Below are 115,343 nucleotides of genomic sequence, written 5' to 3' on the forward strand. Positions count from 1 at the left end.
AGCGATTCGCTGGTGCAGACACTGATGAGTTTTTTCAACATCACCAAATATCCGCCGTCGCTGCTGTTCATCGCGCTGACTGTGAGCGTGGGGCTGTTGCTGTTGCTCGCCTTTGAGCGCGTGCAGAGTCGCCGCTGGATTGGCTGGCTGACGGTGTTCGGCTCGGCACCGATGTTTTTCTATCTGCTGCACTTGTATGTGTTGAAGGTGTTGTACCTGATCGGTGTGGCGCTGTTCGGCCTGAATCAGGGCAGCTATTTCGGCTTTTCGACGGTGACGGCGGTGTGGCTGGCGGCGGTGGTTCTTGCCGTGGTGCTGTTCCCGGCGGTGCGCTGGTTCTCTGCATTGAAAGCGCGGCGCCGCGACATCAGCTGGCTGAAATATCTGTAAATTGCGTGGACTTGTGGGAGTGAGCTTGCTCACGAAAGCGGTGAATCAGTCGGTATAAATGCTGGCTGATGCACCGCCATCGCTGGCAAGCCAGCTCCCACAGGGTTCTATGGTGTTTGCTGTATCAGTTTCCACCGCAGTATTTGTGGGAGCTGGCTTGCCAGCGATGGCTCCGGTGGATTCGGCATCTTCATCGCTTGATACACCGCTTTCGCGAGCAGGCTCGCTCCCACAGGTTTTACAGCACCCGGCTTATTTACGATCCAGCCATACGGTCTGCGCATTGCAGAATTCCCGTACGCCAAAGTGCGACAGCTCACGACCGAAGCCGCTTTTTTTCACGCCGCCGAAGGTCACACGCGGATCGCTCGCCGAGTAGCCGTTGATGAACACGCCGCCGGTTTCCAGTTCGCTGGTCAGTTGCTCGGCCAGCGCGACGTTGGCGGTGTAGATCGTGGCAGTCAGGCCGAAATCGCTGTCGTTGGCCAAGGCCACGGCGTGTGCGCAATCGCGGGCGGTGATGATCGAAGCGACCGGGCCAAACAGCTCTTGCTTGAACGAAGTCATGCGGTCGGTCACATCGGCTAGTACGGTCGGTTCGTAGAAGTTGCCGGCGCCCTCGGCTTTTCTGCCGCCGAGCAGCAGCTTCGCGCCTTCCTCCAACGTGTCACGCACTTGCTGATCCAGTTCATCACGCAGATCGAAGCGCGCCATCGGCCCGATATAGGTGTCCGCATTCAGCGGATCGCCCACCTTCAACTGGCGTGTCGCTTCAACGAACTTGCGGGTGAACTCTTCGACAACACCTTCCTCGATGATCAGACGTTTGGCAGCCGCGCAAACCTGGCCGGAGTTCTGATAACGACCGACCACCGCCGCGTGCACCGCCTCATCCAGATCAGCATCGTTGAGCACGATGAACGGATCGGAGCCGCCGAGTTCCAGCACGCATTTCTTCAATGCCGCACCGGCCTGAGCACCGATGGCCATGCCGGCGCGGACGCTGCCAGTCAGGGTCACGGCGGCGATGCGCGAATCGGCAATGGCGCTGGAAACGCCTTCCGGGGTGACGTTGATCACTTCAAACACGCCCTCGGGGAAACCGGCGCGGACGAACGCATCGCGCAGCAGGTAAGCGCTGCCCATCACGTTCGGCGCATGCTTGAGCACGTAAGTGTTGCCAGCGATCAACGTCGGCACCGCGCCGCGCAGCACTTGCCAGATCGGGAAATTCCACGGCATCACCGCCAGAATCGGCCCCAGCGGACGATACTCGATACGCGCTTTGCCGCCTTCAACCTGGGTCGCCTCAGCGTCGAGCATGGCCGGGCCGTGTTCCGCGTACCACTCGCAGAGCTTGGCGCATTTCTCGATTTCGCCACGGGCCTGGGCGATCGGCTTGCCCATTTCCTGGGTGATCATGGTTGCCATCGCTTCTGAGGTTTCACGCAGCGCGCCGGCGAGGGCGGTCAAAAGGCGCGAACGATCCTGCAGCGGCTTGCGCTTCCACTTGCCAAAAGCGAAGGCAGCGCGAGTCAGTGCCGCATCAAGGGCAGCGGCGGATTCGAACGCGTATTGCCCGATCTGCTCGCCGGTGGCGGGGTTGATCGAGATGGCGTGGGTCTGGCTGGAAATCTGGCTCATTGACGTTGTCCTGTAGGTTCGTCGGATGGGCCTAGAGTAGGGTGGCGTTAGTTTTCTGGAAACTGAATAATAGAGATCGTTTCTTTCACGATCGGAGAATGACTGTGGATCTGGTGCAACTGGAAATCTTCAAAGCCGTGGCCGAGCACGGCAGCATCAGCGCCGCCGCCACGCAGATTCATCGCGTGCCGTCGAACCTGACCACGCGGATCAAACAGCTGGAGCAGGACCTCGGCGTTGATCTGTTTATCCGCGAGAAAAGCCGTCTACGCCTGTCGCCAGCCGGGTGGAGTTTTCTCGAATACACGCGGCGTATTCTCGATCTGGTGCAGGAAGCCCGCGCTACGGTCGCGGGGGAGGAACCCCAGGGCGCGTTCCCGTTGGGCTCGCTGGAAAGTACCGCAGCGGTACGTATTCCCGAACTGTTGGCGGCGTACAACCAGCAGCACCCGAAGGTCGACCTTGACCTGTCCACCGGGCCATCGGGGACGATGATCGACGGCGTGCTGTCCGGGCGTCTGGCTGCCGCATTTGTCGACGGCCCGGTGCTGCATCCGGCCCTGGAAGGGGTGCCGGCGTTCGAGGAGGAAATGGTCGTCATCGCGCCGCTCAATCATTCACCGGTCGAACGTGCGGCGGACGTTAACGGCGAGAATATCTACGCCTTCCGCTCCAACTGTTCCTACCGGCATCATTTCGAAAAATGGTTCAGCACTGACGCTGCCGTACCCGGCAAGATCTTCGAAATGGAGTCCTACCACGGCATGCTCGCCTGCGTCAGCGCCGGTGCCGGCCTGGCGCTGATGCCGCGCAAAATGCTGCAGAGCATGCCCGGCAGCGCGACGGTCAGCGTCTGGCCGCTGACGGCGGACTTCCGCTATCTGACCACCTGGCTGGTGTGGCGACGGGGCACCGTGTCGCGCAGTCTGAGCATGTTCGTGCGCTTGCTTGAAGAGCGTGGCGTGGTGCGTGAGCAAGCCTGATCGAGCGTGTCTTTATGGCGTGCCGTTGCGCCCGTACAAACGATAACCGTCGCGCTGATTCAGGCGATCGTAATAGGCGCGCACCGCAGCCAGATTCCCGTGATCGAGCGGCGTTTCGAACCAGCGATTCACTGACAGCCCGATCGGAATGTCCGCCAGGGAAAACTGCTCGCCACTGACGTAAGCGCCAGTCTTCTCCAGTTGGCGATCGAGGATTTGCATGTTGCGCGTCCAGTCCCGGCAGCCGGCGGCCAGGGCATTTCGATCCTGATAGTCCGGCGACTTGCGCACCAGCGCCATCAGCGGATACGACCACGAGCGATTCAGCTCCGAGGCCTGCCAGTCGGTCCACTGATCGACCCGCGCCCGGGCAACAGGCTCAGCGGGATACAAATGCGCGCCGCCGTAACGCGTCGCCAGATAACGAATGATCGTGTTTGATTCCCACAAGGTGAAATCGCCGTCCTGGATCACCGGCACCATGGCGCAGGGATTCAGCGCGAGAAACTCCGGCGTGTTTGGCGACTTGAAACCCGAACCCCAGTCTTCGCGCTCGAACGGGATGTCCAGTTCGGCACCGGTCCACAGCACTTTGCGCACGTTGATCGATGAGGCTTTGCCGAGTAGTCGCAGCATGGGATTTCCTTCTCCGGGTAGTGGACGCAGAAAAATACCATAGCGCAAAACACAAGGCCCGCATTGCGCGGGCCTTGGTTCATCAGCATCTGACTACGGCTTTTGCCGGGCGGGATTACCGGTTGAGGAACGCCAGCAGATCCTCATTCAACGCCTGCGCATGGGTTACGGCGAACCCGTGCGGCGCGCCGGCGTAAACCTTCAACTCAGCGCCTTTGATTTGCGCAGCGGCCTGCTTGCCGGTGGTTTCGAACGGCACGATCTGGTCGCCGTCACCATGGATCACAAGGGTCGGCACGTCGATCTTGGCCATGTCCGGGCGGAAGTCGGTTTCCGAGAACGCGGTCACGCAATCGACGGTGCCCTTGAGCGAGGCCATCAGCGCGATGTTCAGGGTTTGCGTGAGCACGCCGTCAGAGACTTTCTGGCCCTGATTGGTGCCGTAGAACGGCGCGTTGAAATCAGCGATGAATTGCGCACGATCCTTCAGCAGGCCGGCCTTGATGCCGTCGAACACCGATTTGTCGACGCCGTCGGCGAAGTCGGCTTTCTTGCCGAACAGCGGCGTGACCGCGCCGAGCAATACCAGGCCGGCAACACGCTCGCTGCCGTGGCGGGCGATGTAGCGGCTGACGTCGCCGCCACCCATGGAGAAGCCGACCAGGGTTACGTCGCGCAAGTCCAGATGGTTGATCAAACCGGCGATGTCATCGGCGAATGTGTCGTAGTCGTAGCCGGTCCAAGGTTGATCGGAGCGACCGAAACCACGGCGGTCGAAGGCGATCGTGCGATAGCCGCGACTGCTCAGGTATTCCATCTGGTATTCCCACATGTCGGCATCCAGCGGCCAGCCGTGGCTGAACAGCACGGGCTTGCCGCTGCCCCAGTCCTTGTAATAGATCTCGGTACCGTCTTGGGTCTTGAAGGTGCTCATGCAAACTCCTTGTGATCGTGTGTGGCAAGAATAGATGCCGAATGGGCAACGGCCACTATCCGCGCAAAACGCGCCGGCCACTTGTACGCAGGTGCTGGTTTCACCCGTATGAAGGTGCGGCAAACGCCGATGAACGGTGTAAACATAAGTTTGACGTCAAAATGATGGCCCTCTAATATCGCGCCACTATTTTGATGTCACTTTTTATGTCGAGGGATCGAACATGTTTTCACCCGCCTTCACGGCGCGGTTGTGCCTGGCGCTGCTTTGCCTTTCTCCGCTTGAATCTGCCTGGGCCGCGCCCACTCCTGGTGAAACCGACCTGATCCGCGAACGTCAGAGCCGCTTGCTCGAAGAGCAGCAGCGGCGCCTCGAAGAACTCAAGGATCTGCCCGGCAAAGACGCCAAACCGGCGCAACCGACAACCCCCGTAGATACGCGCTGCTTCACCATCAAGGACATCGAGCTCAAGGGCGCCGACAGCCTCTCGGAGCGTGAGAAGACGCGGCTGCTCAAGCCTTATATCGGCGAATGCCTCGGCGTGCCGCAGCTCAACGAGCTGCTCAAAGTCATCACCGATCACTACATCGAGAAAGGTCTGGTCACCAGCCGCGCTTATCTGCCGCAACAGGATCTGTCCGCCGGGCACCTGAAAGTGCTCGTGGTCGAAGGAAAACTCGAAGGCATGAAAGGCGCGGAAAACAGCCGGCTCTCGGATCGCGAACTGGCCATGGCCTTTCCCGGCAAAAGCGGTGAACTGGTCAACCTGCGCGAGATCGAGCAGATGGTCGACCAGCTCAATCGCCTGCCGTCCAACCAGGCCAAAATGGAACTGGCGCCGGGGCAGAATGTCGGCGGCAGCGAGGTGCGCGTGACCAACACGCCGCAGAAGCCATGGCGCGCCGGCCTGTCGCGCAGCAACGATGGCCAGCGCAGCACCGGCGAGCAGCAGTGGGGCACGTCGTTCGATTGGGACAGCCCGCTGGGTCTGGCTGACCAATTGAGCCTGCGCGGCGGTCACGATGCGATGACCGATCATCAGCACACCTCCAACAACGCCATGCTCAATTACAGTCTGCCGTGGGGCTGGTGGACGTTCAGTTACACCTACAGCCAGAGCGAGTACCGCTCGCAGATCGCCGCCAACGGCTACAACTTCAAGCAGACCGGCGACAGCGAAAACCATCAACTGCGCGCCGAGCGCGTGATCCATCGCGACGCCGTCAGCAAGACCTCCCTCAGTGCGGGACTTTCGTACCTGCGCAGCAATAACTTCATCGAAGACAGCAAACTCAAACTGAGCAGCAATCGCATCAGCGAAGCGCAATTCGGCTTCAACCACGGCCGTCGTGTCGGCAGCGCTTTCGTCAACTTCGACGCTGGCATGCATGAGGGCATCGGCGCTTTCGATGCGCAGGGCAGTCACGATCCCGGCCCCGGCGAACCGGACGCACGCTATCGCAAATACACCGCAACCCTGAGCTATTTGCAGCCGTTCAAATTGCTCGGTGAATCCTTCAGCTTCAGCAGCCTGATGACCGGCCAGCGCAGCGAAGATGTGCTGTTCAGCCCACAACGCACCAGCCTCGGCGGCTCGGCGTCGATCCGTGGCTACAAGGATCAATCGCTGTCTGGCGACAGCGGTGGTTACTGGCGCAACGACCTGCGCTGGAGCCGCCCGGTGACTGCCGAATGGCTGCAACCGGTGTTCGCCGAGTACGGCACCAGCCTCGGTTACGACCAAGGCGTAATTCGCGGCGATCGCTACAACGGCGATCAGCACGGACGCATGTCGAGCAACTCGCTGGAGCTGTTCGCACGTGGTCAGCATGTGGCCGCCAGCGTGACTTTCGCGCATTCCCTGGAACGACCGGACGCGCTGACCGAGCGTGAAGCGCCGATCTATTTCCGCCTGGATTTCTTCATTTAATTTTTGCCCGCTTCGAGATTCTGATATGGACATTCGCCACCTGGCCTTCCTGGCTAGCCAACCTTCTGCGGCCGTAAAAAAGCGCGAGCAATTCTGCGGCATGCCCAAGCGTGGTCTGGCCTTTTTGCTGGCGAACGTCATGTTCTGGCAACCGGTGTGGGCGCAGGCGGACGGCATCGTTGTCAGTGCACCCGGCACCAGTCTGGATCGCGCCGGCAATGGCGTGCCAATCGTCAACATCGCAGCGCCCAATGGCAGTGGCCTGTCGCATAACCAGTTCCACGACTACAACGTCGGTGCGCAAGGCGTCATCCTCAACAACGCCACCGACCGCATGCAACAGACGCAACTGGGCGGGATCATTCTCGGCAACCCGAACCTGCGTGGCGCAGCGGCACAAACCATCCTCAACGAAGTCAATGGCGGCAGCCCGAGCCAGTTGCGCGGCTACACCGAAGTCGCAGGGCAATCGGCACGGGTGATCGTTTCCAATCCTTACGGCATCAGTTGCAACGGTTGCGGTTTCATCAACACGCCACGTGTCACGCTGACCACCGGTAAGCCGGTGCTCGACAATGGTCGCCTGGAGCGCTTTCAGGTTGATCAGGGAAGCGTGTCGATTGACGGCGTCGGTCTTGATGCGAGCAACGTCGACAGTTTCGAAATCATTACTCGCAGTGCGCAGATCAATGCACAGATCCACGCAAAAAACCTGAACATCACCACCGGCCGCAACGACGTCAACGCCGACACGCTCAGTGCCACCGCCCGTGCCGATGACGGCAGCGCCAGACCACAACTGGCCATCGACTCCTCGGCGCTCGGCGGCATGTATGCCGGTGCAATCAAACTGGTCGGCACCGAGCAGGGCGTTGGTGTGAAGCTGGCGGGGGATCTTGCCGCCAGCGCCGGTGACATCCGGATCGACGCCAATGGCCAGCTGACCCTGGCTAAAGTCACGGCGGGTAATGCCGTCGATGTAAAGGCCAAAAGTCTCGATGCCCAGGGCGCGGTTTATGCCGGTACGCAGGTCACCGTACAAACCGCCGAAGACCTGATCAATCGCCAAAGCCTCGCTGCCCGTGACAGCGTCAGCCTGAGCAGCGGCGGCAGGCTGACCAACGCTGGTGTGATTGAAGCCGGGGTGAACGCAGACAACAGCCGCAACGCCAAGGGTGATCTGTCGATCAACAGTGCTTCGGTGAGCAACAGTGGCAGCGTGTTGGCCAGCCGCACCCTGGCCGCCAGCGCAGCCGCAACGTTCGAGAACCAGAACGGTACCGTGCAGGCTCAAGACCTCACTCTGAACGCGGCGCGCCTGGTCAACCAAGGTGTGAATGCGCGTGTTTATGGTGAAACCCGTCTGGTCGTGAGCGCGCCGGCCATCGTCAACCTCAGCGGCCTGATTCGCTTCGCCGATGGGCAAGCGGCAACACTGGTGGTCGACAGTATCGACAACCGTCAGGGCCGTATCGAAATCGCCGGCGGCAGCCTCAAGCTCCATGCTCAGGAGGTAAAAAACACCGGCGGCAAAGTGATCGCCGGTCGCCTCGACGTGGACGCCCGTCAACTGGACAACGGTGGCGGCCTGATCGGCGCCAGCGACGGTGAGGCCAAGGTTGTCGCCCGCGAACGTCTGAATAACGGCGCGGGCAAGATCCAGGCGAAAACCACACTGGCACTGTCGGGAGGGGAGTTGCTCAATCAGGGTGGGACGCTGGCTGCCGACGACATTCACGTCACGGCCACTCGCCTTGATAACAGCGCCAAGGGTGTGATCAGCGCGGAAAACGGTGCTGCTGATCTGACGCTGACTCAGGATTTCGACAACCACGACGGCAAGGTGCAAGCCTCGGATCGCTTGACCGTCACTGCGCAGAGCATCAACAACCGCAACGCAAGTCTGACGGGCAAAACCCTCGAGGTGGCCAGTCGCGGCACGCTGGATAATACGCAAGGCACGATTTCGTCCGATGACAGCGTGGTTTCCAGTGCAGACCTGGATAACAGCCTTGGCCTGATCCAGGGAACCGATCGCCTGAGCCTGACCGCGCAGGATCTGCAAAACGCCAGCGGCCAACTTTTGGGCGGCATCGTCGACGCAAACCTGCGCAATCTGATCGGCAACAACGACGGCACGCTCAGCGCCGAAACCGGGCAACTGACGCTCCTCGTCCAGCAGCACTTGAACAACGCATTGGGCCGTCTGCAATCCATCAAAGGCGATGTGGAACTGCGTGCCAGCTCTATCGATAACCGTGGCGGTGTAGTCGCCGCCCGGCAATTGCTGGTGGTGGCCAAGGACGGATACGTCGACAACCGTGGCGGGCGGATGATCGCCGACGACCTGGAGTTGCACGCGGCCAGCCTTGATAACCGTGCCAACGGGTTGTTGGCCGCAGGTGCCGATGGCGCGCGGTTGATCCTCAAGCAAACTGCACCAAGCCAGTCGCAACTGCTGAATCAACAGGGCCGGATTCAGAGCGAAGGTCAGTTGCACATCGACGGTGACGAGATCGACAACAGCGCCGGTGTCCTGCTCGGCAACGCTATCGACATCAATGCCAAACAACTTGGCAACAACGACAAGGGCGGCATCGTCGGTAATGGCGGCGATGTCGTCCTCAACATTGCCGGAGTCTTCAGCAACGTCACCGGTCTGGTCGATGCTGGCGCACAGCGCTTGCTCCTTGATCAACTGACCTCGCTGGATAACCGGGGCGGCACCCTGCAGGGCAAGCGCCTGGACATCAATAGCGTCTGGATCAACAACAACGCTGCCGGGCAGATCATCGCTGGCAGCGACGGCCTGAAGATTACTGGCAAAACACTGCTCAACCAGCAAGGTGTGATTCTGGCCAACGGCAGCCATGCCGAACTGGCGCTGAACAACGGCAATTTGCAAAACCAGGGCGGCACGCTGCAAGCCGACTCGGTGAGCATCACCAGTGCCGACCTCGACAACAGTGCAGCCAGCGGCAAGGCCGGGCTGATTTCCAGCCTGATCGATGACCTGACGTTGACGGTAACGCGCCTGACCAACCGCGCCGGCAAAATGTTCGGCAAGGATCAGGTGATCTTTACTGGTACCAGCCTGGACAACACCAGCGGCGAGATCAGCGGTAATCAGCTGGGGCTCGAAGCCGTCGGGCAGGTCCTCAATCAGGGCGGCCTGATCGAATCGGCGAACAGCCTCAAGCTGACTGCCAGCGGCTTGGATAACAGCGCCGGCGGCCAGCTCCGCGCCCTCGGTGGCGCTGCGAGTCAGATCAAGCTGACCGGCAATCTGAACAACCAGAGCGGCGTGATCGAAATCGGCAGTCAGGACCTGCTGCTGTCGGGTGCCGAAATCAATAACTTCAGCGGCAATGTGCGCCACGCGGCGCAGGGCCTTTTCGACCTGGATGTGAGCCAACTGGCCAACAACCAGGGCAGTCTCACCGGGGTGGGCAATGGTGTATGGGATGTCGGCTCGGTCAACGGTGTTGGTACCTGGCAACTGAACGGCGGGCTGACCTACACCAGTGCGCAGAACCTGACGCTCAATGCTGGCGAACGGATCGCCAGTGCTTCGGCGCTCAGCCTCAACGTGGCCAACCTGAACAATGCCGGACAATTGCTCAGCGGCGGCGATCTGGCGCTGACCCTCGGCGGCAATCTGCTCAACAGCGGCAAAGTCTCCGCGCAGCAGAAACTCACGATCAGCGCCAACGACGTGATCCAGCAGGACGGGCGACTGGTCAGCGGCGGCGACACCGTGATGACCTTGCGCGGCACACTGGACAATCTCGGTCGCCTGATCGCCAATCAGAACCTCACGGTGACGGCGGCACGGATCAATAACAAAGGTACCCTCGGCGCCCAAGGCGATCTCGAATTCACCGCCGCCAACGGTCTCTACAACGATGCCGACACGCTGCTGTTCAGCGGCGGCACGATGAAGCTGCACGGCAACAGCCTGAATAACTATTACGGCGATATTTACAGCCGCGGCAACATGAGCTTCGACGCTGTCGATGGCGGGCGCGCGGCGTTGTTCAGCAACTTGTCGGGCACCATCGAAGGCGAGGGTGACGTCGACATCAACGCGGTCTCCTTCGAAAACGCCAAAGCCGAGTTCGAGCTGACTTCCGGTCAGTCGTCCGGCAGTTTGAGCTGGGTGTGCGGTCAGCACTGCGATGGTGGTGATGGCTGGAAGCGCGGCACCATCACCATCACTACCCAATTCAACGACGAGGTGCTCAAGGACTCGCGCGCGGCGCGATTCGTGGCAGGCAAGAACTTCACCATCCACGCCAACCAGGTTGAAAACCGTTACAGCCTGCTGGCCGCCAACGGCGACCTGACCGTGACGGCTGACAGCCTGCTGAACCAGGGCGCGGAGTCGCGTTCGGGGACGCGAGTGGTGAAAAGGGGCACCCCTGGGCGTATCGACAACAGCCTCTGGGACAAGATGGAGTTCGTCGATGTTCCGGCGTTCAACGCGGCTACCGCGGCCGGCAACTTCGATCAGGCGCGGTTCGATGAACTGATCAGTCGCTCCAGTGATTCGCGATTCTCTTTGATGAGTGACGTCACCACCTGGAATGCAAACGGCAACGCCGTTTACGCTGCGGTGATGCAGGCCGGCGGCAAGGTCAAGCTCGACGTCACCAACAGCATCCAGAACGGCACGCTATACGACAACACTTATGGTCAACTGACAGGTTCTCTGGCCAGCGACCAGACTGACGCGGTCGGCGGCATCAACATCAACCTGGGCAAACATAGCACCGACGCTGTCGCCCAAACCTCCAGATCCGTTACCCGTATCGAGCATGTCGACGCCGATGGCGTGAAGCAGATCAGCTTCACACCGGTGGACTTCAAAGGTGTGCCGTTCGCCGCAGTCGACCCGACGGCTTCCTCGACCTTCCGGTTGCCGAAAGGCCCGTACGGCATGTTCGTGCAAAGCACGAATCCGCAGAGCCGTTATCTGATCGAAACCAATCCGGAGCTGACCCAGACGACGGCCTTCATGAGCTCCGACTACCTGCTCGGCAAGCTCGACTTCAGCGCCGACGAAGCGGCGCGTCGCCTCGGTGACGGTCGCTATGAATCGCGGCTGATCAGCGACGCCGTCATGGCCCAGACCGGCCAGCGTTTTCTCGCCGGTGGACTGGAGAACGACTACGAGCAATTTCGTTATCTGATGGATAACGCTCTCGCCAGCAAAAACCAACTGAACCTCTCTGTCGGCGTCAGCCTGACCTCGGCGCAGGTCGCTGCGCTGACCCACGACATTGTCTGGATGGAAGAGCGCATCGTCGACGGCCAGAAAGTGCTGGTGCCGGTGTTGTATCTGGCGCAGGCCGAGTCGCGCAACGTGCGCGGTGGCAGCCTGATTCAGGGCCGAGATCTGGAAATGCTGGCCGGTAGCGATCTGGTCAACGTCGGCACATTGAAGGCCAGCAACGACGTGTCCGTCGACGTCAAGGGCAGCCTCTATCAGGGCGGTCTGGTGGAAGCCGATGAGCGCATCAAACTCATGGCCACCGACAGCATTCGCAACGCACTGGCCGGCGAAATCCGTGGCAATCAGGTCGAACTGACGACACTCAAGGGCGATATCGTCAACGATCGCACCGCCATCGCGGTGCGTGATGGCAACGGCATGCGCACCCTCGTCGACGACGGCAGCATCATCAGCGCCCGCGACAGCCTGACCATCAAGTCCGGACAGGATCTGACCAACGCGTCTGCCATCAGCAGCGGCGGTGACGCCAGCCTGAGTGCAGCGCGCGACATCAACCTGTTGGCGACACGCGACGAAGACGAACTCCACGAATCGTTCGATGGCGGCCATCGCTCAGTCATTACCACCACGGTGGAAAACCTCGCGTCGACAGTGAAAACCGGCGGCGACCTGAAGCTCGATGCCGGTCGCGACATCAACGTCGTCGCCAGCACAGCCGAAGCCACCGGCAACCTCACCGCCGAGGCCAAGCGCGACATCAACATGTCCTCGGCCGGTGATGAACACAACGTCGAAACCCATAGCAAGGACGGCAAGAAACGTGTCCATGAACAGGACGACCACACTGTTCAGAAAGCAGCTGAGTTCATCGCCGGCGGCGACGTAAAAACCAGTTCCGGCCGTGACACCACACTGGTCGCGAGCAAAATCAGCGCAGGCAATGAAGCCTACGTCTACGCCGGTAACGACCTCAGTCTTCTGGCCGCGCAGAACAAGGACCACACCCTCTACGACATGAAGGAGAAGGGCGGTTTCGGCAACCTGAAACTCCAGCGCGACGAAGTCACCCAGGTCACCCACGTCGGCAGCGAAATCAAGACCGGCGGCAACCTGTCTCTGGTCAGCCTGGGCGACCAGCATTACCAGGTGGCCAAACTCAACAGCGGCAAGGACATCCTCCTCGACAGCGGCGGCGCCATCACCTTCGAAGGGGTGAAGGATCTGCATGACGAGAGCCATACCAAAACCAACAACAACGCGGCGTGGGTCTCGGCGAAAGGTCGCGGCAACACCGACGAAACCCTGCGCCAGACGCAGATGATCGCCAAGGGCAACATCGTCCTGAAAGCGGTCGATGGGCTGAAGATTGATATCAAGGATGTGAGTCAGGAGTCCGTCAGCCAGACCATTGATGCGATGGTCAAGGCTGATCCGCAACTGGCGTGGTTGAAGGATGCGGAGGCTCGGGGAGATGTTGATTGGCGGCGCGTGAAGGAGATTCACGAGTCGTTTAAATACAGCAACTCGGGGCTTGGCCCGGCTTCGCAGATGATTATTGCGATCGTTATGGCAGCCTTTGTCGGGCCTGCTGCGTTCGCTTCGCTAAGCGCGAGCATGGGTACTGCCTGGGCCGCAGGCCTCGCCGCTGTAGCAACAGGTGCAGCTACAAATGCCACGACCAGTTTTATCAATAACGGCGGAAACCTTGGAGCGGTTTTCGCGGACGTTACTTCATCCGATGCACTGAAGGGCTATGTGATTTCCGGAGTGACAGCCGGATTGATGGCCGAATACCTGAACCAGCTGACGGGTATGAAATACGATCCGAATACCGGAAAGCTGCTCGGCCCGTCGTTAGCCACGTGGGAGGGCGTCGGTAGATTCGCTGGAAGCCAAATCATCCAGGGTGGCACTTCCGCGCTGATCACCAAGGCAGTCGGCGGCGATGCAAGTGCCGGTGACGTTCTGAAGACGGCTCTGTTCAATACCGTCGCAGCGTTCAGCTTCAATATGGTGGGCGATCTCACGCAGGGCGTTCTGGATGATGGCTCAGCGGGCAAAATCATCATTCATGCGGCGGTGGGTGGGCTGTTGTCGGAGATGACCGGCGGGGATTTTGCGACAGGCGCGTTGGCGGCTGGTGCGAATGAAGCGCTTGTTGGTGAGATGAACAAATGGTTCAAGGGCAATCCCGAGTTGTTGCTCATGGGGTCGCAGATTGTGGGGGTGCTCTCCGCAACTGCGCTGGGCAATACTGATCAAGAGTCATTGGAAAACGCTTCTTGGGTTGCCAACAACGCGACACAGTACAACTTCCTGAATCATCAGCAAGTAGACGATCTCGTCACAGAGTTGAAGGGCTGTAGAGCTAGCGAAAATCCAGCAGCCTGTCGAGAGAAAGTGAAGGATACCTATGCGAAACTGAGCGCGAAAACCAGTGGATCCGAACTGTTCAAGTGCGAGGGTTTCGATCAGTGTAATGGTCAGACGAACGCCGCTGAAGGAGGGACCCTGGCGCTTGAAAACTACGATGCAAATGGCGGGTTAAGTGCTGAAGAGCGAGCGATTGTTCAGGACTTCCAAGACTCGAACCACACGGACGAGCTGAACTCTCACCATAAAACGATGCTGGGTGATCATGCGGAAATCGCTGGGACGATTCTGACTGGAGGGATCGGGGCTGGGAGCAAATTGGTTGGAAAGACTGATGAACTGCTTACCTCCACAAAAGGTGCTGATGGTGTAATAACCAAAATTTCGGATGGAATGAGGGCGAATCCTTATCACCCTGACTGGAAGAACTACTCGGGAACTGAAGCCCTCAGCCTGTCATCCGGCGCGAGCGGGGTAAAACCTGTGACCGGTTTAGGGGACGTTGAAGATTTTATGACGTCCCAGTTAACCAATTTGAATAAAAAACTTGGGGAAAAAATCGGACAAGGACGACTTCCTTACGAACGAGGAAGAGCTGGGATCGATCAAGCAAAGCTTGATATCAAAGCTACCCTCGAGAGTGCAACGGACATAAGCAGCTTGATTCCCAGGTCGCAAGTCCGAGGCGACTACGATTTAGTGCATGTGTATAGTAAGGTCACGGATCGAACCGTTAGTTTAAGAGTGCTGCCAGGCGGTAAATATGAGTTTGATACTTTAATTCCAGAAAGGTCCTCAAAATTCTGAGAGGTGGTTATGTATTTAGATGATGAATTTTGTGAGTTTCGCGCGCGCTCCTTTTATATCGAAAGGGAAAAGATTTGTGACGTGTTGGTGTTGTTTTTTAAACTACATCTGCAGGGCTGGGTGTCATTAAGTATTGGAGAAGGGGTCGCAATTTTTTCGCACGGTTTGAGAGAGGCCGAATATCAAATAGTCGAGAGTCTTGATGACGAATTTGCTTATCCCGTGAGGGTGGTGAATTCTTTACGCAAATACTTAGATAAAAAAATATCAGGGATTTATGAGTACCGTATTGAAGGGGTGAAGGAAGGGTGCTTGGGCATTTACTTTGATTGTGGAGATTGTGGGCTTAGTGTGTTGGAATATGATGGCTGCCTAACGTTTACTGATGGTATGTGCGATTTCGGAGACAAAGTCTCTTTGGTAAAGCGGGCTGCGTAATAGCAAGCGCGGGAAGAGGCCACTTTAGCAAGTTGTTCGGAGAAATGGCGGTGGATGGGGGCAGAACGCGTATTTTTTAAAAATAAGAACAGATTGCATTTAATGGAGATAAACGGGGACAGACCACCTTTCAATTCGCGTCGAGCTTATAAAGCGATGGTGACCTGAAGCTCGATGCCGGTCGCGACATCAACGTCGTCGCCAGCACCGCCGAAGCCACCGGCAAACTCACTGCGGAGGCCAAGCGCGACATCAACATGTCCTCGGCCGGTGATGAACACAACGTCGAAACCCATAGCAAGGACGGCAAGAAACGTGTCCATGAACAGGACGACCACACTGTTCAGAAAGCAGCTGAGTTCATCGCCGGCGGCGACGTAAAAACCAGTTCCGGCCGTGACACCACACTGGTCGCGAGCAAAATCAGCGCAGGCAATGAAGCCTACGTCTACGCCGGTAACGACCTCAGTCTTCTGGCCGCGCAGAACAAGGACCACACCCTCTACGACATGAAGGAGAAGGGCGGTTTCGGCAACCTGAAACTCCAGCGCGACGAAGTCACCCAGGTCACCCACGTCGGCAGCGAAATCAAGACCGGCGGCAACCTGTCTCTGGTCAGCCTGGGCGACCAGCATTACCAGGTGGCCAAACTCAACAGCGGCAAGGACATCCTCCTCGACAGCGGCGGCGCCATCACCTTCGAAGGGGTGAAGGATCTGCATGACGAGAGCCATACCAAAACCAACAACAACGCGGCGTGGGTCTCGGCGAAAGGTCGCGGCAACACCGACGAAACCCTGCGCCAGACGCAGATGATCGCCAAGGGCAACATCGTCCTGAAAGCGGTCGATGGGCTGAAGATTGATATCAAGGATGTGAGTCAGGAGTCCGTCAGCCAGACCATTGATGCGATGGTCAAGGCTGATCCGCAACTGGCGTGGTTGAAGGATGCGGAGGCTCGGGGAGATGTTGATTGGCGGCGCGTGAAGGAGATTCACGAGTCGTTTAAATACAGCAACTCGGGGCTTGGCCCGGCTTCGCAGATGATTATTGCGATCGTGATGGCTGCCTTTGTCGGGCCTGCTGCGTTCGCTTCGCTAAGCGCGAGCATGGGCACAGCCTGGGCCGCAGGCCTCGCCGCTGTGGCAACAGGTGCAGCCACAAATGCCACGACCAGTTTTATCAATAACGGCAGAAACCTTGGAGCGGTTTTCGCGGACGTTACTTCATCCGATGCACTGAAGGGCTATGTGATTTCCGGAGTGACAGCCGGATTGATGGCCGAATACCTGAACCAGCTGACGGGTATGAAATACGATCCGAATACCGGAAAGCTGCTCGGCCCGTCGTTAGCCACGTGGGAGGGCGTCGGCAGATTTGCTGGAAGCCAAATCATCCAGGGTGGCACTTCCGCGCTGATCACCAAGGCAGTCGGCGGCGATGCAAGTGCCGGTGACGTTCTGAAGACGGCTCTGTTCAATACCGTCGCAGCGTTCAGCTTCAACATGGTGGGCGATCTCACGCAGGGCGTTCTGGATGATGGCTCAGCGGGCAAAATCATCATTCATGCGGCGGTGGGTGGGCTGTTGTCGGAGATGACCGGCGGGGATTTTGCGACAGGCGCGTTGGCGGCTGGTGCGAATGAAGCGCTTGTTGGTGAGATGAACAAATGGTTCAAGGGCAATCCTGAGTTGTTGCTCATGGGGTCGCAGATTGTGGGGGTGCTCTCCGCAACTGCGCTGGGCAATACTGATCAAGAGTCATTGGAAAATGCTTCTTGGGTTGCCAACAACGCGACACAGTACAACTTCCTGAATCATCAGGATGTAAAAGACCTCGAGAAAGCGCTTAAGGAGTGTAAAGACAACTGTGATGCTGTTCGAGCTGAGTTTGCCAAGCGTGATGCGGATAACACGGCGCGGCTCAATAACTGTTGGGCGACCGGCGATTGCGCGCAGATCAAGGCTGAGATTGATGAAGGCTCTCTTGCATTAAATAAACTTTGGGAAAATGACGATTCGGGGATCACAGATCAATTCCTTCATAGCAATATCGCCGACTCGACCAACGCTAGGACGCGAGCGGTCCTCGACCACCTTCCGAAAGGGGATCCGGCTAATGCGGTGAAATTGTTGGCTGCAGCGGGAATTATTGCTCTTGCGCCGGAAGCGATTGGTTTGCTTGGACAGTTGGCCACGAGAGGTGCAGCTACTTGTGCAGCAAACCCAGTGCTGTGCGCGAACGAAGTCGCGATCTGGACCGCTGAGGCAGGAATGTCGGAGGCACTTCCCGTGGGGTTAGGGGCCACAGCAGGTGGGGCCGCAGCCAAGGAACTGAGTGATCTCCGCGGTTTGATGGAGATCGAAGCGAAAACTGGGGCTAAGCTAACGGCTGAGCAGATTGCGGCAGTCGTTAGGCCGGCAGCGATAGGTTCAGAGGGGGCAGCCACCGTTGGAGGTCAGGCAACCTCTACATTTTTGAAAGATTTTGGCGAGAAAGTTCTTAGTCATAACACCCAGATTGGCGTGCGTAATAGTAAGGCGGGGACGATTTCTGGTGCTCATAACAGCGATGCCTTCTTGGAGTCGGTTGAAAAAACTGGGGCAAAAATCTCCAACAAAACTACGGATGTCCGTTATCCCGGCCTTGTGGAGTATAGTTATCAGTTGCCTAAAACTAACACTCGGGGCGAGTTGGTCGGTGGATACAAGTCCAAATCCACCAAAACAACTTATGATTCGAAAATTCTGTCAGATATCAAGGTGGCTGATATGTCGAGCAGGGCGGCAGTCGAAGCTGGCTCTTTGTTCAGAGCTAATCCAGCCATGAGGGAGGCCAGTATCAAAGTTGATGGTTATTACTTTCAAGTGACGCGTGATAGCAAAACTGGAGATATAACAAACTCATTTATTACTATGCCGCCGAGGACGAAATAATGGCTGATTTGGTTTGGTTAGAGGTTCTCAAGGAATCATTTTCTTCAACTGACGCAGATTATGAGGGTCTTTACGAGTTAGTTGAGGCTTCTATCGTAAGAGGGAGGACTAATTTTCCTGCGTTCATCTACGACGCTTCGCAGGGACATGGGTTCTCAGTGGCTGAAGGTTTTTTTTACTCGCTTGATCAGGATTGGGACGATCCAGAAGAATTCAATGAGGTAAGTTTCTTCTTGGGGGAAGCGTTAACTTCTAGCATACCTGTGGCTGACTACGTTTCTCTGATGAAAATTGCAGCTGATGTTTATTCTGCTTACTTTCCAGATGAACGCGATGGAGTTCAAAGGTCTGCTGAAAGATTAGAAAAGCGTTATTCACAACAAATGGAGGAGATAAACGGGGACAGACCACCTTTCAATTCTCGTCCAGCGTAAAAGCGGTGGCGACCTGAAGCTCAATGCCGGTCGCGACATCAACGTTGTCGCCATCGCCGAAGCTACCGGCAACCTTACCGCCGAGGCCAAGCGCGATATCTCCCTGTCTCGGCCGGTGATGAACACAACGTCGAAATCCACAGCAGGCACGGCAAGAAACGCGTCCATGAAGAGGACGACTACTCTTTTCAGGAAGCTGCTGATTCATCGCCGGCGGCGACGCAAATACCAGCCCGGACCTCGACACCACACTGGTCGCGGGGAAGATCTGCACAGGCAACGAAGCCTACGTCTACGCCGGTAATGATCTGAACCTGCTGGCCGCGCAAAACAAGGGCCGCACCCTCTACGACATGAAGGAGTAAAACGTGTCTGTCCGCCTTTTTCCCAAGTAAGGTGATTGGAACAAACGTCTGATGCGCTCCAATCTCGACAATCAAAATAAATGTTCGGGATGGTGGGATCCAGACTGCGTTCTCGTACTGGTTAGGAATGGTTATGAGCAGTGGCGGCACGATAATAGAACGATTTGTGGCCCAAGAGTTGGACGACAGCGTTCGCTCTATTTTGAAAAACGCCTTTGATGAGCGGGTTTGCTCAGAGAGCATTCTGTTCAGGGCGTTCGAGTTTAATTGCTTTGACGTTTCTTTAGACTTTGAAAAAGGCATCGTCACATTGCAAGATGTACTCTCCGCTAGAGAAAGTAGCGTTCTTGATATACCGATACGTGATTTTATCTCTGCTTGTGGTTTGAATGTCTCTTGTTAATTGTAGAGGCCTAGATGTGATCTGACACCGGCCTAGCACCCAGATAAACGGGGACAGACCACGTTTAAAACGCATTCCAAAACGTGATCTGTCCCCGTTTCCCCGTTGAAGATGCCATCGGGGGGTAAATGGGGACAGACCACGTTTAGAAAGCACTCTGAAAACGTGGTCTGTCCCCGTTACCTCTCTACCGCAGTGGAGTTTGTGCCAAAATGGACGCGAAACAGCTCGGGTCAGATCGATGCTTTTACCTCTCCCGCAGAAGCAATAAAAATGCTTGAAGTCAATGGTTATAGCAGGACATTCTCACAAGACGGAAAAGTTTCAATATTGACCAAGGGAGATAGGACCTATAGGTTCTATCCAGAGTCGACGTCGACTAAAGAACCAACTGCATCGCTGGATATTGCAGGTATCAAAAAAACGATTGTCAAAATCCGATTCAAGGGTAACTAAATGAGCCTCACCAAACTCGAACATCAAGAGCTAAATCAGATAGCCGCGATGTTATCGAATCGTCTTGAACTGAATAAAGATTTGCCCGAAATGGTTTTTCGAGATTCAGAATTAGAGCTTTATTTTTTTGAGAGGCCTCTTTTGAGCAATGTTGATGTACTCGATAGTTTGCTCTGTTCTAGCTTTAAAGTTTTTTCGACGAGTGCGTTTGCCCTGTTCGATGCGCCGCTGGCTAGCACTTGTTATCTTTTTGATGGGGAGAATACTCAAGAAGATGTTGAGGAGTTAAGCGTGGGGTTTCGAGATTTTTTCAAGGGTACAGTAAATTATCCGGTTGTCATGGGTAATGTGAGTTTTGATTGGCTATTGTTTGAAAGTGCTTGCGAAGAGTACGGTGTGCTGGCTTTCGATTCACGGCATGCTTCAAGTGAGTTTTCTGAGTGTTTAAGCTGCAACTTGATCAGCTCTGCAGAGTTTCAGAGTCTTAAAGGTTACGATAAAACCTTGGATAAAATAATTGCAGCTTTTCATGCCTATTTTGAAAAAATATAGATTGTGAATAGTTTTCCTTTCGTGAGGTGGAACAAATAAATCGCTCTTCGCGTTATACATTTCATACGGATCCTCATACTCATACCTACCAGTACGGGCCGGGCAAGGGTGACAATGGACAGCATACGAGGATCAACCATTGAGCAATCTCAAAGCACTGAATGACGGTCTACATGAATACGTTTATGTGGAAAGTCTTCATCTGGATTCCGAAGATGGACTTAGCGGTTACAACCTGTTGATGACGCTGGCGAAGTCTGCGGATCCTGGAGCAGCGACTATCGCGGTCATATTTTTTAACGTGGGCGGTCTGAACGTGCGGGGATTTGGTGGTGGCTTGACTCAGTTCATGGATCTTTGCGTGTCGAGGGTTGAAGGCGGACTGGATCGTATACGGTATGAGCTGGTTGATGAGGTAGAAGAAAAAATAGCCTTTAACTTCCACTCCTTCAAAGTGCTCAGCGAGGATGGCAGCGGCGAATAGGCAGCGAAAGCCAGGTTGCACGAATTGATGCCTTTTTCCAAAAAAAGCCCCGTCCGAAGCGGGGCGTTTTTTTTGGTTTAACCTGCGAAACCTTTAGCGAAACGCCGGCACCACATGCTTGATAAACAACTCCAGCGATTTCTTCTTCTCTTCATGCGGCAAGCTGTTATCACACCAGAAACTAAACTCATCCACCCCCAGTTCCTGGTAGTACTTGATCCGCGGAATGATCTCTTCCGGCGTGCCGATCATCGCGGTCTTGTGCAGGCTCTCCAGTTCAAACTCCGGACGTCCGGCAAACTTCTCTTCCGGACTCGGCGCGAGGAAGCCATTGACCGGGGTTTGCTTGTTGCCGAACCAGGCATCGAACGTGCGGTAGAAACGTGAGATGGCTTTGGCGCCAACTTGCCAGCCGTCCGGGTCGTCGGCGGTGTGCACGTGGGTGTGGCGCAGCACCATCAATTGTGGGCGCGGTACGTCTGGGTTGTTGTCCAGTGCAGTCTGGAATTTGTTCTTCAGGTCGAGGACTTCTTCGTCGCCTTTCATCAATGGCGTGACCATCACGTTGCAGCCGTTGGCGACGGCGAAGTTGTGCGAGTCGGGGTCGCGGGCGGCGATCCACATTGGCGGGTTGGGTTTTTGAATCGGCTTCGGCACGCTGGTCGAGGTGGGGAATTTCCAGATGTCACCGTCGTGGGCGTAGTCGCCTTGCCACAGGGCGCGGACCACCGGGACCATTTCCCGCAATGCCTGGCCGCCGCTGGAGGCGGGCATGCCGCCGGCCATGCGGTCGAATTCAACCTGATAGGCGCCACGGGCGAGACCGACTTCCATGCGGCCGTTGCTGATCACGTCGAGCAGGGCGCATTCGCCGGCGACGCGCAGCGGGTGCCAGAACGGCGCGATGATGGTGCCGGCGCCGAGGTGGATGGTGGTGGTTTTCGCTGCGAGGTAGGCCAGCAGCGGCATCGGGCTTGGGGAGATGGTGTATTCCATGGCGTGGTGTTCGCCGATCCACACGGTGCTGAAACCGCCAGCCTCGGCCATCAGGGTCAGTTCGGTCAGGTCTTCGAACAGTTGGCGGTGGCTGACGCTTTCGTCCCAGCGTTCCATGTGTACGAACAGGGAAAATTTCATGACGCTACCTCGAGTCTTTTGTAATTGGCCGGTCGTGTGCGGGCCTGTCGAACTGACGTGAACGCGTTGCGCTCGCGAGTCTTCTCACCATTCAAGCACGCCTTCGAGGACGGCTGTTCGGTTGATTGATTATTGGTATACCATAATACGGAATATCCGCAAAATATTTCTGACCAACACTTCGAACAAGGAAGGCGCAAGCAATGAACATAAAACAAAAACTGACTCTGGCGTTTGCGGTAATCGCCAGCCTGCCGGTGTTACTGGTGGCAGCGCTGATCATCCTCAATGTCCGCGAGGGCGCGCGCGACACCTTTACCGACAGCACCGGGCGCGAGGTGCGTCAGGTGGAAAACGCGATGCAGCTGTTCTTCGAGGGCATCAGCCAGAACGTTGCTTACCTGGCCGAGCATCCACAACTGCAGAGCATCGATACCAGCCTCAAACGCTACCTGAGCAGCGACGCCGCGCAAGTGCCGATGGGGCCGCAGGATCAAGAGCTGTTCAAGCTGTTCGACGGTCTGGCCAAGGCGCACCCGGCCTATACCTATCTATCTGTCGGCACCGAGCAGGGCGGTTATCTGTTCTGGCCGGGCGATGCGAAGTTGGCGAACTACGATCCCCGCACCCGCCCCTGGTACAAAACCGCGATGGCCAACCCCGGCAAAACCCTGCGCACCGAGGCCTATTACTGGGCGGCGGATGACGTGGTGCTGGTGAGCACCGTGCGCAGCTTCAACAACCAGTTGGGCAGCAATGCCGGCGTGGTCAACATCGATGTGTCGCTCAAGCAATTGACCGACCTGGTCAAGCAGATCCGCCTCGGCGAGAGCGGTTATCTGATGCTGATGGAAGCCAACAACACCGTGCTGGTCGACCCGAGCGACCCGGCGCACAACTTCAAGAAACTCAGCGATCTCGGCAACGGTTATCAGCAACTGGCCGAGGCGGGCAAAGGCCTGGTCGAGGTGCAACTGGCCGGCGAGGATTACATGGCGCTGGTCTGGCCGTCGCAGGCGTTGGGCTGGCGGTTTGTCGGCTTGGTGAAGGCGAGCGAAGTGATGGCGGGGGCGACGCGTTTGACCTGGCTGATCGGCGCTATCGCTGTGGTTTGCGCATTGCTGTTTGCGATGGTCGGTGCGTGGTTTGCCGGGTTGATGGTCAAGCCGATTCGTGGTGTCGCCAGTGGTCTCGAAGGTATCGCTCAAGGCGAGGGCGATCTGACTGCGCGACTGGAAGTACGCGGGCAGGACGAAACCGCGCAACTGGCCGGCTGGTTCAACCAGTTTCTTGAAGCGATTCGCACACTGATTCAACGCATCGGCCAGGCAGCGGGGCAGATTCACAGCAGCTCCGGCAGTGCCACCGAAGTCTCGGCGGAAATGGCCGACGTGGCTTCGCGTCAGCGTGAGGCGGTGGACATGGTGTCGACCGCATTTCACGAGATGGTCGCCACCTCCAACGAGGTCGCGCGTTCGTGCAGCCAAGCGGCCGACTCGGCAGACAACGGTCAGCGTCAGGCACACACGGGGCAGCAGCAGATCGATGCGGCGGTGAGTAACGTCGGGCGCTTGAGCCAGGAGATCGGCCACAGCGCCGAGTCGATGCAGCAACTGGAACAGGACAGCAACGACATCCAGTCCATCCTCGGCACCATCCGCTCGATTGCCGAGCAGACCAATCTGCTCGCGCTCAACGCCGCCATCGAAGCCGCGCGCGCCGGTGAACAGGGCAGGGGCTTTGCCGTGGTCGCCGATGAAGTTCGGGCGCTGGCCAAACGCACCTCGGATTCAACCGGTGAGATTGACGCACTGCTGGGCAATCTGGCGCGGCGCACCCATCAGATGGGCAAGCAGATGCACGCCAGCCTTGAGGTGTCGCAGGAAACCGTGGTGTCGATCAACGAGGCGCGGGCGAGTTTTGAATTGATTCGTGAATCGGTCGACGTGATCCGCGACATGAACACGCAGATCGCCACAGCGGCGGAGGAACAGCATCAAGTGGCGGAAGACATCAATCGGCACATCAGCCAGATTCATGGCGATGCGCAGTTGGTGGCGAGCCTGGCGGATTCAACTCGGCAGGATGCGCAGAACCTGACGGCGTTGTCGCAGACGTTGAATCAGTTGGTGAGCCGGTTTAGGACCTGACACGGTCGTCCAGGCAACACCAAAACCTGTGGGAGCGAGCTTGCTCGCGAAGGCGTCGGGTCAGTCAAAAATGTAACAACTGACCCATCGCATTCGCGAGCAGGCTCGCTCCCACATGGGATATCCGAGATCTGGTGAAATCACGCCACAACCGGCAACGCACCCATCTTGCCGTGGCAATACACCAGCGGTCCGGCGACTTGCTCGGGGACGATCAGGTTCTTCACTGCGCCGACCATGATCGCGTGGTCGCCGCCTTCGTATTCCCGCCACAACTCGCACTCGATCACCGCCGTGGCATTGGCGAGGATCGGGTTGCCCAGTTCGCTCAACGTCCACTCGATGCCCTGCGCCTTGTCCTTGCCTTTGCGCGCGAAGGCATAGGCCTCGCTTTGCTGCACGCTGGACAGCAGGTGAATTGCAAAGCGTTTGTTCTTGATCAGCACGGGATAGGAGTCGGAGCTGTAGTTGGGGCAGAACAGCACCAGTGCCGGGTCCATCGACAGCGAGCTGAACGCGCTGGCGGTCAGGCCGACGATCTGACCGTCGTCGTCCAGCGTGGTGATAACGGTGACGCCGGACGGGAACGAGCCCATGACTTGTTTGTAAATGGCAGCATCGATCATTGGGTGGTCCTCGGGTGGTGTGACGCGGTTTTTATGGTTTGTAGGTCTGATGGTATACCGTAATACATATCTTGCAAGAGCTTTTCTGGTGAACCGATAAACGTGCCACTTTCGTCGGAAAGTCAGTGTTTACGGGGCTTTCAGCTAGCCGGTCAGGGGTGGGATCAGCGAGGATAGCGGATCAGAGAGCGACAGAATCAGCGGATCAGGCTTGTGCAAAGTTTGGAATACCATAATATGGTCTGCATCTGAGGGGCGACCCAAGAGTCCTCCCGGTTTGGCTTCATACAAAGATAAAAACAGACAAACTCGAGTTCATGCATATGTCCCAGATGTCCCGGCAAGATCCGTTGATCGAGAATCATACGGTCGATTACGTCCCACTCGCGGAACGCCACGGGAAGGCCCGCGATCTGTTCACTCTTTGGTTCAGCACCAACATTGCGCCACTGCCCATCGTCACCGGCGCCATGGTGGTCCAGGTGTTCCACCTCAATCTGTTCTGGGGGCTGCTGGCGATTGCGCTGGGGCATATGATCGGCGGCGTGGTGATTGCGCTGGCCTCGGCCCAAGGCCCGCGCATGGGCATTCCGCAAATGGTCCAGAGTCGCGGTCAGTTCGGCCGTTACGGCGCGCTGCTGATCGTGTTCTTCGCGGCGCTCATCTACATCGGTTTCTTCATTTCCAACATCGTGCTTGCCGGTAAATCCATTGTCGGCATTGCCCCGTCAGTGCCAGCGCCGCTGAGCATTCTGATCGGCGCGCTGGCTGCTACGGCGATCGGTGTGATCGGCTACAACTTCATCCACACCCTCAACCGCATCGGCACCTGGGTGATGGGCGGCGCGTTGCTCGCCGGATTCATGTACATCTTCGCCCATGACTTGCCGGCGGACTTCCTGACGCGCGGCAGTTTCAATCTCTCCGGCTGGCTGGCGACGGTGTCGCTGGGGATCATCTGGCAGATCAGCTTCTCGCCGTACGTCTCCGACTATTCGCGTTATCTGCCAGCAGACATCGGCATCGCCAAACCCTTCTGGGCGACGTATCTGGGTGCGACGCTGGGCACGATTCTGTCGTTCAGTTTTGGCGCGGTGGCGGTACTGGCGACGCCGGAAGGCACTGAAGCGATGGCAGCGGTCAAGCAGTCCACCGGCTGGCTGGGGCCGATTCTGATGGTGCTGTTTCTGCTCAACATCATCAGCCACAACGCGCTCAATCTGTATGGCGCGGTGTTGTCGATCATCACCTCGATTCAGACGTTTGCCAGCCAGTGGACGCCGAGCATCAAGGTGCGCGTGGTGCTGTCGAGCGTGATTCTGGCCGGATGCTGCGTGGTCGCCCTCGGCGCTTCGGCAGATTTCATTTCCCAATTCATCGGGCTGATTCTGGCGCTGCTGCTGGTGTTGGTGCCGTGGGCGTCGATCAACCTGATCGATTTCTATCTGATCAAGCGCGGCAACTACGACATCGCCTCGATCTTCCGCGCTGACGGCGGGATTTACGGGCGCTTCAACCTGCACGCGATCATTGCCTATTTCATCGGCATCATCGTGCAGCTGCCGTTTGCCAACACCTCGCTGTACGTGGGGCCGTACGCCAATCTGGTAGAAGGTGCCGACCTGTCCTGGCTGGTCGGCCTGGTGGTAACGGTGCCGCTGTATTACTGCCTCGCAACCCGTGGTCAGGCGCAGCAGAGCAGGGCGGCCAGACTCGGTTATGCCGACTGATCGAAACGGCAACACAGCAATGCCCGGCCCAGCGCCGGGCATTTTTGTTTGCGTATTTCAGCGGTCACGGAAAATGGCCATATCGATCCCCTTTTGGCCTGCCGCCTACTGTCATCGCGCTACGCTGTCAGCAAGAATCGAAACCATAACAACAGGCTCGACCTTTTTTGCCCTTGGCTATCGTTACAGCCACTGCCGTGTACAGAACATAAAAACCATCGATCTCACGTCGCATTCGGGGAAACAACCATGGTCACGATCAAACGCATTCTGGGCGCCACCGTGTGTGGCCTGACGCTGCTGGCCAGCGCCGTCCAGGCCGAGCAGCGCGAACTGCGGGTGTACAACTGGGCGGATTACATCCTGCCGTCAGTGCCCAAGGACTTCGCCGAGCAAAGCAAGATCAAAGTGACCTGGGACACCTTCGACACCAACGAATCCCTGGAAGCCAAACTGCTCACCGGCAACTCCGGTTACGACCTGGTGGTGCCGTCCAATCAGTTCATCGAAACCCAGATCAAGGCCGGTGTGTTCCAGAAACTCGACAAGTCGAAACTGCCGAACTGGCAGCACCAGGATCCGGCCCTGCTCAAATTGCTCGACGCCAACGACCCCGGCAACCAGTACGGCGTGCCATACATGTACGGCACCGTGCTGATCGGCTTCAACCCGGCCAAGGTCAAGGCCGCCCTGGGCGAAAATGCGCCGGTGGACAGTTGGGATCTGGTGTTCAAGCCCGAGAACATGGAAAAGCTCAAGGCCTGTGGCGTGGCGATGCTCGATTCGCCGTCGGAGATCCTGCCGCTGGCCCTGCATTACCTCGGCCTCGACCCGAACAGCCAGAACCCGGCGGACTATGAAAAGGCCAAGGCCTTGATGATGAAGATTCGCCCGTACGTGACCTACTTCAACTCGGCCAAGTACATGACCGACATTGCCAACGGCGACATCTGCGTGGCGATCGGTTATTCCGGCAGCTTCTACCAGTTCGGCAATCGCGCCAAAGAGGCGGGCAATGGCGTGGTGGTCGACTGGCGTTTGCCGAAGGAGGGCGCGCCGATCTGGTTCGACACGTTCGCCATTCCGAAGAGCGCGAAGAACGTCGCCGAGGCCCACGAATTCCTCAACCACTTGCTCGACCCGAAAGTGATCGCACCGATCAGTGATTTCCTCGGTTACCCGAATGCCAACAAGGACTCGATGCCGCTGGTCAACAAGGACATCACCGACAACCCCAACCTGACCCCGACCAGCGAAGCGCTGAAAACCCTGTATGTGGTGCAACCGTTGCCGCAGAAAATGGAACGGGTGCGCACGCGGGTGTGGACCAGTATCAAATCCGATAAATAAGAGCATCGCACTTCAAATGTGGGAGCGAGCCTGCTCGCGAAAGCGGTGTGTCATTCAACTCCTATGTTGAATGAACCGGCGTATTCGCGAGCAGGCTCGCTCCCACAGGTGGGGGTGGGTTGTGTCATTCGGTGCGGCGTTCTGCCTCGCGGCTGGTCACCAGGCTCAACAACACCGACCCCAGAATCACCGATCCGACGATTGCCAGCGACCATTCCACCGGCATGTGGAACCACGGCATCAGCACCATCTTGCCGCCGATGAACACCAGCACGATCGCCAAGCCATACTTGAGCAGGTGAAAACGGTCAGCCATGTCCGCCAGCAGGAAGTACAGCGCGCGCAGGCCCATGATCGCGAAGATGTTCGAGGTGAAAACAATGAACGGGTCGGTGGTGACGGCGAAGATCGCCGGGATGCTGTCGACCGCGAACATCAGGTCGCTGGCCTCGATCAGCACCAGCACCAGGAACATCGGTGTTGCCCAGCGAACGCCGTTCTGCAGGATGAAAAACTTCTCGCCGTGAAAGCCACTGGTGATGCGCATATGCCCGCGAACCCAGCGCAATATCGGATTCTTTTCCAGATCCGGTTGATGATCAGCGAACACCAGCATCTTGATCCCGGTGATGATCAGGAACACACCGAAGGCATACAGCAGCCATTCGAACTGCGACACCAGCCACACACCGGCGAAAATCATTATCGCGCGCATGACAATCGCGCCGAGCACCCCGTACAGCAGCACTCGTCGTTGCAATTCCGGTGGCACGGCGAAGTAGCTGAAGATCATCACGAAGATGAACATGTTGTCGATCGACAGGGACTGCTCGATCAGATAACCGGTGAGAAATTCCAGGGTTTTCTGTCGGGCGATTTCACTGCCGAATTCGCCATGCAGATACCACCAGAGCAACCCGGCGAAGCTCAGCGCCAACAGGCACCAGGCAACCACCCAGGCCGACGCTTCCCGCACCGACACCCGGTGCGCCTTGCGCCCGCCGAAGACAAACAGGTCCAGGGCCAGCATGGCCAGAACGAAGACGATGAAGGCGCCCCACATCCAGGGTTCGCCGATGTTGATGTTCGTGGCAGGCATGGCACGCTCCCCTGTCTTTTTATTTGCAGCAAGCACATCCCCTGTGGGTGCGAGCCTGCTCGCGAATACGATGGAACAGTGAAGTTGAGGTTGCTGACCCACCGCGTTCGCGAGCAGGCTCGCTCCCACAGGGATCATCTTCTCTTCTCGATCAAAGTCAGACGGGGCCATGCTAGCGACGGATCTGGAGCAAAGAAAAATCGTTTATTTCTGACTGACAGTTCGGCAAAAACGAAGTGTCAGCGGAAAAACTCCCCCGGCGTCTCGCCAAACTGCTGACGAAATGCGGCGATAAACGCCGAGGTCGAGTCGTATCCACAAGCCAGCGCAACATCGGTCACACGCTCGCCTTTTTCCAGCGGGGTCAGGGCGCCAAGCAAGCGCAGGCGCTGGCGCCAGGCGCGGAAGGTCAGGCCGGTGTCGCGCAAAAACAGCCGTGTCAGAGTCTTTTCGGTGACACCGAATTTTTCGCTCCAGTGGCTCAGCGTGGTCTGCTGCTCCGGGTGTTGCTCCAGGCTCTGATAGATCTGCTTCAGGCGCGGGTCTTGCGGCAGCGGCAGCATCAGGTCGATGGTCGGTGCGTCGGCGAGTTGATCGAGGATCACCTCGGCCAAGCGTCCGTCAGGGCCACTCTCGTCGTATTCCACCGGGACCTGACTGAAGGCGCGAATCAATTCCCTGAGCAGCGCGCTGACGCCGAGCACATGGCAATGCTCAGCCGCCCAACCGGTGACGCTGCTATCGATGTACAGGCTGCGCATTTCCGTATGCGGTGCGCTGAACACCCGGTGCGGCTCGCCGGCCGGAATCCACACCGCACGTTCCGGCGGCGCGACAAAACGGCCGGCGCTGGTCTGCACTTCGAGCACGCCCTGAATCGCATAGGACAACTGCACCCACGGATGACTGTGGCGGCGGGTGAGGGCGCGATTGGGCAGCGATTCGGTGCGTCCGTACACCGGGCGCGGCAGGCTGGGCAACCCGGGAACACTGCGGCGGACGCTTTTGCTATGTCCTTTAGGCGGCATCTTGCGGCTCTTCGGCGTTAGTCGGTAATTGCCAGTCACGTTAGAGTCGTCGGTACGCACTGGCAACCCCCGGATGAATCTCATGACGCGCCCACGTTTTCTGCCCGATAACTTCACGCTGACCTTGATCGGCGTTGTGCTGCTGGCGAGCTTCCTGCCGGCCAGCGGCCAGGTCGCGGTCGGCTTCGGCTGGCTGACCAACATCGCCATCGCCCTGCTGTTTTTCCTGCACGGCGCCAAGCTGTCGCGCGAATCGATCATCGCCGGCGCTGGCCACTGGCGTCTGCATCTGCTGGTGTTCGGCCTGACCTTCGTGCTCTTCCCGATTCTCGGTCTGGCGCTGAAACCGCTGTTGTCACCGCTGATCGGTGATCAGCTGTACATGGGCATGCTCTACCTCTGCGCATTGCCCGCCACCGTACAGTCGGCGATCGCGTTCACTTCGCTGGCGCGAGGCAATATTCCGGCGGCGATCTGCAGTGCGGCCGCGTCCAGTCTGTTCGGGATTTTTCTGACGCCGCTGCTGGTAACGCTGCTGCTCAACGTTCACGGTGACGGCGGTTCGACCCTCGATGCGATAGTGAAGATCAGCGTGCAATTGCTGCTGCCGTTCATTGCCGGGCAGATCGCCCGCCGCTGGATCGGCGCGTGGGTAGGGCGCAACAAGAACTGGCTGAAATTCGTTGATCAGGGTTCGATTCTGCTGGTGGTGTACGGCGCATTCAGCGAGGCGGTCAACGAAGGCATCTGGCAGCAGATTCCGTTGTTCGAGTTGCTCGGCCTGGTGGTGGTCTGCTGCATCCTGCTGACGTTGGTTCTGGTTGCATCAATTCTGTTGAGCAAAGCGTTCGGCTTCAATCAGGAAGACCGCATCACCATCCTGTTCTGCGGCTCGAAAAAGAGCCTGGCCACCGGCGTGCCGATGGCGCAGGTGTTGTTCGCCGGCAGCACCATCGGCGTGCTGATTCTGCCGCTGATGCTGTTCCACCAGATTCAACTGATGGTCTGCGCCGTGCTGGCGCAGCGTTATGCCAAGCGGCCGGAGTCGGTGCCTGATCTTATGGCGCAGGTTGATCCGTGATGATCGTGTTAGTTACCTCTGGGTATCGTTCCGATATTTCCATAAGTCGTTTTGGTTCCAAGACGTATGTGGAAAATGAGAGTGTCATGTTTTTGATTGAATAATCGCGCCTAACGCTTGTTAATGATTTTAGGCAGTCGTCGATCGTAGTTTCGCCGCGCAAATAAGATATGAGATCGCTTGGGGTGAAGTGTGCATTCTTCCAAACATTTCTCATAGTGCCCGATATATTTATCTTTCCCGAGCTTATCATATTTATGAGTTCGTGACCTTGACGAACTGGGTGGCCCTCAATTTCATATCCGTTGAAAACTCTAGTTGCTAAAGCAATGCAGGTGTGAATCTCATCAACTTTCTGGTAATCAAATTCTGCGGCGGCAAATAGTCTCTTTTGCTCTTCAATGTTTGATAGCCACGCTTTTCTAAGGCTGAGTTGACTAGCTCCATAAGATATGTGGTCGAAGCTGTTTCGCATTTCGTGAACGTTGCACGGGTGGTAAGCATTTTTACATTCAATCAAAAATAACGTGCCATCCTTAAAGGCCACGATGTCAGTTTCCATTTGTTTTTTATTAAAAACAATATTTACTTCTTGAGCGACTTGAAATCCTTGCTTCTTTAAGGCTTCAGCAATTTTGGCTTGCATCGGATCGATTTTTTTGGGGAATGGTTGTTTTATACTGTGTGAACAAAATATGTTTCGGACTAGATTTGAATTTGCTATGACGGCAGGTGAGGCAATGAAGTGACCATTAAGCCTGAGTATTGGCGCGTACTGGATATCAATATGATCCGGGTTTGTTAGATTTAGAGATATCAAGTCCAGCACTTTCGCATGATCGCGAGTCGGCAGTATTAGTTGAAGGTGCTGTAGGAGCTGTGCCTCGGTAAATGTTGGTAGCACGGAGCGCAGTGCAATTGTATATCTATCGCTACTTTGGTGATCTGCCAAGGCGCATTGATAAATGACGCTTACGAAACGGAATATGCGTTGGATTTTCATGATGTCTAGTGCGGTAACACCGTCACGAATGACGACGTCTTTCAAAGCACCATAGTCATAATTTTCCAATCCAAGCTGCACCAGCGCTTCGACTTCTTCCTCAAAAAGCTCATCTGTCGAGAATGGCTTAAACAAGAGGGGGTCGGAGATATATTTCATCACATATCTCGGAATCGGATGTTCGACTACGGAGATTATTTCGTCTTTGCCGGCGTTATAAAATTCCTCGGCAAATTTTTTGATAGATGCAGGCCGATTGACGTTTTCTTCGTTAAAAATATGTTCTTCCAGTCCAATGCGACGAATAATCATTTGTTGGAAAGTCTGGATGTAGCCGAGCCTGATCGATTGTTCTAACTTGGAGTTAATGGATTCAATGATCAGGCGGTTGCTGGTTAACGTCGCGAGATATGGGAAGCCATCTATTAAAGTTTCGGCCTCTTTATACTGGCATAACTTTGCGGCATCGATCAGGATATCCCAGTAAAAGTTGGATTCTGCAGCTGTCTGATCCACATGTTGAAAATGAGAGTTAAGGACTCCGAATTCGATGTTGTGAAGCTTTAATATATAGCTGAATGCTTCCGCTAATTCCTCATTGCTGTAATGGTCGACATTGTTGGATGATGCGTCTTTATTTCCGCCGATAATTCTTGTAGCAAACAATATTTCAATATTCGCTAGTAGCGTTTTTATAATTAATTTTTTGCGACTTTTTATTATTTGTATTAACCCGTTATTGATTTTTCGTGCCTCCGCACCCAACTCAAGGAGATTTGCCGTGGAGGTGAAGAAGTTTGTTTGGGTTTGGGTGAGTTTTAGTAAGGCTTTGAGCGCTATGCACAGCTTGACGACATTTTTGGGAGTATTTGTTTTGTATTTGTATTTCGAGCTCCTAAAAACTCCTATGCGTCTCATCTCCGAAATGGATTTTTCGGCATCATAAATGATCAGTGCTAAAGTTGTATCTTGAGCTGCTTTGACATTGTTAGAGCTCATCAGGTCCAAGAGTTCAAGAGTTTTCATCTTGACTTCTTTCTCAAGTATTTTTTTTGACGGACGATTTGCTCCTATACTCTCTACCAACTCATTAGTAAGAGTTTTACCCTGTATAGCTTTAATGATGCTGTCGAAATCCATTGCGGTAGCTCCGTTGACGAAAAATCTGAAAATGACGACTCCTTGAAATGCAAAATGCTCGGTATCTACGTAGGTAGCTGGGAACGTGATCGTTGGAGCATTTCGGACCTCACGGGACCATGAAGCATGAAGGCATTTTGATGTCATGTCACCACACAGAGCAGATCATCAACGAATTTTAAGACTCAGTTGATTCGTCCCATCTGTTCTGGAGTGGTTTTGAACTGGACCGAGAGAGGCGTATTCCGATAGCGAGACCTAAAAGCATTTTGGGCGCCTTTTTTATCCTCCCTTTTAATATCGATTTTCGCGAATCTTATGTCCCTATGTTGTACCTCACCGCCGCTGCCGCCCGCGTCGGCACGTCCAGCGTGCGCAACAACGAAGACACATGGATCCTCACCGTGAACGGCGAAATATCCAGTTCACGGGCAATTTCCTTGTTGGTCTTGCCTTGCGCAATCAACCGCAGCACGTCCTGCTGACGCGGCGTCAGCGCCGTCGTAGTTTCCAGCGGCAACAAGCCGGACGGCGCCGACTTCACCAGCACCTCACCTTCACGGATCGCCAGAATCGCCTGGCCAATTTCATCCGGCGCAATGTTCTTGCCGATAAAACCGTCAATGCCCGCCGCCATGACTTCACTGATCAGCGTCTGATCGTCAACCATCGACACCACGATCAGCGTGGTGCGCGGCAATCGTTGGCGCAAGTCGGCGAGTTGAGTGATGCAGGTCAGTCCGGGAAAACGCAGATCGAGCATCAGCGTGTCCGGCTCGTCGCCCTGTGGCAGCAGCTTGAGCACCGCGTCGAAGTCGCCAGCCTCGCAGGTATCGGCATCGGGCAGCAAGCGCTGCACGGTGCGCAGCATCGCCTCGCGAAACAGCGGGTGATCGTCGGCTATGATGATCCGGCACGTCATGACGCGACCCTCCCTGGGTCAGGCGTGATTCAAGGCCTGCACCTTAGCACTGGACGCGAAGGCTGCCTGTAGGCTGCTTCCGAAACTGACGATTGCTGCACAAGGACGTTTACCATGAAGTTCGAAAAAAATACCGAACTCGACCAAGCCAACCTGCGCATTATCATCGCCGCCATTGCGGTGGTTTACATGGTCGTGCTGGGTTTTCTGCCGGGCCATCGCTTCGAGACCTACCTGCCGGTCATCACTTACATTGTCTTGTTTCTGCTGGCTTCGATCGCGTTCCGCCAAGCCATTGCGCGTTGGCCCGGGCATTATCCGGCGCGGCGGGTTTTTGCCATGGTCCACGATTACACCGGTACCTGTTTTGGTTTGGTGATTGGCGGCGAAGCGGCGCTGCCGTTGTATGCGGTGATGGTCTGGGTCAATCTCGGCAACGGCATGCGCTACGGCTCGCGCTATCTGGCAATCGCCACCGGCCTTGCATTGGTGGCGCTGCTGGTGGTGTATCGCCTGACGCCTTATTGGCAGGCGCAGCCGTTCATGGTGCTGATGCTGCTGATCACCAGCACGGTGATTCCGTTTTATGCGCACTTGCTGCTCGAGCGTACGCGCAAGGCGTCGGAAGAAGCGCTGGCGGCTAACCTGGAAAAGTCGCGGTTTCTGGCGCAGGCCAGTCATGACTTGCGTCAGCCGATTCATTCCATCGGTCTGTTTACCGCGTGTCTGCGGGAGTCGCGCCTGGGCGATGACGAGCGGCGGCTGGTCGACAACATCGACCGCTCGCTGCTTAACGTTTCGCAATTGTTCCGCTCGATTCTCGACCTCTACACCCTCGATAACGGTCGGATCGAAGCGAAAATGCAAACGCTGAATCTTGGTGAATGGCTTGCGGATCTGATACGCCAACACCAGGAAGCGGCCCGTTGGGCAGGCGTCGAGCTGCGGCTGCGACCGTGCAACCACTGGGTCAGAACCGACCCGGCGCTGCTCGCGACCATGGTGCAGAACGTGCTCTCCAACTGCTTCAAATACGGCGCGCAACGACCCGTGCTGATCGGCGTGCGTAGACGTGGGGCAGGGCTGGCCATCGTCATCCATGACCGTGGCAACGGCATTGCCGAAGAGCATCTGCACAAGGTCTTCGAGGAGTTTTATCGGGTACGGCAAGTGCGCGACAAAGATGTCGAGGGCGTCGGGCTGGGCCTGTCGATCATCAAGCGTCTTGGTGAACTGATCGATGTGCACGTTGCTCTGCGTTCACAGTTGGGGCGCGGCACAGCTGTGACGCTTGCGGGGTTGCCGATCGTGGCGGCGCCGCAGTCACCGGTGGTTCGCAGTGAAGCGCGGCAGGTGGGTTTGTTGACCGGGCTGAAGGTGTGTCTGGTCGAGGATGACCGCAACGTGTTGCTCGCGACTTCGGCGTTGCTCGAACGCTGGGGCTGCGTGGTGCAGGCCGAGTGGTCGGCTGAAGGCCTGGTCACCGACTGCGACATCATCGTTGCCGACTATGACCTCGGCACCCATGCCACGGGTATCGAATGCATCGATGAAGTGCGCAGGCAGCGCGGCTGGGCCGTGCCGGCGATGATCATCACCGGGCATGACGTGGAGAAGATTCAGGCAGCCTTGCATGACCGGCAGATTGCGATTCTGTCGAAACCTGTGCGCCCGGCCGAGTTACGCGCGACGTTGCGCGCCCTGCGTGATCGACAAGGCGCAGCGGTTGAACAGATGCTGTAAAGGCCGATGTAAACGGGCGGCTCAGGAGCTCGCCCGTTATTTCGCGGCGATTATTGTGGGCTGTTGAACTGGTCGGAATAGCTGCCGGTCATCAGCGCCGATGCCACGCGATCAGAACCGACTCCGACCCGGGAGTAGGCCACTCGGTTGACGCCGGTGCGGTCGGCCCCATCCGCTGCCAATGCTCCGGCACCGACACGATCAGCGCCATCGGCAGCCACTGCGCCAGCGCCGACACGATCAGCGCCATCGGCAGCGACTGCACCTGCGCCGACACGATCAGCGCCATCGGCAGCCACTGCGCCGGCGCCGACGCGATCAGCACCATCGGCAGCGACTGCACCTGCGCCGACACGATCAGCGCCATCGGCAGCCACTGCGCCAGCGCCGACACGATCAGCGCCATCGGCAGCCACCGCGCCGGCACCGACACGATCGGCGCCATCGGCGGCCACTGCCCCGGCGCCGACACGATCGGCGCCATCGGCGGCCACTGCCCCGGCGCCGACACGATCGGCGCCATCGGCGGCCACTGCCCCGGCGCCGACACGATCAGCGCCATCGGCAGCCACCGCGCCGGCGCCAACATGATCAGCCCCATCCGAAGCCAACGCCTGCGGTTGCGCCGCCAAGACATTCGGCACCACAACGCTGGCCGCTACCGCAAGAAGCACGCCTGACAACAACTTGTATTTCATGGTTTTCTCCACGACCCGTTGCCAAACAGCGATCAATCGCGCGCGATGCATACAGACGCCACGACTCATTGGCTTGGGTTTTACCTGGTTGGCGAAAGGCACGGGCACACCGAACGGCGTGCGGGTGTCGAGATAATTTTGATCGAGCCGATTGAGTATAGGATCGGCCTCGGGAACTGCCACGGCGGGGAGATCGACGGACAAAAAAAGACGAAGCCCGCATCGTGCGGGCTTCGTTGTGTGGAGCTGTTTACATTTTTGCCAGCGCCTGAGCCAGGTCGGCGCGCAGGTCTTCAACGTCCTCAACCCCAACTGACAACCGCACTGATCAGAGCCTTCAGCCACGACGTAGTTGAGCAATTCGCCAATAAACCACAGGCGTTCGACTCACTGGCTCGGCTCAAGCTAATTGGTGAGCGCAGGCCGAAGGCCGGAAACGTTTGGGATTGAAGCCCGAAAGGGTGAAACGGGCCGGCTGTTTGGCCTAGCTCAACGCGCACCGCGAAAGTCCGGCCCGCAGGGAACGTCAGATGGCACGATCGGCAGTAAGCCATCACTGATCGCATGCGACCATTGCAACGATGGCCTCAGCAACTTGAAGCACGAAGCTTGACACCTGTTTCCGGTCCCGCTGGCCGCTGAGATTAAACGCCTTCAATCGGGTGAGTGACCTTCCATTTTTCGGCAAAAGCTTTGCCTTGCTCGATTTGTTCGGGTGTCATTTTTTCAGAATATTCTTCTAATCTTTCCCGATCATACTCTTTATCAGACTCATCATTATCTAAGCCTGCTAAAAGCAACGTAAGGCCATAAGCCTTCACCATATCAAATGGAAAGCCATAGTAATTTGGATTACTTGCATACTCTCGAGCAAGCAAACCGATGCCATTGCTGTCACCCGCCTTCGCAGACTCCTCTAGCCAATACCGGGAAATTGATAGGTCTCCGTTATCTTCATAAATGGAGGCTGCATAGGCAATCATTGCTTTTGGATAGCCATTTTCAGCCGCTCGCTTATACCACTTGTTGATTTCCTTGCCGCGCTGCCCAAACCACCAAAAAAATCCATCACCAGCTGAATAACTCTCGGCAAGCTGATATTGTGCGAATGAGTACCCTCCCTCTGCTGATTTAATCAGCATATTAAAGTCAGAATTGCCTACGTATAACAAATAGGCAGCTTCCATGTCACCGGAAGCAATTTTTTCTCGCGCAATCTTCTCAAATTCTGATTTCCACTCGCGCTGAGTTTTATCTCCCTTCGGGCAGTTCTCAACGATCGTGCATAATTTATCTCCATCATCAAGAGCCAGACGAAGTAGGGAGTTAAAATTTCCTTGATTAGCAGAATGTACTAGCCATTCGCGCGTATCTTCCACCCTGTGGTTTTTTGCATAACGAAGCTCATCCTGTAGATGAAACCACTCTCCTACAACATCCGACTTGGCTACCCAATCATTTAGTTCGCCTAGTTGTTGCAAATCATTTGAGGCAAATTTCTCCATTAAAGTTTTTCTGTACTCTTGATCCCATTCACCTCGGCTTTTTTCCCCTTTGGGACAAAATGAAGCAATAACACACAGCTTGACGTTGTGAGATAACTGATATAGGGAGAATAAATTGCCTTGATTGGCAGAAGCCACGAACCACTTTACAGATTCTTTCGAGTCTAGCGCTTCACTAAGTTCCATTTGGCGAAGTTGTTGCGCCAAATAAAATTGTGCTTCTGCATCGCCAGCCTCAGCGGCAATGCGCAATTCACGCTCTGCATTTTTCTCTTGTTTATATAATGAAATGCCGCGTTCCTTGGCTGCCTGCTGCTCCTGTGAAAGCACTGCCGATGCGGTGACTGAGTTAAATAAAAAAAGTAAACTTAAAATCGATTTGATTAGATTTTTATAATGATTCATTTTCTTCCCTGTGTAATTAACAAGCGAGCGCCGTATTCCATATGCTGTTTGACACCAAGCTGCGAAATGAGGTGGGCGAATGTTGCGACACTTGTGTTGTCGAGTTTGCGCAGCAGCACGGAGCTCTTCATTCGGCAGACTTGATGCCATTTTCAAAAAGACTTGTATGACAATAAAAACGAGAGATCGAAAGGCCACAGGTGGTTTTCCCCGTGTGGCGAGGGGATTTATCCCCGTTGGGCTGCGATGCAGCCCCCTTCAAAGAGTCACATCTTAGCCAAAGCCTGCGCCAAATCTTCCCGCAGATCCTCAACATCCTCAACCCCCACCGACAACCGCACCAGCCCATCGCCAATCCCCAGCTTCGCGCGAGTTTCCGGCGGGATGGTCGCGTGGGTCATGATCGCCGGATGTTCGATCAGGCTCTCCACACCGCCCAGACTTTCCGCCAACGCAAAGATCTTCACGTTTTCCAGAAAGCGCCGTGCGCCGGCCAGATCGCTGTTCAGATCGACGGAAATCATCCCGCCAAAGCCACGCATCTGCCGCTTGGCCAGTTCGTGCTGCGGGTGCGACTCAAGGCCCGGATAGTAGACGCGCTTGACCTGCGGTTGCTGCTCGAGCCACTGCGCCAGATCCAGGGCGTTGCTGCAATGACGTTCCATGCGCAGCGCCAAAGTCTTCACCCCGCGCAGGGTGAGGAATGCATCGAACGGCCCGGAAATCGCGCCGACGGCGTTCTGCAGGAAGCCGAGTTTTTCCGCCAGTTCGGCGTTCTGTCCGACCACGGCAATGCCGCCGATCACGTCGGAGTGGCCGTTGAGGTATTTGGTGGTCGAGTGCAGGACGATGTCGAAGCCCAACTCCAGCGGGCGCTGGATGTAGGGGCTGGCAAAGGTATTGTCGGCGACGCAGATGATCCCGCGCGCGCGGCAGATGCGTGCAATGGCGGCCAGATCCGACAGGCTCAGCAGCGGGTTGGTCGGAGTTTCGACCATGACCATGCGCGTGTCGTCCTGCAGCGAGGCTTCGAACGCCGACAGATCGGTCAGGTCGACGAAGCTGAAACGGTGCCCGGCGCTGCGCTGGCGAACCTTGTCGAACAGGCGGAATGTGCCGCCGTACAAATCGTTGCCGGAGACGATGTGCGAGCCGGCGTCGAGCAGTTCCAGCACCGTGGAAATCGCCGCCAGCCCCGAGGCGAAGGCGAACGCGCGGGTGCCGCCTTCGAGGTCGGCGACGCAGCGCTCCAGCGCGAAGCGCGTCGGGTTGTGCGAGCGGCCGTAGTCGAACCCCTTGTGCACGCCGGGGCTGTCTTGCAGGTAGGTGGAGTTGGCATAGATCGGCGGCATCAGCGCGCCGGTGGTCGGGTCGGGCTCTTGTCCGGCGTGGATCACCCGGGTGGCAAAGCCTTGGGATTTATCGTCGTGCTGACTCATGCAAGGGATCTCCGTAATTGGTTGAGCATGTCGGTGCGGGTGATCAGGCCATGGAAGCCGGAGGCGTCGGCGATGATCGCGACGAGGCCTCGGCTGAGCACCGCTTCCAGCTCGGCCAGGCTCGCAGCCGGGGCGAGGGTTTGCAGTTTGTCGGTCATCACGCTGGACACCGACTGGCTGAAGCGCGCGGCATCTTCGTGGATGCCGAGGAGGATGTCGGACTCGTCGATCACGCCCACCAGTTGCTTGCCTTCGACCAGCACCGGCAGTTGCGAAACATCCGCCAGACGCATGCGCTGAAACGCAGTGAGCAGGGTGTCGTCAGGGCCGACGCTGATCACCCGGCCGTCCTCGAAACGCCGTGCGATCAAGTCGCGCAAGTCGCCGTAGCCTTTGCGTTGCAACAGGCCTTGATCGGTCATCCACTGGTCGTTGTAGACCTTCGACAGGTACCGCGTGCCGGTGTCGCAGACAAAGCTGACCACGCGTTTCGGCTCGGTCTGTTCGCGGCAATAACGCAGCGCGGCAGCGAACAGGGTGCCGGTCGATGAGCCGCCGAGAATGCCCTCGGCCTTGAGCAACTGGCGCGCGTGATCGAAGCTTTCCGCGTCGCTGATCGAGTAGGCGTGACGCACGCTGGAGAGGTCGGTGATCGACGGAATGAAGTCTTCGCCGATACCCTCGACCGCCCACGAACCGGGCGTCGGCAAGGTGCCGTCGCGGCTGTATTGCGCCATCACCGAGCCGATCGGATCGGCGAGGACCATTTCCAGATCCGGTTGCACGCGCTTGAAGAAACGACTCAGCCCGGTCAGCGTGCCGGCCGAACCGACGCCGACGACAATGGCGTCCAGATCATGTTCGGTCTGCGCCCAGATCTCTGGCGCGGTGCTGCATTCATGGGCCAGCGGGTTGGCGGGATTGTTGAACTGGTCGGCGAAAAACGCGCCGGGAATGTCCTTGGCCAAGCGGGCGGCGACGTCCTGGTAATACTCGGGATGGCCCTTGCCGACGTCAGAACGAGTGATGTGCACTTCGGCGCCCATGGCCTTCAAGTGCAGGACCTTCTCGGTGGACATCTTGTCCGGTACCACCAGCACTACGCGATAGCCTTTGGCACGGCCGACCAGCGCCAGACCCAGACCGGTATTGCCCGCAGTGGCCTCGACAATCGTCCCGCCCGGTTGCAGGCGACCGTCACGTTCGGCAGCGTCGATCATCGCCAGACCGATACGGTCCTTGATCGAGCCGCCAGGGTTCTGCGATTCGAGTTTGAGAAACAGCGTGCACGGTCCGGTATCGAAGCGGGTGACCTGCACCAGCGGAGTATTGCCTATCAGCCCAAGCACGGCAGGGCGTGATTCCTTTGACATTTCTTCACCTCTTTATGGTGTTGATCGCGTTCCAATCGCGGGGAAAAGACTCGCGTGCAACTTAGGCGCAGACATCCTCTCTCGCAACCTCTAATCCTTGGAAAATTCAGCCATTTGGATCTAACGATAGAACGAAAACTTGCATGTTGCCCTTACGTGTTCTGATCGTTCCCACGCTCCGCGTGGGAATGCAGCCTTGGACGCTCTGCGTCCCTACGGCCAGAAGATCGCAGCCTTCGGCAGCTCCTACGGGGCGGCTGTGCATGAGTAGAACTTGTGATGATCTAGAATTTATTGAGTTTGTTTCATCAAGTCCGGTTCCCGACAATACCCGCCATCGAATAAGCATCTGGAGTTGTTTGTCATGGCACTGGCCCATTCCCTTGGATTTCCGCGCATCGGTCGCGACCGCGAACTGAAGAAAGCGCAAGAGGCGTTCTGGAAAGGAGAACTGAACGAGGCGGGCCTGCGTGACGTCGGGCGTGAGCTGCGCAAGGTCCATTGGGACTTGCAGAAAAACGCCGGCATCGACTTGCTGCCGGTTGGCGATTTCGCCTGGTACGACCAAGTGCTGACCCACTCGCTGATGTTCGGCGTGATCCCCGAGCGCTTCCGCCCCCATGACGGCAAAGCCACGCTGCACACCCTGTTCAGCATGGCCCGTGGCGTCAGCAATGCTTGCTGCGGCGAAGGCCACGCTCAGGAAATGACCAAGTGGTTCGACACCAACTATCACTACCTCGTACCGGAATTCAGCGTCGATCAACAATTTCAGCTGGGTTGGGAGCAGTTGTTTGAGGAAACCGAAGAGGCCCGTGTGCTGGGGCACAACGTCAAACCGGTGATCATCGGTCCGCTGACCTATCTGTGGCTGGGTAAAACCAAAGGCGTCGACTTCGACAAACTCGATTTGCTTGACCGCCTGCTGCCGCTGTACGGCCAGATCTTCGCGCGGCTGGCGGCGTTGGGTGTGGAGTGGGTGCAGATCGACGAGCCGATTCTGGTGCTCGATCTGCCGCAGGACTGGAAGAATGCCTTCGAGCGCGCCTACAACCAGATCCAGCGCGATCCGCTGAAAAAACTGCTCGCCACGTACTTCGGTGGCCTGGAAGAAAATCTCGGTCTGGCGGCGAACCTGCCGGTCGATGGCTTGCACATCGATCTGGTGCGCGCGCCGGATCAGTACCCGACCATTCTGGATCGTCTGCCGGCTTATAAGGTGCTGTCGCTGGGTGTGGTCAACGGTCGGAACGTCTGGCGCTGCGATCTGCAAAACGCGCTGGCGACGCTGCGCCATGCTCATGAGCGTCTGGGTGATCGTTTGTGGGTAGCACCGTCCTGTTCATTGCTGCACAGCCCGGTTGATCTGGGCCGCGAAGACCAGCTCGATGCCGAACTGAAAAGCTGGCTGGCGTTCGCCGTGCAGAAGTGCGAAGAGGTCGCCGTGCTCGCTCAAGCGGTCAGCGAACCGGAAGCGCCGAAGGTACTGCGTGCCCTCGCGCAAAGCCGTTCGGTGCAGACCAGCCGCGCTGCCTCGCCGCGTATTCACAAACCGGCGGTACAAGCGCGGGTCGCGGCGATCACTGCCAAGGATGCGCAACGCCAATCGCCGTTTGCCCAGCGTATTGCCAAACAGCGCGGCAAGCTCGACCTGCCGTTATTCCCGACCACCACCATTGGTTCGTTTCCGCAAACGGCGGCGATCCGTCTGGCGCGTCAGGCCTACAAGCAAGGCAAGCTCAGCGCGGCCGATTACACCGATGCGATGCACACGGAGATTCGCCACGCGGTGGAAATTCAAGAACGCCTCGGCCTGGATGTGCTGGTGCACGGTGAGGCCGAGCGCAACGACATGGTCGAATACTTCGCCGAACAGCTCGACGGCTATGCCTTCACCCGCTTTGGCTGGGTGCAGAGCTACGGTTCGCGCTGCGTCAAACCGGCGGTGATTTTCGGTGACCTAAGCCGCCCGCAGGCGATGACGGTCGAGTGGATCCGCTACGCCCAAGGCCTAACCGACAAGGTCATGAAAGGCATGCTGACCGGCCCGGTGACCATGCTGATGTGGTCGTTCCCGCGCGAAGACGTCAGCCGCGAGGTGCAGGCTCAACAACTGGCGCTGGCCATTCGTGACGAGGTGAATGATCTGGAAGCGGCGGGAATCAAAATCGTGCAGATCGACGAAGCGGCGTTCCGTGAAGGCTTGCCGTTACGCCGGGCGCAATGGCCGGCGTATCTGCACTGGGCGAGCGAAGCGTTCCGCCTGTGCGCCTCCGGCGTGCGCGACGAAACGCAGATCCACACGCACATGTGCTACAGCGAGTTCAACGATGTGATCGAGTCGATCGCGGCGATGGACGCCGATGTCATCACCATCGAAACCTCGCGTTCGGACATGGAACTGCTCGAAGCGTTTGAAGCGTTTGCCTACCCGAACGACATCGGCCCCGGCGTGTACGACATTCACTCGCCACGGATTCCGGATGTGACGCAAATGGTCGGCTTGCTGCGCAAGGCGGCGCAGCGTATTCCGGTTGAGCGGCTGTGGGTCAATCCGGATTGCGGGTTGAAAACCCGAGGCTGGCCAGAAACCGAAGCGGCGCTGGTGCACATGGTCGGCGCCGCGCGGCAACTGCGCAAAGAGTGGGCCTGACCCTTTACCGCCCTGGAATACATAACCCTGTGGGAGCGAGCCTGCTCGCGAAAGCGGTGTGTCAGTCGACCTCTATGTTGGATGACCTGACGCCTTCGCGAGCAGGCTCGCTCCCACAGAATTCGCGTTCTCCCCGTCATTCACGGCAACACACAAATCCTTTGTGGGAGCGAGCCTGCTCGCGAAAGCGGTCTGTCAGCTACACATGCATCAGGCAAGGAAGCGCAATATCGGCGCACCATCGAACGGGTCCGTCAGATAGTGCGCCCTGACCCCGAAAGTCGTCTGTAACCGCTCCGGCGTCAGCACGTGCAGCGGCTCGCCCAATGCTACCAGACGCCCGCGCTCCAGCACTGCCAGGCGATCGCATTTGAGCGCCTGATTGAGGTCGTGCAAGGCGATCAGCGTAGTCACCGGCAGTGCTCGCACCACTTGCAGAATGCTCAACTGATGCTGGATATCGAGATGGTTGGCCGGCTCGTCGAGCAGCAGGATCTGCGGGCGTTGCGCCAGTGCGCGGGCGATGTGCACGCGTTGGCGTTCACCGCCGGAGAGGCTGCGCCAGAGGCGGTTGTGCAGGTGCACGGCGTCGACGTCGACCAGCGCTTGCTCGACGATGGCGTCATCGGCCGGCGACCACGGTTGCAGCGCCGACAACCACGGCGTGCGCCCCAGCGCCACCGCGTCGAACACGCGAATGCCATCGTCGGTATCGGCCTGTTGCTCAACCACCGCCAGCGTCTGCGCGATAGTGCGCCGCGACATCTTGCGCAGCGTCCGACCGTCGAGCTGCACATGGCCCACGCTCGGTTCACGCAGCCCGGCCAGCAATTTGAGCAACGTGGATTTCCCCGACCCGTTCGGCCCGACAATGCCCAGGGTCTCGCCGCGCTCAACGTCGAGGCTAACACCGTTGAGCAATTCGGCACCGCGCACTTTGAAGCCCACACCCGCACAACTCAGAACCGTGTTCATCGCGCCGATCTCCGGCCCACCAGAATCAGCGCGAACACTGGCGCGCCGACCAGCGCGGTAATCACGCCGACAGGAATCACCTGACCCTTGATCAGGGTGCGTGACAGCACATCGGCGGCGATCAGAAACACTGCGCCGCCCAACGCACTGGCCGGCAGCAGACGCGCATGGCTGGTGCCGAGCAACAACCGCGCGGCATGGGGAATCACCAGACCGACAAAGCCGATCGAGCCGACAATCGACACCATCACCGCCGTCACCAGCGCGGCGCAGCCAATCAACAGAATTTGCACACGTCGCACTGGAATGCCGAGAGACGCCGCCGAGTCCGCACCAAAGGTGAACGCATCCAGCGCCCGGCGATGCCACAGACAAACAACCAACCCCAACACTGCTACCGGCACCGCCAGCCACACCGACGGCCAGCGCACGCCGCCGAGATTGCCGAGCAGCCAGAACATGATCCCGCGCGCCTGTTCCGAGCTGGCCGAGCGGGTGATCAGAAAAGCGGTGAGGGCGTTGAACAGCTGCGAGCCGGCAATCCCGGCCAGAATGATCTGTCCGGTGCCGCTGGCCGAGCCGCTGACTCGCGCCAACAGGATCACCAGTGCGAAAGCGGTCACCGCGCCGGCAAAAGCACCGACCGACAGTGAAATCGCCCCGGCGCCGACGCCAAGCAGGGCGACCATCACCGCGCCAGTCGAGGCGCCAGCAGAAATTCCCAGCAGATACGGATCGGCCAACGGATTGCGCAGCAGCGACTGCAGGATTACGCCACAGGTCGCCAAACCGGCGCCGCAGGCCGCCGCGACCAGCGCGCGGGTCAGGCGATAGTTCCAGACAATGCCTTCGTCGATCGGGTCGAGCACATAACCGGCGCCCCACAGCTTGTTGGCCAGCACCTGCAACACCACGCTCGGCTCGATCGAAGTCTCGCCAATGGCCACGCCGCCAATCAGCGCGACCGACAGCGTCAACAGCACCAGCAGCAAACGGATCAGGCGTCTGCTCATTGCGACAGGTCGTAGCCGTTGATGGCACTGGCCAATTGTGCGAGGCCATCGAAGGTGCGCAGGCTGGCCTGCATGGCCATGGCGTCAAGGATGATGATGCGGTTGTGCTTGACCGCGTCCATGTTGCGCGTCACCGGATCACTGCGCAGGAAGGCGAGTTTCTTTTGATAATCGTCCGCCGGGAAACGCCGACGATCCATGCGCGCGATCACCAGAAACGTCGGGTTGGCCTTGGCGATGGTTTCCCAGCCGACGGTTGGCCATTCTTCATCGGACTCGACGACGTTGCGCACGCCGAGGGTGCTGAGCATGAAATCGGGAACGCCTTTGTGCCCGGCCACGAACGGCTCGATGTCCATCTCGGCGCTGGAGAACCACACCAGAGCGCTGACGTCTTTGCGCTGCTGCTTTTTCGCGGTGGCGATCGACTGCGCGAGGCTGGCTTTGAGCTGCTCATTGAGCTGCTCGCCACGCGCCTGCACATCGAAAATCGCCGCCAGTTGGCTCACGCTTTTGTAGATGCTGTCGATGCGAAACGGCGCCAGCCGCGTGCCGTCCGAACCGACGAGGTTGTCCTTGGCTTCGCAATCGGAGGGCAGCAGATAGGTAGGAATCTTCAGTTCATGAAACTGCTCGCGGGTGCCGACCGCGCCTTGCGGGCCGACCATCCATTCCAGCTCGACGGCAACCAGCTCCGGGCGTTTGGCGATCACCGCTTCGAAACTCGGCTCGTTGTCGGCAAGGCGCTCGATCCTGTCGTTCTGCGCTTTGTATGTGCCCAGCACGTCGTTGAACCACAGCGAAGTGCCAACGACTTTGTCGCCCAGACCCAAGGCATAGAGCATTTCCGTGCCGGCCTGGCCGATGGTCACCGTGCGCGCAGGCGCGTGCTGAAAGGTCAGGCTGCTGCCACAGTTTTCGACGGTCAGCGGATACGCAGTCGGCGCCGCTTGCGCCAGGGCGCAAAGGCTCAGAGCGGTGAGCAGGGTGGCAACGCGGGGCAGCAGCATGGGGCAGTCTCCAAGGGAACCGTACGGGAGCGGGCGGGTACGGTTGGAAATACACCTCGGGCGCGGTCGTGGAAACTGCGCAAGGCCGGCACGGGGAAAATGCGCACGGCACGATGTCCTTCCCGGACACCCCGCCGGTTGGTCAGTCACTGTGCCGGCAGGTCTCCTGACTGATGCGTCATTGCCACGCTCCGGCCTTCCCGGGATTCACCCAGTGGCAGTCGAGGAGCAGGCTCGGCACCTACAGTTGCGGGGGCAGTTCCGATTGATGCGTGGAGCACCTCGGATTCCCTATTAATTCCGTGTGGAAACCGGCGCGGGCATGGTAGTCGATCAGGCCGCTGATGGGGAGCCGAATCTGCTTTGGTAGGAGCTGCCGAAGGCTGCGATCTTTTGATCTGGTCTTTAACGGGCAAGATCAAAAGATCGCAGCCTTCGGCAGCTCCTACACGGGTGCGTGTTTGCGTGGCGGAGCGTTTGCAATCCGAGGGTAAGCTTGGCTAATATACGTTCCATATACACATCGTATCGGATTCATATATGGGCATCGTAAAAATCTCAGAGGACATGCACGAGAACCTGCGTATCTCCAGCAACGCCCTCAGCCGCTCGATCAACGCGCAGGCTGAGCACTGGATGCGCATCGGCATGCTCGCCGAGCTGCATCCCAATCTCGACCACAGCGCCATTTGCCGCCTGCTGATCCGCGCCGAACAGAATGGTGGGCTGGATCTGCAACAACTGACTCAGGAAGCCGTCAGCGCATGAGAAACCAGATCAAGATCAACACCCCGGCCGACATCGAAAAATCCCGCGCCGCCGGCAAACTCGCCGCTGAAGTGCTGGCAATGCTGGTGCCGCATGTGAAGGCTGGCGTGACCACCGATGAGCTGGATCGACTGTGCAACGATTACATCGTCAATGTGCAGAAGGCGGTGCCAGCCAATGTCGGTTATCACGGCTTTCCGAAAACCGTCTGCGCGTCGGTCAACGATGTGGTGTGCCACGGGATTCCATCGGGTACGCCATTGAAAGACGGCGACATCGTCAACCTCGACATCGCGGTGATCAAGGACGGCTGGTTCGGCGATACCAGTCGCATGTATGTGGTGGGCGAGGCGACTCCTGAAGCGCAGCACCTGATCAAGACCACCTACGAAGCCATGTGCGCAGGCATCCGTGCAGTGAAGCCGGGCGCAACGCTGGGCGATATCGGCCACGCGATCCAGAGCCTGGCGGAGGCGGAGGGCTTCAGTGTGGTACGCGAATACTGCGGCCATGGCATCGGCAAGGTCTATCACGATGAACCGCAGATCCTGCATTACGGCTTTCCCAATCAGGGCCTGAAGCTTAAGGCCGGGATGATTTTCACCGTGGAACCGATGCTCAATGCCGGCAAACGCCATGTGAAGAACATGCCGGATGGCTGGACCGTATTGACCAAGGATGGCTCGTTGTCGGCGCAGTGGGAGCATATGGTCGCGGTGACGGAGAGCGGGTTCGAAGTGCTGACGGCTTGGCCGGATGAGATTGAAGGGTACCGGGCCATTGGCTAATACCGTGTCGCCTGCTTGCCCTCACCCTAGCCCTCTCCCAATGGGAGAGGGGACTGACCGAGGTGTTGTTGCGAGATACGCCGACGTGCGATACCGAGTCGAACTTACATTTTGAACAGCATGAAGATCGGCTCCCTTTCCCCCTCGCCCCCTTTGGGGGAGAGGGCTGGGGTGAGGGGGTAGATCCAACTGACTCAGCGCAATCAGTGAGCACCGGCAGCCTTGTTCAAGTCGCTCTCGGTCCACTCGGTATAAACACAAGCATCCGCCGTCGCCCAGCGCACCCGTACCGGATCGCCGGCCTTGAGTGGCATGCCCGCTGCCGACAGCGCTTTCACCGTCATCGACGTCCCGCCCGCAGTCACCACGCTGCACGTCTGGCTCTCACCGAGAAACAGCACCTCCACAACATTCGCCGATACTTCATTCCAGCCCGCCGCCAGCGGCTCATCCAGCGCCTGCTGCGTGCTCAGCGCCAAGGCCTTTTCCGGACGCACCATCAGCAGCACATCCTGATCAGTGTGCAACCCGGACGTCAGCCGAATCGACAACGACTGGCCCTCGAAACTCGCTGCTGCATTGCCTTGCGCCTTGAGCTTGAGGAAGTTCGAATTACCCAGAAACGACGCGACAAATGCATTGGGCGGATTCTGGTAAAGGTCATAACCACTGCCCAGACCAACGATTTTGCCGTGGCTGAAAATCGCGATGCGTTGCGACAGACGCATGGCTTCTTCCTGGTCGTGCGTCACGTAGACGATGGTGATGCCCAGGCGCCGGTGCAGCTGGCGCAGTTCATCCTGCAAGTCTTCGCGCAGCTTCTTGTCCAGCGCACCGAGCGGTTCGTCCATCAGCAGAATGCGCGGCTCGTAAACCAAGGCGCGAGCGATGGCAACCCGTTGTTGCTGGCCGCCAGACAGTTGCGAAGGGCGGCGATGGGCGAACTGTTCGAGTTGCACCAGCTTCAACATCGCATCGACGCGCTTTTCGCGCTCGGCGGCAGCCAGTTTGCGAATGGCCAGAGGGAAGGCGATGTTGTCGAGCACCGACAGATGCGGGAACAGCGAGTAACGCTGAAAGACCATGCCGATGTCGCGCTTGTGCGGCGGCACGTTGACCAGTGATTGGCCGTTGACGAGGATCTCGCCGCTGCTCGGTGTTTCAAAACCGGCGAGCATCGACAGCGTGGTGCTTTTGCCCGAGCCGCTGGAGCCCAGGAACGTGAGGAATTCACCGTCCTTGATGTCCAGCGAGATGTTATCGACTGCAGCAAAATCGCCGTAGTGCTTGTTCAGGTTGCGCAGGCTGACCAGGGGTTTGTCGCTCTGCTGGGATGCGTCTTTGATCACGGCACTCATGTCGTACTCCTGGGCGCTCAGGCGCTGATTTCGTTGCGCCGGCGCAGGGCGGCGGCGATCACCATGACCAACACTGACAGGCCGATCAGCAGCGTCGAAGCGACGGCGATCACCGGGGTCAGGTCCTGGCGCAGGGTGGTCCACATTTTCACGGGAAGGGTTTGCAGAGTCGGGCTCGCCATCATCACGCTGAGCACCACTTCGTCCCACGAAACGAGGAAGGCGAAGAGGGCGCCGGCGACCATGCCCGGACGAATCGCCGGGAACGTCACCTTGAACACCGCTTGCAAGCGCGAGGCACCGCAGATCACCGCCGCGTCTTCAATCGACTGATCGAACAGCTTCAGCGAGTTGATGATCGAGATGATGGTGAACGGCAGCGCGACGATCACATGGCTGACGACGAAGGCGAACATGGTCCCGGTGTAGCCGAGCTTCAGAAACAGCGCGTACACCGCCACGGCAATGATCACCAGCGGCACGATCATCGGCAGGGTGAACAGGCCGTAGAGCATCTCGCGGCCGGGGAAGCGTCCGCGCACCAGCGCAAACGCGGTCGGCAAACCGAGCGCCACAGCGCAGATGGTGGTCAGCACGGCGACCTTGAGGCTGGCGGCAGCGGCGTTCATCCAGTCGGGGTTGGAGAAGAACTGGCCGTACCATTTCAGCGTCCAGCCCGGTGGCGGGAACACCAGCCACTGCGAGGAGCCGAACGACAGCAGCACGATGAACACGATCGGCAACAGCAGAAACAGACCGATCAGCCCGGTAGTGGCATAGAGGCCGAAACGCATGCGCCGGCTCATGGCATTGGGGGTCAGGAGCATGTCGGCTTACCTCGCGTTACTGGCGCCAACCGGGGATTCCGGTTGAAGCTTCAGGTAGAAGTAGAACAGCACCAGGGTGATTGCGATCAGCAACGCGGCGCCGGCACTGGCCAGGCCCCAGTTGAGGAACGATTGCACCTGCTGAATGATGAACTCCGGCAGCATCATGTTCTGCGCCCCGCCGAGCAGCGCGGGGGTGACGTAGTAACCGAGCGACATCACGAACACCATCAAACCGCCGGAGGCCAGACCCGGCCGGCACAGCGGCAGGAACACCCGGAAGAAGTTGGTCCACGGACTGGCGCCGCAGATCGAGCCGGCCTGCAGGATCATCGGGTCGATGGCCTGCATGGTCGCCTGCAACGGCAGCACGATGAACGGGATCATGATGTAGCTCATGCCGATCACCACGCCCGTGAGGTTGTGCACCATTTCCAACGGCTGATCGATGATGCCCATCGCCATCAGCGCCTTGTTGATCACGCCCGAAGCTTGCAGCAACACCAGCCACGAATAGGTGCGGGCGAGCAGGCTGGTCCACATCGACAGCAGGACGATGTTGAGGATCCAGCGCCCCCAACCGCGCGGCACCAAAGTGATCGCCCAGGCCAGCGGAAAGCCCAGGAGCAGGCTGAACAGCGTCACCAGCCCGGCCACCGAAAAGGTGTTGAGCAGCACTCGCGCATAGGCCGAGTTGGCGAACAGTTGTTCGTAGTTGCCAAGGCCAGGTACAGGTTCGAGCACACCGCGCAGCAGCAGGCCAATCAACGGCGCGAGAAAGAACAGGCCGAGGAACAGCAGCGCCGGGACGAGGTTGCCGGCGCCGCGCCAGCGTTGCTTGAAGGCCGAACCGGCAGCGCCGGCGGCGCTCCCGGTGGCAGTGGAAGGACGAGGCGCAGTGGCCGCGATTTTCATTTGACCAGCCATTCGTTCCACCGTGTCGCGATAGCCGGACCGTTCTTGGCCCAGTAAGCGAAATCAAGGGTGATCTGATCCTTGGCGTAAGCCGTCGGCAGGTTGGGGGCCAGCGTCGAATCCAGACGCTCCACACTGTCGAGGTTGACCGGCGCGTAGGCGGTCAGGTTGGAGAAGTCGGCCTGGCCTTTGGCGCTGCTGGCATTGGCGAGGAACTTCATCGCCGCATCTTTGTTTTTCGAGCCTTTGGGGATGACCAGAATGTCGGCCATGACCAGGTTCTGCTTCCAGCTCACGCCGACCGGTGCGCCGTCTTCCTGCAGGGCGTGCACCCGACCGTTCCAGAACTGGCCCATGCTCGCTTCGCCGGACGCCAGCAGTTGCTGCGACTGCGCGCCGCCGCCCCACCAGACGATGTCTTTCTTGATGGTGTCGAGTTTCTTGAAGGCGCGATCCAGATCCAGCGGGTAGAGCTTGTCAGCCGCAACGCCGTCGGCCAGTAGCGCCAGTTCGAGCACGCCGGGGCTTGGCCATTTGTACAGGGCGCGCTTGCCCGGGTAGGTCTTGGTGTCGAACAGCGCGCTCCAGTCCTGCGGCTTGTTGGCGCCGAGCTTGCCTTCGTTGTAGCCGAGGACAAAGGAGAAGAAGAATGAACCGACGCCGTGATCGCTGACAAAGCGCGGGTCGATCCTGTCGCGCTGGATCACTTTGAAATCGAGGGGTTCGAGCAGGCCTTCGGCAGCGGCGCGCAGAGCGAAGTCGGCTTCGACATCGACCACGTCCCACTGCACGTTGCCGCTTTCGACCATGGCTTTGAGTTTGCCGTAGTCGGTGGGGCCGTCCTGGACGACGGTGATGCCGCTGGCCTTGCTGAACGGATCGGCCCAGGCCTGTTTCTGCGCATCCTGGGTGCTACCGCCCCAGCTGACAAAATTCACGCTTTCGGCAGCCATTGCAGCCTGGCCGGTAACGCTGAGCAGTCCCGCGAAAAAGATCGCGGTTGCAGCTTTGTTCAACACCATGTTCACGCCCTCATTGTTGTGTTTTTGAGCGGGCCTTGCGTTGTTGCCCGCCTGTCGGGAGCAGTAGCTGGACGCTTTTTCACGTCGTCCGGTCTATGGAATATCATATTATGGTATTCCAAACTTTGTGCAAGCACTTTGCCTTACCGGTTATCTGGCCGGTTGGTTTTTTTGAGCCGTTCGGCCTGAGATATTTTGTGAATGTGAGATCCAGCCCCTCACTCCAGCCCTCTCCCAAGGGGAGAGGGGGAAAGGGAGCCGATCTTCATGCTGTTCAAAACCGAGCCCGATTCGGTAATGGGAAAGGAGTGGATCCGTATGCTGCTCAAAGCTGAGTTCGACTCGGTATCCCAGGTCGATGTATAGCGACCGGTCAACGCGGTCGGCTCCCTCTCCCTTTGGGAGAGGGCTGGGGTGAGGGCGGCGTCATTCAGTGAACGGAATGCTCTCAACCACCTCAAGGTCATACCCGGTCAACCCTGCATACTTCAGCGGTGGGCCAAGGTGGCGCAGCTTGCCAACCCCAAGGTTCTGCAGAATCTGCGCCCCCGTCCCGACCTCGGAATAAATCCGCGACTGCGAGCGGCTGAACTGCCGTGGCGGCTGGGTCAACTGCGGCACGCGCTCCAGCAACGCCTGCGACGATTCATGATTGGCCAGCACGACCACAACTCCATGACCTTCCGCCGCGACCCGTTGCAACGCTGCCCAGAGGGTCCAGTTCGTCGGTCCGCTGTACTCGGCGCCGACCAGATCGCGCAGCGGATCGATCACATGCACGCGCACCAGCGTCGGTTCTTCACGGCGCAGGTCGCCCATGACCATCGCCATGTGCACACCGCCTTCGATGCGATCCTCGAAGGTGATCAAACGGAACGTGCCATGCACCGTCGGCAGCTCACGTTCGCCGATGCGTTCGATGGTGTGCTCGGTGCTCAGGCGATAGTGGATCAGGTCGGCGATGGTGCCGATCTTGATCCCGTGCTTGCGCGCGAACTGCTCCAGATCCGGGCGGCGGGCCATGGTGCCGTCGTCGTTCATCACTTCGACAATCACCGAGGCGGGGGTGAAACCGGCCAGACGCGCCAGATCACAACCGGCCTCGGTATGCCCGGCGCGGGTCAGCACGCCACCTTCCTTGGCGCGCAACGGGAAGATGTGACCGGGCTGCACCAGGTCTTCGGCACGGGCATTCGGCGCGACGGCGGCGGCCACGGTGCAGGCACGATCCGCCGCGGAGATGCCGGTGGTCACGCCGACCGCCGCTTCGATCGACACGGTAAATGCAGTGCTGAACACACTGCCATTGGCGGGTACCATTTGCTCCAGGCCCAGACGCTGGCAATGTTCGTCGGTGAGGGTCAGGCAGATCAGCCCGCGTGCTTCGCGGGCCATGAAGCTGATAGCCTCCGGCGTGCAACGGTCGGCGGCCAGCAGCAGGTCGCCTTCGTTCTCGCGGTCTTCGTCATCGACCAGCAGGACCATTTTGCCGAGTCGATAATCTTCGATGATTTCTTCGATGCTGTTGAAGGCCATGCTGGACTCTCAGGGTTCGTTGGAAATATATTGGTATACCATAATACAAAATCAACAAAGAGGTCACTATGAAGGCGTACTGGATTGCACATGTGGATATAGCCGATGCCGAGCACTACAGCCAATACACCCAGCGCACCCCGCAGGCGATTGCCGCATTCGGCGGCAAGTTTCTCGCCAGAGGCGGGCGCAGCGAAGCGCTGGAAGGCCGGCAGACGCCGCAGCGCACGGTGATCATCGAGTTCGAGAGCTACGAACAGGCCGTGGCGTGCTATCGCTCGGCGGCGTATCAGGAGGCGAAAAGTTACCGCGAAGAATGGGCGAGGGCGGAGATCATCATCGTAGAAGGCATCGCCCCGAACTGAGCCACACCACCAAACTATGTGGGAGCGAGCCTGCTCGCGAATGCGTTCGATCATTCAACATTTGTATCGACTGACACGACGCCTTCGCGAGCAGGCTCGCTCCCACAGGGGTATAGGTGGTGATCAGCGCATGAAATGGATCTTGCCGCTGTCATCATTACCCATGTAAATCCCGTAAATCCCAGCCTGGCGCTCTTCGATATAGCGCTCGAGAATCTGCCGGATCGCCGGGTAATAAATCTGCTCCCACGGAATCTCTTCAGGGGCGAAGAACTTGTAATCCATGGTCTCCGGCCCGTACTGCCCGGTGATCTCCAGGGCGATGGCGCGGAAGATGATGTACACCTCGCTGATCTTCGGCACGCTGAAAATCGAATACGGCGAGACGATTTCCGCGCGCACGCCGCTTTCTTCCCAGACTTCGCGCAGCGCCGCCTGCTCGGTGGTTTCGCCGCTTTCCATGAAACCGGCCGGCAGCGTCCAGGTGCCCGGGCGCGGGGGGATCGCCCGTTGGCACAGGAGGTATTTGCCGTCCTGCTCAATGATGCAGCCGGCAATGATCTTCGGATTGACGTAGTGGATATAGCCGCAGCCGCGGCACATCAGGCGCTCGTGCGTATCGCCCGGCGGCGTCTGCTGACCGAGGTCAGGGCCACCGCATTTCGGGCAAAAGCTCGGGCTGAACATGTCATTGACCTATGCGGGGTTCTTTCAGCGCGATCGGCAGGGTGATCGCCGGAGTGCCTTTGACGGCGACGCCGGTTTCTTCCTGCTTGCGCTTGAGGTAATCGAGAGCCACGGCAGCCGCCGCGCGGACGTGATCAACGCACGCCTGATGCGCCGCCAGCGGATCGCCGCTCTTGATCGCCTCGACCATTTTTTCCATCTCGTGATTGCTTGCGCCGCGCCGGTTTTCCTGGGACACCGAGGTCGCGCGCAGATAGCTGATGCGCGCCTGCAACTGGCGCAATTGGGTGGCGGCGACATGGTTGCCCGAGCCTTCGAGCAGCACGTCGTAGAAGCCCTGCACCGAGTCGATCACCTGTTGCAACTCGCCGTCCTTCAACGCCTTGCGGTTGTCATCGAGGGCTTTTTCCAGGGCTTTGATGTCCTTGGCTTTGGCGCGCAGGGTGAACAGCTGGACGATCAGGCCTTCGAGCACACAACGCAATTCGTAGATATCGACGGCATCGGCGAGGGTGATGATGGCTACGCGCGGGCCTTTGGCGTCGGCGAATTCCACCAGGCCTTCGGACTCAAGGTGACGCAAGGCTTCGCGCACCGAAGTGCGGCTGACACCGAGGCGATCACAGAGGTCGCGTTCGACCAGGCGATCGCCTGGCATGAGCTGGAAATTCATGATCGCGCTACGCAGTTTGTCCAGCACGATTTCGCGCAGGGTAACGGGGTTGCGATTGACCTTGAAGCTGTCGTCGAGTGGCTGGCGTTTCATGGGGTCCGCTCTTGAGCTTGGCTGTCCATGCCAGACGGGCATCAAAACAGCCGAGGGTTAACTGGAGGCCTCGGCGTCGGCTTCGGCAAAGGCTTCACGGGCCAGCCGGAAACTGTCCACGGCCGCCGGAACGCCGCAATAAATGCCGACCTGAAGCAGAATTTCGCGTATTTGCTCACGACTCAGGCCGTTACGCAAGGCGCCACGCACATGCAGCTTGAGTTCATGCGGGCGGTTGAGCGCCGAGATCATCGCCAGGTTGATCATGCTGCGCTCCTTGAGCGACAGACCCTCACGCCCCCAGACATGGCCCCAGCAGTATTCAGTGACCATTTCCTGCAGCGGACGGGTGAAGTCGTCGGCGTTCTCGATCGAGCGCTGAACATAGGCTTCGCCCAATACCTGGGTGCGGATTTTCAGGCCTTTTTCATACTTATCGTTACTCATCATTCCTCCAATCCACAGGTGTTTCCTGTGGGAGCGAGCCTGCTCGCGAAGGCGTCGTGTCAGTCGATGCAAATGTTGAATGATCGACCGCTTTCGCGAGCAGGCTCGCTCCCACATTGGCAATCGTGTCTGGCTGTCAGGCCAGAGTCGGCAACGCACCGAGCTTGCCTTTGTGATAAATCATCGGCGTCACCGGTTGCTCGGGCAGGATCAGGTTCTTCACTGCGCCGACAATGATCGCGTGATCACCACCATCGTACTCACGCCACAACTCGCACTCGATGATCGCCGTCGCCTTGGCCAGAATCGGGTTACCGAGTTCGCTCAAATGCCACTCGATGCCCTTGGCCTTTTCCTTGCCCTTGCCGGCGAACGCGTAGGCTTCGGCGGTCTGCTCGGCGGAGAGCAAATGGATGGCGAATTTCTTGCTATCGCGCAGTACCGGGTAGGTGTCGGAGGCGTAGTTAGGGCAGAACAGCACCAGCGCCGGATCGATCGACAGCGCGCTGAACGCGCTGGCGGTGATACCGACGATGCCGCCGTCCGGGTCGAGGGTGGTGACCACCGTGACGCCGGACGGGAACGAGCTCATGACGTCTTTGTAAATGCCGGGTTCGATCATTTCGCAGGACTCCTAGCGCATCACAAACGGATCAGGCATTGGCGCCTGGGAGAGGTTGATCCACACCGTTTTCAGTTCGGTGTAGGCCAGCACCGAGTCGATGCCGCTTTCGCGTCCATAGCCACTGTTCTTGAAGCCGCCGATCGGCGCCATCGCCGACACTGCGCGGTAAGTGTTGACCCAGATAATCCCCGAGCGCACATCGCGGGCCAGACGATGGGCGCGGCCGAGGTCGCGGGTCCAGATGCCGGCAGCGAGGCCGAACTGCGAGTCGTTGGCGATCGCCAGCGCTTCGGCTTCATCTTTGAAACGAATCACCGAGGCGACCGGGCCGAAGACTTCTTCCTGCATGATCTTCATCGAATTGCGGTCGCACTCGAACAGCGTCGGCTCGTAGAACCAGCCTTCACCGAGATCCGCCGGACGCTTGCCACCGGTGCGCAAACGCGCGCCTTCGGCGATCGCATCGGCGACCAGACCTTCGACCACCGCCAGTTGCTGCGCGGTGGCCATCGGCCCCATTTCACTGTTGTCTTCCTGTGGGTTGCCGATGCGGATGCGCTGGGCGCGCTCGACCAGACGATTGACGAATTCGTCGTAGATTTCGTCCTGCACCAGCAAGCGCGAACCAGACACGCAACTCTGCCCGGACGCTGCGTAGATCCCGGCAATCGCGCCGTTGATCGCGCTGTCCAGGTCGGCGTCGGCGAAGATGATATTCGGCGACTTGCCGCCCAGTTCCAGCGACAGCTTGGCGAAATTCTCGGCGCTGCTGCGCACCACATGCCGTGCCGTCGCCGCGCCGCCGGTGAAGGCGATCTTGCGGATCAGCGGATGGCGGGTGAGGGCGGCGCCAGTGCTCGGGCCGTAACCGGTGACGACGTTGACCACGCCCGGCGGAATCCCGGCTTCGAGGGCCAGGCGCGCCAGCTCGAGAATGGTCGCCGAGGCGTGCTCGGACGGCTTGATCACAATCGTGTTGCCGGCGGCGAGGGCCGGGGCCAGTTTGATCGCGGTCAGGTACAGCGGGCTGTTCCATGGAATGATCGCGGCGACCACACCCATGGCTTCGTGCACGGTGTAGGCAAACAGGTCGGGCTTGTCCAACGGCAGGGTGCCGCCTTCAAGCTTGTCGGCGAGGCCTGCGGTGTAGTGGAAGAACTCCGGCAGGTAGCTGACCTGGCCACGGGTTTCGCGGATCAGCTTGCCGTTGTCGCGGCTTTCAAGCTGCGCCAGGTGTTCCTTGTTTTCTGCGATCAGATCGCCGAGGCGGCGCAACAATTTGCCCCGCGCAGTGGCGGTCAGACCGCGCCACGCCGGGCTGTCAAAAGCAGTTTGCGCTGCTTGCACGGCGCGTTCGACGTCCGCTTCATCGGCGTCGGGCAGTTCCGCCCAGGCCTGCGCGGAGGCCGGGTTGAGGCTTTCGAAGGTCTTGCCGGAGAGGGCGTCGACCCAGTCTCCGCCGATGCACATCTGGAAGCGTGCGAGTGTCATGCAACGATCCCCTTTATATGGTTTTGTCGGGCGTGTGCGAATTGGAGAAATTCCAGCAGCGTCTGGTTGACCAGACGCGGCGACTCTACCGGCATCATATGCCGTTGCTCGGGCAGCACGGCAACCTTCGCGCCGGGGATGCGCCGGGCCAGTTGCTCGGCCATTTCCGGCGTCGAGCCAGGGTCGAGCTCGCCAGTGGCGATCAGTGTCGGCGCCTGAATGCTGCTCAGGTCGTCGGCGCGATACATGTCCTGGGTGGCAAACAATTCATAAGTGGTCAGGTAACCCTGCGGATCGTTGTTGGCCAGGGTCTGGCGCAACGCGGCGATCTGCGCCGGGTTGGCCGCCTGATATTCACGGCTGAACCAGCGTGACAGGGCGGCTTCGGCGTTGGCGTCCGGGCCATGTTCGGCAGCCTGCGCAGTGCGGGCAATGACACCGGCACGCTGTTCTTCGCTGCGGTTGAAGACGCTGTTCAGCACCACCAGGCTTTGCAGGCGCTCCGGGTAATGCAGGGCGAAGGCCCGCGCGACCAGACCGCCCATGGAGAAACCGATCACCGCTGCCTGGGGCAGATTCAGGTGATCGAGCAGCTCGAGCAACTGATCGGCGTAACCGAGCAGGTCGGTGCCGCTGGCCGGGCGCGGGCTGGCGCCGTGGCCGAGCATGTCGTAGGCGATCACCTGGTACTGGCTGGCGAGGCCGACAATCTGCCCGCCCCACATTTCTTTGTTCAGGCCCACGCCGTGGATCAAGACCACGGGCTGGCCTTGGCCGGTCGCCAGGTAACTGGTGCCAGCCGGGGTGAGTTCAGCGGTGAGCCGAATCATGGAGCGCTCCTGCAATGCCTTTCTTGTTGTGATTACTGGGCTTTTTCGGCGGCCAGTTCTTCCAGATCGATGTAGCGGTTGCCGATACGCGGGTGCAGGCGGCCACCGTCGGCGCAACCCAGCACGACGACGATTTCGTCGGCTCGTGGCGCGTCTTCGATCTGCATTTCCAGAGTGATGTAGTGCGAACGCAGGCCTTCGTCGTCCTTGTGCATCATCGGGATCTGAATCGACGTGCCCGGACCGCCGCGCTTGTTGGTGAAGCTCAGGTAGCTCTTGGCTTTCACCGCTTCGCGATAGTGGTTGCCGAAGCGCAGGGTGTGGATCACCGCCGACGCGTGTTCGATCTCGCCGTCAGCGCCGACCACCGCCGCTTTGCCGTAAGCCTCGATCTTCTCGGCGCCACCAATGATGCCCACCAGGCGCTCGACCATCATGGCGCCGAGGTCGGAGCAGTTGGCGCGGATCTGCGGCTTGAGGTCTTCGACAAAACCATTGCCCACCCACGGGTTCTTCATCACCACGGCGAGGCCGACCATGGTCACCGGCTTGTCAGTAGCCTTGCCGCCTTCAATGAAGGTTTCTTCGACATAGCTGACGATCTTGCGAATTTCGAAACTCATGAGCTGCTCCGTTGGGGGATTGAGAGTGTCTGTGCGTCTGATGGTATACCATAATACCGATCCTGCAAGTCCCCTCCGCAACAATTGCGTCATCCATCCTACGAATGGCTGCGCATTCACCCTTTGTCGCAAAACCAACCATCACTACAAACCCTGTGGGAGCGAGCAGGCTCGCTCCCACAGGGAAAATGATGGGTTACAGAGAGCCGCTTTCGGTTAACAAAAGATAACGCGGCGCCGATTGTCAGACATTTGCAAAGCCCGATAGGATGAGCCAGCTTCCGAAGGGGCTCTGGATTGCGGGTTTCAGGACTATGCTTCTGATCTGCCACTAGCCGAGCACCCTTGCGGCGCCCTTGAAGGCCCGATGGCCCAACAATAATAAATAGGGGAAGGTCTATGAGTCGTTGCCGCCCGCCGGCGTTACGCAACACCGCGTTGCTGGCCACAGCACTCTCGCTGCTGGGCTTTGCCACGTTATCGGCACCTGTGATTGCCGCCGAGGCCCCGGCTGACGTGGTCTATGCCACCGAATCGGCCAAGGCCGCAAAAAGCCTGATTCTTGATGTCGTCCATGCCGGCGCGCGTCTTGTCGCGGTCGGCGATCGCGGACACATCGTCTATTCCGATGACCAGGGCAAAACCTGGACCCAGGCCAAGGTGCCAACCCGGCAACTGCTCACCGCCGTGTATTTCGTCGATGACAAAAACGGCTGGGCCGTGGGCCACGACGCACAGATTCTCGCCAGTGCAGACGGCGGTCTGACCTGGACCAAACAATTCGAAGACCTCGCACGCGAATCGCCGCTGCTCGACGTCTGGTTCAAGGACGCCAGCAGCGGCTTTGCCGTGGGCGCCTATGGCACGCTGCTGGAAACCACCGACGGCGGCAAACACTGGGAAGACGTCAGCGACCGCCTCGACAACGAAGACCAGTTCCACCTCAACGCCATCGCCGCCGTGAAAGACGCCGGGCTGTTCATCGTCGGCGAGTCCGGCAGCATGTTCCGCTCCGCCGATGACGGCCAGACCTGGGAAAAGCTTGAAGGCCCGTACGAAGGTTCGCTGTTCGGCGTGATCGGCACAGCGCAACCGCAGACCCTCCTGGCTTACGGCTTGCGCGGCAACCTCTATCGCTCCACTGATTTCGGCAGCAACTGGGAGCAGGTAGAACTCAAAGCCGCTCGCGGTGCGCTGGAGTTCGGTCTGTCTGGCGGCACGCTGCTCGAAGACGGCTCGATCGTCATCGTCGGCAACGGCGGTTCGGTGATCAGCAGCAGCGACAACGGCGAAACCTTCAGCGTGTTCAACCGCCCGGATCGCATTTCGCTGTCGTCGGTCACCGCCGCTGGCAACGGCAACCTGATTCTGACCGGGCAGGGTGGTTTGCACATCACCCAGCCAAACGGTGCCGAGACCAATAACAAGAAGGCGGGGCTATGACTTCCTTGATCACTCCTCAGCAGGAAAAGGCGACGGTTCTCGAGCGCCTGATCTTCAACAACCGTCCGGCCGTGATCCTGATCTGCCTGGTGGTGAGCATTTTCCTGTTCTGGCAGGCCACGCTGATCCGGCCGTCGACCAGTTTTGAAAAAATGATCCCGCTGCAGCATCCCTTCATCGAAAAGATGATGGAACACCGCAACGATCTGGCGAACCTGGGCAACACCGTACGTATTTCGGTGGAAGCCACCGACGGCGACATCTTCTCCAAGGAGTACATGGAGACCCTGCGCCAGATCAACGACGAAGTGTTCTACATTTCCGGCGTCGATCGTTCCGGCCTCAAATCGCTGTGGAGCCCGAGCGTACGCTGGACCGAAGTGACCGAAGAAGGTTTCGCCGGCGGTGAAGTGATTCCGCAGAGCTACAACGGCTCCCAGGACAGCCTCGATCTGCTGCGCAACAACGTGCTCAAGTCCGGCCAGGTCGGGCGTCTGGTGGCCAACGATTTCAAGTCGAGCATCGTCGACATCCCGTTGCTGGAGGCCTACCCGGACCCGCAGGACCAGGGCAAGTTGCTGGCGCTGGACTATCGCCAGTTCTCCCATGAGCTCGAAGACAAGATCCGCAACAAGTTCGAAGCGCAGAACCCCAACATCAAGATCCACATCGTCGGTTTCGCCAAGAAGGTCGGTGACCTGATCGACGGTCTGGTGATGGTGGTGCTGTTCTTCGGTGTCGCCTTCGTCATCACCCTGATCCTGCTGCTGTGGTTCACCAACTGCCTCCGCAGCACCATCGCTGTGTTGAGTACGACGCTGGTGGCGGTGGTCTGGCAGCTCGGGTTGATGCACTTCTTCGGCTTCGGCCTCGACCCGTATTCGATGCTGGTGCCGTTCCTGATTTTCGCCATCGGCATTTCTCACGGCGTGCAGAAAATCAACGGTATCGCCCTGCAATCCAGCGAGGCCGATAACGCCCTGACCGCTGCGCGGCGCACCTTCCGCCAGTTGTTCCTGCCGGGGATGATCGCGATTCTGGCCGATGCGGTGGGCTTCATCACTCTGCTGATCATCGACATCGGCGTGATCCGTGAACTGGCGATCGGCGCGTCGATCGGCGTGGCGGTGATCGTGTTCACCAACCTGATCCTGCTGCCGGTGGCGATTTCCTATGTCGGCATCAGCAAGCGCGCGATTGCCAAGAGCAAGAAGGACGCCAACCGCGAGCACCCGTTCTGGCGTCTGCTGTCGAACTTCGCCAGCCCGAAAGTCGCGCCGATTTCGGTAGCGCTGGCGCTGATCGCCTTCGGTGGCGGCCTCTGGTACAGCCAGAACCTGAAGATCGGCGACCTCGACCAGGGCGCGCCGGAACTGCGTCCGGACTCGCGCTACAACAAGGACAACAACTTCATCATCAGCAACTACTCGACCAGCTCCGACGTGCTGGTGGTGATGGTCAAGACCAAGGCTGAAGGCTGCTCGCGCTACGAAGCCATGGCGCCGATCGATCAGCTGATGTGGAAGATGCAGAACACCGAGGGCGTGCAGTCGGCGATCTCGCTGGTGACCGTGTCCAAGCAGATGATCAAGGGCATGAACGAGGGCAACCTGAAATGGGAAACCCTGTCGCGCAACCCGGACGTACTGAATAACTCGATCGCCCGCGCCGATGGCCTGTACAACAACAGCTGCTCGCTGGCACCGGTACTGGTGTTCCTCAACGACCACAAGGCCGAAACCCTCGACCGTGCGGTGCAAGCGGTGCAGGAGTTTGCCAAGGAAAACAACAAGGACGGTCTGGAATTCATCCTTGCTGCCGGTAACGCCGGGATCGAAGCGGCCACCAACGAAGTCATCAAACAGGCTGAGCTGACCATTCTGATTCTGGTGTACATCTGCGTGGCAGTGATGTGCATGATCACCTTCCGCTCATGGGCGGCAACCCTGTGCATCGTCTTGCCGCTGGTGCTGACCTCGGTACTCGGCAACGCGCTGATGGCGTTCATGGGCATCGGCGTGAAAGTCGCGACGCTGCCGGTGGTGGCGTTGGGCGTGGGGATTGGCGTGGACTACGGCATCTACATCTACAGCCGCCTGGAAAGTTTCCTGCGTGCCGGGCTGCCGTTGCAGGAAGCCTATTACCAGACGCTCAAGTCGACCGGTAAAGCGGTGCTGTTCACCGGCCTGTGCCTGGCGATCGGCGTGTGCACCTGGATCTTCTCGGCGATCAAGTTCCAGGCCGACATGGGCCTGATGCTGACCTTCATGCTGCTGTGGAACATGTTCGGCGCGCTGTGGCTGCTGCCGGCGCTGGCCAAGTTCCTGATCAAGCCTGAGAAGCTGGCGGGGCAGAAGGGCAATTCGCTGTTTGCCCACTGATCTGACAGGCTGAAACGACAAAGCCGCAACCTTGAGGGGTTGCGGCTTTTTTTGTGAATCAAGATCAAGAGCCCCTCACCCTAGCCCTCTCCCGGAGGGAGAGGGGACTGACCAAGGGGTGCGGCTAGATATATCGACCTGAAATACCGAGTCGGTTATGGATTCACAGCAGAACGTTCAAGTCGGCGTAAATCTCAAATATTCCCCAATCGGTCCCCTCTACCTCTGGGAGAGGGCTAGGGTGAGGGCAAGCGGTCTCAAGCCCTAAGAAAGCTCAGCGCCAAGCACCACACTCAACGCACTGCGCGCATCATCCAGCTGCACCAGCGTCGCATGCCGGGCGCCCAGGGCATCACGATTCTCGATCGCCGTCAGAATCGCCTTGTGTCGCGGCAACGCCAGTTCATGCAGATTCGGCCGTTGATTGGAATGCTTCAACGCCTCGGCAATCGCTACCGCCAACATGTTGCACAGGTTCGCCAGCAGGTCGTTGTGCGTCGCATCGGCGATGCGGCTGTGGAAGTCCAGGTCCGGCTGCAACAGCGCTTCCGGGGTCGGCGCGGCTTCCATGCGTTGGTAGGCTTCGTTGATCGCGGCGATGTCGGCATCGGTTGCATGCTGAGCGGCGAGGGCGGCCGCTGCCGGCTCGATGATGCTGCGCACGCTGGTCAGCACGTTGAAGAATTCATTCTGCGGGCTGCTTTGCATCAGCCAGTGCAGCACGTCCGGGTCGAGCATGTGCCATTCGCGGCGAGCCTTGACCACGGTGCCGACGCGCGGTTTGGAATACACCAGACCCTTGGCCACCAGCACCCGCGTGGCTTCGCGCAATACCGGGCGACTGACCGCGTACTCCTCGCAAAGCAGGGCTTCGGCGGGCAGTTTGTCGTCGGGCAAAAAGCGTCCGGAGACGATCTGCATGCCCAGTTCCTGGACGATGCGCGAGTGCATGCTTTTACGGTCGGAAGGTTTGCGGTAATCCATGGGGAGTGGCGCGATCCTGAGCGATGGAGATGCCGCGCATCATAGCAGGCACGGCACAGATTTGAGGCGATACGCAAAAGCAACTGTGGGAGCGAGCCTGCTCGCGAAGGCGGCATATCAGTCAAATAGATGTCGACTGACACTCCCTCTTCGCGAGCAGGCTCGCTCCCACAGGGGAATTGCGCTGTTAGTGAGAGTGACGCGGAACCTCGGCACCTCGGCAACCAACCAGGAAGTCAAAGTCGCAACCCTGATCCGCCTGCAGGACGTGATCGATGTACAGCTGACGATAACCGCCCACCAACAACTGTTGCGGCGCTTGCAGATCGGCCATGCGCGCGGCCAGTTCAGCATCGGGAATGTCCAGATGCAGACGGCCGCTGGCGCAATCGAGTTCGATCCAGTCGCCTTCCTGCACCGCCGCCAAAGGCCCGCCCGCTGCCGCTTCCGGGGCAACGTGCAAAACCACCGTGCCGTAAGCGGTGCCGCTCATGCGTGCATCGGAAATGCGCACCATGTCCGTCACGCCTTGCGCCAACAGCTTGGCCGGCAAGCCCATGTTGCCGACTTCAGCCATGCCCGGATAACCCTTCGGCCCGCAGTTCTTCATCACCAGAATCGAATCCTTATCGACGTCCAGCTCCGGATCGTTGATTCGCGCCTTGTACATGTCGAAGTTCTCGAACACCACCGCGCGACCGCGATGCTGCATCAGTTCAGCGCTAGCGGCGGACGGCTTGAGCACCGCGCCCAGCGGCGCCAGATTGCCGCGCAACACGCAGATGCCACCGTCAGCGCGAATCGGATTGTCGAGGGTGCGGATCACTTGGTCTTCGCCGTAGATCGGCGCGTCCTTGGTGTTCTCGCCGATGGACTTGCCGTTGACGGTCAGTGCGTTCGGGTTGGGGATCAGATTGGCTTCGCCGAGGCGACGCAGCACCGCTGGCAAACCACCGGCGTAGTAGAACTCTTCCATCAGGAAACGCCCGGACGGTTGCAGGTCGACGATGGTCGGCATGCCGCGACCGATGCGGGTCCAGTCGTCCAGATCGAGCTCGACGCCGATGCGCCCGGCAATGGCTTTCAAGTGGATCACGGCATTGGTCGAACCACCAATGGCGGCGTTGACGCGAATGGCGTTTTCAAAGGCTTCCTTGGTGAGGATCTTCGACAGTTTCAGGTCTTCACGCACCATCTCCACCGCACGCATGCCGGACATGTGCGCCAGCACATAACGGCGCGCATCTACGGCCGGAATCGCGGCGTTGTGCGGCAGCGAAGTGCCCAGTGCTTCAGCCATGCAGGCCATGGTCGACGCGGTGCCCATGGTGTTGCAGGTGCCCGCCGAACGCGACATGCCGCCCTCGGCTGCGAGGAAGTCATCGATGGTGATGGTGCCGGCCTTGACCTGTTCGCTGAGCTGCCAGACCACGGTGCCGGAACCGATGTCCTTGCCTTTGTGCTTGCCGTTGAGCATCGGCCCGCCGGTGACGACGATGGCCGGCACGTCGCAACTGGCCGCGCCCATCAACAGTGCTGGAGTGGTTTTGTCGCAACCGGTGAGCAGCACGACGCCGTCGATCGGGTTGCCGCGAATCGCTTCTTCAACGTCCATGCTCGCCAGGTTGCGGGTGAGCATGGCGGTCGGGCGCAGGTTCGATTCGCCGTTGGAGAACACCGGAAACTCCACCGGAAAACCACCGGCCTCGATCACCCCGCGTTTGACGTGCTCCGCGATCTGGCGGAAGTGCGCGTTGCACGGGGTCAGTTCCGACCAGGTGTTGCAGATGCCGATGATCGGCTTGCCGTGGAACTGATGGTCGGCGATGCCCTGATTCTTCATCCAGCTGCGGTACATGAAGCCGTTCTTGTCGGCTGTGCCAAACCATTGGGCGGAGCGCAGGGTGGGTTTCTTATCAGACATGATCGATTCTCTTATTGTAAGACTATTGTTTGCGAGCTGACGCTTAATCTAAGCTCAAAATCCGCGCTTTGGAAGTGTTGTTGGGTAATTAGTATTACTATATAGTCGTTTTCGACGGAGGGATGGCCCTGGCTGTTTTGGCGAGAGGCGTCCCCCGAGGTTCTATAAAAACAACAATCGGAGACCGATCTCATGAGCCAGGAATTGCGGCTTGTCCGGCGCATCACACTGAAACTGATTCCCTTCCTGATCCTGCTGTACCTGATCGCCTATGTGGATCGCTCCGCCGTCGGCTTCGCCAAGCTGCACATGGGCGCCGACATCGGCATCGGCGATGCCGCCTACGGCTTGGGTGCCGGGCTGTTTTTCATCGGCTATTTTCTCCTTGAGATTCCCAGCAACCTGATGCTCGAACGCTTCGGCGCGCGGCGCTGGTTCGCGCGGATCATGATCACCTGGGGCGCGATCACCATCGGCATGGCCTTTGTGCAAGGGCCGCACAGCTTCTATGTGATGCGTTTTCTGCTCGGCGCGGCCGAGGCGGGGTTCTTTCCCGGTGTGCTGTACTACATCACCCAATGGTTCCCGGTGCGCCATCGCGGCAAGATCCTTGGCCTGTTCATCCTCTCGCAACCGATCGCGATGATGATCACCGGTCCCGTGTCCGGTGGTTTGCTGGGCATGGACGGCATCCTCGGCCTGCACGGCTGGCAGTGGCTGTTCATCGTCATCGGCACCCCGGCGATCCTGCTGACCTGGCCGGTGCTGCGCTGGCTGCCGGACAGCCCGCAGCAAGTGAAGTGGATGGATCAGGCGGAAAAAGACTGGCTGACCGGCGAACTGAAAAAGGACTTGCAGGAATACGGCCAGACCCGTCACGGCAATCCGCTGCATGCGCTGAAAGACAAACGTGTGTTGTTGCTGGCGCTGTTCTATCTGCCGGTGACCCTGAGCATTTATGGTCTGGGCCTGTGGCTGCCGACGTTGATCAAACAGTTCGGCGGCAGCGATCTGGTCACCGGTTTCGTCTCTTCGGTGCCATACATTTTCGGGATCATCGGCCTGCTGATCATTCCGCGCAGTTCCGACCGCTTGAACGATCGCTACGGCCACTTGGCGGTGCTCTATGTGCTCGGTGCGCTGGGCCTGTTCCTCAGTGCCTGGCTGTCGCTACCGGTGGCGCAACTGGCGGCGCTGTGTCTGGTGGCGTTCGCGCTGTTCTCATGCACCGCAGTGTTCTGGACCTTGCCGGGGCGTTTCTTTGCTGGCGCGAGTGCGGCGGCGGGGATTGCCTTGATCAACTCGGTGGGCAATCTGGGCGGGTATATCGGGCCGTTCGTGATCGGCGCGTTGAAGGAATACACCGGCAATCTGGCTTCGGGGTTGTACTTCCTCTCGGGCGTGATGGTGTTCGGGCTGATTCTGACCGGCGTCGTTTACCGCGTGCTGGAACGCAAGCATGTGCTGCCCGTCGACCAGTTCGCCGCCAGCGCCCGTGGCGCGACCCGAACTTGACTGACCAACACTGGCCCCTGTGGGAGCGAGCCTGCTCGCGAAGAGGCCATCACATTCAACACTGTTGGTGACTGATACACCGCTTTCGCGAGCAGGCTCGCTCCCACAGGGGATAGCGGCGTTTTTGATGGAACAGGAGAAAATCATGCATCTGGTTCAATTCGAATTACCCAACGGCGAGCGCCGGGTCGGCGTGGTCGACAACGGTCAGGTCCGCGAAGTCGAGGACGCCCGCAGTGTCCGTGATCTGGCCCTGGCGGCAATCGAGGCCGGTAGCTCCCTTGAGCAGCAAGTGCAAAGCCTCGGCCTCGGTGCCAGCCACGACTACGCGCAGTTGCTCAAAGACCTGCGCATCCTGCCGCCACTGGATCACCCGGACCCGGCACACATGCTGGTCAGCGGTACTGGTCTGACCCATCTGGGCAGTGCTTCGGCGCGGGACAAGATGCACCAGCAGGCCGGCGATGAAGCGGCGATGACCGACACCATGCGCATTTTCAAATGGGGCGTGGAGGGTGGCAAACCGGCGGCGGGGCAGGCCGGTGTGCAACCGGAGTGGTTCTACAAGGGCGACGGCAGCATTGTCGTGCGTCCGGGGCAGGCGTTCCCGCTGCCGCCGTTCGCCGAAGACGCCGGTGAAGAGCCAGAGATGGCCGGCCTGTATGTCATCGGCAACGATGGCAAGCCGTATCGCCTCGGTTTCGCCGTCGGTAACGAGTTCTCCGATCACGTCATGGAACGCAAGAATTACCTGTACCTGGCGCACTCGAAATTGCGCAGTTGCAGTTATGGCCCGGAACTTCGTACCGGTGAATTGCCTCAACACCTTGCCGGCACCAGCCGAATCCTGCGTGACGGCGAAGTGCTCTGGCAGAACGAGTTCCTCAGTGGCGAGGCCAACATGTGCCACAGCCTGGCGAACCTCGAGTACCACCACTTCAAATACAGTCAGTTCCTGCGCCCGGGCGACGTGCACATTCACTTTTTCGGCACTGCGACCCTGTCGTTTGCCGACGGCATCCGCACCCAGCCGGGCGACACGTTCGAGATCAGCCAGGCCGACTTCGGCGCTGCGCTGGTCAACGGTATCGCACCGGTCAAAGCGGCTTTTGAACCGGACAGCATCGGCACCCTTTAAGGAGATCCCATGACTCAGATTCTCGGTCACAACTACATCGGCGGTCAGCGCAGCGCCGCCGGTAGCGTCAAACTGCACTCGGTCGACGCCAGCACTGGCGATGCCCTGCCGCATGATTTCATCCAGGCCACGGCCGAAGAGGTCGATGCCGCCGCCAAGGCTGCCGCTGCGGCTTACCCGACCTATCGCAGCCTCAGCGCCGAACGTCGCGCGCAGTTCCTCGACGCGGTCGCGGATGAGCTGGATGCGCTTGGCGACGATTTCGTCGCCGTGGTCTGCCGCGAAACCGCGCTGCCGGCCGGACGCATTCAGGGCGAGCGTGGTCGCACCAGCGGGCAGATGCGTCTGTTCGCCAAAGTCCTGCGTCGTGGTGATTTCTACGGCGCACGGATCGATCTGGCATTGCCGGATCGTCAGCCGCTGCCACGTCCGGATCTGCGTCAGTACCGCATCGGCCTCGGCCCGGTCGCGGTGTTTGGTGCGAGCAACTTCCCGCTGGCATTCTCCACTGCCGGTGGCGATACCGCAGCAGCACTGGCCGCCGGTTGCCCGGTGGTATTCAAGGCCCACAGCGGCCACATGGCCACCGCTGAACTGGTCGCCGACGCGATCATTCGTGCCGCAGAAAAAACCGGTATGCCCGCTGGCGTGTTCAACATGATTTACGGTGGCGGCGTCGGCGAATGGCTGGTCAAGCATCCGGCAATTCAGGCAGTAGGTTTCACTGGCTCGCTGAAGGGCGGTCGCGCTTTGTGCGACATGGCCGCTGCACGTCCGCAACCGATCCCGGTGTTCGCCGAGATGTCGAGCATCAACCCGGTGATCGTCTTGCCGCAGGCCCTGGCCACGCGTGCGGAAACCGTCGCGCGCGACCTCACCGCTTCGGTAGTGCAGGGTTGCGGTCAGTTCTGCACCAACCCGGGTCTGGTCATCGGTATTCGCTCACCGCAGTTCAGCGCGTTTGTAGAGCAAGTCGCCGCTGCGATCGGTGATCAACCGGCGCAAACCATGCTCAACGCCGGCACCCTCGGCAGCTATGGCAAAGGTCTGGAAAAGCTCCTGGCGCACAGCGGCATTGAGCATCTGGCCGGCAATCCGCAGCAGGGCAATCAGGCGCAGCCGCAGTTGTTCAAGGCCGATGTCAGCCTGTTGATCAGCGGCGACGAAGTGCTACAGGAAGAAGTGTTCGGTCCGACCACAGTAATCGTCGAAGTGGCCGATCAGGCACAACTGAGCGCAGCGCTGCACGGCCTGCACGGTCAACTGACCGCGACGATCATTGGTGAGCCGTCTGACTTCGAGCAATTCGCCGAACTGACGCCGCTGCTGGAACAGAAAGTCGGGCGCATCCTGCTCAATGGTTATCCGACTGGTGTCGAAGTGTGCGATTCGATGGTGCATGGCGGCCCGTACCCGGCGACGTCCGATGCGCGCGGCACGTCAGTGGGCACGCTGGCGATCGATCGCTTCCTGCGCCCGGTGTGCTTCCAGAACTACCCGGACAGCTTGCTGCCCGAACCACTGAAAAACGCCAACCCGCTGCGGATTCAGCGCCTGGTGGATGGCAAGCCATCGCGAGAGGCGATCTAAAGCCAAGCCGATGTCCCCTGTGGGAGCGAGCCTGCTCGCGAATGCATTCTTTCAGTCAGCCTTTCATGGCCTGACACACCGCATTCGCGAGCAGGCTCGCTCCCACAAGTGTTCCCATAAGGCCTCTGGATCACATTGGGCTATCATTGGCCCTTTCCCCCCCTAGAAAGACTGTTTGCCATGACTGCCCAAACCCTTCTCAACGCCCTCGAACACTGCGATATGGTCGAAATCGATGGCCTGCACGCCTTCGAATTCGCCCTCGACGAGGACGATAACCTGCACATCGAATGCATTGATGGCCGTGCAGCCAAGCACTGGGAATTCACCCCGGCGCAGGTCGCGCAAGCGACGTTCGATGAGACGCTGCAGAGCTGGCTGATCGTCGGTTACGCCAGCGACACCAAGACCACGGGCGAGCATCGTCTGGTGTGCCTCGGCGACGTAGTCAGCAGCAGCGACGATGAGGATGACAATAATGAAGATGCGTAATTTCTGGCCTTTGCTGATGGCCGGCAGCGTCGGCGCGATGGGGCTTTCCAGCGCCAGCGCCGACACCTTGCAGTTGCTGGTCGGCTCGTACACCGCCGGTTCCAGCCAGGGCATCTACCGCATGCAGTTCGACAGTGCCACCGGCCAGATCGACGCCAAGCCGCTGCAAGTGGTCAAGACCGAAAACCCGTCCTGGCTGACCCTCTCGAAAGACCAGAAGCGCTTGTTCGTGGTCAACGAAAACGGCCCGGGCCAGACTGACCCGGTCGGCCGCGTCAGCAGCTTCGCCATCGACCCGAAGACCCACGCGCTGAGCCTGATCAATCAGGTGCAGAGCCTGGGCAACGAGCCGACCCATTCCAGCCTCAGCGCTGATGCCAGACACCTGTTTGTCAGCAACTACTCGGTGATGGAAGACCCGGGCGGCACCCTGGCGGTATTGCCGGTCGATGCCGACGGCCAGCTGAAACCGGTGGTGCAGATGAGCGGCCACCCGGCCAGTCGGGTCAACCCTGAGCGCCAGGCCTCGAATCACGTGCACTCGACGGTGTCTTCGCCGGACGGTCGCTATGTGTTCTCCAATGATTTGGGCGCGGACAAGGTTTTCATCTATCAGTACGACCCGAAGGCCAACCCGCACCTGCCGCTAACCCCGGCGAAAACCGCCTCGGTAGCCTTGCCGGCCGGCAGTGGCCCGCGTCATCTGCTGTTCAGCGCTGACGGCAAACACGCCTGGCTGACCATGGAGATGAGTGCACAGGTCGCGGTGTTCGACTACAAGGACGGCGTACTGACCCAGACGCAGTTGGTCGATCTCGCGGCGGGCCAGCCAACCTCGGACAAGGCCGGCGCGGCGCTGCATGCTTCGGCTGACGGCAAGTTTCTCTACGTGAGCAATCGCGGCACGGCCAATCAGCTTGTAGTGTTCGGCATTGATCCTGCGACCGGTCAGCTCAAAGAGCTGCAAAAGCGCTCGGTCGAGGGTGATCACCCGCGCGAGTTTGCTCTCGATCCGAGCGGTAAATTCGTCTTGATCGCCAACCAGAAGAGCAACCAGATTGTCGTCGTCGAACGCGATGCCAAGACCGGTCTGCTCGGCAAAACCGTGCAAAAACTGCCGATGGACGCGCCAAGCGATCTGAAGTTTGTAGTGCGACAATAAGCCACAGGCCCCGTTCTGCGGGGCCTGCATCGTTGTATTAATTGCACTGATATCGGCTAATGCTACAAAAGATTTCAAGCGAGCAACCCTCGAGCGTTACGTTTGTTTCACAGCCCGACCGGGCAAACCAAGCAAACGAACACGAGGGTTACCGCCATGAATTTCAATCTCTTCTCCGTCATCGCCGCTTCCGCCATTTCTGCCACCGTGGTATTGCCAGCCGGTGCCAACGTCGAAATCGCCAGCAAAAAATCCCACACCCAGAGCTACACCCAGAAATACCTGCAACAAAGCGCCAACTTCTACGCCGCGCTGGATCACAAAACCCAAGCCTGAAATTCCCGTCTCCTTGTAGGAGCTGCCGAAGGCTGCGATCTTGATCGTTCCCATGCTCTGCGTGGGAACGATCAAACAAGAGATCGCAGCCTTCGGCAGCTCCTACGCGCGCGCGTAACCTGATCGTTCCCCCGCTCTGCGTGGGAACGCAGCCCGGGACGCTCTGCGTCCCATTGGAACGCGGAGCGTCCCTTGAGGCATTCCCACGCGGAGCGTGGGAACGATCAATCACAAGATCGCAGCCTTCGGCAGCTCCTACGCGCGTACGCGTTCTCCACTCATAGGTTTTCTCTCGCCGGCAAATAGAGCCGCTAAATAATCAACGAAGCTGATATTCACCATTGCAAACCCTGAGTGGTTGCTTCGGCTTTTTTGATTGATTCTGTGGCCATCGAAACCTTTGCCCACGGAGAACACCATGGCCAGCGCAATCCTCACTTCCGCCAAACGCGGCGCCTACCTGGCCATCGGTCTGTACCTGGCCGTGGTGCTGTTCGTCAGCATCGGCGCGCAAATGGAACACAGCTTCGACGCCCCGATCGACGTCGCCCACCCCGGCATCCAGTTCGAACTGCGCTCGCAAAGCGCGATGGTCGACAGGGCCGAACTCGCAGGAGTCGGCGGCGCATGAAAGGCTACAGACTCTGGGTCATCGCCAGCCTCGCGCTGATGACCAACGGCGCCTCACTCTTGGGGTTTGGCCAAGGCTCGGTGGGCGGTTTGGCCCGGGCCATAGAGGCCAACCACAACATCGCGCACAACATTGAACGAGCCAACACGCTGGGCCTGATGGCCGGCAATCCACCGGTCAAGGTTGCGGTGGATTTTCTCGGGCCGTTTGAAGTGGATTGCATGGCGCTGGGCATGTGCCAAGCACTGGCCTAATGATCGTTCCCACGCTCTGCGTGGGAATGCCTCAAGGGACGCTCCGCATTCCAATGGGACGCGGAGCGTCCCCGGCTGCGTTCCCACGCGGAGCGTGGGAACGATCAAGAGAGAGAGAGTTACTTCTTCATGATCGAGGTGAACAGTTCGGATTCGAGCAAGCGCTGCAACCAGGCCTGCAAGCGAACATAAGGCGTCTGCGCGAACCACTCTCGATCAACGTGAGCGAACTGCCGGACGAAGGGCAGCAGGGCGATGTCGGCGAGGCTCGGATGATCGGCCAGCAAGTAGTCACGTCCTTCAAGCAGCTCATCCAGTTTCTGCAGAAATAACGCACCTTCAGCCCGATAAGCTTCCATCGGCTGCTCAGGGTAACGCTCGGCGTACTTGTAGCGATTCAAAGCCGATTTGAAAATCTGATCATTGCCTTCAATCAGTTTCTCCATCCACAGTGCCGCGAACGAATCACCGGCCAGCAACCAATCATCCGGATCATTCTGCGCCAACGCCCAGCGCATGATCTGCAGACTCTCATCGATCACCACGCCATCGGCATTCAGCACCGGCACCGTGCCCTTGGGCGAGAGCGCCAGCATCTGCGCCGGTTTGTCCTTGAGACTGACTTCGACAATCTCCACCGGCACGCCCGCATAACGCAGCGCCATTCGCGCACGCATGGCGTAAGGGCAGCGGCGGAAGGAATACAGCGTGTTCATTTCACCTCCAGCGTGCTCAAACCATTGCCTTGGCGCCGCACCTGAATCTGCACCGGAATCCGCTCGTGCATTTCCTGCACGTGGGAAATCACCGCCACCTTGCGTCCCTGTGCCTGCAAGCCATCGAGCGCGTCCATGGCCAGTTGCAAGGATTCCGGATCAAGGCTGCCGAAACCTTCGTCGATAAACAGCGATTCGATTTTCAGCGTGCTCGACGCCATCGAGGCCAGACCCAGCGCAAGGGCGAGTGATACGAGGAACGTCTCGCCGCCCGACAACGAATGCACCGAGCGCAGTTCGTCGCCCATTTCCGTGTCCATCACCAGCAGGCCGAGCATGCTGCCGCCACGTTTGAGGCGATAGCGTTTGACCAGTTGGCGCAGCTGCGCGTTGGCGTGGTGCACCAGCAGGTCGAGGTTGTACGCCTGGGCGATCTTGCGGAAGGTGTCACCGGTGGCCGAGCCAATCAAGGCACTGAGTCGCGCCCAGCGTTGATACTCGGCGTAGGCGTCAGCGATCTGCCGGGCCAACGCCTGATTGGCGTTCTGTCGGCGCTGGTCTTCAACCTGCTCGGCGCGCAGTTCGGCGCATTGCTGCTCGCTGACGGCAAACCGGGTTTGCAGCTCGGCGAGAGCGCTGTCCAGCTGTTCGGCGTCAAGATTGCCGTCCTGCCGGGCCTGGTGATCCAGCAGACGCTGATCGCGCTCCTGCAACAGGACCTGGGCTTGTTCGATGGCTTTTTCGTTGTGCTGAAGGGTCTGGCGCAGTCCGGCGACTTGCGCGTCGTCGAAGCGCAGCAAGTCTTCCAGGCCGCTGTCATCCAGTTCCGGGTGGCTGGCGCGCCAATCGGCGATCTTGCCGGCGAGTGCCTGTTCTTCAGCCTCCAATGCTTGCAGGCGATCCTGCTGTGACTTGAGTTCGGCTGCGATCTGCACCAGCTGCGTGCGCACGCTTTGCAGCTCTTCAGCCGTACTGGTTTCGGCGACGCGCGCCTGTTCCACCGCGTGTTCCAGCTGCTGCTGCCAATGCTCGGCGCTGTCGTGCTTGCCAAGTAACTGCGCGAGTTTTTCCTGACAGCTTTGCTGCTGCTCGGTCAGCGCGGTGAATTGTTGCTCGGCGCTGTGCAGTTGCTGAGTGCGCAGCTGTTGGCGATCCTGTTCTTTCTCCAACGTCTGCTGGCGTTGCTGCTGTTCGCTCAGCTCTTCCTTTTGCTGTTCGAGCTGGGCCAGACGCTCGGCGATCTGCCGATCCAACTGCATGAATGTTGCCGCCGGCTCCAGGCGCAGTGCTTCGAGGGTGTCAGCCGGCAGCAGCGGACCGAACGCGCTGAGTTCTTCTTCAAGGCGCTGACGGTCGTTGTTGAGTTCATGCTGCTGATGGCTCAGCTGTTGCGCCGCTTGCTGATACGCCACCTCGGCCTGACGCAATTGTTGCGACAAGCGCGCCGCGTCCTGTTGCAAGGTGAGCAGGGCGCTTTGCCGTTGCTCGTCTTGAGTGATGCTCTGGTTCAACTGCTCGGTCTGGCGGCTGAGCCAGGCGTCGCGTTTGTCGGCGTCCTGATTGAACAGTTGCGCGGCCAGCGGATGCGCCTCGAGGCTCGGGGCCAGGGCTTGTTGCTGCGCCGCCAGTTGTTCCTGTTGCTGCAGCAGCTCTTTCTGTTGCGCGATCACGCCACCGACTTCGCCGCGCAGCTCGATCAGTTTTTCCTTGAGCTGATCGACCACTTGCTGGGCGTTGGCCTGTTCGCTTTCATCGTGACGGCCAAGGCTTTGCAACAGCGCTTCGGGCTGATGATAGGGATGCTCGTTGCTGCCGCAGACCGGGCAGGGCTGATCGTCCTGCAACTGCGCGCGCAACTCTTCGACACTGGCACTGCGCGCCAGCCGCTGACGCTCGAGCAGTTCGCGAGTGACATTGAGGGTCTGCTCGGCGACGGTCAGTTCGGCCTTGGTTTTCACACCGTCCTGGGTCAAGCGTTCGCGTTGCTGCTGCGCGTCGAGCTGACGTTGTTGCAACTTGGCGCTGCGCTTGTCGAGATCCTGCTGAGACGCCCACAGGCGCGACAGGTCTTCGATTGCGCGCAGCTGTTTGCGGTTGTCCTGCAGCAAGGTGCCGAGCAGGCCGATCTGTTCCGCAACCGCATCGGGCTCGGCGCCGGCCTCTTTGAACAGCACTTCCAGTTGCTGTTTGTGCGAGGCCAGTTGCTCAGCACTGCGCGCGGCGTTCTGTTCGAGGGACGCCAGTTCGCTCTGGCCCTTGTTCATGCGGTTGCCGATCAGCATCAGCTGTTGCAGACGGTCGCGATAGGCGCTCCAGGCATCGCTCAAGGGCGCCAGATGGGCGCTCTGCTCAAGCTCGGTGGCGATGCGTTGCAAGCGTGCGGCGACTTCAGCCTGTTTTTCCTGCAAGGCCTGAATCGCGCTCTGGCCATCCTTGAACGCTTGCTCGGCGGTTTGTCGGGCTTCGGCGCTGCTGGCAGTGTCCTTGATCAGACGGGCGAGGGTGCTTTGCTCTTCGAATGCCTGACGCAGCAACGGTGCGTTTTCGCTCTGGCGCTGTTGCGCTTCGCTCAGGGCGACTTTTGCTGCATCGAGGTTTTGCGCCAGTTGCGTCTGGCGCTCGCCCAACGCAGCGTGTTGTTGGGTGTGCGCGGCAATCTGCGTCGCCAGTGGCGTCAGCAGCGCATCAAGCTCGGCCTTGCGCGCGAACTGATGGCGTTGCGGGCCAAGCTGTTCCAGACGCGTCAGTTTTACCCGCTCGCCGGCCAGTGCCTGCCATTGCTGTTGCGCGGCTTGCAGTTGTTCGCTGGCGGCCTTTTGCGCGTCCTGCAACTGATGCAAATCCTTCAGCCAACCGTGTTGTTGCTCAAGCTGTTTGAGCTGCGCCTGTTGCGCCTTCATATGTTGCTGCGCGGTGTTGAAACGCTCGTCGAGTTCGGCGCGGGCTTCCGGCGCCAAAGGCGTTACCCCGGTAGCCTGATCCTGCAACAGCTTGTGCGCTTCGCGGGCTTCTTTGGTCTTGTCGAAAGCGCGGCGGCCGAGGCGGGTGTAGAGCGCGGTGTCTGTGAGTTTTTCCAGCAGTTCACTGCGGTCGTTGTCGTCGGCCTTGAGGAACGCGCTGAACTCACTCTGCGCCAGCAGCACAGCGCGGGTGAACTGTTCAAAGTTGAGGCCCAGCGCGGCTTCCAGCTGGGTTTTGTATTCGCCTTTCTGGCTGGCGAGCAGTTGATCCTGATCGATGTCGCGCAGGCTCTGCCGACTGGCCTGGAGTTTGCCACCAGCCTTCTCGCGAGCACGATTGGCTTCCCAGCGCGCGCGATAGCGGCGGCCATCGACGCCGACAAAATCCACTTCGGCATAGCCTTCACCCGTGCCACGCCGCAGCAAGGTGCGCGGGTCACCAGTGGCGATTTCACCGTCAGCGTCGGGGACTTTCGCATCGCGACCGGTGTTGTTCAGGCGCGGTACGGCGCCGAACAGTGCTAGGCACAAGGCGTCGAGCAGGGTGCTTTTGCCGGCGCCTGTGGGGCCGGTGATCGCAAACAGCCCGGCGCTGGCCAGCGGTTCGGCGGTGAAATCGATCTCGAAAGGACCGGCCAGCGAGGCCAGGTTCTTCAAACGAATGGCGAGAATCTTCATGGCTGCTCGCCCTCCAGTTGCACGTCCTGCAGCAGTTCGGCGAAGTCCTTGAGCGTCTGCTCGTCGACCTCGCTGCCGTAATTGTCGAGCCAGGCGCGGCTGAACAATTCCTGCGGGGTGAGCTGGTCGAGTTCGATCAACGTGCTGCCGTCATCGCTGCCATCGGCGCCACGATTGCCGGCGTATTCAGCGGCGATGCGCACCAGTCGCACGGCTTTGCCTTGCAGTGCGGTTTCCACTTGATGGCGCAGATCCGGCTGCGGCTCATCCAGGCGCACGCGCACTTCGAGCCAGGGCTGGCGCTGGGTTTCGGCGAGCAGATCGATGTTCGGCAGGTCGGCCAGTTGCAGCAGAATCTCGGCCAGCGGTGCCGGGCCGATGCGCTGCAGATTGACCGAGCGCGGGATCAGTTTCGGCTCGACGCTGACCAGGGTTTCACCGTCGAGGACCACATCGAGAACCTGATGTTGATAACCGATTTCGGAGAACGACAGCGGAATCGGCGAGCCGCTGTAGCGGATGCGCTCCTCGCCGTTGACCTTCTGCGGCTTGTGCAAATGGCCGAGGGCGACGTAACTGATGCTTTCGCCGAACAGGCTGGCGGGCAGCGCTTCGGCATTGCCGATGATCAGGCTGCGTTCGGAATCCTCCGACACAGAGCCCCCGGCCATGTGCGCGTGGCTGATAGCGATCAACGCCTGCCCGGGTTGACGCTTGGCATTCGCCGCCGCGATCAGCCATTCATGCACCTGAGCGATGCCGCGCAGATAGTTGTCACCCAGATGCGCGCCAGTGACTTCCGCCGGGCGCAAAAACGGCAGCGCCAGACACCACGCGGCGATTTCTCCTTGGGCATTCGGCAGCGGCAGCAGCAGGCGCTCGGCATCGAGTTGCCCGTCATCCAGCCACAAGACCCGACCCAACGCGTGAGTGCGCAAACGCCGCATCAACGGCGCCGGCAGCTCGATCCGCGAGCCGGAATCATGGTTGCCGGCGATCATCACGATGGTCAGCAACGGCTGCTGTTCGTGAGCGCTGACGATGAAGTCGTAAAGGCGTTCCTGAGCTTTGACCGGCGGATTGACCGTATCGAAGATATCGCCGGCAATCAGCAGCACATCCGGCTGCGCCAAGTGCAACTGGCGCAGCAGCCATTCGAGAAAACACGCGTGCTCGAAATCGCGCTCCTGGCCGTGCAGGTTTTGCCCAAGGTGCCAGTCGGAGGTGTGGAACAGACGCAAGGTGGACTCCGCATTTTGATCAAGAGGGTGGCCGCGAAGAAGAACGGGCGGCGAAAGGAGGGGAGTTTACTGGCAAATCACGCCCCTTGCCTTGTCGCGTGTCTGCTTGCACCGGCAGCGGCGAATATTTCGGTAATCGGCCGATGCGGCTGGCGCTTGTGCATCCGCCGCACTTGTTCACTCAGTCGCAACAACTCTTCACTGGGCTTGGCCCATTGCTCTTTCGGCAATGGCTCGGACCAGGCACGCATAACATCCGGCAGCGCCTGCTTGCCGATTCTTTCCAGCCGACGAATTTCCCATTCGAGCAGACGGTTGGGAATCGTCCATAGGGTCATGACGTGATACAGGTACCAGAAGAACCCCGACAACCGCGAGCGGCGGCCTTCATGGATCTCCTGATGCATCCGCGCGCGGGCATTGTGGAATGTATGCAGGCCTTCGTGGGGTGGGTCGTCCGGGCCTTGCAGATCCTGCAAATCCTGAATCGATTTGAGGTCGTTGACCTCGTACTCCATGTAACCGCGAATCGCTTCCCAATGGCTGATCGCGAGCTCCAGGCCGGCGCATTGGAATTCGAGGCTGGTGAGGGTTTCGCCGTGGCGAAAACCGATGCCCATGCCGTATTGGCGATGGACGCCGAACTGGCTGGCACCTTGGGCTTCGATGATCCAGGCGCTGAGCGACTCCCACGGGACAAATACCGGTTCGGTCGCGCCCCGGGGCATGAAGCAGACTTCGCGGCGTTGACGGTTGAAGCGGGTTGGGATGAGGGAGAGGCGTTTTTTGTGGACGTGCTGCCAGACGCCCAGGTTAATACACAAAGAACAAAAAATGGTCAAAGAGCCCGTACCAATCAAAGCATCGAAAACTCCTTCGATGGCGCCGCATATGTCATTCCACCCCGAACCTGCCAGAAAAAACATAAAACCAGCAATTGCGGGAAAAAGGCACGTGATCATGAAGGTTGCACTAAAGGGCAACCCTACTGTTACCTGCCACATGAACACTTATGGCGGTCCTATCCCGAATTCCATGTAAACATCATTGAGCTCACCGATATGTGGGCCATAAGGGGGCATCGGTGTGGGCAGTGGCAACGGTGCGAGATAGGTGATCTTTCCGCTTGGAAACGGCTCTACATCGCCCGCTTTTCTGATCACCTCACATTGCGCATCAACAAGAGGCTCATTGTGATTATTCAGCATGGTCAGCCCTTCCGAGGTATTGATTTTCAACCAGCAGAACCATCGGGTTTTCCTTGGCCGACCCGGTAGCAACCACTGAGAAATGGCCGCCACCCCGAGGGTCTCCCACTTTGTCCAAGATCAACCGAAACATCCGCGTCCAACGCGGTCCTCTGTGGGAGCGAGCCTGCTCGCGAAGGCGCTCAAACAGGCAAAAACCTCCCACCCTCTGGCCACAAAACTGCTCAACATCAGCACTCAGCTCGCCTGCAAACCTCAGCGAAAATCTGCGTAATCGGCCGATGCGGCTGGCGCTTGTGCATCCGCCGCACTTGTTCGCTCAGCCGCAACAACTCTTCACTGGGCTTGGCCCATTGCTCTTTCGGCAGCGGCTCGGACCAGGCACGCATGACTTCCGGCAGCGCCTGCTTGCCGATTCTTTCCAGCCGACGCACTTCCCATTCGACCAGACGATTGGGAATCGTCCATAAGGTCATGACGTGATACAGGTACCAGAAGAACCCCGACAACCGCGAGCGGCGGCCTTCATGGATCTCCTGATGCATCCGCGCGCGGGCATTGTGGAATGTATGCAGGCCTTCGTGGGGTGGGTCGTCCGGGCCTTGCAGGTCTTGCAGGTCCTGAATCGATTTGAGGTCGTTGACTTCGTACTCCATGTAACCGCGAATCGCTTCCCAATGGCTGATCGCGAGCTCCAGGCCGGCGCATTGGAATTCCTGGCTTATGAGGGTTTCACCTTGGTAGAAACCGATGCCCATGCCGTATTGGCGGTGGATGCCGAACTGGGTGGCGCCCTTGGCTTCTATGATCCAGGCGGACAGCGATTCCCATGGGACGAAGACAGGTTCGGTGGCGCCTTCGGGCATGAAGCAGACTTCGCGGCGTTGACGGTTGAAGCGGGTTGGGATGAGGGTGGCGCGGGTTTTGTGGACGTGGTGCCAGACGCCTAGGCCAATAAACAAGGCAATTAAACCCGTTGAGAAAGCCAATTTGTAAATGGCAAAAAAAATACCCTCAATGACTTCTTTAATGAACTCCCAGCTATCACCTAACAGAAGTCCTATAAACCCTCCCATCAGTGGATATAGGAACGCGATCATTAATGTGCCGCTGAATGGTCCGCCTAAAATGACTTGCCAAGAAAAAACCTCCAGTGTCCCTAAACCGAAATCCATATAAACGTCATTCAGTTCACCAATATGCCGACCGTAAGCTGGCATTGATGTTGGTAATGGCAAGGGCGCGAGATAGGTAATTTTTCCGCTCGGAAACGCCTCAATGTCACCGGTCTTTCTAGGCTGTCGAAGCGGGCGAGTTGCTAATGGATCATCGTGATTATTCAGCATGGTCAGCTCTTTCTAACAGGTGAGCCTCAACCAGCAAAACTGGAGGTTTTTCTTTGACCTGTTGGGGAGTAACAACCCCAAAATGACCCTCACCACGCGGATCGAGGTGAATGACGCGAGTTCGAGATGCCCATTCACCCTTTTTATTCAATGTCTGAACGCACACAGCCAATTCCAGCGTTTCTTTCGCGGGAACAAATTCCGACCCGAGGCCCGCTGGATACTGGAGACAAAGTATCAGTCCTTCTGGGCTGGACTTCACGATGCGCAGGCTGCTTAAAATCTCGTCACTAATGACATCTCGCTGCTCTCGTGGTGCTCCTCGACTGTGCAGCGGAATTGAAATGCGGTGCGCGCCGATACCTAAACGGGAGGTTGGGTTGCCGCCAAACGGACGCAGCAGATCATTCAGCGTTAGGGTCGGCAATGCTAAGTGAATATCGCTGGGTTTGGCTTTGAATAACAGATCCTTCAGCCAAGAGTCGTACAGATTTGGGCCAAGCTGCGCGTAAGGTGCGTGAATTAAAAAAGCCAGATAACTTTGATAGTCATAAAGTGAGTGGTCGCCACGCATCTCGCTATCCCTACTCCACGGTGTGATTTTCAACCATTTATCGTGAGCACTGATGTTGTAGCGGCTGTACAGCAAGCTACCCCCCAGCTCTAGAACAGTAAAAAGTGCTCCAGCGAGATTGAAGCGGAAAAAGACGGTGGATAAACGTGTGCCAGCAGCGGCCCAAGCAGCTCTACGAGCGGCATTACTTGACGCCTTCAATACCTTGAATGTGGAGTGGACAGTGTTGGTCAAACCATAGCCACTAACTGATGTCATGCCACCAGCTCCCATCGTCGCCAATGCAGCTGCGCTTTGCGCCGAATGATTTCCACTGCGAACCGCCTGTTCCCAGTTTTTGCGTTGCGTGACAATACTGTTCGTAGAAGAAGCCAACCCTGACAAATATGTAAAAAAACCCAATCCCACATGCAATTTCCCCATCTGCACGTGCACGGTCTGCAAGGCATGGAGCTGAACGCTTGCCACTAGAGAAGCGCAGCGAACTTTTAACGCCGTATCAGCAAGACTTTGTGCGGCACTAAATCCCGCCGCTCCCGTTGCAACGACTGAATTCATCAACGAGGTCCACACTCTTTCATTTACAGCCTGCCTGCGCAGCTCCCGATAAACCCCCACCAAATTCACCACCTGCACCAACACCACCAACAACCCCATCCCCTCCGTCCGCACCAGACTCGCCTTCGAAACCCCCGCCACCCCCGCGCGAATGTTCTCCAGCAACCCGCGCAATTCCCCTTGCTGCGCCGACGGAAACACCACCGTCACGCCCGCTTTCGCCGGGGTGGCGCCATACAGCCGTGCCGAGCGATCCGGCAGTTCGTCAATCGGGCTTAGCGCTGCCGCAAGGCGGCCTTCGAACAGCGCCAGTTGCGTGCGCACGCGAACGATTTCCTGCTGCAATTCCACCGCCCGGGCGGTTTTGTGGCCTTGGCGGTTTTTATTGTGGGTGAGCTGGTTGCGTTCGCGGTTGAGAGTTTTCAGGTAGTCGCGTTCGCGCAGCACTTCCTTGATCGTGGCTTGCAGCGCCGCTTGCTCAGCCGGGGTGGACACGGTGAAGGTCACGCCGCTGGTTCGCGCGGCGTCGAAGACGCGCAGGCGCAGGGCTTTGGGCAAGCGCTGGAACAGTTCGTCGAGGTCGGGGATTTTCTCGCCGGCAAGATCGAAGCCTTCCAGCGCCCGGCTCAGGCCGAGGTTCAGCGCCGGGCTGTAGGTGTCTTGCACCGCGTCCGCCAAGACGCGACTGTGTGCGGGCAGGTCGTCCAGCGCGGGCAGCTGCGGCTGCTCGATGCTCTGCAACTTGGCCAGCCAGGCCGGCAGGTTGTTGAACATCGCCATGCCGGCGTTGAACAGCGTTGAATATTGCCCGGCCTGTTCGCTCTGCAAGCGCAGCGGCAAGGTGTAGAACAGCGGGCGGGTCAGTTGCGGGTGTTGCTCGAGGTAACCGAGCATTTGCTCATTGGCCGCGTCGCTGCGGCCGATGTCCTTGAGGCAGGCGTATTCGCTGGCGAGCGCCTGATCGATCTGCACTTGCCCGTCGAAATACCACGCCGAGCGATGGAAACGCCCGGCGCACAGCAATTGCGCGCGGTCGGCGGTGATGCGTTCGAGCAGGCGATTCCAGCGTCCGAGGTTGTCGCGATGATTGTTCAGCACCTCGTCCATCGCCGGGCGGTCGATCAGGTCGTTGATGCCGCGCTTGCCGCTGAGCAGCGGGCCGTCGAGCACGTCTTTCATGCGCCGACTCTGATCTTTGCCGAGCTCGACCAGTGTGCTGAGGTGGCGCTCGACGAAGTCGGCCGGGGCCACTTCAACAAAATATTCACGGGTGTAAAAGCGCCGATCTGCCTCGGCGGTGACGCGAGCATGTGCGGTGAAATCCGGGGCGACGCCGTCGAAACGGTTCAGCGCCAGCGACTCGTCCAGTGCCTTTTCGCGAAGCTGTTGCAACTCAGGCGTGGCTTCGCCTGCAACTGGCTCGAGCTCACCACCCTTGTTCAAATACTCGAGCAGCGCCTGCCGGGTATTTTCCCGATCCGGTTCGGGCAATTGCTCCAGTTCAGCAAACAATGCCTGGGCGCGCGGATCGTCGCTGGCCTTGGCCAAAGTGTCGAAGTCCTGAGATCCGAGCTGGCTCAGCGACTCGATGTAACTGGCCAGCAGATAGTCGCGCTCGTTGTTGTCGGTGTTGCTCCACTGCTCGACCCAGCCGACCACCAGGTCCTGATAATCAGCCAGATCGCGCATCACGCCGAGGTCGTCGTTGACCAGCAGAAACAGCGTGTCGTCCTGATAAGGCCCGCGCACCCGACCAAGAAATTCGCCGATATGCGCCTCGCGAAAACGTCGTGGGTTTTCCCACAGATAGGGTTCGCGTTCGTGCTCCGGCGCATCGCTGACCTGCACCGTCGGCATCCGCGTGGCATCCGCCTCGGCCAGCGGTTTCGCTGTGCAGGCCACTTCCGCCAGCCACTGTTTGGCCTGGGCCACGGTGAGCAAATGCTCGCCGCCGATCAGACAATGCACCGGGCCGAGATCGACCGCCTGCATGAAGTGCTCGCGCTCCTCCGCGCTGTCCAGCACCTGTCGGCACTTCGCCGCGCTCAACTGCACGTCGGCGAAGGTCAGGTACAGGGTGCTTTTGCGCGAGAAGATCAATGCCGGACGTTCTTCGATGGTGCTGCGCTGATCCTCGCTGACGCTTTTGCCGCGATGCAGCAATGCGCTGATGACACCTTCCAGCACGCGGTATTCATAGAGCTCACCGCTGAGGCTGTCGACGATGTACAGCCAGCCATCGCGCAGGCGGCGGATGCCCATGGGGCGCGTGGTCAGGGTGTACGGCAGCGTGAGTTCGGTGCTGGGGTCGAAGGATTTTTCGACAAGGCCGTACGCGAGGGGCAGCAGTTGCACGTGGGTGTTGCGCAAGGGGCAGGCGGCGGGGCCGATGATCGGGGCTTTGGACGCTGCGGCTGCCGCGAGGTTGGCGGGGTGCATCATTGAGCACATTTCCCTGTGTCTGTTTGTGACAGAGAAATGTGCGTGTATCTGGAAAACGACAGCAGTCAGATCTTTCTGTGTTTTGCGTAGGAATCGAACACTCGGGATGAAACCTACAAGGGATCGTCTGAAATCTTACAGAGGTTGCTTCGGATGAATCTTGAGTAACCCTGAAGGCGTACCCGCGCTCGCAAACCTACGCTGATAAATAGATCCGTTAACAAGCTCATTGCCTACGGATTTGAGCCGTACCGCTCATCGAAATCGATTTTTCAACGCATCCATTAATTGACGCCAAAATAGTGGCCATCTAATATCGCGCCACTATTTTGATACTAGTGCGCTATTGCAGGGATGCCAGCGACTCTTTGCGCTCATCCGCGCCGCTTACCTGCGGAGCATGGCACCTGATCAGACCGATTATTGCCCGTTGCAGGATCTTCACATGGACGTTCGCCAGTACGCATTCCTCGCTCGCCAGCCTTCTGCCGTCGTGGCCAAACGCGAGGAGTTCCTCGGCATGCCCAAGCGCGGACTGGCGTTCCTGCTGGCCAACGTCATGTTCTGGCAACCGCTGTGGGCGCAGGCCGACGGCATCGTCGTGGCCAACCCGAATACCACGCTGGACCGTGCCGGCAACGGCGTGCCGATCGTCAACATCGCCACGCCCAACGCCAGTGGCCTGTCGCACAACCAGTTCCACGATTACAACGTCGGCGCACAAGGCGTCATCCTCAACAACGGCGCGACTCAAACTTCGAACACGCAACTGGGCGGCCACGTCATTGGCAACCCGAATCTGAAGAACAGCGGTTCGGCGCAGGCGATTCTGAACGAAGTCATCAGCGGCAACCCGAGTCAGTTGCGCGGTTACACCGAAGTGGCCGGGCAGTCGGCGCGGGTCATCGTCGCCAACCCCTATGGCATCACCTGCAATGGCTGCGGTTTCATCAACGCACCTCGGGTGACGCTGACTACCGGTAAACCAGTGCTGGAAAACGGTCGACTGGATCGCTTTCAGGTCGATCAGGGCAGCGTGGCTATCGAAGGCGCGGGCATCAACGCGACCAATATCGACCGTTTCGAAATCATCACCCGCAGCGCCAAGATCAATGCGCAGATTCAAGCGCAGAACCTGACCATCGTCGCCGGTCGCAACGACGTCAACGCCGACACCCTCAACGCCACTGCCCGCGCCGACGACGGCAGCGCCAAACCGCAACTGGCCATCGACTCCTCGGCCCTCGGCGGCATGTACGCCGGGGCGATCAAACTGGTCGGCACCGAGGCCGGCGTGGGGGTGAAACTCGACGGCAAACTGATCGCCAGCGGCGGCGATATTCAGCTTGATGCGAACGGGCAACTGAGCCTGGCCGACACCTCGGCTACCGGCGCGGTCAACGTCAAAGCCGCCAGCCTCGACGCGCAAGCGCCGGTTTACGCCGGCACATCGCTCAACGTACAGACCCAAGGCAACCTGACCAACCGCCAGACCTTGGCCGCCCGCGACAGCGTGGTGCTCAGCGCCGGTGGGCAACTGACCAATGCCGGCGCCATCGAAGCCGGCGTCAATGCTGACGGCAGCCGTAACAGCAACGGTGATTTGAGCCTTCGCGCACAGAATCTGAGCAACAGTGGCAAGAGCCTCAGCGCCAGCCGCAACCTGACCGTCAACGCCGCGCAAACCCTCAACAACCAGAATGGCCTGCTCAGTGGCCAGACCACGAGCATCACCGCCGGCACGCTGGACAACCGCAACGCCGGCAAAGTGCTGGGCAACAACAGCCTGACCCTCACTGCCAATCAGGTGCTGAACAATCAAGGCACGCTCACCAGCAATGGCAAACTCACCGGCAACATCGGTCAGTTGATCAACAGCAACGGTGAACTTGGCAGCCAGAGCGACGTAGTGCTCACGCTCACCTCGCTGGACAACGTCGCCGGCCTGATCACCGCTGGCCGTTTGCTCGACATCACCGCCCTCGGCGCCATCAACAATCGCACCGGACGGATCGGCGCGAAACAGGCCGTAGCGATCAAAGCGCAACAACTGGACAACAGCCAGCAAGGCCAGCTGACCAGCGAAGGCACACTGACCACGCGCATCAGCGACCAGTTGAACAACCAGAACAAGGGCCTGATCCAGGCCAACGGTGCGATGGACGTGCAGGCCACGCGCCTGGATAACCGCGCCGGCAAGATTTCCGGTCTCGACACCCTGACCGTCAGCAGCGCGACCACCGACAACCGTGCGGGTGTTTTGCGCGCCGACAAAGCGACGACGCTGCTAATCGATAATCTGGATAACCGCGACAAGGGCCGCGCCGAGAGCAAGGCAGCGCTGACCTTCGAAGGCAGCACGCTGAACAACAGCAACGGCGGCTTGCTGACCTCGACCGGACTGTTGAGCCTCAAAGCCCGGGATGTCACCAACGATGCCGGACGGATTTCCGGCAAGGGCGATATCGACGCCAGCATCGACAACCTGACTCAGCAAACCGGCGAACTGGTTGCCGAAGGCAATCTGAAACTCACCGGCAAAACCCTCAACAGCCGCCAGGACAGCCTGGTCGGGTCGCTCAAGACCCTGACCGTCAATGTCGACCAGATCGACAACCGCGCCAGTACGCTTTCCAGTCAACTCGACCTGCATATCAATGGCGCACGCCTGGACAACAGCGAGGGCGGCAAGGTGCTGTCCGACACTACGCTGGGCCTGAAAGTCGCGCAGATCATCAACGCCACCAATGGCCTGATTTTCAGCAAAGGCGCGGCGACGCTCAGCGGCATCGGTTTGAGCAATGTGGGCGGGCGGATCGTCAGCCAGAACACACTGAACCTGACCCTCGACAATGCCCTCGACAATCAGCAAGGTCTGATCAGCAGTGAAGGGCAGATGACCCTGAATCTCGGCAGCCTCGACAATCGCCTGGGCAAGCTGTCGAGCCTGGAAGCGATGGCACTGACCAGCGTCGCCGGGGTACAGAATCAGGGCGGGCTGCTCGCCTCGCAAAAGGGCCTGACCTTCACCAGCGGCAGTCTCGATAACAGCGACAACGGCATCCTCAGTGCCAAGGCCGATTCGACCCTGACCACCGGTGAGTTCAAGAACCGGCAGGGCGGCAGCCTCGCCACGGACGGCACGCTGTTGCTGACCACCGCGCATCTGGATAACTCCGGCGGCATCATCGGCAGCCAGAAAACCCTGCAGGCTTCCGTCACCTCGCTGCAGCAGGACGGCGGCGAGCTGTTCAGCAATGGCGACCTGACCCTGGACCTCAACAATGGCCTGCTCGATAACCAGCGCGGCAACATTCATACGCCGGGGCAACTGCTGCTGAAAAACCTCAAGGATGTGAACAACAGCGCCGGGGAAATCTCCGCTGCCAAAGCCTGGAACCTCAACGCACAAAGCCTGAACAACGACGGTGGCAAGCTGCTCAGCAATGAAAAACTCACCCTGGTCATCGACCGTGCGCTGAGCAACGTAAAAGGCCTGATCGCCTCCGCTGGCCTCCAAGCGCGCAGCGCCAGCCTCGACAATAGCGGCGGTGAGATTCGCGGGCGTGGCGAGGTCGATTTCACCGTCACCGATCTGTTCGACAACCAGGCTGGCGTGGTCATCGCCGACGAGGGCCTGACGCTCACGGCGGCGCGTCTGGATAACCGTCAGGAAGGCCTGGTCGGTTCGACCCAAGCGCTGCAACTGGTCGTCGACCGTGTCGATAACCGCAGCGGTGAACTGTCGAGCAAGGCCGGCGTGAGCCTGATCGGCGCCTGGCTCGACAATAGCGACAGCGGCTACATGCTGGCGGGCGGCAATCTGGCGTTGACCGTCAACGAGGTGATCAACCGCAACAACGGCGTGCTGTCCGGCGCTACCGGCCTGACGCTGGTCGGCAAAAGTCTGGAAAACAGCGCTCGCCTGACCACGCAACAAGACCTCGCCATCACTCTTTCCGGCGAGCTGAACAACGCGCAGGGCAGTCTGTTCAGCGAAGGTGCGCTGGCGATCGATGCGCAAAGCCTCAATAACGATGGCGGTACGCTGTCCAGCGCCAAAGCGCTCAGCGTCGACACACACGGTGCGGTCAGCAACCGTGGCGGCCAGTTGTTGACCGATGCAGCGTTGACGCTCACCAGTAGCGCGCTGGACAACCAGCAGAAAGGCGTGATCAGCAGCAAAAGCAATCTGCACATAACTACCGGCGAACTCAATAACAGTCATGCGAGCATTTACGCCGCCGATCAGCTTGAGTTCAGCGCCGGCAAAGTGACCAACACGGCTGGCAGCCTCGGCGCTGGCAATGCGTTGACTGCCGATATTCAGGGCCTCGATCAGCAGGGCGGCAAACTGTTCAGCAGCCACGCCAGCGTCAGCGTCGACCTGCACGGTGGTGCGCTGAACAACCAGGGTGGGGTGATCAATGCGCCAGGGCAGTTGCTGCTGAAGAATCTCTCTGAGGTGAACAACCGTGGTGGCGAGATTTCCAGCGAGCAGGCCTTTGAACTGATCGCCAAATCGCTGGACAACAGCGGCGGCCAAGTGCTGAGCAATCAGAAACTGAGCCTGACCCTCGACAAGGCCCTGACCTCGATCAAAGGCACGATCGCGGCAGCAGCATTGCAGGTTCGCGCGGCCAGTCTCGACAACAGCGATGGCGGCGTATTGCTCAGTGACAGCGATATCTCGGTGACCGTCGATGGCCTGCTCGACAACCACAACAAGGGCAGCATCCGCGCCGCGCAACAACTGACCCTCAACAGCACCGGCCTGAACAACGAGGAGGGCACGCTGGTGGGTGCCGCTGGCCTTGCCATCGACCTCGGCGCCACCGCGCAGGACCTCAACAACCAGGGCGGGGTGATCAGTAGCAAAGGCGCGCTGAGCATTGCGCATCTGCGTGACCTCAATAACCAGGACGGCGTGATCAACAGCAAAGGCGTGCTGAGCATCGCCACCCTGCGTGACCTGAACAACCAGAAAGGTGAGGTTTCCAGCGTCAACAGCTTCAGCCTTAGCGCCAACAGTCTGGACAATCGCGGCGGCAATCTGATCAGCAATCAGCAACTGTCCCTCACCGCAGCCGAGCTGAAGAACAACGGCGGCCTGATCTCAGGCTGGACCGGCGTGACCCTGGCCGGCGGCACTATCGATAACAGCCTCGGTGGCGCGATCTCCAGCCAGCTCGGCAATGTCAGCATTGACCTCAGCGGCGCGCTGATCAACCACACCCAAGGAGGCGTCGGCAGCAAGGGCGAGCTTTTCATCAAGGCCGCCAGCCTGAACAACAGCGCCGGCACGCTGACCAGCGACGGCAAGCAAACCCTGACCGTGCTCGGCGGCGAACTCAACAACGCCTCCGGTGGTTTGATCAAAAGTGCCGACGCCCTCGATATCCGGGCGGCGAGCCTGAACAATGCCTCGGGTAACCTGAGCGCGAAAAAAGCCCTGACGTTCACCGGCGGCGCGTTGAACAACAGCGGCGGCAGTCTGGTCGGCGATGATCGCGTCACCCTCGACCTGCTCGGCGCGCTGACCAACGTCAACGGCGCGCTCGGCAGCACTGGGCCGCTGGTGCTGACGCGTTCGACCAGCATCGACAACCGTGGCGGCCAAATGATCAGCCAGAGCCTGCTGAGCCTGCTCACCAGCGGCGATCTGAACAACAGCCAGCGCGGCACCATCGCCGGCAGCGGCCAACTGAACCTCACCGCCGGCGGCCTGCTGCGCAACGACGGCGATGGCCTGATTTCCAGCGATGCCGCTGACGCCACTCTCACCGCAGCCGCACTGAACAACGCCGGCGGCGCGGTGCAAAGCATGACCGCGCTGACCGTCCACACGGGCAACGGCGCAATCGATAACCAGGGCGGCAAGATCATCGCGCAGAACGGCGACCTGAACCTCACCGCCGCCAGTCTCGACAGCCGAGGCGGCGTGCTGTCGAGCCTCAAAGGTCTGCTGCAAACCCGTCTGACCGGTGTGCTGCGCAACGGCCAGTCAGGCAAGATCGAAGGCAGTCGCCTCGACCTGCGCGCACTGGGCGGTATCTACAGCGACGGCGGGCGCATTGCCGCCAACAGCGGCGACATCCTGCTCAATGCCGGCGGCAACGCCCTCGACAACAGCGGCGGCGGCATCTATGCCCGCGGCCAGGTGAACGTCATCGCCGGCTCGATGAACAACACGGCCGGCCAAGTCAGCGGCAGCCTCATCGACCTTGGCCTTGGCAGCAATCTCGCCAACAACGGCGGCCTGATCGAAAGCGCCAGCACCCTGGCGATTCGCGCCGCCAACCTCAACAACCAGAGCGGCAAACTACGCGCCCTCGGCGGCAGCGGCAAAACCGATTTCCAGATCGGCAGCCAGTTCGACAACCGCAACGGCCTGGTGGAAACCGCCAACACCGACTTCTCCCTCGCCGCACCGAGCTTGCTCAACGCTGGCGGCACAGTGACCCATGTCGGCCTCGGTGAATTCGGCATCTCCACCACCAACGTAATGAACGCCGGCGGCTCACTGGTGACCCGTGGCGGCCTGACCCTGAACGCGGACAGCTGGACCAACAGCAGCGTGATTCAGGCGGGGCGCTTGACGGTGAATGTCGGCAATTTCGTGCAGACGGCTAGTGGTCAGTTGCTGGCCTCGAATCAGTTGGTGGGGCGTGGCGGGAACTGGACGAACGAGGGGTTGATTGCCAGTGATGGCGGGCTTGATATTCAGTTGAGTGGGACTTACGGCGGTAATGGGCGGGTGAGCAGTCTGGGGGATATGACCTTCAATGCTGCGCAACTGGGCCTGACCAGTCTCGCCAGCATCGGCAGTGGCGGCCTGGGTACGTTCAACATTGGCGGGTTGCTGAACAACGCTGGCGGAAGACTGACTTCCAATTACGGCATGACGATCAACGCGGGCAGCGTCAGCAACACCGGTACGCTGGGAGCCGCTCAGGATCTGACAGTCAAGACGGCAAGTCTGGTGAACGATCACGGCTTGTTGTTCAGCGGCGGCAACATGAACCTGCTGGTTAATGACTTCACCAACCAGACGGGCGATGTTTACAGCATCGGCAATCTGACAATTGCCGGCATGAGCGGTGGCCGTGCGAACAGCGTGAATAACCTCGCGGCTTCGATCAATGTCGACGGTGATTTTTCGTTGTCGGCCAATAGTTTCAATAACAAGACAGAAGGGGTGATTGGCGAGGAGAAGTTGGTTTCTGGCGACATCACTTTCGATTGGCGTAACAACACGTTTTATGTCAACGAAAGTTTCGATTCGCAGTCCACGATCAATGGCCCGCAGTCCTCGGTATCCGTTGCAGGAAGTATGACGGCTGATGTCGGCGATTTCGCAAATATCGCTTCGACAGTTTCAGCGGGAAAAAATATCACGTTGAATGTCGATTCGTTTGAGAACCAGGGATTGCAATCGGGGAGCTTTACTCGGTCGCGTATATTCAAGCTCTCTTACTTGCCTGAAAGTCTGGCGTATGGCTATGACAATGAGCTCACCGCCTATGCCTTGAGAAACTCGAAAAACGTGTACCGCTATGGGAAGAGTGTGCACGAGCCCGACAAAGGTGGCACTCATTGGGAAGAAACCGATTTAGATAAACAAAAAACATCAGCGATTAATACCAAGTTCGGTATGGGCCCTGAGGTGGCCGTTCCTGCGTCCATTCTGGCTGGTCAACTCAAGGAAGACCGCAGAATTTTCACCAACGGCGGCTCAAGCGTTTCCTCTATCGTCCAGGCCGGCCAGGCCGTAGAGATCAACGCTAAAACCACGATCAACAACGGCAATCTGAACCCGTACACAAACTTCGGCGGTACCGTCAAAGGCACCGCGGACACCGGGGTGAAAAACTCCGCCAAACCTACCGTGGTTTTTCTGAACCCGCAGTTGCCACCAGATCTGGCTCAACAACAAGTCAACCCGCTGGCACTGCCTGGCTTCACGCTGCCAACCGGCGACAACGGTCTGTTCCGACTCAGCGGTAAAGGCGGCAGCGATCCGACACTAGCATCTGGCCCGTCGAGGACAATCGGCTCCATCGACGTTGCGCCCTTAAGTCATGCGGGCGGCATGCCAGTGAGGAAGGCCACGGATATTCAGTTCGACGGTAGCGATCCTGTATCGATCAAGAACCGCGAACTGGCATTGGCGGCCCGGCCATCGCTCAATCTCAACGATCAGGCGACGCTGATCAATGTCAGCGCGGCCGCCGGGGATGGCCCGGTCGGCGTGTTGCTGCCCAATCGTGGCAACGTTTCGTTCGACGTGCCGCGGGTACAGGGCCTGCCCGACACCAGCGTGCGTTCCAATCCACACAAATACCTGATCGAGACCAACCCGGCGCTCACTGAGCTCAAGCAGTTCATGAGCTCGGACTACCTGCTCGATAAACTCGGCTATGACCCCGACAACAGCGCCAAGCGTCTGGGCGACGGCTTGTTCGAACAGCGCCTGGTGCAGCAAGCCGTTGTCGCCCGTACCGGCCAGCGTTTCATCGATGGGCAGACCTCCGACGAGGCTATGTTCAAGTACCTCATGAATAACGCCGTCGCCAGCAAGAATGAACTGAACCTGTCAGTCGGCGTAACTCTGACTGCTCAGCAAGTGGCAGCGCTGACCCACGACATCGTCTGGCTCGAAGAGCACGAAGTGAATGGCGAGAAAGTGCTGGTGCCGGTGCTGTATCTGGCCCAGGCCAATAACCGACTGGCACCCAACGGTGCGCTGATCCAGGGCGGCGACGTAACACTGATTGCCGGTACGGACCTGACCAACGCCGGCACGCTTCGCGCCTCCAATAACCTGTCGGCCGAAGCCGGCAACAACCTCTCCAATACAGGATTGATCGAGGCGGGCGAGCGACTGACGCTCAAGGCCGGCAACAACATCGTCAACAGCGGTGGCGGCATTATTTCCGGGCGCGATGTCAGCCTGACCGCCACTCGCGGCGATGTGATCAACCAGCGCGACGTGTATGGCTACGATTCCAGTTACGGCGGCACGCTGCAGCATCGCGACGTACTGAACAACGCCGCGCGGATCGAAGCCGCCAATGATCTCAACATTGGCGCAGGTCGCGACATCAGCAACATCGGTGGTGTCCTGAGCAGCGGACAGGACATGGCGCTCGATGCCGGACGCGACGTCAACATCACCTCGGTCCAGGATCGCCGCACCGACTCGCGCGGCAGCAACTTCCTCAACCAGACCATCACCCAGCACGGCGCTGAAGTGACGTCCGGACGGGATCTGTCGATCAGTGCCGATCGCGACGTGGCAATCGTGGCCAGTCGACTGGATGCCAAGCGCGATCTCAGCGTCGATTCCGGTAACGACATCGTCATCACCTCGGCCGCCGATGAGAGCGACTACGTTTCACGCAGCAAAAAACGCGCGAACGAAACCCATAGCATCACGCAGCAATCATCAGTGTTGAACGCCGGCCGCGACATCGCGCTGAACGCCGGCAACGACCTGGGCATCATTGCCAGCCGCATCAAAGCGACCGAGGACATCAGCCTCGATGCCGAGCAGGACATCACCGTAGCTTCGGCGAAGGATGAGAGTTCGTCTTATTACTACAAGAAGAAAAAGGGTTCATTCGGTAAAAGTAAAACCACAGAGCGAGGAAGCTATGACAGCACCAACGTGGCTTCTGTGATTGAGGCTGGCCATGATCTGACGGTCAACACCACCCAGTCGGCCGAAGGCGGCGTCTCTTTGAATGGAGGCCGCGACGTTACTGTCATTGGCAGCCAAATGAAGGCTGGTAATAATCTTGTCCTGGGCGCGTTGAACGATATCTCGGTGCTCTCCAGTGTTGACGAGCACAGTGACTACAGCAAAACCACCAAGAAGGGATCTTTCGGTCTCTCTAAGAGCGGTAAAAACGCAGTCAACACGAGCACCAGTCAGATCGCCAGCGAGTTCCAGGCTGGCAATGACGTAGTCGTTGCTTCAGGCAAGGATTTCCTGTTGCAGGCCAGCACCGTTTCAGCGGCCAACGACGTCGAGTTCCGCGCCGGTCTGGTCGATGACAGCGGTGACATAAACCTGATTTCGGCGGACGAAACCGACTACAGGCGAAGTGAAGCCTACAAAAAGAAAACCGGGCTTTCTGTTTCCGGCGGTTTCCTTTCCCTTTCTTCAGCCAAAGAGGCGGGACGGCTGGGTGAAGGCAGCACGAGCGTTGGCAGCATGGTCAGCGCCGGGCGGGACACGATCCTGAGCGCCGAGCGCGATATCAACGTTCTAGGCAGCGGAATCGATGCCGGACGCCACGTCAGCATGGACGCGGGTCGAGACGTCAGCATAGTCGCCGCTTCCGACGAAAGTGCCGAGCAGGCTTGGTCGAAATCGAAAAAAGCCGGTATCGGCGTTTCCAGTGACGCTAATGGCGTGAGTTTCTTTGCCGGTGCCGATGGGCTCAAGGAAAAGGACCGGCGCGAACAGCAGACCGGTGCCGCCAGCCAGATCAGTGCCGGCCAGGATCTGAGCATCAACGCCAAACGCGATATCAACCAGACCGGCTCGGATCTGGTGGCGAATAACGACATCAATCTGACCGCCGGGCGCAATATCAACATTGACGCGGCTCGCGAAACGCTTTTGGTGGAACAGCAGCGCGAGGCCGAGCGCAATGGCTTGGGCGTGAGCCTGAACCATAACTACGGCCAGACCAAAGACGCTGTAAATGGCGCCGGTAAAGGTGAGGACAACGTCAGCAAAGGCTCAAGCACCCTCAAGGCGGTGGATGCAGTCGGCCAATTTGTTTCGGGCCCGACTGCGGACGTCAAGTTCGGCAACAGCAAGCAAAGCAGCAGTCAGCAGAGCATCGAGCAGAGCAGTCGGTCGTCAACCTTGAATGCCGGCAACGACCTGAACCTGAATGCCAAGAATGATGTGACGGTAAAGGGTGCGAAGTTCCAGGCGGGGCGCGACATCAACGTCGTCGGACGCGATGTCACCTTCGACGTCGCCAAAGGCAACGTCAGCCAAGACAGTACCCAGCGCGAAAGCTGGGGCGGCATCCATGGCGGAACCAGTGGTGGCTTCAAGATCGGTGTCGGCGGCAGCTACGGGGTCGCCACTGAAGATGGTTCACATGGCACTTCCACGCCGACTCAACTGGGTGCTGGCCGGGACGTCAATCTGCAAGCCGAACACGATCTCAACCTCATCGGTACCCAGGTCACGGCTCGCCGCGATATCGAGCTCAACGCTTTCAATGACCTCAATATCCGCTCGACACAGAACGACAGCAGCAGTGACCGCAACCGCCACAACGGCGGCGGGGAGTTGGGGCTGGTGTTTGGTTCCGAGGGTGTTGGCGTTTACGCCAGCGTCAACCTGGGCAAGGGCAATCTGGAGCGTGAGGGCGAGCGTCAGCAAGAGGCTTACCTCTATGCAGGCGACCGGCTGGGCTTCACCAGCGGCAAGGACACCAATATCGCTGGCGCTACGTTGCGTGGTGATGAGGTCAATGGGCGCGTGGGCGGTGATCTGAATGTGTCTTCGGTCCCTGACACCGGGAAAGTGAAGGGTAAAGAGTTCGATATCAGTGTAACCGCCACATTTGGTCCGGGCGCTGGTGTCAGCGGTTCAGTCGGTTACGGCCAGACCACCGGCAAGACGAACTGGATCGAACAGCAAACCAGCATCACCGGTAAAAGCAAAGTCGATATCCGTACCGAAAATCACACTCAACTGGACGGTGCACTGATCGCTGCCGACAACGGTAATTTGAAACTGGATACCGGCACGTTGGGTTTCAGTGACATCGCCGGTAAAGACAAAGAGCACGGTTATTACCTGAACGTCGGTGGCAGTTACACCGCTGGCAAAGGCAGCGGTGCTCAGGACGGCAGCCAGGTTGGTAAAGGCAAGGAAGGCGAAACTGGCTGGAGCGTCAACGGCTGGAAGTACGACAAAGACCGTGAACAGATCGTGCGCGGCACCGTCGGCGCCGGCGAGATCGTGGTACGCCAGGACGCCGAAACGGGCAAGGATTCGACTGCCGGTTTGAATCGCGACGTAGACAAAGGTTACGAAATCACCAAGGACAAGGAGTCTCGCACCGATCTGTACGTGAGCAAATCGTCACTTGAGGCCGTCGCCGATCCTTCGGGCACATTGAAGGACTGGGCGGAAAAAATAGAGAACTACGGTGACGCCACTCAAGGCTCTATCGAAGCTGCGCTGTCCCTCGTCACAGGGCCTGTCAACCTGGTTGGTCAGGCCTGGAACAATCTTCAGGCACAGCGAGTATCGCTGGATGAAGTGCCAGCCTCGGCGCGTCAGGATCTGGGGGACGAACTAGCACTTAGCATTGCCAAAAATCTGGTGCGCAATGGAGGGAAGCCGGGGGATATAAATGATCTGAAGCCTGAAGACGTAATAGTCATTCGCAAATTCGCGCAGGTATTCGTCACATTCGCACAGCAGCAACAGGGCTGCAGTGATTCAACCGGATGTGCTGATAAAAGTCAGGCATCGGATCCGGTTTATACCCACTTCCGGGACACGGATGGCGAAAATCGCGCCATCGGAACCGTAAAGCTCGTTCCCGATTCTCCGGGCGACAAGCTCCTGTTCGAGGCTGAAAAGCTACAAAGCTACATGGATACGCTACCCAAGGAGCAAGTTCAGCTGCTTGGCCTCGCCATCCAGGCAGCGATGGGGCCAGCAAAAGCTGCTGTTGGTCTGGCAGGAAATGTCCTGATCGCCAAGCTATTCGGCGACAAGATTGATGCCGCCAAGGATGCAATTGCCAAGGGGATCGCCAGCGAGCTCAGCGGTGAAGACAAGAAACGCCTGGAAGCCAGCGATAACGCCTTCAAGAAGATGTTTGGACTCGGTGTTAGCGATCAAAAGGGCGACGTTTATGTGCGCGGGGCCACTACGCTGCTGAACATCGCACTAGGCACCGCAACCAACATGGCAGGTAGCATCACTGGCAAGGTTTTCAGTATCGCCGGAAACAAGGGAACCGGCGGCGGGAAGCTGACAGATCCTATAGATCCCAAGCATCCGGGTTGGGCAGATGAACTTGGCGACTCCCCAGGCAAAGGCTGGGTTGACGGACCAAAGGCCAATCCACCTGTTTCCCCGTTCCATGGCGATGCGCCCAAGACTCACGTCGAGACGGTTGTTAAAGTCGATACCACCAAGTCCGTCAAGGGTAGCCATGAATATGAACTGCTCAACAATCCTGCTGCCAGAAGCCCGAACACCCGTTATGAGCTTGATAACGGCACAAGCTTCACCACCAACAGCAAAGGCATGGTCGAGGAATTGACATTTACGCCGACCAAAGAGAAGGTTCCTCGGGATCCAAGACAAACTGAAGCAGGCAAGGAAGGCAGAGACACGGATGTGGGCGGGCATGCGCAAGCGTGTAGCCAGGGCGGCACGTGCGATGGGTACAATCTGTTTCCACAGGACAGAAATTTCAATAATTCGGCTTATAAAGTGTTCTATGAGAATAGAGTTAGGGAAGCGCTCAACGATCCGTCAAAAACAGTCGGTGTCACAACCGTCAGATTTATCCGTGAAGACCCAAGCTCAGTACGCCCTGACGCGATGAGAGTTACTTACACAATTGATGGGAAGCCTAAAACTGTGCTTTTTGATAATGAGCCGAATCAGGTGCCAGAGGTTATATAGTGATTACTGAAGATGTAAAAATCGTTAAAGAAATCTTCCAGGAAGTCGAAGCCGGCATCGTCCACGGCTATGACTCATTCCGTTACGGGGTGGAGCTGGGAGAAGGGTTCATTGAAACTGAACTATCCGTTGAGAAGGATGGCATCGAAGACTGGAGCGTCGAAACCGATATGAACGATGCAAAAATTCTACGTCTGGTCCGCGAATTACAGGCCAACGCAGTCAAACGCGGTGAACCCTGGAAGTCATTCGTACTCTCCTATCGAGAAGGCGAACAAGTAAAAACGAAATTCGAATATTAATTCCAGGGGTAAATAGGACACGTCACGTTTAACAAACCGTGGTCTGTCCTCCGGTTCCCCCTGATGAATATGGTGTCGTATCAAGTGCTGGAAGTATTCGTAAGTACTCCAAGCCTGATCCTGCAGTACACTGTTAGGAATCCAATCTGGAATATTTTAATGCCCAATAGCAATCAAACATATGTATGTCCGGTATGCGGATATCCTCATCTTAATGAGGCTGCGTATGACGGTTTCGGATGTGCCTCGTACAATATTTGCCCATGCTGCGGGACGGAGTTTGGGTATGATGATTCGACAGCAGCTCATTCCGATCTGCGCGACAAGTGGGTTTCTGAGGGCATGAAATGGTGGAGCACGAATCAACTCAAGCCTGATGATTGGGACCCCGTCTGCCAGCTAAAGAACGTCTAAATTCAGTATTTATTCATGCAATGGGATCGATTAAGTCGAGTGAAGCCATTGGTCATTCAGTGGAGGCCGTCGCCAGTTGGCGTGGTTCTGCGCAGAAGCCACCTCCGATCCGCTCTGGGGTTTCAAAGTGATTACTGAAGATATAAAGATCGTCCAAGAGATCTTTCAGATAGTCGAAGGCGGGATAGTTCATGCCTGCGACGCCTTTAGCTACAGCGTCGAATGGGGCGGTAACTATATGGAAGCTGAACTAGCCGTTGAGAAAGATGGTGTTGAGAGATGCGATGCCGAAACGGATTTCAATAATTCAAAAATCTACATGCTCGTGGAGAAGCTGCACGAAAATGCAGCTGTAAGGGGCGAACCATGGAAATCCTTCGTGCTCTCGTATCGCGATGGTGAAGAAGTGCGAACGAAATTTGGTTATTGAACCACGGGGCGTTGAACGGACAGGCATGCTCATCGAAGATCTAGAAGTCATTAAAAGCATTTTCCGAATCGTTCATGGCGGCATCGTCCACGGCTACGACTCTTTTCGTTACGAGATCGAGATGGGAGAAGGGTTTATGGAAGCCGAGTTGACAGTCGAAAAGAACGGCATTGAAGTGACGGATGCCGAGATCGATTTTGATATTTCAGACGTGTATTTTCTGGCGAAAGAACTAAAAGCCAACGCAATGCGACGTGGGGAGCCATGGAAATCATTCGTCATGTCATACCGCGAAGGCGAACAAGTCCAAACAAAATTCGCATATTGATTCCAGACTTTCAGACCAAAAGATCGCAGCCTTCGGCAGCTCCTGCACACAATCTGTAGGAGCTGCCGAAGGCTGCGATCTTTTGCTTTTACTTCGGATAAAGCGGCGGCAATCCACTCTCGCTCACCGGGTCCTGCACGCGCTCGGCGGCTGGAATCGTTCGAATCGCCCGCCACAAATCCTCACCCTGCCAATGCTGCCCGGTCTCGCTGTACAGCGCGCCGTTCAGCCCATCCAACGCGTCCGACAACGGCACAAACCGCGCGGCCATGTCTGCCAGCGTCTCCGGCTGCTGTCGCGCCCAGGCGTCCAGTGCCTGGCGGGTGGCGTGGGGGTCGTTGGCTTGGCTGGCGCGTTTGATGTCGTCGAGCAGGGTGCGTGGGCTCGGACCGGTCTGGGCGGCGCGGTGGATTGCCGGTTGCCAGCGGGCGCGCCACCAGAGGCCGAAGCCGAGCAGGGTGGTGCAGCCGAGGATCAGGGTGCTGAGTTTCCACCACCACAAAGTGTCGTTGTCGGGCGTACTCGGTTGCAGGGTGCCGGCCGGGGTGTCGATTTGCAGGCTGGGGTTGTTCGCCACTTGCAGGGTGCGCGCGGGCAGGCTGCTGTGTTCGAGGTGGTCTTCGAAGGTGTTCCACCAGACCACGTCGACGGTTGGCAGGTCGATCGCGCCGCTGCGGCTTGGCACCAGGGCTTCGCGTTCTTCGCGGCTGCCGATGATCCCGCGGTCGCTGCTCTGGTTGCTCAGCACCGGTTGGTCGGGGTAGCGGCGCAGGCCGTTGACGTCGGTGGCGGGCAGGGCGGGGAGTTGCGAGCTGGCGAGGCCTTCGACTTTCAGGGTCAGGCTGCGGGTGAGGGAATCGCCGACCTGAGTGTGATCCGGTTCCGGGCTCCAGCTTTCGCTGAGGCTGAGGTTGCGCGCCGGCAGCCATGGTGCATCGACCGGGTAGGTCAGCGGTTTCGGTTTGACCGTCAGCGGAATCGACGCCGAGCTCACGCGCATCAGTTTGCCGGGCTTCGGCCCCGAGGCGTCTGCTGATGGTGCGGTATCGACCAGCGTGGCGCTGAACGTCTGCGGGGCGATCGTCAGCAGACCGCTGTGTTGCGGATAGATCGCGTAGCGCATCTCGATCACGCCGTGGCGCAGACCGTTGATGTCTTTTTCGTAGGTGCGTGTGTCGCCAAGTTGTTCGATGCGCGCATCGGCGATTTGCAGCGGGCTCAGGCTGCTGTCGTCGTACAGCGAAACCGAGTGATAAATGCGCAAAGTCAGGATGGCCTGGGCCTGCACGTAGACGCTGGTCTGGTCGAGGCTGGCTTCGATGAACACCGGATCGAGGCTGTTGTTGTCTTCGCGGTTGTCGCTGGCGATCACCTGCACGGTGATCGGCTGGCTCTGCGCTTCGCCCAGTTGCAGCGGCGGAATCACTACGCTGCCATTTTCTTTCGGCAGCAGGGTGATGATCCAGCGTGTGGTCGCCCGGTTGTCGCCGTTGAGGGTGTTGAGCTGGTTGACCTGGCGCGTGCCGCGCACTTCGAACAACGCTTCCAGCGCCGACAGATCGGGCTTGCCGAACTGGGTGACGTCGTCAGTTTCGAGGGTGAGCTCGACCGTCTCGCCGGAGTTCAGGCGACTGCGATCCACGCTGGCGGTCAGCTCGGCCGCCTGAGCGGTGGCCGTGCAGATCAGCAGGGGCAGCAAGAGAGCGGTGAAGCGGGTCATCGATTGTTTTCCTGATCCTGATGTTGTTGCTGTTCGTACCAGAATTTGCGCCTGAGCAGTTCGCCCGGGTCGTCCGGGATCTTGCCCAGCCATTGTTCGAGCGCCTGACGCTGCTCGCCTTCGAGGTTGTTCTCGCTCGGGCGCAGGGTCGGCACCGTGTCGGTTTCCTCTTCCTCGTTGCTGCCGGGGATTTCATTGGGGCCGGGCAGCGGCGGGGCGGTCGGCGGCGGTTCGCTGGCCGACTCGGCCGGTTGCGCCTCGCTCTGGGTTTCACTGCTCACCGCCGGAGGGGGCGCGGTAGTGGGCGATGGCTCATCGCCGGGCAGACTTTGTTCGTTGGGCTGGTTGTCCGGTTCGGGCGGCGGCGGGGCGTTTTTCTGCTTCAGCAGGTTTTCCACCAGCGCCTTGTTGGTCTGCGCCGGACGCAGATCCGGTTGCAGCTCGAGCGCCTGTTCGTAGGCATCGATCGCCGCTTCCAGCTCGCCGCTTTTCGCCAAAGCGTTGCCACGATTGTAGTGGGCGCGGGCATCGCTGCCCTCGGCGAAGCGCTGAGCGGCGCCACTGTAGTCGCCGGCCTCGTACAACGCCACCCCTTGCCACTGATGATCATCGAAATGCTGCGCGGCTTCGGCCGGGCGTTTCTGCTTGAGCAGGTGCAAACCTTGCTGGTCGGGGCGCAACCACAAGTCTTCGAAGTCGAAAGCGTAGCTCGGTTGCGGCAGGCACCACAGCAGCGGCAGGCAGAACAGCCAGCCACGGCGCCCGGCACAAGCGGCGAGCAACAGCAGCGGCAACAGCAGCCAATAGCCCTGATCGGCCCACGTATCGAGGCGCACGGTCTGGCCGTCGTCGCGCAGGCTGCGGGGGCCGTTGAGCAGGCCAAGGGCGCCAAGATCAGCCTCGTCAAGACGCGCCGGGTGATACTCACCGCCTACGCTGTTGAGGAAAGTCGCGAGACCAGGGCTGTCGAGTTGCGGCACGCGGATCGCGCCTTGCTCGTCCTTGAGGAAACTGCCGTCTTCCTGGGCAATCGGCGCACCTTCAGCGGTGCCGATGCCGAGCATCAGCAGTTGCGTGGACTCGCCATTGAGCGCACGGCGAATGCCGCGCCGTTCCTCTTCATTGAGCGACGAACCGATCAACAGAATCCGTCCCTGTCCCAGCGCACCTTGCTTGAGCAACGCCAGCGCCTTGTCCACGGCCAGATCGGCGCGGTGGCCGGCTTCCGGCATCAGCGATGGCTTGAGCGCGTCGAGCAGGTTGCGACTGGTTGCCAGATCATCCGACAGCGGCACCAGCGTGTGCGCGCTGCCGGCATAAACGACGATGGCGGTCTGCGCATCGCTGCGCGCCTGCAACAGGTCGAACAGCTTGCGCCGCGCCTGTTCCAGACGCGTCGGCGGCGAGTCGGTGGCGAGCATCTCCGGGGTCAGTTCGAGCACCACCACCAGCGGGTCAGCGGGTTTCTGGCTGGTCTGTTCGACGCGCTCCCAGCTCGGCCCGAGCAAGGCCAGAATGGTCAGCAACCACGCCACGCCTAGGGCGATCCACGGCAGTTTGCTCTGGCGACCGCTGCCGCCACTGAGCAGCGCAGCGTGAAATGCCGGCGGCAGAATCATCTGCCAGCGACCGGCGCGTTTCTGTCGGTGCCAGAGTTGCCAGAGCAGCCAGCCGAGCAGCGGCAACAGCAACAGCCACCAAGGGCGGAACCAGTGCGGCCAGAGCGCGATCATCGGCGCCTCCGCAGGCGCAAACGCTGCAAGCGCTCACGCCAGTCCGGCAGCGGACTTTGTAAATACAGTTGTTTGGTAAACAGGCGTTGCAGCGGATTGTCCGGCCACAGTTCGCGGACGACCAGCAACAGGCTCAACCACAGCGCCAACGCCAGCGGCCAGTGATACAAGGCTTGCGCCGGGCGTGCCTGAGTCGGTTGCTGAGTCACCGGTTCGAGCTGATCGAGGGTGTCCTTGATCGCTTGCAGCTCTTTGCCGTCATGGGCGCGGAAGTACTGGCCGCCGGTGATTTCGGCGATGGCCTTGAGTGCCGGCTCATCCAGATCGAGGCTCGGATTGACCCCGAGCAGGCCGGTCGAGCCGCTGTCCTCGGGATTGGCGCCGATGCCGATCGGATAGATTCTGACGCCTTCGCTGGCGGCCAGTTTTGCGGCGGTCAGCGGATTGATTTCGCCGCCGTTGTTGGCGCCGTCGGTGACCAGAATCAGCACGCGACTTTGCGCCGGGCGCAGACGCAGGCGTTTCAGGGCCAGACCGATGGCATCGCCGATCGCGGTGTTTTTGCCAGCGATACCGATCCGCGCTTCGTCGAGCCAGATGCGAACGGTGCGCCGATCGAAGGTCAGCGGCGCTTGCAGGTAGGCCTGGCTGCCGAACAGGATCAGGCCGACGCGATCGCCGTCGCGGCTTTCGAGGAAATCGCCGAGCAAGTGCTGCACCAGCGACAGGCGACTGACTTCTTCGTCCTGCCACTGCATGTCGGGAAAATCCATCGAACCGGACACGTCCACCGCCACCAGCAGATCACGGCCACTGGCGGCAATCGGCAGTGGCTCGCCAAGCCATTGCGGGCGCGCGGCGGCGATCAGCAAGATCAGCCACAGCAAGATAAACGGCGCCTGCTGCCGCCACGCCGGCAAGTTGGCGCGGGCGCGGCGGCGGGCGAGGCCTTCGAGGTCGGCGAGGAAACTGACTTTCAATGCCGGCTCGCCGCTGTCGGCCACCGGCAGGACCAGACGCATCAGCCACGGCAGCGGCAACAGCACGAAGATCCACGGCCAGGCGAACTCAAACATGTTTGCGAATCCACGTGTCGACCGCTTGGGTCAGGCCGGCGATGGCTTTGTCGTCGAGTTTGCATTCCGGTTTGTACGCGCCTTCGACCAGCACCATCCACCGCGTCAGGCCGGCAGCCGGGCAGCGGTTATCGAGGAAGGCCAGCCATTTGCGCCCGTTGAGGGTGTGGCTCTGGCTGTACGGATAGTGGTTGCGGCACAGGCGTTTGAGCAGGCCGTTGAGTTGTTGCAGCCAAGCGCCGGCGGGTGCACCGTCGTAGGGTTTGGGCATTTGCGCCAGTTCGGCGAGCGCGGCGATGCGCACCGGATCCAGCGGCTGCTCGGCGCGCACCACCGGGCGTTTCTTCATCGGAATGAAACGCCGTAGCTTCCACACGGCGAAACCCAGCAGCGGCAACAGCAGAAGCAGCAGCCACCAGCCCGGCGCCGGCGGCCAGAACGCGATCGGCGGCGGCGAGATCAGCGGTTGCAGTTGTTCGAGGCCGTTCATCGACCTTTCCCCGGACGCTGCGGGTTCAGGAACTCGCGCATCTGCTCGACCATTTCGCTCTGCGTGCTCAGCGGCATCAGCAACACCCGCAGCTTTTGTGCGAGCAGCTCCCAGCGAGCGATGCGCGCTTCGGCCTGGGCGCGGTAGGTCTGGCGCAGGTCGAAGTTCAGCGTGTCGATCTCCAGTTGCGCGCCACGTTCGGCGAAGCGCAGCAGGCCGGCGGCGGGCAGGGCGTGATCGAGTGGATCGGACAGCGGCAACATCAGCAAATCACAATGCCGCGCCAGCAAACTCAACTGCTGCTCGGCGCTGTCGGACAACGCGCGCTCGTCGCAAATGACGATGGCCAGACTGCCCGGGCGCAGCACTTCCCGTGCGCGGCGCAGGGCCATGCCGAAGGCATCGCGATCCGGCTCGCGCTCGCTGTGCAGCGATTGATTGACCTTGACCAGCCGGTTGAGCAATTGCAGCAGGCTCTGCTTGCTCCGGCGAGGCTTGATTTCGTAGTGCTCGTTGTCGCCGAACACCAATCCGCCGACGCGGTCGTTGTGCCCCAGCGCGGCCCAGCCGATCAACGCCGCGACCTGCGCCGCCAGCACCGACTTGAACATCAGCCCCGAGCCGAAAAACAGCCGCGTGCTTTGCTCGACCATGATGAAAATCGGTCGCTCGCGCTCTTCGTGGAACAGCTTGGTATGCGGCTCCTGCGTGCGCGCGGTGACGCGCCAGTCGATGGTGCGCACGTCGTCACCGGCCTGATACACCCGCACCTGATCGAAGTCGACGCCACGGCCACGGAATTTCGAGTGATGCAGGCCGATCAGCGGGCTGCGCTGACTCGGCGTGGAAAACAGCTGTACCTCGCGCACGCGGTGACGCATCTCGATCAGCTCGGCGAGGCTGATGCGGATACCGGGTTCGGAGGGCAGGGCGGCGTTCATGGGGGTCAAGCGACGGCGACGACGTCGAGAATCCGCTGCACCACGCGATCCTGATCAATGCCAGCGGCTTCGGCTTCGAACGACAGAATGATGCGGTGGCGCAACACGTCGAACAGCACGGCCTGAATGTCTTCCGGGCTGACGAAGTCGCGACCGGCCAGCCAAGCGTGGGCGCGGGCGCAGCGATCGAGGGCAATCGAACCGCGCGGACTGGCGCCATAGGCGATCCACTCGGCCATTTCCGGGTCGAACTTGGCCGGGTTACGCGTGGCCATGACCAGTTGCACCAGGTATTCCTCCACGGCGTCGGCCATGTACAAACCGAGGATTTCCTTGCGCGCGGCGAAGATCGCCTGCTGGCTGACCCGACGCTCGGGCTTGGTCTCGCCGTTCAACGCCTCGCCGCGCGCCTGTTGCAGGATGCGCCGTTCGACGGCGGCGTCAGGGAAGCCGATCTTGACGTGCATGAGGAAACGGTCGAGCTGGGCTTCCGGCAGCGGATAGGTGCCTTCCTGTTCGATCGGGTTCTGCGTGGCCATTACCAGAAACAGCGGCGACAGCTCATAGGTGCTGCGCCCGACGCTGACCTGACGCTCGGCCATCGCTTCGAGCAAAGCCGATTGCACCTTGGCCGGCGCACGGTTGATTTCGTCCGCCAGCACAAGGTTGTGAAAGATCGGCCCTTGCTGGAACACGAAGCTGCCGGTTTCCGGACGGTAGATTTCGGTGCCGGTGATGTCGGCCGGCAGCAGGTCGGGGGTGAACTGAATACGATGGAACTGGGCTTCGATGCCCTCGGCGAGTTCTTTGATCGCTTTGGTCTTGGCCAGACCGGGAGCGCCCTCGACCAGCATATGGCCGTCGGCGAGCAGGGCGATGAGCAAGCGCTCGATGAGTTTTTCCTGGCCGAGAATCTGCGTTGAAAGAAAGGTTCGCAGCGCCAGCAGCGCTTCACGATGTTCCATCGGTGACTGTTCCTGGAAAGGGGGTGGCCGGGGCGTTCGGATAACGCCGGGGCTGGGGGCGTTACTTTAATCCATCGTGGGGGGCGGCGACTAACGGCATTTGCGCGATTTGTCAGTATCGGCCCTCGTTTGCACTGCGTGGGGCCGTTTCTGGACGTTTTTGCGATTCAGGTCTGCGTGTGCAAGCTGTGCAATATGACCTTGATGGCGGGGCGCTCAAGTAGTTCGAACCATTTGCCTTCATCAACGATGGCGCCTTGCTGCATGACGAGCACGCGGTCAAAACGATGGAGATGTTCAACATCATGGGTGACACATATAAGGCCCTGTCCAGCGAATGTCTTGAATAGCAAATCCCACACTGGTGTAGCGAGTTTCGGTTCAATCGAAGCACTCGGCTCATCAAACAGATTGAATTTGCCCGGTCGATTCAGAAGTCGCAGCAACGAAAGCCGCTTCGCTTCACCTCCGGAGATATTGGTGGCGTTTTCAGCGATGTGACCTCGGCCAATGATTTCATCAAGCTGGAGGCATTGAATTGCCTCGTTCAATGTTTTCGACTGCTCAACACCGAAAAGTACGGACTGTTCAAAACTTCCTTCCAGGAACTGCGGAGACTGGGGGCTGTAACGCACCGTTTCCAGATGAACGCGAGCATTTAAGCGATCTATGCACAGCTCGTCGATGAACAGCCGGGGCCGCACCGAAAAATCCAGTCCTGCCAGCGCTTCGAGTAACGTCGATTTGCCAGCGCCGCTGGGCCCGATGATCGCAACGGATTGGCCCTGTCGGAAGCTGATCTGGCTGGCAATTGATAGCTGCGCAACACCGTTATGGGTGATCTCGCAGGGCTCGAGCCGTAATGTTGATAGGTTATGCAACGCATCAGAGTCATTGCGGCGATCGTTATCGAAGTCAGCAGTTGCAAGTAATTCTTTGAGTCGCCGTTGATCAGCCGAAAATTGATCCAGCACCCGATAGCCTTCGGTCAGCGCCGATACATTCAACAGGAACGTACCAGCAATAGAGGAAATGGCCACCAACTGACCGACGCTGATACTTGCTTGTCCGGACGTCTGATCCATGACTCCCCAAGCCAACAAACCGCCGGTGGACAGGCTGATAAACAAAATCTTCGCCGCGCTCAACAGTCCGCCCGAGCCTGCTACGGTCACCGCAGCATTGGCGTAGCGCTCAAACGCTCGGTTCAAGGGTTGCAGGGCCGTGCGTTCGGCGCGTTCCAGTTTTATGGATTTACCAGCCCTCAAAGTATTGACCAAGGTTGCACTCAGCTCATCCTCCTGGTCATTAACAGCATCGATGTGTTTTCTGCGCCATCGAATGATCCGGTGAGTTGCATAGAGATAACAGCCACCGAGCCCAGCTAGCGCGCAGAAAACCCAGGCTCCGCCCATATACCAGAATGCGCCGGCCACAATAAGAAATTCCAGGCACAGGGGAAAACCCGTAGTGACGAAGAACATCAGCAACTGTTCGTGGGCAGTGATTCCGCGCTCGACCGACTTGATGAAGTGTCCTACTCGCCACGTGCCAAACTGGGAAAAATCCTTGCCCATCAACCGCGCCATCCAATTGATGGAAGCATCCATGACAATTCGCTGGACGAGCTTTGAGAGCAGCAGCGTTTGCAGGGGGGTGGTCATCGACTGAATGCAACCGGCCAGCGTAAAAGCTGCGGTGAAAAAAAGCAGCGTACGCAGCGTTGTGTGATCGGCATCGTTTAGTGAATCGACGATCTTGCCCAATAACAAAGGAGGGGCCAGGGCCAGGATTTTCAGGGTGATGGTCGCGCCTATTGTCATCACCAGCAGGAGTCGATGTTTCTCGCAGGCTGTTCTTATAAATGTCTGCATGAGTATGGGCCTGTGGTCGTTTTGGATCACGCCGTTGGCGTGCTCCTGGTGCCGAGCAAAATGTGCTGAGGAGCTACGGGTTGGCCATTTCTGATTATGTTGAATCGGTCGAGACCCGGGATATAAGTCTGGGTAACTACGTTGGTCCCCGGGTACTCCATGACTGTTCTGAAAAATAGGACTTTGTTCATACCGCTCAGGTTTTTTCGGAGCAAGGCAAGTTGTTCAGGAACAGAGAGTGCAAGCAGGCTTTTTGGCGGCGCCAGGGTATTGAGTTTCAAGTTTTTAACGGGTGCAAAGTCTATCAGCTGTTTCAGTTTCTCGGATTGACAAAGCACATCAAGTACCTTTCGGTCCGCGATTTCATCGTTGGCGTCGTATAAGGCGTTTGATTGGAATTGCTCCGTTACCGCTCTTTGGATGGCGATAAATATGTCCAAAGAACAGCCGGAGCCGATTGCGGATATATGTCGGTCGCCGGGGCCGGTTCGTGGGAATGCAACCGCCAGATAAACTTCTGACTCGTCTTTGATAATGATGATCTGCAAAGCTTCGGCAGCCCGTAGCGCGTATGAGTTGTTGAACAGGGCTTGCGCAAGCAGGGGCGCCGACGGTGAGTAGAGATCTATCGCAGGTATCAGTCTGCAGACGGCCATGAAAAACCGGGACAACAGGTGTCGCTCAATCAGTTCCAGGGTACCGTGCAGCAGTGCTTCTGATTTCGTGCAGCCGAAAGCAGTTCCTGAGTTAGAGGCGTAGCGATTTAAAAAGCGCGTCGGTTGACTCGTTGTTTTACGTTCATCTTTGACCGGATACAGCAGGGCGCATGGCACAAAAAGCCCGGCGCAGCCGTCGAGTGCTGCAAGCTGCAGACACTGTAGAGGCTCGATGTTTTTTCGCAGACTTGTGAAAATGCCGTCCGACTCGACCCCGTTCTGCGAAGCGATGTCACTGCAACCAAGCGTTGTGCAAAATGGCGGCTCGGCGTGAAACATCGCGTAGTGCTCAAGGCTTTCAGCAAGTGCACCTACAAGCGCGTCGGGACCTTTGCCTGCGCCTGATTCAATCAGCGTGTCGTATTCGTTATAGAGTTCGGCAGTAGCGACCAGATTACCGTCATCGACATAGCGCACTCGCGCTTTCAAACCCAGTGTCTGGATAACATTGTTTATTCGGACAAACGCTTCGCTGGATGAAATCTCACGCTCTGACATGGTGAGCCTCGTAGGCTTGAATGCCGAAAGATCGACTTTCGGCATTTTCAGGATTGGCTGATCGGGAGGCCGAGTCAGCGGGTCAGTGAGGCGAAGAAGTCCAGTTCCGTCGCCAGGAAACCTTCAAAGTGGCCCGAGCCATAAGGCAAATCCTCGAAGGTGTTTATTTCAGAACGTTTTCTACCCATTACATATGACTCCATTGAATATCACGTTGTCGGCACTTTTTTGTGCGCCGAGCTTGCATGTTTTTTTGCAAGCGCAACGAGTAATAACAAGGGAGGGGTGGGCCCGCAATCAGACGGCTTCCGATGATTGCGTAGGGCACTTCTTGAGGAGTAGTAGGATCGAACTTCGTGCTGTTAAACACAGCGGCGTTCTATGCGGAAAATTAGCGCGAATTATGGTTTGCAGGTGTTTAGAACTTGTAGAGGTGTCAATCAGCGTGCAATTAATGACGATGGCATAAGAGGCGATCAAATGCCGTCGTCATTTATCTTGTCATGCGAGCCGAACTGGTTATTCCAGATTAATTACAAAAGTTCCTGTCCCATCGAGAATATTCTTCAAAGTCTCAACCACCTCATCCATATCCACCATATCCGGATTGAAACTGATCTCCAGCACATCATCCCCATTCAACGCATCGGCATCCGTCGCAGCAATCTCGATCTTCAGCAGTTCCGACGTCAGCGTGACCTTCACCCCGTCAAGCGTCGAAGGCTCGCCATCCAGGGTGATCTCCAGCTCATCCTCATCCGGATAACGACTCATCAGGAACATCTCACCCTTGTCGCTGTGGCAGCAGAGCATGGCCATGTTGTCTTCTTCGTCGTCGCACGGGTTGACGATCAGTAGGGCGGTGGTCATTTGCATGGGTGAAATCCTGGGCAGTGGCGGCGGTGAATCTGTTCGAAGGCGCGATTTTGCCAGTCTCTGCTCGTTCGCGCTGCCTGCATCGGCAAAAAGTCGCAAAGCAGGACATTTCCGTCGCCCGGTTCCGAGTAGCGAGAAGGGAAAATCCGACGCCAGCGTAAGGCAATTACCGGATGCGCAAAATCCACCCGAAATTGCGATTTTTCGCTTGTGATCGCCACCGTTTTGCCGTTAGTTTCGCCGCTCTTGCGCAACGGAGTGCGTTACCAAAACCCCGAAAAAGGACCTTTGCCATGACTCAATATTTCGAACGCGCCGAAGAAATTCGCCACCTGTCTGACGAACAGATCGAGGAGATCTACAAGCGCTATCTGGAAGGTGAGAAAACTTCGCAGCTGATGGCGCAATTCCAGATTCCTTCCACGGTGCGCAGTCTGCTAAAAGTTCTGCCACCGATCGTCAGCACAGACCTCACCTGTCCTTACTGTGAACTGCCGATGTGGATGCGCCGCTACGCCAGGGGAACTCCGCTTTCGTTGCGCAGTGCATTCAAATGCGTCCGCTGTGAGCACCAGCACAGTGTCCCCGGCGCCAATGGCCGCCACGCAGCGTGCAACTGCACAGAATGTTTCAAGGTTCGCCAGCAGCAACTGGCCGCCCGGGCAGCGCGGGACCGTCTGGAGTTGCAGGCCAGATATGGCGCGCAACTCCCTGCAGTGCCTTACGCCAATCTGGGCTTTGTGCAGAAGTTGACGTTGCTTGCCTTGCTCGATGATGGCTACGGCGCAAACGTTGAATGGATTGCGCCGTTGAACGCGCCATCCCGAGAGGAGCTGCTCGCCCTGACCTTCGAGGCGCGGGAAGAGTTGCTCAAAGACCTGCACGAAGCCGGGGTGCTGGCGGTTTCCACCGAATCCGATATCAACGCCTTCGATCGCAGCGAGGGTTGCAGTATTCGCGAGTACAGCGCCGTGCGCTGGCTGCCCAACGTCACGCTGGATGGCGCGGCGCGCAGTAACCGAGAGAATCTGTATCTGGCGCTGTATCAGGAATTGTCGGGCAGCGTAAAGGCTGCCTGGAAGAGCGAAATCTATTCGCTGGTCTTCAGTCTCGCCCGCGAAGCGTCCATTCAATACATTCGTGTGCTGGCCAGTGAGGTGGACTTCGCCTTCACGGCCGAAGCCCGTGCCGATGAGGTGGTCGGGCAGTTGTTGCAGGACTTCTCGGTGAGTCAGTTGTATTACTTCGCCCGCTTGGCGGTACGAAACGCCGCGCACTTTTATGCCACCGGCAATTCCAAAGGGCGCAGTCACGCCTCCAACACCATTCCGCGCAACATGCTGGGCACGGCGCAGGACGCGCTCGTCCGTAACTGGCGCAAGAACGGCCATCGTGATGCGCGGGTGCCGCAGACAGCCTTGCAGCGACTGCTTTACGACGTAGTGCTGAAGGACAGCGGCGCCGGATTCTCAAAGTCGCCGGGCATGTACTGGCGCGACGAACTGGTTCCGCAATTCTTCAGCGCCGTAGCGTTCGACAGCGACTTGCTGGGCAACCTGCGCCTGTTCTGCCGCGAATGCGATTCGAGCAACATTGACGCCAGCATGGACAAGCAGATCCTGCAGACGATGTGCTACGACTGCGCCACGGTGAGCAAATTCAGAGCCTTTGAGGAACTGCCGGACTGATCCGCGTCAACCGCCAGCGCTGAACCGGATGCCACGCTCAGGGTCGATAACAGGGCCTTGGGCGTTTTCGTTTCCGGATATGTAACGTTCCCAAGGATTGTCCTGGCACGAAAGTCCCGTGAAACCGGGGTATCGAGCCTGCATTTCAGCTCACGCCTGCTAGTGTTGATGCAGGCCAAACCCTGCATTTACGTGCCAATGACCGAATATGTCGCAGCACCGCAAGCAGACACATTGTCGCACCCATTAAGCTGCGCAACGGATGAGCACCCGTAAAGGCATTGTCGGCAGTGCTGGCAGTCGCTTTTGCAGATGCTCATTCATGGAAGGTGAATGTGACCTGAGTGTCCCGTCCAGCTTCACCCACCTGTCTCCCTGTTTCCTCTGCCCGAGAATCAGGAACAGGGCGACACCAGCCCCGAAAGGGGTGTTGCACGCGACGCTTTCCATCAATAACAAGCTTAAGCGGAGTACCACAGATGGCGTTCTTCACCGCAGCCAGCAAAGCCGACTTCCAGCACCAACTGCAAGCGGCACTGGCGCAGCACATCAGTGAACAGGCACTGCCACAAGTGGCGCTGTTCGCTGAACAATTCTTCGGCATCATTTCCCTGGACGAGCTGACTCAACGTCGCCTCTCCGACCTCGCTGGCTGTACTCTCTCTGCGTGGCGCCTGCTTGAGCGCTTCGATCACGCGCAACCGCAAGTGCGTGTCTACAACCCCGATTACGAACGTCACGGCTGGCAGTCGACCCACACCGCGGTCGAAGTGCTGCACCACGACCTGCCATTTCTGGTCGACTCGGTGCGTACCGAGCTGAACCGTCGCGGCTACAGCATTCATACCCTGCAGACCACCGTGCTCAGCGTGCGTCGTGGCAGCAAGGGCGAATTGCTGGAAATCCTGCCAAAAGGCAGCACCGGCGAAGGCGTGCTGCACGAATCGCTGATGTACCTGGAAATCGACCGTTGCGCCAACGCGGCCGAGCTGAACGTGCTGAGCAAAGAGCTTGAGCAGGTGCTCGGTGAAGTGCGCGTCGCCGTTGCTGACTTCGAGCCGATGAAAGCCAAGGTGCAGGACATCCTCACCCAGCTCGACAACAGCGCCTATCCGGTCGATGCCGACGAAAAGAACGAAATCAAGAGCTTCCTGGAATGGCTGGTGGGCAACCACTTCACCTTCCTCGGCTACGAAGAGTTCGTGGTTACCGATCAAGCCGATGGCGGCCACATCGAGTACGACCGGAACTCCTTCCTCGGCCTGACGAAACTGCTGCGCACCGGCCTGACCTACGAAGACCTGCGCATCGAAGACTACGCCGTGTCCTACCTGCGCGAACCGACCCTGCTGTCGTTCGCCAAGGCTGCGCACCCGAGCCGTGTGCACCGTCCGGCTTACCCGGACTACGTGTCGATCCGTGAAATCGACGCCGACGGCAAAGTCATCAAGGAACACCGCTTCATGGGCCTGTACACCTCGTCGGTGTACGGCGAGAGCGTGCGGGTCATCCCGTTCATCCGCCGCAAGGTCGAAGAAATCGAGCGCCGCTCCGGCTTCCAGTCCAAGGCTCACCTGGGCAAGGAACTGGCACAGGTCCTCGAAGTGCTACCGCGTGACGACCTGTTCCAGACCCCGGTCGACGAACTGTTCACCACCGTGATGTCGATCGTGCAGATCCAGGAACGCAACAAGATCCGCGTGTTCCTGCGCAAAGACCCGTACGGTCGCTTCTGCTACTGCCTGGCCTACGTGCCGCGCGACATCTATTCCACCGAAGTGCGCCAGAAGATCCAGCAAGTGCTGATGGAGCGCCTGAAGGCGTCCGATTGCGAATTCTGGACCTTCTTCTCGGAATCCGTGCTGGCCCGTGTGCAGCTGATCCTGCGCGTCGATCCGAAGAA

80 protein-coding genes, 3 pseudogenes and 1 riboswitch (2 of these 84 only partly in view) are annotated in these 115,343 nt (G+C 58.9%); of the genes and pseudogenes, 37 read left to right on the forward strand and 46 right to left on the reverse strand.

All coding sequences use genetic code 11. The annotated features are described in order from the left end of the window. Positions 1-390, forward strand: partial view of a DUF1624 domain-containing protein gene (locus ACV8MC_RS18230; RefSeq protein WP_236168673.1) — the final stretch only. 780 nt of this gene lie to the left of the window's left edge; the window shows 390 of its 1,170 coding nt (coding positions 781-1,170); the start codon falls outside the window, past its left edge; it ends in the stop codon at positions 388-390. Positions 391-642: 252 nt separating this feature from the next. Here the strand turns inward: ACV8MC_RS18230 and ACV8MC_RS18235 are convergent, their stop codons facing one another. Further along, positions 643-2,034: an aldehyde dehydrogenase family protein gene (locus tag ACV8MC_RS18235; RefSeq protein WP_236168674.1), complete on the reverse strand. Its 1,392-nt coding sequence runs from the start codon at positions 2,032-2,034 to the stop codon at positions 643-645. A 104-nt stretch (positions 2,035-2,138) separates the two neighbouring features. Here ACV8MC_RS18235 and ptrR point away from each other — a divergent pair, with 104 nt between their 5' ends. Further along, the gene (gene ptrR, locus ACV8MC_RS18240) at positions 2,139-3,017 is read left to right on the forward strand and encodes a putrescine utilization regulator PtrR (RefSeq protein WP_110645669.1); all 879 of its coding nucleotides are present in this window, start codon (positions 2,139-2,141) and stop codon (positions 3,015-3,017) included. 12 nt (positions 3,018-3,029) lie between these two features. On the opposite strand, the gene ACV8MC_RS18245 is transcribed toward ptrR, so the two are convergent. After that, positions 3,030-3,653, reverse strand: a complete 624-nt coding sequence (locus ACV8MC_RS18245; RefSeq protein WP_236168675.1) for a glutathione S-transferase family protein — start codon at positions 3,651-3,653, stop codon at positions 3,030-3,032. Between the two features lie 115 nt (positions 3,654-3,768). Next, positions 3,769-4,587: an alpha/beta fold hydrolase gene (locus ACV8MC_RS18250; protein WP_016775055.1), complete on the reverse strand. Its 819-nt coding sequence runs from the start codon at positions 4,585-4,587 to the stop codon at positions 3,769-3,771. Between the two features lie 223 nt (positions 4,588-4,810). On the opposite strand from ACV8MC_RS18250, the gene ACV8MC_RS18255 reads away from it, so the two are divergent. The 8 genes and pseudogenes from ACV8MC_RS18255 (at position 4,811) to ACV8MC_RS18290 (ending at position 21,001) form a co-directional block, all read left to right on the forward strand. Next, positions 4,811-6,517 (forward strand): ShlB/FhaC/HecB family hemolysin secretion/activation protein, encoded by a 1,707-nt coding sequence (locus tag ACV8MC_RS18255; RefSeq protein WP_236168676.1) that lies wholly within the window; start codon positions 4,811-4,813, stop codon positions 6,515-6,517. 25 nt (positions 6,518-6,542) lie between these two features. Then, positions 6,543-14,933, forward strand: a complete 8,391-nt coding sequence (locus ACV8MC_RS18260) for a two-partner secretion domain-containing protein (RefSeq protein ID WP_457262869.1) — start codon at positions 6,543-6,545, stop codon at positions 14,931-14,933. Between the two features lie 9 nt (positions 14,934-14,942). Beyond that, positions 14,943-15,371, forward strand: coding sequence for a hypothetical protein (locus ACV8MC_RS18265; protein ID WP_041479757.1), 429 nt, complete (start codon positions 14,943-14,945; stop codon positions 15,369-15,371). A gap of 158 nt (positions 15,372-15,529) precedes the next feature. Then, positions 15,530-17,206: pseudogene (locus ACV8MC_RS18270) on the forward strand (DUF637 domain-containing protein); the annotation flags it as partial. A 1,100-nt stretch (positions 17,207-18,306) separates the two neighbouring features. Next, a complete protein-coding gene (locus ACV8MC_RS18275; protein WP_457262871.1) occupies positions 18,307-18,741 on the forward strand; it encodes a hypothetical protein in 435 nt (144 codons plus the stop codon). Positions 18,742-19,239: 498 nt separating this feature from the next. Next, on the forward strand, positions 19,240-19,509 hold the full coding sequence (locus tag ACV8MC_RS18280) for a hypothetical protein (RefSeq protein ID WP_457262873.1): 270 nt from the start codon (positions 19,240-19,242) through the stop codon (positions 19,507-19,509). Between the two features lie 456 nt (positions 19,510-19,965). After that, complete coding sequence (locus ACV8MC_RS18285; RefSeq protein ID WP_457262874.1) at positions 19,966-20,517, forward strand: hypothetical protein; 552 nt, start codon at positions 19,966-19,968, stop codon at positions 20,515-20,517. 139 nt (positions 20,518-20,656) lie between these two features. Further along, positions 20,657-21,001, forward strand: a complete 345-nt coding sequence (locus ACV8MC_RS18290; RefSeq protein ID WP_457262876.1) for a hypothetical protein — start codon at positions 20,657-20,659, stop codon at positions 20,999-21,001. Positions 21,002-21,094: 93 nt separating this feature from the next. On the opposite strand, the gene ACV8MC_RS18295 is transcribed toward ACV8MC_RS18290, so the two are convergent. Further along, positions 21,095-22,138 carry an LLM class flavin-dependent oxidoreductase gene (locus ACV8MC_RS18295; RefSeq protein WP_101155121.1) on the reverse strand — a complete coding sequence of 348 codons (1,044 nt, stop codon included), beginning with the start codon at positions 22,136-22,138 and terminating at the stop codon, positions 21,095-21,097. Between the two features lie 359 nt (positions 22,139-22,497). On the opposite strand from ACV8MC_RS18295, the pseudogene ACV8MC_RS18300 reads away from it, so the two are divergent. Next, a pseudogene (locus tag ACV8MC_RS18300) lies at positions 22,498-23,382 on the forward strand (cache domain-containing protein); the annotation flags it as partial. Between the two features lie 306 nt (positions 23,383-23,688). Then, positions 23,689-24,288 (forward strand): annotated as a pseudogene (locus ACV8MC_RS18305) (methyl-accepting chemotaxis protein); the annotation flags it as partial. Between the two features lie 140 nt (positions 24,289-24,428). Here ACV8MC_RS18305 and ACV8MC_RS18310 read toward each other — a convergent pair. After that, positions 24,429-24,914, reverse strand: coding sequence for a flavin reductase family protein (locus tag ACV8MC_RS18310; protein ID WP_016775037.1), 486 nt, complete (start codon positions 24,912-24,914; stop codon positions 24,429-24,431). A 323-nt stretch (positions 24,915-25,237) separates the two neighbouring features. On the opposite strand from ACV8MC_RS18310, the gene ACV8MC_RS18315 reads away from it, so the two are divergent. Further along, positions 25,238-26,644: a purine-cytosine permease family protein gene (locus tag ACV8MC_RS18315; RefSeq protein ID WP_457262878.1), complete on the forward strand. Its 1,407-nt coding sequence runs from the start codon at positions 25,238-25,240 to the stop codon at positions 26,642-26,644. A gap of 249 nt (positions 26,645-26,893) precedes the next feature. Then, positions 26,894-27,994, forward strand: a complete 1,101-nt coding sequence (locus ACV8MC_RS18320; RefSeq protein ID WP_041480044.1) for a polyamine ABC transporter substrate-binding protein — start codon at positions 26,894-26,896, stop codon at positions 27,992-27,994. A gap of 124 nt (positions 27,995-28,118) precedes the next feature. Here the strand turns inward: ACV8MC_RS18320 and ACV8MC_RS18325 are convergent, their stop codons facing one another. Together ACV8MC_RS18325 and ACV8MC_RS18330 are read right to left on the reverse strand one after the other, a co-directional pair. Continuing rightward, positions 28,119-29,093 carry a TerC family protein gene (locus ACV8MC_RS18325; RefSeq protein ID WP_457262880.1) on the reverse strand — a complete coding sequence of 325 codons (975 nt, stop codon included), beginning with the start codon at positions 29,091-29,093 and terminating at the stop codon, positions 28,119-28,121. Positions 29,094-29,332: 239 nt separating this feature from the next. Next, entirely contained in the window at positions 29,333-30,121 is a 789-nt protein-coding gene (locus tag ACV8MC_RS18330) for an AraC family transcriptional regulator (RefSeq protein WP_310217335.1), read from the reverse strand. Positions 30,122-30,203: 82 nt separating this feature from the next. Here ACV8MC_RS18330 and ACV8MC_RS18335 point away from each other — a divergent pair, with 82 nt between their 5' ends. Further along, the gene (locus ACV8MC_RS18335; RefSeq protein ID WP_041480047.1) at positions 30,204-31,202 is read left to right on the forward strand and encodes a bile acid:sodium symporter family protein; all 999 of its coding nucleotides are present in this window, start codon (positions 30,204-30,206) and stop codon (positions 31,200-31,202) included. Here ACV8MC_RS18335 and ACV8MC_RS18340 read toward each other — a convergent pair. Both ACV8MC_RS18340 and ACV8MC_RS18345 read right to left on the reverse strand, forming a co-directional pair. After that, positions 31,180-33,345: a hypothetical protein gene (locus ACV8MC_RS18340; protein ID WP_457262883.1), complete on the reverse strand. Its 2,166-nt coding sequence runs from the start codon at positions 33,343-33,345 to the stop codon at positions 31,180-31,182. The two genes, ACV8MC_RS18335 and ACV8MC_RS18340, sit on opposite strands and share 23 nt — an antisense overlap. A 316-nt stretch (positions 33,346-33,661) precedes the next feature. Then, complete coding sequence (locus ACV8MC_RS18345) at positions 33,662-34,267, reverse strand: LuxR C-terminal-related transcriptional regulator (RefSeq protein ID WP_457262884.1); 606 nt, start codon at positions 34,265-34,267, stop codon at positions 33,662-33,664. 114 nt (positions 34,268-34,381) lie between these two features. Between ACV8MC_RS18345 and ACV8MC_RS18350 the strand changes: the two genes are divergently transcribed. Further along, positions 34,382-36,010 (forward strand): ATP-binding response regulator, encoded by a 1,629-nt coding sequence (locus ACV8MC_RS18350; RefSeq protein ID WP_457262887.1) that lies wholly within the window; start codon positions 34,382-34,384, stop codon positions 36,008-36,010. A gap of 50 nt (positions 36,011-36,060) precedes the next feature. Here the strand turns inward: ACV8MC_RS18350 and ACV8MC_RS18355 are convergent, their stop codons facing one another. The 4 genes from ACV8MC_RS18355 to ACV8MC_RS18370 all read right to left on the reverse strand — a co-directional run bounded on the left by ACV8MC_RS18355 (position 36,061) and on the right by ACV8MC_RS18370 (position 41,430). After that, complete coding sequence (locus tag ACV8MC_RS18355) at positions 36,061-36,708, reverse strand: hypothetical protein (protein ID WP_177434189.1); 648 nt, start codon at positions 36,706-36,708, stop codon at positions 36,061-36,063. A gap of 644 nt (positions 36,709-37,352) precedes the next feature. Next, positions 37,353-38,618, reverse strand: a complete 1,266-nt coding sequence (locus ACV8MC_RS18360; RefSeq protein WP_457262889.1) for a hypothetical protein — start codon at positions 38,616-38,618, stop codon at positions 37,353-37,355. 266 nt (positions 38,619-38,884) lie between these two features. Continuing rightward, positions 38,885-40,057: a cystathionine gamma-synthase gene (locus tag ACV8MC_RS18365; RefSeq protein ID WP_160769445.1), complete on the reverse strand. Its 1,173-nt coding sequence runs from the start codon at positions 40,055-40,057 to the stop codon at positions 38,885-38,887. After that, a complete protein-coding gene (locus ACV8MC_RS18370; protein WP_151551993.1) occupies positions 40,054-41,430 on the reverse strand; it encodes a pyridoxal-phosphate dependent enzyme in 1,377 nt (458 codons plus the stop codon). The genes ACV8MC_RS18365 and ACV8MC_RS18370 overlap by 4 nt, the downstream gene beginning before the upstream one ends. 364 nt (positions 41,431-41,794) lie before the next feature. Here ACV8MC_RS18370 and metE point away from each other — a divergent pair, with 364 nt between their 5' ends. Beyond that, positions 41,795-44,083 (forward strand): 5-methyltetrahydropteroyltriglutamate--homocysteine S-methyltransferase, encoded by a 2,289-nt coding sequence (gene metE / locus ACV8MC_RS18375; protein ID WP_457262892.1) that lies wholly within the window; start codon positions 41,795-41,797, stop codon positions 44,081-44,083. A gap of 210 nt (positions 44,084-44,293) precedes the next feature. Here the strand turns inward: metE and ACV8MC_RS18380 are convergent, their stop codons facing one another. Genes ACV8MC_RS18380 through ACV8MC_RS18390 form a run of 3 tightly spaced genes read right to left on the reverse strand, consistent with a single transcriptional unit; the run spans position 44,294 to position 47,081 of the window. Then, positions 44,294-45,058 (reverse strand): ABC transporter ATP-binding protein, encoded by a 765-nt coding sequence (locus tag ACV8MC_RS18380; protein WP_364576691.1) that lies wholly within the window; start codon positions 45,056-45,058, stop codon positions 44,294-44,296. Next, entirely contained in the window at positions 45,055-46,071 is a 1,017-nt protein-coding gene (locus ACV8MC_RS18385; RefSeq protein ID WP_236169610.1) for a FecCD family ABC transporter permease, read from the reverse strand. The genes ACV8MC_RS18380 and ACV8MC_RS18385 overlap by 4 nt, the downstream gene beginning before the upstream one ends. Beyond that, entirely contained in the window at positions 46,068-47,081 is a 1,014-nt protein-coding gene (locus tag ACV8MC_RS18390; RefSeq protein ID WP_457262894.1) for an ABC transporter substrate-binding protein, read from the reverse strand. Before ACV8MC_RS18390 ends, ACV8MC_RS18385 begins: the two co-directional genes overlap by 4 nt. A gap of 139 nt (positions 47,082-47,220) precedes the next feature. Next, positions 47,221-47,412: riboswitch (cobalamin riboswitch) on the reverse strand. Positions 47,413-47,621: 209 nt separating this feature from the next. Between ACV8MC_RS18390 and ACV8MC_RS18395 the strand changes: the two genes are divergently transcribed. Then, a complete protein-coding gene (locus tag ACV8MC_RS18395; RefSeq protein ID WP_007918027.1) occupies positions 47,622-47,849 on the forward strand; it encodes a ParD-like family protein in 228 nt (75 codons plus the stop codon). Then, on the forward strand, positions 47,846-48,637 hold the full coding sequence (gene map / locus ACV8MC_RS18400) for a type I methionyl aminopeptidase (protein ID WP_122704021.1): 792 nt from the start codon (positions 47,846-47,848) through the stop codon (positions 48,635-48,637). The genes ACV8MC_RS18395 and map overlap by 4 nt, the downstream gene beginning before the upstream one ends. Positions 48,638-48,840: 203 nt before the next feature. On the opposite strand, the gene ACV8MC_RS18405 is transcribed toward map, so the two are convergent. The 5 genes from ACV8MC_RS18405 to ribBA form a co-directional block, all read right to left on the reverse strand. Next, the gene (locus ACV8MC_RS18405; protein WP_457262897.1) at positions 48,841-49,995 is read right to left on the reverse strand and encodes an ABC transporter ATP-binding protein; all 1,155 of its coding nucleotides are present in this window, start codon (positions 49,993-49,995) and stop codon (positions 48,841-48,843) included. 17 nt (positions 49,996-50,012) lie between these two features. Continuing rightward, complete coding sequence (locus ACV8MC_RS18410) at positions 50,013-50,822, reverse strand: ABC transporter permease (protein WP_007918021.1); 810 nt, start codon at positions 50,820-50,822, stop codon at positions 50,013-50,015. A 6-nt stretch (positions 50,823-50,828) separates the two neighbouring features. Next, positions 50,829-51,737 carry an ABC transporter permease gene (locus ACV8MC_RS18415; RefSeq protein ID WP_016775019.1) on the reverse strand — a complete coding sequence of 303 codons (909 nt, stop codon included), beginning with the start codon at positions 51,735-51,737 and terminating at the stop codon, positions 50,829-50,831. Then, positions 51,734-52,759 (reverse strand): ABC transporter substrate-binding protein, encoded by a 1,026-nt coding sequence (locus ACV8MC_RS18420; protein WP_016775018.1) that lies wholly within the window; start codon positions 52,757-52,759, stop codon positions 51,734-51,736. The genes ACV8MC_RS18415 and ACV8MC_RS18420 overlap by 4 nt, the downstream gene beginning before the upstream one ends. 426 nt (positions 52,760-53,185) lie before the next feature. Beyond that, positions 53,186-54,295, reverse strand: a complete 1,110-nt coding sequence (gene ribBA / locus ACV8MC_RS18425; protein WP_016775017.1) for a bifunctional 3,4-dihydroxy-2-butanone-4-phosphate synthase/GTP cyclohydrolase II — start codon at positions 54,293-54,295, stop codon at positions 53,186-53,188. 68 nt (positions 54,296-54,363) lie between these two features. Between ribBA and ACV8MC_RS18430 the strand changes: the two genes are divergently transcribed. Next, on the forward strand, positions 54,364-54,660 hold the full coding sequence (locus ACV8MC_RS18430) for a DUF1330 domain-containing protein (RefSeq protein ID WP_305380929.1): 297 nt from the start codon (positions 54,364-54,366) through the stop codon (positions 54,658-54,660). 123 nt (positions 54,661-54,783) lie between these two features. Here ACV8MC_RS18430 and ACV8MC_RS18435 read toward each other — a convergent pair whose 3' ends face one another. The 7 genes from ACV8MC_RS18435 to ACV8MC_RS18465 all read right to left on the reverse strand — a co-directional run bounded on the left by ACV8MC_RS18435 (position 54,784) and on the right by ACV8MC_RS18465 (position 60,129). After that, positions 54,784-55,347, reverse strand: a complete 564-nt coding sequence (locus ACV8MC_RS18435) for an NUDIX hydrolase (protein ID WP_375122296.1) — start codon at positions 55,345-55,347, stop codon at positions 54,784-54,786. 1 nt (position 55,348) lies between these two features. Then, the gene (locus ACV8MC_RS18440) at positions 55,349-56,113 is read right to left on the reverse strand and encodes a GntR family transcriptional regulator (RefSeq protein ID WP_042606770.1); all 765 of its coding nucleotides are present in this window, start codon (positions 56,111-56,113) and stop codon (positions 55,349-55,351) included. Positions 56,114-56,170: 57 nt separating this feature from the next. Next, positions 56,171-56,560 carry a carboxymuconolactone decarboxylase family protein gene (locus tag ACV8MC_RS18445; protein ID WP_003225716.1) on the reverse strand — a complete coding sequence of 130 codons (390 nt, stop codon included), beginning with the start codon at positions 56,558-56,560 and terminating at the stop codon, positions 56,171-56,173. Positions 56,561-56,696: 136 nt separating this feature from the next. Beyond that, positions 56,697-57,182 (reverse strand): flavin reductase family protein, encoded by a 486-nt coding sequence (locus ACV8MC_RS18450; RefSeq protein WP_457262902.1) that lies wholly within the window; start codon positions 57,180-57,182, stop codon positions 56,697-56,699. Between the two features lie 12 nt (positions 57,183-57,194). Continuing rightward, the gene (locus tag ACV8MC_RS18455; protein WP_125927343.1) at positions 57,195-58,676 is read right to left on the reverse strand and encodes an aldehyde dehydrogenase; all 1,482 of its coding nucleotides are present in this window, start codon (positions 58,674-58,676) and stop codon (positions 57,195-57,197) included. After that, positions 58,673-59,506, reverse strand: coding sequence for an alpha/beta fold hydrolase (locus ACV8MC_RS18460; protein WP_457262904.1), 834 nt, complete (start codon positions 59,504-59,506; stop codon positions 58,673-58,675). Before ACV8MC_RS18460 ends, ACV8MC_RS18455 begins: the two co-directional genes overlap by 4 nt. A 32-nt stretch (positions 59,507-59,538) precedes the next feature. Then, the gene (locus ACV8MC_RS18465) at positions 59,539-60,129 is read right to left on the reverse strand and encodes an amino acid synthesis family protein (protein ID WP_007968626.1); all 591 of its coding nucleotides are present in this window, start codon (positions 60,127-60,129) and stop codon (positions 59,539-59,541) included. Positions 60,130-60,528: 399 nt separating this feature from the next. Here ACV8MC_RS18465 and ACV8MC_RS18470 point away from each other — a divergent pair, with 399 nt between their 5' ends. Both ACV8MC_RS18470 and ACV8MC_RS18475 read left to right on the forward strand, forming a co-directional pair. Beyond that, complete coding sequence (locus ACV8MC_RS18470) at positions 60,529-61,572, forward strand: WD40/YVTN/BNR-like repeat-containing protein (protein ID WP_016775010.1); 1,044 nt, start codon at positions 60,529-60,531, stop codon at positions 61,570-61,572. Next, positions 61,569-63,953, forward strand: a complete 2,385-nt coding sequence (locus tag ACV8MC_RS18475) for an efflux RND transporter permease subunit (RefSeq protein ID WP_042606775.1) — start codon at positions 61,569-61,571, stop codon at positions 63,951-63,953. Before ACV8MC_RS18470 ends, ACV8MC_RS18475 begins: the two co-directional genes overlap by 4 nt. A 264-nt stretch (positions 63,954-64,217) precedes the next feature. On the opposite strand, the gene ACV8MC_RS18480 is transcribed toward ACV8MC_RS18475, so the two are convergent. Next, positions 64,218-64,937, reverse strand: coding sequence for a FadR/GntR family transcriptional regulator (locus ACV8MC_RS18480; protein WP_024013185.1), 720 nt, complete (start codon positions 64,935-64,937; stop codon positions 64,218-64,220). A gap of 187 nt (positions 64,938-65,124) precedes the next feature. Further along, positions 65,125-66,861 carry an IlvD/Edd family dehydratase gene (locus tag ACV8MC_RS18485; RefSeq protein ID WP_150635083.1) on the reverse strand — a complete coding sequence of 579 codons (1,737 nt, stop codon included), beginning with the start codon at positions 66,859-66,861 and terminating at the stop codon, positions 65,125-65,127. 192 nt (positions 66,862-67,053) lie between these two features. Between ACV8MC_RS18485 and ACV8MC_RS18490 the strand changes: the two genes are divergently transcribed. The 8 genes from ACV8MC_RS18490 to ACV8MC_RS18525 all read left to right on the forward strand — a co-directional run bounded on the left by ACV8MC_RS18490 (position 67,054) and on the right by ACV8MC_RS18525 (position 73,979). Next, positions 67,054-68,376 (forward strand): MFS transporter, encoded by a 1,323-nt coding sequence (locus ACV8MC_RS18490; RefSeq protein WP_457262908.1) that lies wholly within the window; start codon positions 67,054-67,056, stop codon positions 68,374-68,376. 145 nt (positions 68,377-68,521) lie between these two features. Beyond that, the gene (gene araD1 / locus ACV8MC_RS18495; protein WP_217849064.1) at positions 68,522-69,514 is read left to right on the forward strand and encodes an AraD1 family protein; all 993 of its coding nucleotides are present in this window, start codon (positions 68,522-68,524) and stop codon (positions 69,512-69,514) included. Between the two features lie 9 nt (positions 69,515-69,523). Then, positions 69,524-71,104 (forward strand): aldehyde dehydrogenase (NADP(+)), encoded by a 1,581-nt coding sequence (locus tag ACV8MC_RS18500; protein ID WP_457262910.1) that lies wholly within the window; start codon positions 69,524-69,526, stop codon positions 71,102-71,104. Positions 71,105-71,284: 180 nt separating this feature from the next. Continuing rightward, the gene (locus ACV8MC_RS18505) at positions 71,285-71,596 is read left to right on the forward strand and encodes a DUF5629 family protein (RefSeq protein ID WP_056789420.1); all 312 of its coding nucleotides are present in this window, start codon (positions 71,285-71,287) and stop codon (positions 71,594-71,596) included. Continuing rightward, positions 71,583-72,758 (forward strand): lactonase family protein, encoded by a 1,176-nt coding sequence (locus ACV8MC_RS18510; protein ID WP_323620325.1) that lies wholly within the window; start codon positions 71,583-71,585, stop codon positions 72,756-72,758. Before ACV8MC_RS18505 ends, ACV8MC_RS18510 begins: the two co-directional genes overlap by 14 nt. Positions 72,759-72,914: 156 nt before the next feature. Further along, positions 72,915-73,094 carry a hypothetical protein gene (locus ACV8MC_RS18515; protein WP_016775003.1) on the forward strand — a complete coding sequence of 60 codons (180 nt, stop codon included), beginning with the start codon at positions 72,915-72,917 and terminating at the stop codon, positions 73,092-73,094. 418 nt (positions 73,095-73,512) lie between these two features. After that, positions 73,513-73,725, forward strand: a complete 213-nt coding sequence (locus ACV8MC_RS18520; protein WP_039763920.1) for a hypothetical protein — start codon at positions 73,513-73,515, stop codon at positions 73,723-73,725. Next, positions 73,722-73,979, forward strand: coding sequence for a hypothetical protein (locus tag ACV8MC_RS18525; protein WP_016775000.1), 258 nt, complete (start codon positions 73,722-73,724; stop codon positions 73,977-73,979). Before ACV8MC_RS18520 ends, ACV8MC_RS18525 begins: the two co-directional genes overlap by 4 nt. A 119-nt stretch (positions 73,980-74,098) precedes the next feature. Here the strand turns inward: ACV8MC_RS18525 and ACV8MC_RS18530 are convergent, their stop codons facing one another. The 7 genes from ACV8MC_RS18530 to ACV8MC_RS18560 form a co-directional block, all read right to left on the reverse strand. Next, entirely contained in the window at positions 74,099-74,695 is a 597-nt protein-coding gene (locus ACV8MC_RS18530; protein ID WP_252886338.1) for a glutathione S-transferase, read from the reverse strand. Then, complete coding sequence (locus tag ACV8MC_RS18535) at positions 74,692-78,333, reverse strand: AAA family ATPase (protein WP_457262914.1); 3,642 nt, start codon at positions 78,331-78,333, stop codon at positions 74,692-74,694. The genes ACV8MC_RS18530 and ACV8MC_RS18535 overlap by 4 nt, the downstream gene beginning before the upstream one ends. Beyond that, positions 78,330-79,574 carry an exonuclease SbcCD subunit D C-terminal domain-containing protein gene (locus tag ACV8MC_RS18540; protein ID WP_457262916.1) on the reverse strand — a complete coding sequence of 415 codons (1,245 nt, stop codon included), beginning with the start codon at positions 79,572-79,574 and terminating at the stop codon, positions 78,330-78,332. Before ACV8MC_RS18540 ends, ACV8MC_RS18535 begins: the two co-directional genes overlap by 4 nt. A 77-nt stretch (positions 79,575-79,651) precedes the next feature. Further along, positions 79,652-80,578 (reverse strand): hypothetical protein, encoded by a 927-nt coding sequence (locus tag ACV8MC_RS18545; protein ID WP_457265570.1) that lies wholly within the window; start codon positions 80,576-80,578, stop codon positions 79,652-79,654. Between the two features lie 6 nt (positions 80,579-80,584). Then, positions 80,585-80,812: a hypothetical protein gene (locus ACV8MC_RS18550; protein ID WP_457262918.1), complete on the reverse strand. Its 228-nt coding sequence runs from the start codon at positions 80,810-80,812 to the stop codon at positions 80,585-80,587. A 200-nt stretch (positions 80,813-81,012) separates the two neighbouring features. Further along, positions 81,013-82,128, reverse strand: coding sequence for a hypothetical protein (locus ACV8MC_RS18555; protein ID WP_457262920.1), 1,116 nt, complete (start codon positions 82,126-82,128; stop codon positions 81,013-81,015). Beyond that, on the reverse strand, positions 82,118-85,711 hold the full coding sequence (locus tag ACV8MC_RS18560) for a toxin VasX (RefSeq protein WP_457262921.1): 3,594 nt from the start codon (positions 85,709-85,711) through the stop codon (positions 82,118-82,120). Before ACV8MC_RS18560 ends, ACV8MC_RS18555 begins: the two co-directional genes overlap by 11 nt. Before the next feature lie 436 nt (positions 85,712-86,147). On the opposite strand from ACV8MC_RS18560, the gene ACV8MC_RS18565 reads away from it, so the two are divergent. The 4 genes from ACV8MC_RS18565 to ACV8MC_RS18580 all read left to right on the forward strand — a co-directional run bounded on the left by ACV8MC_RS18565 (position 86,148) and on the right by ACV8MC_RS18580 (position 100,863). Further along, entirely contained in the window at positions 86,148-99,389 is a 13,242-nt protein-coding gene (locus tag ACV8MC_RS18565; RefSeq protein WP_457262923.1) for a hemagglutinin repeat-containing protein, read from the forward strand. After that, positions 99,389-99,691, forward strand: coding sequence for a hypothetical protein (locus tag ACV8MC_RS18570; RefSeq protein WP_434765813.1), 303 nt, complete (start codon positions 99,389-99,391; stop codon positions 99,689-99,691). Before ACV8MC_RS18565 ends, ACV8MC_RS18570 begins: the two co-directional genes overlap by 1 nt. Before the next feature lie 490 nt (positions 99,692-100,181). Further along, positions 100,182-100,535 (forward strand): hypothetical protein, encoded by a 354-nt coding sequence (locus tag ACV8MC_RS18575; protein WP_457262925.1) that lies wholly within the window; start codon positions 100,182-100,184, stop codon positions 100,533-100,535. Positions 100,536-100,560: 25 nt separating this feature from the next. Then, on the forward strand, positions 100,561-100,863 hold the full coding sequence (locus ACV8MC_RS18580) for a hypothetical protein (RefSeq protein ID WP_125918477.1): 303 nt from the start codon (positions 100,561-100,563) through the stop codon (positions 100,861-100,863). Positions 100,864-100,951: 88 nt separating this feature from the next. Here the strand turns inward: ACV8MC_RS18580 and ACV8MC_RS18585 are convergent, their stop codons facing one another. The 9 genes from ACV8MC_RS18585 to ACV8MC_RS18625 form a co-directional block, all read right to left on the reverse strand. Continuing rightward, the gene (locus ACV8MC_RS18585; RefSeq protein ID WP_457262928.1) at positions 100,952-102,583 is read right to left on the reverse strand and encodes a BatD family protein; all 1,632 of its coding nucleotides are present in this window, start codon (positions 102,581-102,583) and stop codon (positions 100,952-100,954) included. Beyond that, positions 102,580-104,316: a vWA domain-containing protein gene (locus tag ACV8MC_RS18590; RefSeq protein WP_076562558.1), complete on the reverse strand. Its 1,737-nt coding sequence runs from the start codon at positions 104,314-104,316 to the stop codon at positions 102,580-102,582. The genes ACV8MC_RS18585 and ACV8MC_RS18590 overlap by 4 nt, the downstream gene beginning before the upstream one ends. Beyond that, entirely contained in the window at positions 104,313-105,392 is a 1,080-nt protein-coding gene (locus tag ACV8MC_RS18595; protein ID WP_252878335.1) for a vWA domain-containing protein, read from the reverse strand. The genes ACV8MC_RS18590 and ACV8MC_RS18595 overlap by 4 nt, the downstream gene beginning before the upstream one ends. After that, on the reverse strand, positions 105,385-105,882 hold the full coding sequence (locus tag ACV8MC_RS18600) for a DUF4381 domain-containing protein (RefSeq protein ID WP_042606790.1): 498 nt from the start codon (positions 105,880-105,882) through the stop codon (positions 105,385-105,387). The genes ACV8MC_RS18595 and ACV8MC_RS18600 overlap by 8 nt, the downstream gene beginning before the upstream one ends. Continuing rightward, a complete protein-coding gene (locus ACV8MC_RS18605) occupies positions 105,879-106,823 on the reverse strand; it encodes a DUF58 domain-containing protein (RefSeq protein WP_457262931.1) in 945 nt (314 codons plus the stop codon). Before ACV8MC_RS18605 ends, ACV8MC_RS18600 begins: the two co-directional genes overlap by 4 nt. 5 nt (positions 106,824-106,828) lie before the next feature. Further along, positions 106,829-107,788, reverse strand: a complete 960-nt coding sequence (locus ACV8MC_RS18610) for an AAA family ATPase (protein WP_007913915.1) — start codon at positions 107,786-107,788, stop codon at positions 106,829-106,831. 167 nt (positions 107,789-107,955) lie between these two features. Further along, positions 107,956-109,662, reverse strand: a complete 1,707-nt coding sequence (locus tag ACV8MC_RS18615; protein ID WP_252878334.1) for an ATP-binding cassette domain-containing protein — start codon at positions 109,660-109,662, stop codon at positions 107,956-107,958. A gap of 26 nt (positions 109,663-109,688) precedes the next feature. Beyond that, positions 109,689-110,876, reverse strand: a complete 1,188-nt coding sequence (locus tag ACV8MC_RS18620; protein WP_082530321.1) for a YcaO-like family protein — start codon at positions 110,874-110,876, stop codon at positions 109,689-109,691. A 519-nt stretch (positions 110,877-111,395) separates the two neighbouring features. Beyond that, positions 111,396-111,752: a hypothetical protein gene (locus ACV8MC_RS18625; protein ID WP_252884341.1), complete on the reverse strand. Its 357-nt coding sequence runs from the start codon at positions 111,750-111,752 to the stop codon at positions 111,396-111,398. Between ACV8MC_RS18625 and ACV8MC_RS18630 the strand changes: the two genes are divergently transcribed. From ACV8MC_RS18630 to ACV8MC_RS18640, 3 genes are all read left to right on the forward strand, one after another. Next, positions 111,751-111,966, forward strand: coding sequence for a hypothetical protein (locus ACV8MC_RS18630; RefSeq protein WP_252876435.1), 216 nt, complete (start codon positions 111,751-111,753; stop codon positions 111,964-111,966). The genes ACV8MC_RS18625 and ACV8MC_RS18630 overlap by 2 nt on opposite strands. A 79-nt stretch (positions 111,967-112,045) precedes the next feature. Further along, complete coding sequence (locus ACV8MC_RS18635) at positions 112,046-113,440, forward strand: hypothetical protein (protein ID WP_457262934.1); 1,395 nt, start codon at positions 112,046-112,048, stop codon at positions 113,438-113,440. Positions 113,441-113,919: 479 nt separating this feature from the next. Next, on the forward strand, positions 113,920-115,343 hold the start of the coding sequence (locus ACV8MC_RS18640; protein ID WP_095180183.1) for an NAD-glutamate dehydrogenase. Its footprint extends 3,472 nt past the window's final position; only the first 1,424 of its 4,896 coding nucleotides appear in the window; it begins with the start codon at positions 113,920-113,922; its stop codon lies off the right edge, out of view.

The organism is Pseudomonas sp. PK-RTE-24 (assembly GCF_054052265.1).

Excerpts from the sequence above, each read along its gene's own strand:
- ACV8MC_RS18235 (WP_236168674.1), bottom strand. The coding sequence starts at position 2,034 with ATGAGCCAGATTTCCAGCCAGACCCACGCCATCTCGATCAACCCCGCC.
- ACV8MC_RS18245 (WP_236168675.1), bottom strand. The coding sequence starts at position 3,653 with ATGCTGCGACTACTCGGCAAAGCCTCATCGATCAACGTGCGCAAAGTG.
- ACV8MC_RS18250 (WP_016775055.1), bottom strand. The coding sequence starts at position 4,587 with ATGAGCACCTTCAAGACCCAAGACGGTACCGAGATCTATTACAAGGAC.
- ACV8MC_RS18255 (WP_236168676.1), top strand. The coding sequence starts at position 4,811 with ATGTTTTCACCCGCCTTCACGGCGCGGTTGTGCCTGGCGCTGCTTTGC.
- ACV8MC_RS18260 (WP_457262869.1), top strand. The coding sequence starts at position 6,543 with ATGGACATTCGCCACCTGGCCTTCCTGGCTAGCCAACCTTCTGCGGCC.
- ACV8MC_RS18265 (WP_041479757.1), top strand. The coding sequence starts at position 14,943 with ATGTATTTAGATGATGAATTTTGTGAGTTTCGCGCGCGCTCCTTTTAT.
- ACV8MC_RS18275 (WP_457262871.1), top strand. The coding sequence starts at position 18,307 with ATGGCTGATTTGGTTTGGTTAGAGGTTCTCAAGGAATCATTTTCTTCA.
- ACV8MC_RS18280 (WP_457262873.1), top strand. The coding sequence starts at position 19,240 with ATGAGCAGTGGCGGCACGATAATAGAACGATTTGTGGCCCAAGAGTTG.
- ACV8MC_RS18285 (WP_457262874.1), top strand. The coding sequence starts at position 19,966 with ATGAGCCTCACCAAACTCGAACATCAAGAGCTAAATCAGATAGCCGCG.
- ACV8MC_RS18295 (WP_101155121.1), bottom strand. The coding sequence starts at position 22,138 with ATGAAATTTTCCCTGTTCGTACACATGGAACGCTGGGACGAAAGCGTC.
- ACV8MC_RS18310 (WP_016775037.1), bottom strand. The coding sequence starts at position 24,914 with ATGATCGATGCTGCCATTTACAAACAAGTCATGGGCTCGTTCCCGTCC.
- ACV8MC_RS18315 (WP_457262878.1), top strand. The coding sequence starts at position 25,238 with ATGTCCCAGATGTCCCGGCAAGATCCGTTGATCGAGAATCATACGGTC.
- ACV8MC_RS18320 (WP_041480044.1), top strand. The coding sequence starts at position 26,894 with ATGGTCACGATCAAACGCATTCTGGGCGCCACCGTGTGTGGCCTGACG.
- ACV8MC_RS18325 (WP_457262880.1), bottom strand. The coding sequence starts at position 29,093 with ATGCCTGCCACGAACATCAACATCGGCGAACCCTGGATGTGGGGCGCC.
- ACV8MC_RS18330 (WP_310217335.1), bottom strand. The coding sequence starts at position 30,121 with ATGCCGCCTAAAGGACATAGCAAAAGCGTCCGCCGCAGTGTTCCCGGG.
- ACV8MC_RS18335 (WP_041480047.1), top strand. The coding sequence starts at position 30,204 with ATGACGCGCCCACGTTTTCTGCCCGATAACTTCACGCTGACCTTGATC.
- ACV8MC_RS18340 (WP_457262883.1), bottom strand. The coding sequence starts at position 33,345 with ATGGATTTCGACAGCATCATTAAAGCTATACAGGGTAAAACTCTTACT.
- ACV8MC_RS18345 (WP_457262884.1), bottom strand. The coding sequence starts at position 34,267 with ATGACGTGCCGGATCATCATAGCCGACGATCACCCGCTGTTTCGCGAG.
- ACV8MC_RS18350 (WP_457262887.1), top strand. The coding sequence starts at position 34,382 with ATGAAGTTCGAAAAAAATACCGAACTCGACCAAGCCAACCTGCGCATT.
- ACV8MC_RS18355 (WP_177434189.1), bottom strand. The coding sequence starts at position 36,708 with ATGAAATACAAGTTGTTGTCAGGCGTGCTTCTTGCGGTAGCGGCCAGC.
- ACV8MC_RS18360 (WP_457262889.1), bottom strand. The coding sequence starts at position 38,618 with ATGAATCATTATAAAAATCTAATCAAATCGATTTTAAGTTTACTTTTT.
- ACV8MC_RS18365 (WP_160769445.1), bottom strand. The coding sequence starts at position 40,057 with ATGAGTCAGCACGACGATAAATCCCAAGGCTTTGCCACCCGGGTGATC.
- ACV8MC_RS18370 (WP_151551993.1), bottom strand. The coding sequence starts at position 41,430 with ATGTCAAAGGAATCACGCCCTGCCGTGCTTGGGCTGATAGGCAATACT.
- metE (WP_457262892.1), top strand. The coding sequence starts at position 41,795 with ATGGCACTGGCCCATTCCCTTGGATTTCCGCGCATCGGTCGCGACCGC.
- ACV8MC_RS18380 (WP_364576691.1), bottom strand. The coding sequence starts at position 45,058 with ATGAACACGGTTCTGAGTTGTGCGGGTGTGGGCTTCAAAGTGCGCGGT.
- ACV8MC_RS18385 (WP_236169610.1), bottom strand. The coding sequence starts at position 46,071 with ATGAGCAGACGCCTGATCCGTTTGCTGCTGGTGCTGTTGACGCTGTCG.
- ACV8MC_RS18390 (WP_457262894.1), bottom strand. The coding sequence starts at position 47,081 with ATGCTGCTGCCCCGCGTTGCCACCCTGCTCACCGCTCTGAGCCTTTGC.
- ACV8MC_RS18395 (WP_007918027.1), top strand. The coding sequence starts at position 47,622 with ATGGGCATCGTAAAAATCTCAGAGGACATGCACGAGAACCTGCGTATC.
- map (WP_122704021.1), top strand. The coding sequence starts at position 47,846 with ATGAGAAACCAGATCAAGATCAACACCCCGGCCGACATCGAAAAATCC.
- ACV8MC_RS18405 (WP_457262897.1), bottom strand. The coding sequence starts at position 49,995 with ATGAGTGCCGTGATCAAAGACGCATCCCAGCAGAGCGACAAACCCCTG.
- ACV8MC_RS18410 (WP_007918021.1), bottom strand. The coding sequence starts at position 50,822 with ATGCTCCTGACCCCCAATGCCATGAGCCGGCGCATGCGTTTCGGCCTC.
- ACV8MC_RS18415 (WP_016775019.1), bottom strand. The coding sequence starts at position 51,737 with ATGAAAATCGCGGCCACTGCGCCTCGTCCTTCCACTGCCACCGGGAGC.
- ACV8MC_RS18420 (WP_016775018.1), bottom strand. The coding sequence starts at position 52,759 with ATGGTGTTGAACAAAGCTGCAACCGCGATCTTTTTCGCGGGACTGCTC.
- ribBA (WP_016775017.1), bottom strand. The coding sequence starts at position 54,295 with ATGGCCTTCAACAGCATCGAAGAAATCATCGAAGATTATCGACTCGGC.
- ACV8MC_RS18430 (WP_305380929.1), top strand. The coding sequence starts at position 54,364 with ATGAAGGCGTACTGGATTGCACATGTGGATATAGCCGATGCCGAGCAC.
- ACV8MC_RS18435 (WP_375122296.1), bottom strand. The coding sequence starts at position 55,347 with ATGTTCAGCCCGAGCTTTTGCCCGAAATGCGGTGGCCCTGACCTCGGT.
- ACV8MC_RS18440 (WP_042606770.1), bottom strand. The coding sequence starts at position 56,113 with ATGAAACGCCAGCCACTCGACGACAGCTTCAAGGTCAATCGCAACCCC.
- ACV8MC_RS18445 (WP_003225716.1), bottom strand. The coding sequence starts at position 56,560 with ATGAGTAACGATAAGTATGAAAAAGGCCTGAAAATCCGCACCCAGGTA.
- ACV8MC_RS18450 (WP_457262902.1), bottom strand. The coding sequence starts at position 57,182 with ATGATCGAACCCGGCATTTACAAAGACGTCATGAGCTCGTTCCCGTCC.
- ACV8MC_RS18455 (WP_125927343.1), bottom strand. The coding sequence starts at position 58,676 with ATGACACTCGCACGCTTCCAGATGTGCATCGGCGGAGACTGGGTCGAC.
- ACV8MC_RS18460 (WP_457262904.1), bottom strand. The coding sequence starts at position 59,506 with ATGATTCGGCTCACCGCTGAACTCACCCCGGCTGGCACCAGTTACCTG.
- ACV8MC_RS18465 (WP_007968626.1), bottom strand. The coding sequence starts at position 60,129 with ATGAGTTTCGAAATTCGCAAGATCGTCAGCTATGTCGAAGAAACCTTC.
- ACV8MC_RS18470 (WP_016775010.1), top strand. The coding sequence starts at position 60,529 with ATGAGTCGTTGCCGCCCGCCGGCGTTACGCAACACCGCGTTGCTGGCC.
- ACV8MC_RS18475 (WP_042606775.1), top strand. The coding sequence starts at position 61,569 with ATGACTTCCTTGATCACTCCTCAGCAGGAAAAGGCGACGGTTCTCGAG.
- ACV8MC_RS18480 (WP_024013185.1), bottom strand. The coding sequence starts at position 64,937 with ATGGATTACCGCAAACCTTCCGACCGTAAAAGCATGCACTCGCGCATC.
- ACV8MC_RS18485 (WP_150635083.1), bottom strand. The coding sequence starts at position 66,861 with ATGTCTGATAAGAAACCCACCCTGCGCTCCGCCCAATGGTTTGGCACA.
- ACV8MC_RS18490 (WP_457262908.1), top strand. The coding sequence starts at position 67,054 with ATGAGCCAGGAATTGCGGCTTGTCCGGCGCATCACACTGAAACTGATT.
- araD1 (WP_217849064.1), top strand. The coding sequence starts at position 68,522 with ATGCATCTGGTTCAATTCGAATTACCCAACGGCGAGCGCCGGGTCGGC.
- ACV8MC_RS18500 (WP_457262910.1), top strand. The coding sequence starts at position 69,524 with ATGACTCAGATTCTCGGTCACAACTACATCGGCGGTCAGCGCAGCGCC.
- ACV8MC_RS18505 (WP_056789420.1), top strand. The coding sequence starts at position 71,285 with ATGACTGCCCAAACCCTTCTCAACGCCCTCGAACACTGCGATATGGTC.
- ACV8MC_RS18510 (WP_323620325.1), top strand. The coding sequence starts at position 71,583 with ATGAAGATGCGTAATTTCTGGCCTTTGCTGATGGCCGGCAGCGTCGGC.
- ACV8MC_RS18515 (WP_016775003.1), top strand. The coding sequence starts at position 72,915 with ATGAATTTCAATCTCTTCTCCGTCATCGCCGCTTCCGCCATTTCTGCC.
- ACV8MC_RS18520 (WP_039763920.1), top strand. The coding sequence starts at position 73,513 with ATGGCCAGCGCAATCCTCACTTCCGCCAAACGCGGCGCCTACCTGGCC.
- ACV8MC_RS18525 (WP_016775000.1), top strand. The coding sequence starts at position 73,722 with ATGAAAGGCTACAGACTCTGGGTCATCGCCAGCCTCGCGCTGATGACC.
- ACV8MC_RS18530 (WP_252886338.1), bottom strand. The coding sequence starts at position 74,695 with ATGAACACGCTGTATTCCTTCCGCCGCTGCCCTTACGCCATGCGTGCG.
- ACV8MC_RS18535 (WP_457262914.1), bottom strand. The coding sequence starts at position 78,333 with ATGAAGATTCTCGCCATTCGTTTGAAGAACCTGGCCTCGCTGGCCGGT.
- ACV8MC_RS18545 (WP_457265570.1), bottom strand. The coding sequence starts at position 80,578 with ATGTGGCAGGTAACAGTAGGGTTGCCCTTTAGTGCAACCTTCATGATC.
- ACV8MC_RS18555 (WP_457262920.1), bottom strand. The coding sequence starts at position 82,128 with ATGCTGAATAATCACGATGATCCATTAGCAACTCGCCCGCTTCGACAG.
- ACV8MC_RS18560 (WP_457262921.1), bottom strand. The coding sequence starts at position 85,711 with ATGTGCTCAATGATGCACCCCGCCAACCTCGCGGCAGCCGCAGCGTCC.
- ACV8MC_RS18565 (WP_457262923.1), top strand. The coding sequence starts at position 86,148 with ATGGACGTTCGCCAGTACGCATTCCTCGCTCGCCAGCCTTCTGCCGTC.
- ACV8MC_RS18580 (WP_125918477.1), top strand. The coding sequence starts at position 100,561 with ATGCTCATCGAAGATCTAGAAGTCATTAAAAGCATTTTCCGAATCGTT.
- ACV8MC_RS18585 (WP_457262928.1), bottom strand. The coding sequence starts at position 102,583 with ATGACCCGCTTCACCGCTCTCTTGCTGCCCCTGCTGATCTGCACGGCC.
- ACV8MC_RS18590 (WP_076562558.1), bottom strand. The coding sequence starts at position 104,316 with ATGATCGCGCTCTGGCCGCACTGGTTCCGCCCTTGGTGGCTGTTGCTG.
- ACV8MC_RS18595 (WP_252878335.1), bottom strand. The coding sequence starts at position 105,392 with ATGTTTGAGTTCGCCTGGCCGTGGATCTTCGTGCTGTTGCCGCTGCCG.
- ACV8MC_RS18600 (WP_042606790.1), bottom strand. The coding sequence starts at position 105,882 with ATGAACGGCCTCGAACAACTGCAACCGCTGATCTCGCCGCCGCCGATC.
- ACV8MC_RS18605 (WP_457262931.1), bottom strand. The coding sequence starts at position 106,823 with ATGAACGCCGCCCTGCCCTCCGAACCCGGTATCCGCATCAGCCTCGCC.
- ACV8MC_RS18610 (WP_007913915.1), bottom strand. The coding sequence starts at position 107,788 with ATGGAACATCGTGAAGCGCTGCTGGCGCTGCGAACCTTTCTTTCAACG.
- ACV8MC_RS18615 (WP_252878334.1), bottom strand. The coding sequence starts at position 109,662 with ATGCAGACATTTATAAGAACAGCCTGCGAGAAACATCGACTCCTGCTG.
- ACV8MC_RS18620 (WP_082530321.1), bottom strand. The coding sequence starts at position 110,876 with ATGTCAGAGCGTGAGATTTCATCCAGCGAAGCGTTTGTCCGAATAAAC.
- ACV8MC_RS18630 (WP_252876435.1), top strand. The coding sequence starts at position 111,751 with ATGGGTGAAATCCTGGGCAGTGGCGGCGGTGAATCTGTTCGAAGGCGC.
- ACV8MC_RS18625 (WP_252884341.1), bottom strand. The coding sequence starts at position 111,752 with ATGCAAATGACCACCGCCCTACTGATCGTCAACCCGTGCGACGACGAA.
- ACV8MC_RS18635 (WP_457262934.1), top strand. The coding sequence starts at position 112,046 with ATGACTCAATATTTCGAACGCGCCGAAGAAATTCGCCACCTGTCTGAC.